Here is a 115,343-nt window from a genome sequence, read left to right on the forward strand (position 1 = left end):
GCAAAAACCAACCCTGGCGTAATGAGCGAGACGATATGGCGCAGCTTGCCGAAACGCTTGTCGAGCAGCGAATAGGCCGGCGAGATGGGCGCGTACGGCACCCCCGCGCACAGGCACCCGAGCGCAACGAGTGCATGCTCGATCGAGTTGCCCGACAGGATCGCCACGGGCCGATCGGCACTCAGCCCGCGCGCGAGCAATGCCTCGCCCATACTGCGCGCGCAAGCAGCGGCCTGAGCGTAGGTCAAGTGCCGCCATTGTCCATCGGCACCGCGGCGCGCGATGAAAGTCCGCTCGGGCGCCACGGCAGCATGCTCGAATAACCGATCGACGACACGTTCGGGATACGTACCGAGCGCGGTGGTCGACCGCACGCGCAACGTCCCGTCGCGGCTTTCTGTCACTTCGAGGGGGCCGACGCCGAACTGCACGCGCCGATAGGGGTGAGTTGCCATCGAATGTCTCCTTCCGTCCTGCTCTTGACTGCGATTCTTATGACCGTCTTGTCGAGCACGTTCTTTGAAGCGCAACGCCGCGATGCCTCATGCAACGCATACGTGTACGTGCATGGATCGGACTATTTTGGCCACACCTTGGCTGCCCGGTGCTCCAGAAAAGCGGCTAGGCGATCTTGCGTTTGCGGATCGCTCAGCGCAACCGACGCCATCAACGATTCGGTCAGCAAACCATCCTGGATCGATTGATCGGCAATGCGCGGCAGCACTTGCGTGACCGCGTAGTTCGTCGTCGGCGAATTCTGTGCAATGCGTTCGGCCAGTTCTCGCGCCTTGGCGAGCCCTTCGCCGTCGCCCACAAGATATTGAGCGATGCCGGCATCGTAGCCCTCGCGCGCGTCGTAAACACGCCCCGTCAGCATCATGTCGGTCATGCGCGCCACGCCGATGAGCCGCGGCACGCGCACGGATGCCCCACCGCCGACGAAGAGGCCTCGACTGCCTTCGGGCAGTGCGAAGAACGCCGATGTCTCGGCCACGCGCACGTGGCAAGCGGACGCGAGTTCGAGACCGCCGCCGATCGTCGCCCCTTTCAATACCGCCACGACGGGCGCGCGGCCGAACTGAATCTGCTCGAATGCCGCGTGCCACATGCGCGAATGATGCATCGCTTCGACCGTGCCGCGCTCGCGCATTTCGGACAGATCGAGCCCCGCGCAAAAGTGCTCGCCTTCGGCGTGCAGGACGATGGCCCGCACGGTGTCGGGCATGGTTTCGAAGGCCCGGCGCAACTCCGCAACCAGCGGATCGCTGATCGCATTGCGTTTCGATGGCCGATTCAGGCAAACGAATGCCAAAGAGTCGGTGTATTCGACCTTGAGGAATTCGTACGAGGGTTGCGTCATAGCTACCACCAAGCGGTTGTTCGTGAGCGACGGTAATAGTTATATAACATAACTAGATGGGGTGACAAACGATCTCGGGTGGGCGTTTCTCAGCGTGGCCGGCACGCAATCCGCTGGCGACGGCATGTTATGATCGACACGCGTTTTTGATGCGCGATCCGATCACCCTTTCCCAACGCTTATGTCTTTGATGCTGCCCTCTTCCGGCGACGATGCAAGCGAGCAGGCGGACCAATCCGCGTTGCTCGATCTCGTGGGCTACAACATCCGGCGCGCCTATCTCGTCATTCAGGCGTTGTTCGACCGGGAGATGGAAAAGCACGACTTGCGGCAAGCCGAGTTCTCGGTGTTGTCGGTCGTGAAGGAAAACCCCGGCATCAATCAGCGCGCGCTCGCCGAAGCACTCGCCGTGGCGCCGCCGAACCTCGCGACCTTGCTCGACCGTCTGGAAGCGCGCGGATTGTTAACGCGCCAGCGCAGTACGGAGGACAAGCGCGTGCAGCACGTCGAACTGACGACACAAGGCGTGCGGCTGTATGGCCGGGCGCTGAAGGCCGCGGCCACTGCCGATGCGGGGGCACTCGCGCACCTGAGCGACGCGGAGCGCGAACAGTTGAAGGCGCTGCTGCGGAAGATTTTCGTCGAATGAAGAAAAACGGCACGGCGAACAGGTCGCGGTGCCGTTTAACGAAAACGAACGAAAGCGAACGAGAGCGAACGAGAACGAACGAGAACGGCCGGATCAGAACCGCGTCTGCAAGCCGATACGCCCGATGAACTGCGACGGGCTGCTGGATGCAACCATGACGTCGTTGATCTGCGCATTGGCCCCCGCATTCGCCCGCTGATAGATCGCGGCAACATAGACGTTCGTGCGCTTCGAGAAGTTATATTGCACTTCCGCCGTCAGTTGGTGCGCATGATTGTTGTTCACCGCTTGATTGCCCTTCATATACGAATAGACGCCGCTCACGAGCCACGGGCTATTGAACGAGTATGCCGCGCCGAACTCGGCTTGCCAAACGGCGGCGCCATTGAGTTCGTTGCGTACCGTCGTGAACAATGCCGTCGTGACGACTCGGCCGATGTGGTAATGCGCGCCGACGCCCCAATTGCGCACGCTATCTTGCACGCCCGCGACATCGGTCTTCACCAACGTATAGGCCGCGTTCGCACCGAACGGCCCGTTGACGTAGTTAAGCCCGAAGCTTTGCGCGTTGCCCGCGCCGATCGAACCGGCCACGTTGCCGAAGCCGTACATCGCACCAGCGGAAAAGCCGCCGAATGTCGGGCTCAAATACTTGACGGAATTGGGCACGCGCTCGCCGGCCATCCGATCCCAGTCGAACGAACCGGTGGGGTTGTTCGGCAACGCGAGGCCCGCGAATGGCCCATTACGAAAATCGTAGACCCCTTGCGCATAGAACGCGGCATCGTCGAAACCGAAAAACAGCGAATCGACCATGAAGTCGTATTGGTTGCCGAGCGTCAGCCGCCCCCACCGCTTATCGTCGAGTCCGACATAGGCATTGCGTCCGAACAAGCTCTGACCGGGCATGAACGAACCCGAGCCCAATTGGAATTGGTTCGTCAAATCGAACACCGCCTTGAGCCCGCCGCCCAGATCCTCCTTGCCGTCGATCTTGAGCAGGTTCGGCACCTCGATCCCGTCGTCGAATTTCACGACGCTTTTGCCGCCTTGGTTGCTGATATAGGACACGCCGCCGTCGATCAACCCGCTCAGGGTCACGGCGCTCTGCGCGAACGCATGCGAGGCGAACAGCGCCCCGGCCGCCGCGAAGACTGCTTTACGTTTCATCGAAATTTTCTCCTTGCCTGATCCGAATGGCTCCCGCGGTCGCTGCCGCGGCTGGTTATGAATCGGTGAACCGTTCATGCGATATCGCGCGAAGCGGCGAATGCCTCGCCTCTGGTAGCCGCACGCTTGCGCGGTGCCGTCTCGACGAGAAACAGCGCGACCACGGCACCGCCCGCCAACCCGGCTAACGCGAATTCGAGCGTGGCCGCCAGCCCGAAGTGCTGCGCGATAAAGCCGGCGATAACGGGCGCAAGACCGCCGCCGAAGATTTCACCGGTGCCCGAGACGAAGCCGACCGACGATGCCACGAGGCCGAGCGGCGCCGCCTCCGTGGCGATCGGCCCGCTTAGAAGGCCCAGCAAGCCCAAGGCGAACACGGAGATACCGAACAACAGCGCGAAGAGCAAGGGCGGATTGGCGCCCGTGCGGGAAAACACGTAAAGCAAGATCGCTGCGCCGACGAACGCGATGATCGCCGCCGGGCGCCGTCCGATGAAATCCGATACGCCCGCTACGCCGAACGAGCCGATGAAGCCGCCGAAGCCGATTGCCGATACGACGAAGCCCATGCTTTGCGTATCCAAATGAAGCACTTCGACGAGATAAGTCGGGACCATCGCGCTGACGACGAAGATGCCCGCCATCGCGCAAAGAATCGCGAGTGTGGCGAGCAGGACGTTGCGGCTACGGAACAACGCGGTCCATTTCGCCTTGGCATGCCCGAGGTCGGGATGCGGCAACGCGTTTCGCGGATGCTCGCGCAGCACCATCGCAATCAGCGCCGCCACGATTAGGCCCGGCACGGCCGAAATCATGAAGACCCAATGCCACGACGGCACGACGCGCAGCAGTTGCGTCGCGATAATCGGTGCAAAGCCGAGGCCCAGCAGCGAAAACATGCTGAGCTGCAACCCTTGGTTGAAGCCGCGGCGCGAAGGCAGCGAGGCCTCGCCCGTGGCCGCGACGCTGGCCGGCGTGAAAGCGCCTTCGGCGACGCCCATGATGGCGCGAATCAGCATCAGGCTTGCGAAACTGGCCGCCAGACCGGACAGGCTCGAAAGCAACGAGAAAGCCACCATCGTCACGACGAGAATCTTCTTGCGGCCGATGCGGTCGGACACCGGCCCCATTGCAATCGCCCAGACGCCCCAGGCCACACTGAGAATGCCGATGAGGCTGCCGAGCTGTTGAAAATCGAGGCCGAGATCGCGCATCATGTGCGGGAAGAGCGGCGCCACGATCCAGCGATCGAGGCCGACGAGGCCAAAGCCGAGGCCGAGCAAGAGCAGCGTCTTGCGCTCGTAGGCCGTGTCGTGCTGTAGGGGGTCGTTCATGGGTTCGTGTCTCCGATTGTTGTCGCGTTCGATATAGTTATTTTCGATATTTGTTATAACGCATAACGTTTACGCGAGCGATTGCAAGCCCGCGTTGCCTAGGGAAAACGCGGAAATGCTGCCGTGGGCGACAGAGCGGTGACGCAGGAGCCGTGCGGGCACCCTATGCTAGCGGGCACAGCGGCGGCGCCGCGCGCGGACAGGGCGAAGGAGCGAGGGCAACGGCGAAATAGCGTCGGGCAAAACGGTGCGAGGCGATACGTCGCTCAACTGCGTTTGCGAAACGCATTCGGCGTCGCGCCGGTGAGCCGTTTGAAGAAGCGCGTGAAGTAAGCGGGTTCCGAAAAGCCGAGCAGATCGGCGATTTGACTCACGTTGAGCGTCGTGTAGATGAGATTGCGCTTGGCTTCGAGCAGCAGGCGCTGATGCACGATCGACAGCGCATTTTGCCCGACGAGCCGCTGGCACACGGCGTTCAAATGCACTGCCGTCACGCCGAGCCGGGATGCATAGGCGGCAATGGCGAGATGCTCGCGATAGTGCTGTTCCACCAGTTTCGAAAAGGCTTGCAGATGCGATTGTCCGCGGTCGCGCCGCTCGCCGGCCCCCGCCTGCCGCGCCTGCTGCCTGGCGATCCACACAACGAGCGCACTGACGAGCGAGCGCAGCAGCAAGTCGCGCGACTGTGCCGGCGTGGCGTATTCGCGATCGAGCGTCCGGCACAGCGTGTCGAGATACGCGCGGTCCTTGCCGGCAGGATGACAGGCCGGAAATTGGAGGATGGGCTGTTGTGCGTCGACTTGCTCCTGAAGCCAGGCGACGAGCGGCGCAGCGAGCGTAATGACGAAGCCGTCGACATCATGGCTGAACCGGAAGCCATGTACGCACAGGGGCGGCACGATCTGGACCGACGGCTTCGAGATCTCCGTGCGCTCGCCTTCGATGTCGATGACCGCCGATCCCTTCTGCACATAAAGAATCTGTGCGAGATCCGCGTGGCGATGCTCGCGGATCTCCCAGTCGTGCAGGCTGCTGCGCGCCGGGATCGATTCGCAGTGCAGCAGATCGGGCGTATGCCAGTCGTGGCCCTCTCCGTATAGCTTGAAGACGGGGATGTCTTTGAGCGGCGAATAGTCCATACGCGGGCCTCGATATCCGTTTGATTTTGGCACGGCCGCCAACTTGGCGATCTTGGAAAAGTCCTATTCTATTGCAAGAATTTGCCTTCTCTCCGTGCGATGAACGTCGAAAAATACAAGCAAACGACGACACATCTTCACAGGAGACACCCCCATGAAAACCCGAGTCGCGATTATCGGCGCCGGACCATCCGGCCTGCTGCTGGGCCAACTGCTGCAACAGGCCGGGATCGATAACGTGGTGCTGGAGCGGCAAACCGGCGAGTATGTGCTCGGCCGAATCCGGGCCGGCGTGCTTGAACAAGGCACGGCCGATCTCATGCGCGAAGCCGGGGTCGGTGCGCGCATGGATGCCGAAGGACTCGTGCACGAAGGCGTCGAACTCGCGTTTCATGGCCGGCGCGATCGCATCGATCTCAAAGCATTGACCGGTGGCGCCACCGTCATCGTCTATGGCCAGACGGAGGTGACGCGCGACCTGATGGCGGCGCGCGAAGCGAGCGGCGGCACGACGATCTATGAAGCCCGCAACGTTCAATTGCATGAGGTGGACGGTCACGCGCCCTATGTCACGTTCGAGAAAGACGGCGAGAAGGTGACGCTCGAATGCGATTTCATCGCGGGCTGCGACGGTTTTCATGGCGTGTCGCGCAAAACGATACCCGCCGATCGCCTCACGCAGTACGAGCGCGTTTTTCCATTCGGCTGGCTCGGGCTGCTTTCCGATACGCCCCCTGTCAATCACGAATTGATCTACGCTAACCATCCGCGCGGTTTTGCGCTGTGCAGCCAGCGCTCGACCACGCGCAGCCGCTATTACCTGCAGGTGCCGTCGACCGAGAAGGTCGAGGATTGGCCGGATGAGCGCTTTTGGAACGAATTGAAAATGCGATTGCCGCACGACGTCGCCGATGCGCTGGTAACAGGCGATTCGCTTGAAAAAAGCGTGGCGCCGCTGCGCAGCTACGTGGTCGAACCGATGCAATACGGCCGGCTCTTTCTCGTGGGCGACGCCGCGCATATCGTTCCGCCGACAGGGGCGAAAGGACTCAATCTTGCGGCCAGCGATGTGGGCACGCTATATCGGATCCTTCGGGGCGTCTACGAAAGCGGCCGCACCGATTGGCTCGAGAAGTATTCGTCGATCGCATTGCGCCGGGTTTGGAAAGCGGTCCGGTTTTCATGGTTCATGACGAACCTACTCCATGAGTTTCCGCAGCGCGATCGTTTCGACAAGCAAATGCAGCGCATCGACTACGAGTACTACACGAGTTCGAACGCGGGATTGAAAACGATCGCCGAGAACTATGTGGGGCTGCCGCATGAGGCGATCGAGTAGCGGCGAACTCGGCCCCGTCGGATGGGCCGGGCCGGCCGTCGAGCGAAGAGCTGCCTTCGTTCGATCGGCAAGCTAGGCGTCCGCATCGGCTTGGGCCTGGCTGTCGCCGAGTGTATCGATCCCCGCTTCCGGGCGCCCATCGTGCGACAACACAGCCGCAAACCACCGGCTGCTCTCGAATTGCGCCGTGGTGATCATGATCAACATGGTGAGCGGGGTCGCGAGCAGCGCCCCCCATACACCCCAGAGCAGCGTCCAGATACCGAGCGCCAGCAGCCCGGCAATCGGATCGATGTTCTGGCCTTTGGCCTGCAGCTTCGGCAGGACAAAGTTGTGCGCCACGATAAAAATCGCTTCGATGGCCACAAACACGGCGATCGCGTGCCATGCCGCCGAAAACTGCGCGAAGGCCGAAAGCGCGGGCAGTGCGCTAGCGATCAGCGGACCGACGACAGGAATAAACGCGAGGATAAAGGCCATGGCTCCCCAGAAGGCCGTTCCTTTCACTTCGAACGAATAGCATGCCCCAGCGACGGCGAGCGCGATCGTGCCGTTGACGGCCAACTGCACGTTCATGTAGCTCTGGATACTGTTAGTGATGTGGATGATGATCGCGCGTTGCCTCGCCGCGCGCGCCGCGTGCCGTGCCAGGATGTCGAGCTTCGGATTGTTTTCGGGGTTGGGCACGGCGAGCATGAAGGTCGCAATAAGCAACGTCAGCAAGATGATCTCGACCGGTTCGTGGATGCCCGAAGCCAACCACTGCACGAGCGCGGGCGCGTCGATGTGGTTGATCGCCGTGCTGAAAAACCGCGCGCCCCGCATGCCCGTGGCATGGGCGATTCGCTGAGACAGGGCATCGAGCCGCGAAACGATCGTCGGTACTTGGTGGATCACCGAGCCGACGCCCTCCGCAAGCACATAGCAAATGAGCACGATTGCGAGCACCATCAAAGCGCCCGTGCCGAACCGCACCGCCCATCGCGGCGCTCGGGGCAGCATGCGTGACGTGGCCTGAACGACGGCATCGCCCCATATCCGCAGCAGTGTTGCAAGGAAGAACGGTACCAGCACGGGCTGAAGGTAGTGTACGAGGGCCATGCCGGCCGCAATGCCCGTCATGGTTGCCGCCACCGAGGACGGCGAAGTCGAATTGGCCATAGCCATTGTCCGGAACGTGCTTTCGATCGCCGCGATCATACCGCGAGCGGCATGATTTCCCGGCTACGAATTCGAATTCGGGTCAATGGTTGCGAAGAACGTCGCGCAGGCCGGCGCTAGAAACCTGAAAGTTCCAGCGCACGCTCGATCAGTTGCTCCACGGTACCGTCGTGGCGGAAGCCCAATGCCGCGGCACGGCGATCCTCCAGCGGCGGCTGCCGTCCAAACAGCTGCTCGATGGCGTCTACCGGCGCGTACTCGATTCGCGCCGCCCCGAAACGCCGCGCCAATGCATCGACGACGGCTTGCACCGAGAGCTGCAATACGGGCGGCGTCCGGACCCGCACCCCGCCCAACAGGTCGGCAGGCAATCGAGCCGCATGGAGCAAGTTATCGATACAACATGCGCGCGACATCCACCATGCGGTGGCCGTCGGTGAAACCGGACAGGTATAACGCTGACCTTCTTGCGCAACACGAAAAATCGCGCTCATGAATGCCGAACCGTGACCGGCCGAGATCCCCGGCCGCGCCACGATCCCGGGCAGGCGCAGCGAGCGCCCATCGAGCACGCCGCGCCGCGCCCCATCGCCGAGAATCTGTTCGCCGATCAGCTTGTGTACGCCGTAGCTGATGGCCGGATGCGCCGCGGTATGCTCGTCCATTCGTTCCGGCAGCCGCCCACCGTATACGGCGACGCTACTCGCAAAGACGATACACGGCACCTTAGCGTGTCGCTTCGCCTGCCGTGCCAGTCGGTCGAATAACACCAGCGTGCCGTACAAATTGACGCGATCGCCCAAATCCTGATCGGCTTGCGCCTGCGCACCGGGTACGCTTGCCAAGTGGAAGACAAGATCGACGGGCTCCGCCAGCGCTTGCTCAAGTATGTCCGGCGCGCCGAAATCGCCCAGGACGGCTTCGATTCGATCGTCTTGGGGAACGGCATCGAACTGCCGATCGAGCAGCAGCAATGCCGTCACGTCGCCTGCACTCGCCACGCCGTCGCTCAGCAGCCGCCGAACCAACCCCGCCCCCACGAAACCGTTCGCACCGGTCACGAGCACTCTCACTGCGCCTCCTCATCGACGGGTGAAGCGACGGCTCTCACAACGCGCTGGTCGATCGCGCCGAACGGCTGTGCTCCGTCGTCATCCCTCGCCACCATCCTGACCCGATCGCCGAAGCGCATGAACGCCGTTTTGGCCTGTCCTTCGTCGATGATCTCGATGACTCGCCGCTCGGCAATGCAAGCCGCGCCCGCGCTGCGGCTCGCATTCGATACGGTGCCGGACCCGATGACGGTCCCAGCGGACAAACGCCGCGTACGTGCAGCGTGCGCAATGAGATCGGCAAAGCTGAAGTTCATTTCGCCGCCGCTAGGATGCCCGAACCATTGGCCATTCCACTCGATGTGCAGCCGCAAACGAACGCGTCCATCGCGCCAGTGCGCACCCAACTCGTCGGGCGTGACGGCCACGGGCGCGAAACTCGTGGACGGCTTGGCCTGCAGGAAGCCGAAACCCGTCTTCATTTCGCGCGGGCCGAATGCGCGCAGGCTCCAATCGTTGATCTGCACGATCAGGCGGACATGATCCACCGCCCGCGCAGCCGGCACCCCCATCGGCACGCCGCCGAGCACCACACCGAATTCGCCCTCGAAGTCGATACCGTCCGCCTCATCGGGTAACGGCACGTCCTGCGTCGGCCCGAGAAAGTCGTCGCCGGCGCCTTGGTACATCACCGGGATCGTGTCGAAGTCGGGAATCGGCGGCGTATCGAACGCTCGTTCCATCAGGCGACCATGGTTCAAAAAGGCCGATCCGTCGCACCACTGCGGGCTGCGGGGCAAAGGCGCCCAGCAAGCTGCCGGATCGAACGGGAAGGCATCGGCGGCACGCCCTGCATCGAGATCGTCGTAGCGCGCCTGCAAGGGGCGAGCAACGTCATCCCAGCGTTCGAGCGCATCGATCAACGTGGCGGCAATCGGCGCTGCATCCAGCGCGAAGCGCAGATCGCGCGACACCAACGCCAAGCGGCCATCGGCTGTCGCGCCGGGCAAAGTGGCGAACTTCATTGCGCCTCCTTCCCGGTACGTGCCTGCAACGCCCGCGCAATCGCCGGATCGTAGACCCCATCGATCAGCACGAATAGCATCCGGCAGGGCCGCCCGGACCGATTGGCCCAAGCGTGGTTGGTTCCGCGTTGAATGACGACGCTGCCGGGCTTGAGCGCCACCTCCGAATCGTCGAGTACGAGCGTCATTTCGCCATCGATGACCACGCCGTAATCGATCGATTCCGTGCGGTGCATGAGCGGGTGCGGCGAATCGGCGCGAACGGTCGATGCGTTGGCGTCGCCCACCTGCGTGAACGCCTCGTGCATCTTGGCGGCGCCACGCGCAAGAAACTCCGATGTATCCGGCGGAATATCGACAAAGCGAAAGCGCGTGCCTTGCGCGGGCGGCGGCAACGTCAATGCGCCTACGGTCGGGTCCAGACCGTTATCGATGAGAGCCGGGTTACCCGATGTGCTCCATACCTCATGGAATACGGTGCCGGCAATGGCGGCGATTTCCTTAACGTTCGGCAGCGGCCCGTGCGAGACGATCACCGCACGTCCCTGTCCGTCGTGGCCCGTCACGATACGCTCGATCATCGGAAAGCTCATGCGGCCTCCTTGTCGGCATCGAAAATGGCGACCGCGCGCGTCCAGCCGGCGGACGCGCCACGAATCTTATGGGGAAAGCAGCTGATGAAGAAGCCGTGCGGCGGCAACGCTTCGAGGTTGTGCAGCTTTTCCAGATGGCAATAACCGATGTCGCGTCCGGCCTTGTGCCCTTCCCAGATCAGCGAGGTGTCGCCGGTCTCGGCGATTTTCTTGGCCGTGTACGAAAACGGCGCATCCCAGCTCCATGCGTCGGTACCGGTCAAACGTACACCGCGCTCGAGCAGATACATCGTGGCCTCGTATCCCATGCCGCAACCTGCGTTCACATAATCGTTGTGCCCATAGCGCGAACCTGCCCGCGTGTTCACCACGACGATGTCGAGCGGCTGCAACGTATAGTCGATACGTGCCAGCTCCGCTTCGACATCGGTTGCGGTGACGACGTAACCGTCGGGCAAGTGCCGAAAATCGAGCTTCACGCCCGGCTGGAAACACCATTCGAGCGGTACCTGATCGATCGTGATCGAAGGCTTCGCCTCGCCGAGGCTCGCATCCATCGTCGAATGGAAATGCCAGGGCGCATCGAGGTGGGTACCGCTGTGTGTGGTCAGTGTCACCCATTCCGCCGCAGCCGCTTCACCGTCTGGAAAGTCCTCGGGCTTCGTGCCGGGGAGCATCGCCATGAACTCGGGCAGCGTGTCGGCGTGCTTCTGGTAGGTGATCTTCGGTGCAAGCGGCGGCGGGTCGGAGAGCACGTCGTTCTCGAGATAGATCGAGAGATCGACGAACCGGCGATTGGGCTTCAAGATTGGACTCCTGATAAAAACGCGCGGCGTTCGAGCCGAGAAAAGCACAAGAGCGCCGCGGCGGCGATCAACACCGCTGCGATCCCGAGGCTGCCGTAGCCCGATTGCTTCACGAGCGTGCCGCCGAGTACCGGGCCGATCGCGGCGCCCGTCATCAGCATGGCAGGCGTCGCGGCGACGGCCCGGCCGGTTCGGTCGATCCGTGCCAACACGCCGAACGCAAAGGTATGGGAGAAAATCATGATCGCGGGCAGGACCGAGGAAGCTGCCGCGTACGGTGCGAACGCGACGCTTTGCGTGATGATCAGCGCGATCGCGGCTTGAAGCACGGGCCCCATTCGCAGCACGGTGCGGGCAGCAAGCCGCGTTTCGAGCAGCCCCGCGATGGGCGCGGGAAACACGTTGACGATGCCGCACGCCACGAGCGTTGCAGTCACGGCGTCGAAGGCGAAGCCGCGGTCGAGGCCGATACGCTGAACGAAGCTGAACACCATCGACTGAGTCAGCGACATGCAGCCGACACCGAGCATGCCGAACCATACGGCGCGCTCGAAGCGGGGCTCGTCAGCCTTCGTCGTATTGCGCGCGCGGCGAAGCTGCGGAAACGCGAAAGCGCAGGTCAACGTCGCCACGCCCATGACGCCCGCGAACACCCGGAACAGTGTCGGGCCGCCATGCGCCGCGATGAGCCCCGGTGTCGCGCCCATGAAGACGATGGCAAAAAGACCCAGCGCGAGCCCGGCGATCGCGAATAGCCGATGCGGTTGGCGGCTGCGCCCTATCGCGCCGTGCGTAAAACTGAGGCCGCATCCGGCGGCAAGGCCCGCCACGGCATGCAGCGCAGCCATCGCCGGATAGCCGCCGATCGCCGCGACGCCGAGAAACGCGAGCGTCGCCATGCCGAAGCCGCCCGTTGCCATCGCACGCGCCGGCAAGCGATTCAGACGCGGCGAGAACACCAAGCTGCTAAAGACGATGCCGGCTAGAAACAGCGCAGCCAGCAAGCCCGCTTGCTGCGGGTCGAGCCGATATGAGCCGATCAACGTGCCGACCCAGATCGGCAACGCCACCAGATCGACCATGCCCGCGCAGTGCGCGATCATCAATGCGCCCGTGCTCAGCTTGTCCAACGCAGCGGACGCCTCGGGCACATCGGACGCATCGGAGCCCACCGCCGAGTCGGCATAAGCCGGCGCCGTGCCGGAGAAGTTGGTTTCCATCGTGCCTCCGTTCGGGTTAGATCGGCTGCGCGAGACGCATGTGCGTCTCGTGCATGATGCGCGTGTGCTCTGCTTTGTCGCCGCCGGCAATCTCGATCTCGCCGAGCCGCCCGGAGTTCTCCACCACCATTCGGCAGCGCTCCCAGCGACGCGCCTGGAACGCTTCCAACGCACCGTTCACCGTCGTGCCCCGCCCCAGTTCCTCGGCGAGCACGATCGCGTCCTCCAGGCCGATGCCCGCGCCTGCCGCCATATGCGGGGTCGTTGCGTGCACCGCGTCGCCGACGAGTACAACGCGCGCGTCGAACCACGGCTGCGGCAGCAGCAGGCTTTCGAGCGGGCGATAGTTGCACCGCGATTGCGCGCTAAGCTGCGCACGGATCGATTGAAGCAGCGGCACGCCGAACGGTGCCAGCAGATCCGACAACAAGCCCGGCCATGCCTCGGGATCGATATGGTCGTTCGTCGGCCTATCCTCGGTGACGAAGAGATACATCTTCTCTTCCGAAACCGGATTGACGCCGGCCTTGACCTTCTGCCCCAGCCACATCGTCGCGCAGACGATGTCCGCAGGCCGCGGCACCACGGCGCGCCAGACGCCCTGGCCGGTATAGCGAGGCTTGGGGGCATGCGGGAACACGGCTTCGCGTACCCGCGAATAGAGGCCGTCGGCGCCTATTACCAAGTCGTAGCTGCTTTGCGTGCCGTCCGTGAATGCCACGTCTACCTGGTCGTCGCGCCGCTCGATCCGAGTGAACGTGCAGCCGAGCCGCACGTTCACCCCAGCCGAGCGCGTGGCCTTCGCGAGAATGTCCGCCAACGCCGGGCGCATGATCGCGCCGCCTCCGGGCACGTCCTCTCCCGCCACGCGCGGCGTCGGCAGCGTGCCGATCGGTTGGCCGCCCGCGGTGAACAGGTTCACGCCATCGCCGCCGTATCCTCGCTCGAAGAAGGCGTCGAGCACGCCGATCGTGCGCAGCGCGCGCAGCGTTGGGCCCCCGATGCTGATGCCCGCGCCATACGAGCGCCAGCCTTCGTCGATTTCGACGAGTTCGACCGTGAGGCCGAGCTTCGCACACTGAATCGCCGCCGCCATCCCGGAGAAACCTCCGCCGATGACGAGGACGCATTGAAGAGGGGCGGTCATTTGTTGTCTCCTTCTTGCATTCGGTTCTGGTTTTGATGCGTGATGGGTTGAGCGACGAGTCGCGCCTCGATCAGCACGATGTCGCCGTCGCTCGTCACGTCGATTTCTACACACTGAAGATGCTGACCGAGGCACGGCCCGAGCAGGCATTTGCCGCTCGCGATGTCGAACTGCGCGCCGTGCGCATGGCACACGATGCGCGTGCCGTCGGCATTCAGATAAGCGTCCTTGCGCCAAGCCATCGGCGTATCGCCGAAATGCGGACAGGCGTCGCGATACGCACGAAGTTCGAGGCCATGGCGCACGACGAAAAGCGTGTCGTATCCCGCCCCGTCGGGATCGAAGCCTCGCGCGCCGGGATCGCGCAGGTCGCCGATATGCGCGAGGCGAATCGCGGGCAATCGCTTGGACATGGTCGGACGGTCCGCTCGATCATTGCGCCTTGGCGCCCGCCGGCGGCGGACCGCCCGGCGCCCACTTATCGCGGCGCTGAAAGAGAAAGAGCTGCGACGCGTCGGCGCCCATCGGTGCCTCGCGGGCCGTCCACTCCCCGTCGTGCAGGTCCATATCCGCGTCGTACTCCACATGGCATCCGAGCGGGCTGTTGAAATACCAGAACCAGTTCGAGCCGAAGCGGTGACGGCCCGGGCCCCAGAACGACTGGTAGCCCTTCTCGACGAAACGTGTGCCGGCTTGCAAGACCTCGGTCGGCCCGCCCATATGGAACGTGAAGTGCTCGCATCCCTTCATGAACGGCGGGGTCTGGATCATGAACAACGTGTGATGATCGAGCGTGCCGGCCGGCTGCAAGAACGGGCCGACGCCCGTAAAGCGGTCCGTGCAGCGAAAGCCGAGACGCTCGACGTAAAACGCTTCGGCCTTGGCGGCATCGGGTACGAAGTAGACGACGTGCGAAAGCGTGCGCGGCGTGAGAACGGCATCGTCGCGCACAGCCACGATGTTCGGAGCGCGCTGCGCGGGTGCGCCCGGCGCGTTCAACGGCTCGGCCGGCAGGGTCAGCGAACGGCGTGCGGTGACTTGGAAGCCGATCGCGAAACCCATGTCGTCGGTCGCTTCGATCGAGCCGTCGGCAAGCTTGCGGACTTCCCGATCGCGGCACAATTCCGTGGCGATCGCATCAAGTGCGGCGGCATCGGCCACGCCATAAATCGTCTTGCGCAGCATGCTCGCCGTGCCGAGACCCGGCGGCAAGCGCGGATCGTCGCGGTGCGCGATTTCGACGCCGGTACCGTCGAGCGCTTCGAAACGGCCGCCGGTGTCGTCACAGCGAACGGGCAACAGGCCGTAGTCGATCAGATATTGAGTGCAGGCGGCAATGTCGTCCACGCCGAAAACGAGCGTATCGGGTCCGATGATGTTCATGAGCGATCCGTGCTGATTGAAAGGGGAATGAGTCAGAGCGCGGTGTGTCCGCCGAGCGTTTCGGCGATCCAGTCGGCGATGAAGTGGCCCGCATTGATCGAGTTGTCGAAGCTGGAATGCTGTACGCCGCCCTCGCGCTCGGTAAAAATCTTCAGCGCTCGCTTCGGGCTGTTCACCAGTTGCTCGTAGGTGCGATGCGCCCAGGCAACCGGAATCTGCGAATCCTTCGATCCATGCGTGACGAGGAACGGCACCTCGATACGATCGAGCACGCCGTCGAGATGCACGTCTTCGGCGATCCGCATGAAATCGTCGATATCTTTCGCGCCCCACACCCAGCAGACATGCTTCCAGTAGTGCGGCACGGGGAAGCTGCCTTCGCGCTGCAAGCGCCTTTTCTGAACGTCGCGCCAGTCGTGATTCGCGCCCCACACCACGCCGCAGGCGAAACGCGGCTCGAATGCGACGGCGCGCGGGCAGTAGTAACCGCCCAGCGAAACGCCCTCCATGCCGATACGCTTGGAATCGACGTCATCGCGGCCTTGCAGCCAATCGACAATCGGGCTCGCCCAAACCTCCGAGTTGTACACAGCGTGCATGCCATGCAGACGCAGCGCTTCGCCGGTACCGGGCTGATCGACGATCAGCGAAGACACGCCGCGCTGCGCCAGCCACGCCGGCAGGCCCACGAAGTACTTCATCTCCTTGGTCGAATCGAGCCCGTTCACCTGCACTAGCAGCGGGCTAGACGCGCCAGCATGCTTCGCTTTGACGAGCAGGCCGGAGAGAGACTGCCCGCCGTAGGGAATCCTCACGCGTTCGCAGAGATCGCCTCGCATAGCGATGCTTTTGTCGAACGTATCGAGCGAGCGCCGGTACAAATCGACGCGGCCCGGCGCATCGTGTGCCAACATGCGCTCGGCAGTGATCAGATAGATCGCGGCTCGCTTGTACTTCTCGCCCGCCGACAACAGCCGCCCTTGCGCCTCGTCTTCCGCCGCCAGATCGCAAAGGCGGTCGGCTGTCTTGACCCACGCCTCGCGAAACGCGCGTGTACCTTGCTCATCGGGTTGGCCCGCCGCCTCCCGCAGCGGCTCGCACATGTCCGCTATCTCGCCGATCCGTGCGCCCATTTCGATGGCGAGATTGACGGATAGATCCCAGACATAGTTAGTAGGAAAGTAGCGAAACATAGCCGATTGCCTTGGTTGAAATGGGGAGTTACCCGATAGCGACGCTCACGATGGCGCGCTCGCTCGCACGCGCGCGGGAAGAATGGGCGACGCTCAGCCTTTTCGCCCGAAGCCCGGCCACAACGGAATGGCGATGTTCAGCCAAACACTGTTGCTCTTGGTTGTGTTGGCGGCATAAACGCCTTGCTGATAATTGAGATTGACGTTCCAGCTTCTGGCGTCGTACACCACCGACGGGCCGATGCCGAAGGTCCTCATGCGATTGCCCACGTTCACCCCGTTCGCCTTGTCGTCGCCGAACTGATTCAGATAGGCGCCGACCACGCCTACCTTCCACGGCCCGAGGTTCCAGCCGGCAGTGAACTCGGCGACATAGCCGTCGCCCGAGCGGTAATTCGTCGTACCGTTTTCCGTGTTCAGCAGCAGACGATTCGAAATACCGAGGTCGATTCCGTTGGGCACGTTGTAACGGACCGAGAGCACCGGTTGCACCGAGGTATAGCCCACGGCCACACTCGGCTTGACGGGGCTGTACGAACCCGTTTCGAACGCGAAATCGATCCCCGACGCGATCGCCAGGTTCTGAGAGAGATGCCATTGCAGCAGCACCGGCGTGACGGTGATATTCGTGAGGCCGTTTTGCGTGCTCGACTGTCCGAATACGCTCGTATGCAGCGAGACGACCGGAACGACCAGTTGCGTATAGACGTTCGCGCCGAGCAGGTGGAACGGATACGCTACTAGCAGACGCGTCGTTTCCGAATACGCCGAGAGGCTGAACGGAATCGGCAGCTTCTTGCCGTCGTTACCGTACAGGCCGTTCGAGTAGGTGTAGTTGAACTGTTCCAACGCAAACAACCCGGGGATCGGCGGCAGATTGGCCATGTTCGTGCCGACCGCACCCGCGGGATAAGGCGATACACCGCCTTCGAATGCGTGCGCTTGGTTCATCGAACCGGCGGCCAACATCGCGCAGCCGGCAGCGGCCGCAATCAGTTTCCTGGACATGCTGTCTCCTCGACCTAGGGGCGCTCGCGCCGCCTGGCGTCTCTTTAATAGTGAAAGCGCGGTGCGAACGGATGGCGTACGGCAGTCGCTCCCATCCGAAAAACCCCTGTCGCCGGCCTCCCGGTGCGTCGCTCTATGCGATGTCGCTTCGAGATTGAGGCTAGGTTAAGATAGGCCGAGCTATCCTAAAAATGGATTCGATCCATTGCCGATATCGATTGTGTGAATACTTTCAGGCTAAACCCTGATACGCGTGACCGGAGACAGCACGCATGCGGTTCAACAAGCTCGACCTCAACCTGCTCGTGGCGCTCGATGCGCTCTTGAGCGAACAAAACATCAGCCGCGCTGCCGAAAAGATTCACCTCAGCCAATCGGCGATGAGCAATGCGCTGGCGCGGCTGCGCGAATACTTCGACGACGAACTGCTCGTGCAGGTCGGCCGCAAAATGGAGCGAACGCCGCGTGCCGAAGCGCTCAGAGAAAACGTGCGCGACATCCTCGTGCGCGTCGATGCCACCGTGGCGGCCCAGCCCGAATTCGCGCCGGCGCACGCGAATCGCTTGTTCCGCCTGTTGGTATCGGACTACACGATGACGACGCTGATGCCGCATCTATTCAAGCTCGCCTATGAGCAAGCGCCCGGTATCCGTCTCGATCTGCGTCCGCTGATCGCCTATCCTCACCGCGTGCTGGAACGGGGCGAAGCGGACCTCTTGATCATCCCAAAAGAGTATTGTTCGGCCGAGCATCCGACCGACCTTTTGTTCGAGGAGACTCACTGCTGCGTCGTGTGGGATCGGAGCCCGCTCGCGAAGGGCTCCATGACGAAGGAGCGCTACCTGGCGGCCGGTCATGTCGCCGTGCAGGTCGGAGACGGGCAAACCGCAATCGCCGACTGGTTCATCGAGCGGCTGGGCGTAGTCAGGCGTGTGGAGGCCACGACATATAGCTTTATGTCGCCGGCCTATTTGCTGGCCGGCACCAACCGCATCGCCACCATGCATAGGCGGCTCGCCGAGGAGGCTTCGCACAGCCTGCCGATCGTGCTGCGCGAAGTGCCGATCGCCGTTCCGACGATGGAACAGGCAATGCAGTGGCACAAGCATCGCACGACGGATCCGGGGCTGACTTGGTTGCGCGCTCTGCTGAAAGAAGCCGTTACGGCGATGGACAAAGCGCGCTGCAACGCTGGCTAGGTCCGCGCGGGAGAAACGCAAATCGAGCGTTTAAGTCCGACTTAAATTTGACGGTCCTTTCTTCTCATTTAACTTAGGCTATTTCTCAAATTTTGATATAGATCGCCTTTCTGCGAGGTAGACCCATTTGTCCGTCTCATCGCGAGACAGTTCGTGAAGTACGGCGGGCGACACCCGCCGATAGCCGGCGCCCAGGCGACCAAGTCCTATCGCGGCTTCCGAGGGGGCAGAGGTAAGGTATATCCTACTAGAATGTAAGGATTTTCTTCATAGTAGTATTTATTATCTCAATTGAATACGTTTCCGTCTGCCTTCGACAAATCCGCCACATCGATTCTGAGATATTCCGTTATTTCGTCATATCAACGACACATGAAATAGACAAAATTCCGGCCCATCCGATAACCGAATCGCCTGCGCACCGTTTCGCGCGGCACGCTAGTCAATGGACCATAGCCTTCACTTCCTCGCGCCCTCGACCGCTCGCCCCACCGCCACCGAACCCGCGCGCGCCCGATTCCTCGGGCGCCGGGATTTGCCCGCGCTCATGGAGCTAGAGCGCGAGAAATGGAACGACGATCAAGCGGCATCCCAGGACGACCTGTGCGCGCGAATCGACGCTCATCCCGACCTGGCTGTCGGCGCGTTTTGTACGCGATCCGGCCGCCTGCTCGCCTCGCTATTCATGCGTCCGGTTGCCGACGATTTTTATCGGCACGTGCAGACGTGGGACGATTGTGTCCGCGCGCCCCTGCCGGCTACGAGTTCGACCCTGTTCGGTATCAGCCTGTCGAGCCGCAATGGCGATGGCGTCGAGGCACTGCTGAAGTTCTTCTGGCCGATTGCGCTCAAGCGCGGCTGGCGCCATATCTATCTCGGCTCCCCGGTGCCCGGCCTGCGCGATTGGCGCGAAGCCCATCCCGATGGGGCTGTCGACGAATACGTTCACGCCACGCGCCGCGGTTTGCCGCTGGACCCTCAGTTGCGCTACTACCGCTCGCGCGGCTTCACGAAGGTGGTTTGCGCCAAACCCGACTACTTCCCGCATGAGCGCTCGCTCGACTACGGCGCGATTTTGCGCGGGACGGTTCCGCTGTCGGCGCTCGCGCCGCTGTGGGCCGCGCTGCCGGAGCCGTACGTTCGACGCGTCACGCGCGCGCTATCGTCGTTGCTATGACGCTCGCCACGAAAGCCGACGTTCGACGCCTTGGCAACCGGTGGTACGCCGAGCTGCCGAGTGCTGCGTTCGTCCTGGCCGTCGCAACGAATACGATCCTGATTTTCCGAACCGCCGCCGTCTGGCCGCTCGTCGCGCTGATCGTCCTTCAAGCGATCTTGATGGTGGGGTGCCAAGAGGCAAAGCATTTGTGCGTGCACGGCACCTTCTTCCGCCATCGCCGTCTGAACGATGCGATGGGGATCGCCTGCGCGGCGTTGTTCGGTGTCAACTTCGCGGCTTACCGTTATTTTCATTTCGCGCACCACCGCGCAACCTGTAGCGAGGCCGATCCCGAAGGCCGCCTGTATTCGCTCAGTTGGCGCACGCGGTGGATCTGGTTGCTCGCCCCTGTCGAGCTGCCTTGGGTGGCCTGGCATATCGTTCGAACCGCCTGGCCGATGGTGCCCGAGAACAAGCGCTCGCAACGCCAGGTAGCGCTTGTTTGGATGTCGGCATTCGGCGCGCTGATCGTCGCCGGTTTGGTGGCCGCGCCCATCACCGTCGCCTGCGCCTACTTCATCCCGCTGGCGCTGTTTTCCTGGTTCGACTTCATCCTGACGCAAGCGGAGCACTATGGTGTCGCCGTCACGCCCGCTGCCGACGGACGCGATCCGCACACCGTGAGCCATGACATCGTGTTGCCGTTGGGGCTCGGGTGGCTGACGCTGCATCGCGCCCTGCACGGCGTCCACCACGACAATCCCGCGCTCCGCTGGTTCGAAGCGCCGCGCGCGTTGAAGCGAAACACGGCGGCAATGCCCCTCTCGTACGGTGGCTTCGTGCGGCATTGGCTCGCGAAGGGCCCGAGACTGTGGCTCACCGCGCAGGGCCGGCAAGCGAACGCCACGATTCCGACATCGTTTCGCTCGATTCGCCGTTCATGACCATCCGCCCTTGTGTTTCCGCCCCTGTTCCCGCCACGCGCGCCTGGAACGGAACGCTCGTCCGCAGCCGCTTCTTCGATGCGCTTTCGTTGCTGCTGCCTACCGGCGAGGCATTCCTGATCGAGACGCTCGAATCGTGGCGAGCCGCATTCGAGCCCATGCCGGGCGATGAACTCGGCAGCGAAGTGGATCGCTTCATTCGGGAAGAGCAAGCGCACCGTCGCGCGCATAGCCTGTACAACGCTGCGCTCATCGAGGCCATCCCGTCGATGCAGCCCATCGCCGAGCGTGCGAATGCCATTACCGCCGAGCTAGCCCACTTCGGCGAGCCCATGAAACTCGCGCTCGTCGTGGCGTTCGAACATTTGACGGCTGTGCTCGCCCAAGAGGTCCAATCTCATCGCTTTTTGCTCGTGCAAGACGAGTCGCGTGCAGCGCGGCTATGGCGTTGGCACGCAAAAGAAGAACTCGGGCACCGTCACGTCGCCGTCGATGTGGCGAGGCGCGTCGGACTTAAGCGCGGCACGCTGACGCTCGCGCTGCTGCTGGCCACCGGCTACCTTGCCACGGATCTTATGCGCTACACGTTCGCCCTATGCCGATGCGACGTGCACGCAGGCGCGAGCCGCAAAACGATGCTGGTCGACTGCGTCGGCTTCGCCCTGGGCGCCGTTCCTTCCCTTATGCGTATGTCTCGACATTGGTTCGGCCTGCTGCTCGCGCCGTCGCGAGGCGCGCACTGACGCGTTCACCTGGCACCCGCAGCGACCGACCGACACCCGTTTCGCTCCTTCTTCTCTCGCCGCCTATGACTCGGTACATCCTTTCCTTGGCAGGTTCCGCCGACGACGCTCAATTGCGCGAACGCATGGCGCACGATTGGATCGAGGGCGACGCCGCCATCACGCTACGGCGCGAACCGTCGTACTTCGACGCTTCGCGCCTGCTCGGCACCGTCGTGCAGGTGATCGTCGTCCGAGAAGTGGCGACCGACCGCATCGTCGCAACGGGGTGCCGCTCGATCGCCACTTCGTACATCGATGGTCAGCCTCAGCGCACAGCCTTTCTCTCGGATCTACGCATCGATCCGGGCCATCGTAACGGCTTTGTGCTCGCGCGCATCTATCGGTTTCTGAGAGCGCTACACGATGCCGATCCGCTGCCGTGCTATACGCTCGTCTACGACGATAACGAACGAGCGCTAAACAACCTCGTGGGAGGCCGGGCGGGCCTGCCGCACTATTTGCCGTACGGACGCGTGTTCGCACGGGCCGTCAGGCTCGCGGGCAAGCGAGACGCACCGCGCTTGGCCGGCGTCGAAGTTCGGCGCGCAACGGCCGGCGAGCTGCCCGAACTCGTGCGGTTCATCAACGCGCAGCGCGCCACTCGCCGATGGGCACCCGCACTCGATACCGCCGATTTCGAGCCCGGGCATCGATGCGACACGCTTCGCGCCGAAGACTTCTTCGTGGCGTGCCGCGACGGGCGCATTTGCGCCACGATGGCCGTCTGGGACCAAAGCGCTCTGCGGCAGGCTCACGTCGAACGATATGCCCGTTCGACACAACTGCTTAGGATGCCTTATAACGCGATGGCGTCCATCCGCGGATGGCCCAGACTGCCCGCGCAGGGCAAGCCGCTGCCGTATGTCTACCTCGCGTTCGTCTCCGCGCAAGACGACGATATTGCCCTTTGCGGCGCGCTGTTGTCACACGTCTACAACGGCCTATGCGGCAAGCGGTATCTCTACGCGCTGGCCGCGTTGCACGACGACGACCCGTTGCTGGCCGCGTTCGACGCGTACCCCGGCACCACCTCCATCGTCCGCGCCTTCGAGGTGGACTTCTCGCGCGAGCCGGACCTGACGCCCGCCATGAAGCCCCAGCGGGCGTGTATCGAATTCGCCTTGACCTGATCGGCGCGTAAACGATACCGGCTTCGTTCGGGGAGAAAGGGTTTCGCCGGCGGCGACAGAGCATCGAAGGACGCGGACCTAGGATGCGCGGTACCTCCCCTTCCACGATCCGCCTCCGTCATGAAATCGAATCGCATTGCCCCGAGCGCCACGCCTCCTGCCACTGCGCAAACGCCGGCCGGGGGCACGTCGGCAAAAGAGGGGCAGGCCGCCGCAGCGTCGCAGTCCGCGGGCGCCGCGCGATCCTCGCGCGGAACCGTGCGAGGCCGCCTGGCCCAATTGCTCGACATCAAAAAGGTGCAGCACGAGCCGGCCGTCAGCGTCGCGCACTGGAACGAAGCGGCCACGCTCGAGATATGCGAGCGTTGGGCGCAGGGCCAGCGCAACAAGCCGTCGGTGGTTGGGCTGTCGCGCTTGATGGCACTGAACTTCGAACGCGCACGACCGAATGCGATCCCGCCCGAACTCGAGCATCAGCGCCTGCTGCCCAAAGGCGCGGACAACGAGACCTACTATCGCGAGATGATCGCGACGTTCTTGAAGACGGTGGGGCTCGAGGATACCGACGCCGCGATCGATAGCTTCAAGAAGGCAGGGACCGGCAGTTTGCATCGGCAGCACACGGCCATTGCGTCCGCCGCCAGCGGCGCATTCAGCGTCGCGCAGTTGGCGGCATCGGCCAATCTACCGGCCAAAACGGCGCTCTCGGCGGTTCAGATGCTCATGTCGGCGATGACCACCGAACTCGGGTTCGAGTCGGCCAATCTTCGATTCCGCAACTCGGGCACCGAGGAAATCATGCCGGCCGGCAAAGCCGATGCATCGCCGAGCGCGAAGACCGGGCCTAACGTCATGCAGGCAGCCGGGCGGGTTGCCCTAGATCTGCACAAGGTCGGCCGCTCGGTGCAGAAGATGGAAAGCGCGCAGGCGGCACTCGACGACGCCCGCACTCGCCTTTCGAATCCCGCCGCCACCCCGGCGCAGCGACAAAAAGCCGAGCAGGATTTGCACGCCGCGGGGCAGGCGCTGTCCATCGCGTATGCGAGCTTTTGCATGCGCGCGCAACTAAAATCCGATTACAAGACTGCCTCCGAAAGCGCGAAGATCGAATACCACGGCAACAAGCGCGCATTGGGTGTGGGCGTGGCGTCGAGCGCCGCGAGTATGACGGCGACGGTGCTCGGCGTGCTGACGCCCGTCGTCGTATCGTCCGCCGTGACTGCGGGCGCGACGGCGGCGGCCGTCGCAGCGGCGGCCACGATGTACGTCGGCTATCAGCTCAGTGCGGGACCGAGCAAAGACGGCGAAGACAAGGCCAAACGCGCCATTGTCGCGCTGGCCAAGTCATTGGATCTGCTGGGAGGCAATGCGGCCACTCAGCAGAAGGAACGGGCCGAGGCCTATCGAACCTATATCTCGGAGAAGCGCGCGATCGGCAAGCCGCAGGTGCGCAAGCAAGCGAAGGAGAAGCTGCTGGCCAAGCTCGATGAAATCGCGCGACGCGACACGGTCAAGGACGACCTCGATCCGGTCGAGAACTGGAAGTCCTATGCGGCACTGAGAGGCCAAGTGGCGCAAGCGGGCACCGACGACGCCGCGGTGGAAGCGCTCGAAGCGGCATTCGTCGAATCGCATGCGAGCCAATTCAAGACATCGACTGTCTCCGACGCGTGGAAAACCCCGGAGCGCATGCGCTTCGACAGCATGGGGCGTTTGCTGCTGGGCAAGGTGACCGAATCGCTCGTTTCGCTGCACGACCTCAATGCGAAAGCCGGGGGCGCCGGCACGCGCGATCCGCGTCTTGCCGCGTCCTCGCGTGCGCAAATGCAGGGCCGCCGCGCCGAGGTCAAGGCCAGTCTGCGCGATTGGCTTCACTTCGAACTGGCGCAATCGCGTATGAAGGCGGCGTTAGCGGAAAAAGATCCGGTTCAGTCGCACGCCACGTTGAAGACGGCGGCGCAAGCGCTTGCCGCGATCGAGAATCACGACGCGCGCGACCTCTTCAGCGAAGATGCGCGCAAGCAGGTGGAAGCGACGAAGCTCGCCAAGGCCAGCACGATCGGCGAGCGCGAGCGCTACACGATGACGAACGCCGGCCCGACCGCATTGGCCGGCGTCGTGAACGCGTTCGGCGCGACGACGAGTCTTGCGCTCGCCGTCGAGAAGGACATCGCCGTGGGTCAGGGGCTTCATCCGCAGGCCAAATTCGGCGATCAGAACGACGCACGCTTGCTCATGCAGGGTAGCGCCCCTGTGACGGCCCCCTATTCCGCAGCCGAGCGTGCGCGTTTCCAAAAGACCGGCATGAGTCAGCTCGTGGCTACGCTGGCGCGCGATCCGGTGACATTGAAAATCGATCTGCCGGCCGCCAATTCGATGCTGTTGGATTTGAACGATCGACACCACGATGCCGCGCTCGACAAGCTGCTGAGCGCGATCGAAGGATCGAGCGACGTGCCCGACGAGATTCAGTTTTCGATCGGCGGGGCCAAGCTTTCCACGGCCAAGCTCAGCGGGACCACCGGTTACTACGATTGGCGCTACCGGCAGGCGCCGGTGTCGACGAAAGCGAAATTCGTGGCGCAAAAAGCCAAGATGTTCGCCGATAGCGTCCGCGTGTCCGTCGCGAGCCCGGTCGCGCAAGCCGTCGCGCAGATCCCGCTGAGCGCGACGCGCCGCGCGGTCGATCGCGGCCATCAAATGAATATCGGTGTGCGCGAACGCCTGACGGATCTCGCGAAGGGCACGCAGGCCAGCGAAGCGCCGCAACCGCAAGCCGCGCCGGTAGCCACCGATGCGGCGCTAAGCGAAAGGGTCGCCACACCTCGCGTTTCTATCGGCACCGATGAGGTACCCATAGACGGCGATCCGGCGGCGGCCGAAGGGAACGGCGTTTCGCCCGGCAGCGCGCCGGTTCAAGACAATGCATCGGTTCGACACGATGTGCCGGCACCCTCGCACGACGGCGCGACGGTAACCGAGCAACCGTCGGTTCCCGTGTTCGCCCCGCATCCGGCGACACTCGCCTTGCGCGAGATCCCCGAGTTGGGACACAGCGCGCGAGCCACGCATGGGGACACCCCGGCGGCGCGGCCGCAAGCCGCCTTCCGCCCGCGTCCCGCACAAGCGGAAGCGGCCGGAGCCGCGGGAGAACCGTCGACGCACCCCGAACTCGAAGCCCAACGCAACATGATGATGGGCGCGGGCCGCGCCGAAACGCTGCAGTGGTTCGAACAACGCGGTATCCGCGCCGCTTACAACAGCGGCCACGGGATGGACTGCCTGATCATCTCGCTCTTGCAGCACGCGACGGGCCGCTACGACGCGCAATCCGAGCCCGAACTCGCCGAGCTGGCCGGGCACTATCGCGCGGAACTGGCGCAGAATCACCCCGAGATCCAGCAAGGCGATCTGATGCTTTACGACGACGAATCGGCCGTGGCGGCGCTGATCCGAACGATCAATCGGGACTTTGGCGCCGACATGAACGTGCATTTGATTACGCCGACCCCCGATGGCCCGGTGCGCTTCCAACCCTCGCAATTGGGCTCGCAGCCGGTCGGCATCGCCATGTTCGGCAATCACTTCCAGGCCGTCCATCGGCCCGCGCAGGAGGCACCGCAAGCAGCGGCGGGCGAGAGCAAGACCGAGAGCAAAAGCGAGAGCGGAAGCGAAAGCGGGAGCAAAGCCGCCACCGGTTCGAAGTCGCTATCGCGCGAGGCAAGCGATGCGGCCGCGGCTGGCGGTGCTCGCGCTGCCGGGAACGCGAGCGAGGCTCGCGGGTCTCGCGAGACGAGCCCGCGCGCAAGCGCCGCGACCGCCGAGGAAGCACGCGTGACCGGCGATACCTCCCCGCGAGCCATGCACGACTCTCCCGTGCTGAGCCGCGACGACGAGTCGCGCATGTCCCGCCTCGCAGGCGAACGGGCGAGCAACCGTCGCGGCCCGGGCCGGCTCACCTTCGAAGCACCGCGTGAAGACGTACACGAGGCCGGTGGCGCTTCGCCACGCGCCTCGCTCGGATCTCGCCTGATCAACCGCGAAGACGAGTCGCGCATGTCCGGCCTCGCCGCCCAGCAAGCACGCACGCGGCAAGGCGCGGGCCAGCGAACCCAGGAAACGCCCGTCGAACCGGCAATGGACGAAGCGGCTTTCGTTCGTACGCCCAAACGGGGTTCGAAGGCCGTACGGAAAACCGTTCAGGGGTGGCTCTCGGGGAGTCCCCAGCCCAGCTCGACGGGACGTGCCGAAGGCGACAACGCGGTGCGCAGGTTCGGACTCGGTAGTCACGTGCCCACGCCCAAACGCGATCGGAAGGCTGCTCGGGAGAACACCGGCGCTTGGCTCTCGGGGCTTTCCCGTCACGATTCCATCACGCCGCCCGAAGACGACAACTTGGCGCACAAGTTTACGCTCGGCGACCACGTGTCCGCGCCCAAACGCGATCGGAAGGCCGCCCGAGAAAACGCCCGAGCTTGGCTCTCGGGGCTTCCCCAACGAGAGGCCATCGATCCGCCCGAAGACGGTAACGGTGTGCGCAAGTTCGAACTCGGCGACCACGTGCCCACGCCCAAACGCGATCCGCAGGTTGCACGGGAAAGCGCCAGCGCTTGGCTCGAAGCGAGTCCTCATCCGAGCGAGATGGAAGCTCCCGCAGACAACCCGGTCGCGAGCAGGTTCCAGCTCGGCGACCACGTGCCCACGCCCAGACGCAATCCGAATATCGCGCGGGAGAACGCCAGCGCCTGGCTCGAATCGAGTCCTCATCCGAGCGAGATGGAGCCCGTCCCTTCAGGCAACCCCGCTCGCACACCCGAAGGCAGCCAGCAGGCCGCGGCGACTGACATCAAACCGTGGTGGGAGGCAGTTCCCGATCCGAATTCCGAAGAGGTGATCGGCGAACGGATTCGATCGACCTTCCCTCCCGTCGACGACGAATGACGCCTGAGCCGGGCGTCGACCGCTCCGCCCGGGCGCGGTCGATGCCCGGCGATGGCCGCAGCGCTTGCCGAATTGCGTTTCCCACATTTCCCTAATCCCACACCTTTCGACGCTTAGCCCGTCATAGACGCGGCGTCCGCACGCAAAGCCGCACACGTTCGCGCGCCAAAGTGAACGGAAGGCGCCGGCACGCTACCCGACGAAGCCGCGCGCGATACGTGTGCGATACGCTGCCGACGCCCCGTCGACGCGATAAAAACAAATCGCCGCCGATTCGTTGTGGATTCGAATCGGCGGCGATCTTACGGCTACGGCGACACTTCAACCTGCAGCGACACTCAAACGTTGTCGTCGCCTCGCGGCGCTTCGGCTTGCGCCGCAGCTTGGGCTGCGGCCTCTCGCCGGGCGGTGGCACGCTTCGGACCTGGATCCTCCTTCTTGCGCACCGCACCTTCGGCCTGCCACGTTCGCGCGATCGTCCCGTACGTCAACCCCGCTGCGACGGCGGAGGCACCGTTGTTCATCAAACCGCTCAACCACGCCGGCGCGTGCAGTTTCTCGGCAACGATCCCGAGCACGTTGCTTAGCGAAATGTTCGAGTCGATCACCGCGGTACGCGTGATCGATTGATCGAGCACCCGCCCGTAGTCGGTTCCCGTCCGCTCGGGTTTCCACATCTGACGCGTGCCCGCCTCGTTCGCTTCCTGTTGCGTGACGTGAATCCAATCGGACGTCTCAAGCAGCGTGTTGATCGTCGCCTTGACGGCCGACGAATGCGCGATCGTGCCCAGTGCCTGCCCTAACGAAAGCGGCGAGGGGTGTGCCGCCAGCGCCGCTTTCGCGTCCTTGTCGCCGAACGTCGCCGCCAGCTTCGTGCGCGCATCGCTCAAACCCGCGGGAACGGCGCCATAGGAATAATTCGCGATGAAATTCGCCTTCGCGTAGAACTCGCCGGCCGCGTGCAAATGCGCGCCGCTCACCCCGCCCTTCGTCGCCGCCTCGGTATCCACCATCGCAAACGATGCCTGAATCGAATCTCGCGCAGCCGCGTAAGCCATCACCTTCAGGTCCGTTGCGAGCACCTGCGCGCCCAAGTGGGGTTGCCCCACGCTGGGTCCGCTAAAGCTCAGCGCAACGTTCGTGATGACGCTGGCCGTGGCCAGCGACGTCACAGCGTCGGAGTACTTACGCTGCTCCGCCTTCTTCGCTTCTTTCTCTGCGTGAGGCAGCGCTTCCCACTCGGCCTCGCTGAGGTTGTGAAACCCGCGGGCGGCCTCATCCGGGTTGCGCTGCTCGCGCCCTTGGCGCAATCGATGCAGCCCGAGCGTCGCCACGCCGGTTGCCACTTGCATCGCATTCACGGCGTGGGGCGGCAGTTGGCGCAGCGCCGCGTAAAGCGCCTCGTACATCATCTCGCGCGCGAACGTCGTCGCACCGGTCGCGGTCGTCTGATGGATCAAGTGGCCGGCCGCCGCACGGACCAAGCGCGGCGAGACGGTCAGCACGCCGAGCCCTGACACCGCGCTGGTCCCGGCGCCCACGACCGCTTTCTTTGTATGGTCATAGCCCGCAAGAGCCGCCTTCTTGCTCGCTCCAGCAGCCGTGGCCACCCCGCTCCTCGCCGCGTTGAGCCCGGTCGCCGCCGCGCCCGCCGCTCTGCCGAGCGCGCCTTGCAGCGAAGCGGTCAGCGAACGCCCGCCGCCGCTCGGCGCCGTGTGCGTTTCCGTCTGCGTCTGCCCGCGCGCCGCGCTCGTCTCTCCGCGCGGGACGCCTGATTGCCCCCCGGGGGCGGTCATGCGGATCGAAGGAAAGTCGGTCTCGAGCGCCACAAAGCGCGAAGACGACACCCCTTGGAACAGCGACGACACTTCGCTTTCGTCATGGTCGCTGCCCTCGTCGCTGTCGCTCCCGTAGGGCTGAGCAGACACCGAGGGGCGCCGCCCCGACGGCAATCCTTGCAAGCGCGAATCCGTGATGCGCGCCGAGTGCTCGCCGACAGGCGGCGTCGATCTCGGCTGCCGCGACGTGCTTTCCTGTGTGGGCTGCTCGTGCTGCGCGGAAGATGCGCCCGACGTGCCCGCGATACTCTTGTTGAACATAGCTTCTAACCCCATTCGAAACTACCGGACTAATGGTCGAACGATCGGTCCGGTTCGATCGCAGCGCACATGAGGGTCAAGCACGCACGGCTTGTAAATCGGCCGCGAACGCGGCGAAATTGCGCAGCCACTGCGCAAGCGCGTCCGGCATGCGCGGTTCCAGGTTCCACCGGCAGAGCAACTGAGGGCCGCCAAGGCCGATGGCAAAGCTGATGCCGGCCGTCAACAGCCAGTACGTGTTCGCCTTCAAAAGCCGCGCACGCTGCTCGCGGGAGCCCGCCCAGTTCTCGTCGAGCAATGCGCCCACGATCAGCGCCGACTCGTCGGGCGCCAGCAGGAGCACCAAGCGTTGTGTCCCAAGCGCAATACGTCCGGTGCGGGCCGCTTCGCGCGCCACATCCGGCGCGGCGCCGAGCGCCGTCATGACTTCGACGACAAGATCGAGCACCGCCTGGGGCGCATCGAATTCCTGCTCCGGCGCACCGGCGATCGCCGTCGGCCGCGTTTCGCCGCGTTCGCGCATCTCGCGCGTATCGATCGTTTTCATTGGGAGACTCTCTGCGAAGCGGGCAGCGCCGATGCACCCGTGCGCACGGCGGCGCAAAGCTCGACCATTGCTTCGAGCACGGCGCGAAGGGAGGCCGGCGTTTGCATCGATTCGGAAACGCGCATTAGCAGGCTCGCCGAGCCGTCGTCGTCGACGGCGAAGCCCCACTCGCCGGCGATCATGGCCGCTTCGTTGGCCACGAGCAGCGCATCGTGCCAAGTGGAACGGTCCACGTCCGGCGGACACGGCAGCGTCGCCTCGGCAATCCATTGCCGCGGCTGCGCCGAGGGTTCGTTCGTGTGAAGCGCCAGTTCGATATCGTCGAGATTCAAGCGCCCCGAGCCGGCGAATTGCCGCGCGCTTTCATCCCCTAGTCCCAGCATGCCCGCCAGCTCCGTCAAGAGCGCCGCATCGTTGCGATGCGGGGGGCGTTGCGACGCCTGCGCCTGTAGGCCGGTGTTCGCCATATCCATGTCCCTCCCAGTCCGGTTACGCATGTCACGTTGGATAGGGATCCAACCATGCGAACCGAGTCTAGGCGGGCCAAACGTTAGCGCCGCGCGTAGCCGGCGAAATGCCTCGTCACGCAGCGAACGAAATCGATTTCATGCCCGGGCGGACGAAAGCGGCGCGCGCGGCGGCGTTTAGTGCGCGGCGAGCCCGTGGCGGATGGAATAGCGAATGAGTTCGGCGTTGTTTCTCAAACCGAGCTTCTGCATGAGGCGCCGCTTGTGCGTGCTGATCGTTTTCGCGCTGAGGGCGAAGGTGTCGGCGATGTCGTTGATGCTGCGTCCGCTCGCGAGCGCGCGCAGTACCTCGAATTCCCGGTCGGAGAGGATTTCGTGCGGCGGCACGTCGGTGGAGTGACGCTCGAACACCACCGCGTCGACGAGTTTCGGATCGATGAAGCGTCCGCCGTCCGCCAGCTTGCGAATCGCGGCCAGCAAGACTTCGGGATCGCTGTCCTTGGTGACGTACCCGGCCGCGCCCGCGCGTAATGCGCGCGAAACGACTTGCGCTTCGTTGTGGATGCTCAGGATGAGCACCGGCATCTCGGGATATTCGCCGTGGACGCGGCGAATCAGATCGACGCCGCTGATACCGGGCATCGTCATATCGAGCATCAGCAGGTCGACTTCCTTGCTGCGCAGCTTGGTCAGCACATCGGCGCCGCTTACCGCCTCGTCGACGACAGTAATATCCGTGGCCGTCGCCACGATCTGCTTCAATCCGCTTCGCACGACCGCATGATCGTCCGCGATGAGAATCTTAATCATGTCCGCTTCCATCTTTAGCAGGAATACCAATTGAAATCACGGTGCCGCAACCGGGCGCGCTGTCGATTTGCAGCGACGCGCCGATCAGGCGCGCGCGTTCGCTGATACCGAGCAGACCGTAGGAGTCGCGCTTTCCCGCGCCGGCCGGATCGAACCCGCAGCCGTCGTCGCTCACGTGAATCTGCAATGCGTCTTCCCCGGATACGACCGTCACATGAACGCGCGTGGCGCCGGCATGCCGAGCAACGTTCGTCAGCGATTCTTGCACAACGCGAAAAACGGCAGTCGCGCGGGAATCGCTGACAGTGGGCTCGCTACCGATCGAGAGAAGCTGGCAAGAAATGCCGGTCCGCTTGTTGAAGTCTTCCGATAGCCATTCGAGCGCCGACAAAAGCCCGAAGTTCAGCGCCGCCGGACGCAGATGATTGGCGACGTTGCGCACCATGAAGATCGTCAGTTCGACCAACTCCCGCATGTCGGCGACTTTCTTGAGCAAGTAGTCGGGCGCTTCGCTCAACCGCATTTTGAGCAGCGACACGTCCATCTTCAAGGCAGTCAGCAATTGACCGAGTTCGTCATGGATTTCCAGTGCGATCCGCTTGCGTTCCTCTTCGCGAATCGCCTCCATGTGCGCGCTGAGCTGACGCAGTTGTTCGCGCGAATCGACTAGTACGCACTCGATCCGCTTGCGTTCGGTGATATCGCGAATGCCGAGATAGATCGCCGGTTCGTCATGGTACGTGGCCAACCGCGCCGTGAGCGTCCCCCAGAACGTGGAGCCGTCCAGCCGCCGCAGCTCGACCTCTTCGTCCCGCACGATACCGTCGCGCCGGACTCGCTCCGTCACCCGCTGCCGATCGGTTTCGTACACATATAAATCGTGGCGGTCGATCTCGCCGGGCGCCTGCTCGCCGATACCGAACAATTCCCGCCACGGGTCGTTCGCATAAAGGACATACGGTGCGTTCGGCCGGCCGATGCAAAGCGGTACGGGGCTCGCTTCGACGATCACGCGCAATCGCGCTTCGCTGCGCTTCAGTTCCGCTTCCGCGCGTTGACGCACGTCGATTTCCGCCCGTAGCTCGTCGTTCGCCAGGGCCAGCTCGCGCGTGCGCTGCTCGACCCGCAGTTCGAGTTCGGCCCGGATACGCGATAGCTCATGTTCGGCCTGTTGCCGCACCCCCACTTCCTGCTGCAGTTGAAGGTTCTGCTTGACGAGCGCCTTTTGCATCTCGCGCATCGTCAAATGCACGTTCATCCGCGCAATCAGCTCGTCGATCCGAACAGGCTTCGTGACGTAATCGGCGCCCCCCGCGCGGAACCCTTCGACCATCTCGTTCACGCCGTCCGCGACCGTCATGAACATCACCGGAATATCGCGCGTGCGCACGTCGGCTTTCAAACGACGGCAGGTCTCGAAGCCGTTCATGCCGCCCATGTTCACATCGAGCAGGATCAACTCGGGCAGGCCGTATCGCGCGCGCTCGATCGCTTCCGCGCCGTCGAGCGCGATCAAGACCCGGAAGCCGCGCTCGCTCAGGGTATCGACGATCAAGCCGAGATTCGCCGGAGTATCGTCCACGATCAGCACCGTCGCGGTGCACAGTACGGAATCGGACGGTGCATTCATTTAGGCGGCCTCTTGTCCACCGGCGCTTGCGGCGCAGGCGACGGCGAACACCCGCGCGACCGCGCTGCGGCGCAGGCGATCGATCGGGCTCCGACCGGAAAACGAGACGCGGGCGTCCATGTCCCCTTCAAATGAGAATCGTTGGCATGCGCCTATTGTGCATGCGTTGGCGTTGAGGTTGCGGCTTCCCCCCCGAGGAAAAAACGGCAAAGAAGCTGAGCAAATTGCTGATTATGGCGTCAGGAAATCCTTACCCCAACTCGCACGGTACCGCACGCGCCGGACATGACGCCGGGCGCGTGCGAATGAGACCGGCCTCGCGACGGCGATAGTGGCTTCGATTTTGGTCATCCTTCCTTTCCGAATTTTCAGGATTACCTGACCGCGCAACGCATTCCAGCCGCGCCGATAGATACAGTAAATTGCGGCGATAGGTGCCGACAATGCTCATCCGCAGGGTCGGCGTCGATGCGATGGAAATATCGATATCTATGCCGAGGTGCGCCACGTATGGTCGACGCACCGCGTATCCCCGGCGGCACCACTTGCCCGCCCGGCAGCGCCATCGCAACTCGATCGCGGTAACCGCTGTGCGAGAACGAACCGGCAGTTTGTAGGGAGAAGATAAAGATATGGGAACAACGAATAGCATGGAGCCGCGTCTTTTTTGGTCCAGCGCATACGGCCGATCCGCGCCGCCCGCGCTGGCAACATACGGCAACCTGGCGGCTTCGGCCGCCTCGATCCAGCAAGACGATCCGACCGTCGTATTCATCGACTGCATCGACGCCGATGCGCAAGCCGAAGTGAGCAAGTGGCGCAGCAGCCACGGAGCCGCGCCGTACCTGGTGCCCGTCGTCAAAAGCGCATCGCCGCAAATCGTCGTCTCGCTGATTGCGCACGGCGCCAACGACGTCGCCGGGCATGAAAACCTACTATTTCCCGACGCCATCGTCGGCCGTTCGTGCGACGAAGCTAGGCTGATGCATCTCGCCAAGTCGTGCGCGGGCAACGCCGACTGGCTGCAACGGGCCGCGGACGACATCGCGTCGCCCGTGTTCTTCAAGAATGCGGCGGGCGCCTATACCGGCTGTAACGAAGCCTTCGAGCGCCGGTTAGGCCGCGACCGGAGGCAGCTCGCGGGGAAAACCGTCTACGACATCGCGCCGTCCGATCTCGCACTCGTCTATCAGCAGGCCGATCTCTCGCTCGCCTCGCGCGGCGGCGTGCAGATTTACGCCACGGGACTGCCCAAGCCATCGGGTGAACTCGGGCTCGTGCGGTTCTATAAGAGCGTCATTTCCGACGGCGCGAACATAGCCGGCATCGTGGGCACCGTTCACGACATCGGCTCGTCCACGGCGGAAGAGGAGATTCAAGAGGCCCTTCGCGAGTTGCTGCGCCATGCGAACGCCCATGGGGCCGAGGCATTGCGCGCCGATGCGAGGGCGGACGCCGACCGCATACTGCTCGCGCGCATCGCCCGCAAAGACGCCGCTGCATTGGCGCGCCTGCACCGGCAATACGCGGGGCGGCTCAAGCGTTTCCTCAACCGGATGACGTGGAGCAGCCACATGATCGACGAGGTCGTGAACGATGTCTTTCTCGTCGTATGGAACAAAGCAACGGATTTCCGCGCGCAATCGTCGGTCTCGACTTGGCTGATGGGTATCGCTTATCGCTGCGCCTGTCAGGCGATTCGCAGCGAACATCGGTTCGCCTCCACGTTGCCGCTTTCGTACGAGCAGCATCTGGCCGCGCTGCAGTATTCGCACGACTACGAGGGGGCCGATTTGCTGACCAAAGCGATGCGGCAACTGCCCGTCGATCAGCAGCTCGTCATGTCGCTCTCCTATGTGTTCGGTCATTCGACCGAGGAAGTCGCGGCCATCACCCGTTCGACGGAATCCGCCGTCAAAGCGCGTATCCGCCGAGCGAAGGAGCGGCTGCGCGACATCATCGAAACCCTGCACTAGCGCCCCTGGAGCGGGCCCGCTAGCCTGCGGCGCCCGCCGTATCGCAAACGATGTGCAGCCGAGCGCTCACCGCTCGGAATCGGCCCGCGCAAGGCCTCGTATTCCGTTCTTTGCGCATCGCATCGCATCGCACCTCGCACCTCGCACCTCGCACCTCGCACCGTTATCCGCGCTCAACCGAGTTCGATCGAGTTCGTCTCTTTCGGCCGCGGCGTTCGCGCGTTTTTCAGTACGGGCATTCCCGATCGCCCCATTAAAACGGTAATTCACATACATCGAATATCTGATCGGAACACGCGAGATTTGATCGGCTTATGCGGCTCAGATCAGTCGGATTCAAATGTAAGAACTTTCTGACAGCCCACTGCCCGCGAATCGCGCCGAGCCAATGTACGCGGCGTTCGGCCGCGTAAGGATGTCTGAGAGTACGCCCGAACCGGGGCAAAACCCGAAGTATCCGGAATGACGGCAAACGCCACTAACGGATAAGACTTCATTCAATGAAGCAGGGTGCGACCGAGCGCGCCCGACAGGGGGGCAACGGCGCAGACGACGCAAACGCCCTCGAACGAAACGATCATCGTTGGAGAGAACGAGACGTTTCATCGAATAGCCGACCATCGCAAGCGTTCGAGCGATGCGGCCGTTGTAGCGTGCGATCGATCTTCGATCGAGCGCCGACTGGAGAATTAAAGTGCGATTCGCTCTCGTTACCGATGATCCGCAACTAGCGACCAACCTTAGTGATTGCTTCGCCGAAGACAGTATTGCCGTCGTACCGTTCGAGGCTGAATTGCCGCTGTTTCGCGCCATGCGAACCACGGCGTTCGATGCCGTCCTGATCGATGCGCAAAACAACGCGACGCTCGTAAACTCGCTGCTGTCGTGGCAGAACTGTAACGGTGCGGCGTCGCTGCCGGTGATCGTGCTGACGTCGTCCTCGAACTGGATGGCCATGCTGCGATGGATCGACGCGGGCGCCACGGATGTGGCGAATCGTTTCGATCTGCAACACGTTCGGCTGCGCGCACATATCGCGATGCGGCGCCACGCGCCCGAGACGCAAGACGACATCGTCGCATGCGGCGGATATGTGCTGCGACGGCACGAAGGCACGCTGACGATCGACGGCGAAGAGATTCCGCTCACGCCCCGCGAATTCGCCATGGCATGGCTGCTGTTTTCCAATGCGGGGAAATTCCTGAGCCGCGCGCAGATCGCGAGCAGCGTGTGGGGTGCGTGCGAAGACATTGCAGGCCGATCGATCGAACAGCACATCTACAAGCTACGCAAAAAGCTCCGGCTGTCGGGGCAAGGCGGAGCGAACCTTAAAACGGTCTATGCACTCGGCTATAAGCTCGATCTGGCCGCGTCGGAGGGATTCATTCATGAGTCCGCGCAATGGGAACAACCCCGCACTCGCAGCGTGCCTACTGCACCGACGCCCCGCGCTTTCGGCGTCTCGTTCGCGGTCGCGCCGGCGCATGGCTGAGCGAGCCGATTCGCTAGCTAGGGGAACGCCGATTTATTCGGCACGGCGGGCATCGAGACGGTCAGCTTTCCGGCGTCGGACCAACCGGCGTCCGCACGAGTAGCCGCTCACGCGGACCCGACATGCGTCAAACCTGGGTGCATGCTCGTCTGCGCAAACCGCTTCATCGAGTGGTCTTTTTGACAGGGTGCCGTAGACAAACATCGCGCACCCGTGGCCTCGCGCGCACCGAAAAAGCACAATTATTCCGTCGCTAGGCAAATAGACTATTTACCAACACTTGCTCGCTTTTTAGCGTTCCAAGTGGGTACCCACGCAGGCGCCGATTCGCCACCGAGCGGCGTCCTGCGAGGCATCGCATCCGCAAAATTCAGCAACTTAGGGGCTGCACTCATGACCCGCTTCATTGACGTGCCTACCATGTCCAGGATGGTAGATACGATCGGCGTTCCCGCGTTCATCGAGGAACTATCCAACTATATTCGCGACGACTTTGTCCGATGGCATGACTTCGATAAGGCTGCCCGAGTCGCGAACCATTCGGAAATCGGCGTCATCGAATTGATGCCGGTCGCCAATGCGACGCGCTATGCTTTCAAGTATGTCAACGGCCATCCCAAGAACACGCAACGGGGCCTCTACACTGTGATGGCATTCGGCGTTCTCGCTGAAGTGGAGACGGGCTATCCGCTCCTGCTATCGGAATTGACAGTGGCCACCGCGCTTCGGACCTGTGCAACGTCCCTGATGGCCGCAAAGGTCCTGGCACGACATGGTTCCAGACGGATGGCATTGATCGGAAATGGCGCCCAGAGCGAGTTTCAGGCGCTCGCATTTCACTGTCATCTCGGTATCACGGAGATCGCTGCCTATGACGTGGATGCCGACGCAACGAAGAAATTGATCCGCAATCTGGCGCCCTACACCGATTTGAAGATCACGCGGGCGGATTCCATCGCTCACGCCGTTTCCGGCGCCGACATCGTCACGACGGTCACCGCAGACAAGACACGTGCGACGATCTTGACTTCGGACATGCTAGAGCCCGGCGTGCACATCAATGCAGTCGGCGGCGATTGCCCAGGCAAGACCGAGCTTCACTCGGACGTGCTGCGCGCCGGTCGCGTGTTCGTCGAATACGAACCGCAAACCCGGATCGAGGGCGACATTCAGCAGATGGAGATCCACTTTCCTGTCTCCGATCTGTGGCGGGTTCTGGCCGGCGAAATCCCCGGCCGCATCAGCGAGCACGAGATCACGATTTTCGATTCGGTCGGCTTCGCGCTCGAAGACTATTCGACGTTGAGGTACGTCCTTGCACAGGCCGATGCACTCAACCTGGGTATGGGTGTCGAGCTTGTTCCCTGGGGCGAACATGACGATGAAAACGACCCTAAGGACCTATTCCGCTATACCCGTGCAAGCCGCTCGCGAAAAGCGGCGACGCGCGCAGCCTGATCTCCATCCACTCATCGACACCACCGAGGATCCCACATGATTCCGCGCTTTCGCGAAGACACCGCACTTCTTTTGATCGACGTCCAGAAGGGCGTCAACGATCTTCAGCACTGGGGCGGCCCCACCGGCAGACGAAACAATCCCGCCGCCGAATCCAACATGCAGCAGGTGCTCGAGGTATGGCGCAAGGCCCGCCTGCCGGTCATTTACACGCAGCACGACTCCCGCCAGCAAGTATCCCCGTTAAAAATCAGTTCGCCAGGCGGAGCCTTCATCGACTCATTAAAACCCGAGGCTGGCGAGTTGATCGTTTGGAAGGACGTCAACAGCTCGTTTGTCGGCACGGTTCTGGAGTTGGAACTGCGTCGCCGTCATATCCGGCGTCTAGTCATCGCAGGCTTCTTTACTAACTACTGCGTTGAAACCACCGTGCGCATGGCCGGCAACATGGGCTTCGACACCTATTTGATGCACGACGGCTGTGCGACCACGAACCAGATCGGAATCGATGGCGTCGATCACGATCCCGAGGTAATCCACGACATTTCCGTGACGAGCATGAACGGCGAATTCTGTACCGCGCTCGATCATCGTCAGGTTATCGGCCTGCTGGAAACAGACAATCCCGGCCTTAATCGCATTCAACGCAACGAGTAGCGCCTAGTCCTGCGGCACTTCGAGACGCGTCGTCGCTTTAATTTCGCGGAGCGCCAGACTCGACTGGATCTCCGCGATACCCGGTTGCTTCCTCAGTATCCGCTCGATGAAATCGCCATATGAATCGAGATCTTTCGCGACGATCTGCAGCAGATAGTCCGCTCCCCCCGTGATCTTGTGGCAGGAAAGCACCTCGGGGCGAAGACGGATGATCGACTCGAAATTGTCTGCGGCTTGATCGGAGTGAACGCTGAACCGCACACTGACGAACGCGAGGATCTGATACCCGAGCTTGCGACGATTCAGGTTGGCCTGGTAGTCGATGATGTAGCCCGCTTCCTCCAGACGTTTTCGTCGACGCCAGCATGGCGTCGTGCTCAGGGAAAGTTGCTCCCCGAGCGTGGCGTTCGATAGCGTGGCGTCTTCCTGCAACAGCCGAAGAATTTTTCTGTCGATCGCGTCGATATCGCGCGCCGAACTGTTTGCCTCCATTGCACCCGCCTTTTTAGACAAAATGTGCTCCCAGTATAGGCATCGCGGGCGCCGATAGCAAAAGAATCGCTTTTTGAACTGCGTAAGATCCTCTTTAACCCTTCTAGCCCGCCCATCATGATCACGATCCATAGCGACCTGCATCACCGACACCACGGAACCGAGCTGAAAGATGGAAAGCTCACGCCATCATTCGAGTGCCCGCAGCGCGCGCAGGTCGTACTGGAAAGGGTCCGTACCACCGCGCTCGGGGATGTCGTCGCGCCGACCACGTTCGAGCCGGTTGCCTACACGAGCGCGCATAGCGAGCGCTATGTCGAATTTCTCTCGACAGCCTGGAGCGAATGGGCGGCAACAGGAAGGCCATCTGAAGCGTTGCCGCTCGTTTGGCCGGTGAGCGCCTATGCGAATGCCAGGATGCCCGATTTTATCGACGGCAAGCTGGGCTATTTCGCCATGGACGCCGGCTCGCCTATCGGACCGAATACGTGGGAAGTGGTGGCCGAGAGCGCGAATATCGCACTGACCGGGATAGATTTAGTGTGTCGCTCGCAATCGGCTTTCGCGCTGTGCAGGCCGCCCGGGCACCATGCCGGTCGCGAATATGCCGGTGGGTACTGCTATCTTAACAATGCCGCGATTGCAGCAGAGCGGGCTTTGACGCAGGGTGCCGATCGCGTCGCCATCCTCGATGTCGACTATCACCACGGCAACGGCACCCAGGATATCTTTTACCGTCGCAGCGACGTACTGTTCGTGTCGTTACACGGCGATCCCGCCTTTTCGTATCCCTATTTCGCTGGATACTCAGATCAAACCGGAGAGGCGGCGGGCGAGGGATTCACGCTCAATCTTCCGCTACCTCGCGGCACGGATTGGCAACGCTACCGAGTCGCGCTCGACGTCGCGATAGATACGATCAGTCGCTTCAGACCGGATGTTCTAATCGTTTCGCTGGGTGTGGACACATTTGCCGGCGATCCCATCAGCCATTTCCGTCTGAAAAGCGAAGACTATTCGCTCATGGGCCAGTCTCTCGCCAGGCTCTCGACGCCGACCCTGTTCGTCATGGAAGGTGGCTATTTGGTCGACGCAATCGGAATCAATGCCGTCAACGTCCTGCGAGCTTTCGAGAACGGGTGACGAAGAATCGGATGATGCCTGGGGCGCGAAATCCACCTTTATGCAGGTTCCGCCCATCCAAGCAACCAAGGCTACGTAGTTGCCGAAACACCCTATCCATCCCTGGGTCCGCCCACCTTACAACGAAAACTGGAGACATCATGAACCCTTATCTACGCGCCCCCATAGCCTTGGTCCTTGCCGCCATCGGAACGGGCGCAAACGCTCAGGACACTGTACGGATCGGCCACGTTGCACCCCTGACCGGCGCAATCGCACATCTAGGCAAAGATAGCGAAAACGGAGCACGACTCGCCATCGAAGAAATCAATGCCGCGGGACTGACGATCGACGGCAAGACGGTCACGTTGCAGCTCGACGGTCAGGACGACGCGGGCGATCCGCGCACCGCTACGCAAGTCGCGCAGAAGCTCGTCGACGACGGCGCAATCGGCGTGGTCGGTCACCTCAATTCCGGCACGTCGATTCCAGCCTCGCGCATCTACCACGAGGCCGGGATTGTGGAAATCTCGCCGTCTGCCACTAATCCGACCTACACGCTGCAGGGATTCGACAACACGTATCGTGTCGTCGCCACGGACGCCAAACAGGCGCCTGCGTTGGCGCATTTTGCCGCCGATGCACTCAAAATCAAATCGGTGGCTATCGTCGATGACTCGACCGCCTATGGACAAGGTCTCGCGAATCAATTCGAGGCGGTAGCGAAATCCCTTGGCATCAAGGTCGTATCGCATGACGCAACCACGGACAAAGCGATCGACTTTCGCGCGATTCTCACCAAAATAAAGGGAGAAAATCCCGATGCCATCATGTATGGCGGCATGGATGCCACGGGTGGCCCTTTGGCAAAGCAGGCTCGCGACCTCGGCCTGCGCGCGCGGGTGCTCGGCGGAGACGGTATCTGTTCGACGACACTTCCCGATCTGGCCGGTAGCGCAGCCGACAATGTGGTGTGCTCGGAAGCCGGCATGGCGCTGGAAAAGATGCCGGGTGGCGCTGCGTTTGCAGCGAAGTACCAGGCCCGCTTCCACACGCCGATGCAGGTGTATGCGCCGTTTTCCTATGATGCCGTGTACGTGCTCGTCGACGCGATGAAGCGCGCGCACTCGGTCGATCCTAAAAAGATCATTGGCGCAATGCCGACGACCGACTATCGCGGTGTGATCGGCGACATCAGTTTCGATGCGCATGGCGATCTGAAGCACGGCGCCATTTCGATGTACACGTATCGGAACGGAAAGAAGACGCTGCTGAAGGTCGAGTCGCTTTAAGCACGCGCCACCGCTCCCAAACGAAATCTTTTCGCATGCGGCAAATAGAGTTCGCCGCGACTCCCTCCCCCAAACCCTCCCGTCGATATCCTCGAACCCGAACGATGCGCTCAGTGCCTCCTGCTCCGGCAGGACGGCGCGTGGGCCTCGTCGCGCGGCGAAACACCTAAACGCTGCCTCTTGGCGGCGCGCATTCACTATTCATGACGACGAGGTCATTCATGAGCTTATCGATCGGCGGTTCTTCCCAAGTCGGCATCAACGGCGTCGATTTTTCGGCGTCGTTCGGCGCGGACAGCAACAGCGGCACGGCGGAAATCGAAAAGATGTTGGGCATGATGCTCAATATGATCGAAAAAATGCTGGCGCAAGCCATTCAGCAGCAAAATCAAATCGCCGGCATCGACACCAAGGGCAGCTCGACGCCTCCGCCCGCGGCCGGTGCCGATGCGGGTAGCGGCGCCGGTGCCGGTGCGGACGCAGGCGGCGGGGCCGATGCCTCCGGCGGGGCCGACGCCTCCGGTGGGGCCGATGCGGCGGGCGGCGCCGATGCGGCGGGCGGTGCCGATGGCGGCCTGCAATCGATCGAATCGATGCTGCAAACCATCCTGCAAATGCTGCAGCAACTGCAATCGAGCGGGCAGGCGAACGGCGGCCAGGACAACAGCCAGATGCTGCAGATGCTCGGCGAAATCACACAGATGCTCGGTCAGATTCAGCAAGCCAACGGCGCACAAGGCGGCGCGCAAAGCGGCGCGGCGGGCGGCGACCCCACTGGCGGCGCGGCGCCCGCCGGCGGCTCGCAGGCGGCGACGGGCGGCAATCCGCAATCGTCGATCGAATCGATGCTGCAAGAGATTCTGAAGATGCTGCAAGACATGACTTCGCAGCACGGCCACTCGGGCAACAGCGACGGACGCAGCGGCGAGAGCAACCAGCAAGTGACGCAAATGCTCGGGGAAATCACGCAAATGCTGCAGCAGATGATGCCGCAGGCATCGGCGAGCGCAGGCGGGCAGTGAGTTGTGCGGGGCGAAGGCCGGTTCGATGAGCCGGCCTTCGCCACTTAATCGCTACATCGAATAAAGGAAACGTGATGAGCATTTTTTCGAAGATCAAGCACGGCTTCGAGCACCTTGGCGACGACATTAAGAACGTCGCCAAAGGCGTCGAGCATGGTGTGGAAAACATCGGCAAGGACATCAAGCAGGATGTCGAGCACCTCGATCCGTTCGCCCACACGAAGATCGGCGAAGGCATCGAGAACGTCTTCAGCAAGATCGGCAAAGGCATCAAGGACGGCGTCGAGCAAGTCGGCAAAGGTCTGGTCAAGGACGCGGAGACGGTCGGCAAGGACCTGAAAAAGACCGGTAGCGATCTCGCGCACGGGCACTTCAAGGAAGCTTTCCACGATGCCGTCAACACGGGCAAGGACGCGTTCAACGGCTACTACGACACCGTCACCGCCGTCGGCCACGTGGCGGTCGATTCGCTCGCGAACATGCACCTGAGCAAGGGCATGGACAAGGCCATGGGCAAGGTCGAGAAGGGCTACGATGCGTTCACCGGCGACATCAAGAAGAGCGTCGATCAAGTGGGCGGCGAAGTGGTCGAAGGCACGGTGGGCGCCATCTCGAGCACGATCCAGGCCGGCAAGGATGCGGTGCACGGCAAGTGGGGCGCGGCGCTCGGCGATATGGGCAAGGCAGGCATGGATGCCATCAACGTGGCGTCCGATCTGACGCCCGAAGGGGCCGCCGCCGCGATCGGCACGAACGTCCTCATCAATGCGCACATCGGCAATGCGCAACTGGATGCCGCGATCGGCGGCGCCTTGCACGGTAACGTCGCGCAAACCGTGAAGGGCGTCGTGAAGAACGTCGGCGAGATGGAAGCCGGTAACGAAGCGCAAAAAATGCTGGGCGGCGTCGCATCGAAGGTCATGCCCACGGGCGGCGGGTCGGATTCGACCGTCGTGGCCGCCGGTGTCTTGGGCGCCGCGGCGGGCGGCATCTCGTTCGGCCGCAAGGGCTCGCACGAGTCGTCGTTCGGCGGGGCCGGCGGATCCAGCGGATTTGGCGGATCCGGCAAGTTCGGCAAGTTCGCCTCGTTCGGCAAATTCGGCGGCGCTGGCGGGTCCGGCGGGTCTGGCATTTCGGGCAAATTCGCCTCGTTCGGCAAGTTCGGCGGCTCGGGCGGATCGCGTCTTTCCGGCAAGTTCGCCTCGTTCAGCAAACTGGGCGGCTCCGGCAGCTCCGGCAAGTTCGCCAGCTTCAGCAAGTTGGGCGGCGGCTCGGGCAGCTTCGGCCGATTCGGCAAGTTCGGCGGCAAGGCCAACACCGGCGCGCAAGAGCCGTACTACGCGTCGGGACATTCGGGCACGGGAAGCAGCGGCTACGCGCAGCACGCGGCCCAGGGCGCGGAGGACTCGCACGATAAGAAACAACAGCGCGCCGACAACGCCCAAAACGCGGCCGACAATGCGGCGACCTATAACACGGCCTCCAACTCGCCGCCCGCTCAAATGCCCGCGATGCCGTTCATGATGCCGCCCACGGCGCCGGGCGCAGGCCGCAGCGCGGGCCTCGTCGGCGGCGACGATTCGAACACCTGAGTCACGAGCAATCGCGTCGCAACGTGTCGCGTCGCCAGGCAGGCCCTCGGAGAAGTGGGGAGCCTGCCGGCACGCCAAATTCGACGTTCGATCGCAGCACTTCGGACCGGCGCGCGCGCCGGTCTTTTTATCGACCCACGATCGAACAGAATAAAAAAAAGCATCCGGCCGCCGAAGCGGTGCGGATGCCGAATGCTTAAAGCTCGATGCTTTAAACGAGGGAAAGCGACGGCTACATCGCCGAATTCTGGCCGCAGCAAACGGAGGCGTCATCCGTCGCCGAGGCAGCCGACACGACGCGTGGCGTCAGCAAGAACAGGCGCTGGAATTTCTGTCCTTGATGGTGCTTGAATTTGAACAGGCCGCCGATGAACGGAATCTTCGACAAGACCGGCACGCCCGATTCGCTGCGATCGTCCTGATCCACGGTATAGCCCGCAATCAGCAAGCTTTGCCCCTGATCGATCAACGTCTGCGTATCGATCGTGCTCTTGCTGACCACCGGCAACTGCCCCACGTTCTGGCTCGTCAACTGGCCGTCTTCGATATGCACATCGAGCCGAATCTGCGGCTTACCGTCCTGAGAGACGATGCTAGGCAGCACGCGCAACGCCACGCCCGCCGATACGCTATATAGGCTGCCCGATTCGAAGCCTTGCACCGGAACGTAGAACGTCTGCTTGTTGTCCATGACGGCCTCCACGTTATCGAGCGTGGTCACCTTCGGGCTGGCCGTGATCCGTGCGTTGTCCGTTTGCTCCAACGCGCTGATGCGGCTGAGCAGATAGCGCCCCGTGCCGCCGATCACCGCTGTCAATACGCCGCCCACCGGCGTCATCGCAGCAGCCGTGCCGGCCGCGCTCGTGAGCGCCGACGACGTATTCGAATTCGCGTTCGGAAAGCCCTGCGGATTGATCGAACCCGGGAAGCCCGCCTGCGCGTTCTGCCCGTTGCCCGTTTCCACATCGATATGGCTCGAGTTGAGCCGCCAATCGACACCCAGCTCCTTAAGGCCTGTTTCCGAAATCTCGATGATGCTCGCGTCGATTTCCAACACGCCGGGACGCCGGTCGAGCGACGTGATCAAATGCTCGAGCGCGGGCATCGACTCGGCGCGAGCACGCACGAGTACGGCGTTATCGCGTGCGTCGGCGCGAATGATCGGTGCGTCGGGATGGATCGAGGCCGATCCCGTCGGTGACGGCGACCCGGCGCTCGCGCTCATCATGTCGTCCGGCAACGGAGGAATCGAAGCGTTGCGCGCCGCATCCGTGCCGCCCGATGGCGTCGGCTGCGACGGCCCGGAGCCGCCGAATAACCCGGGCAGCGGCGGGAACACTCGTCCGTTCGCGCCTGCGTTTGCACTTGCGGCGGCATTCGCGCCCTGCCCCTCCGATGTGCCGCCAATGCTGCGCAGCCGGTAAGCATCGGCACCGATCTGCGCGGCCGCGCTGCCCACTCGCGGGTCGGCATCGTTCGAATATAAGCTGCGCAACACGGTCACGACGCCCGGCACGACCACCGGCTCGCCGTTGATCATCAGCGATCGATCGGTGGCCCACGCGTAGTGCAGTTTGAAGGAACGCACCTCCGGCGTATCGCCGCGCTCCACGTCCCGGTCGATCAAGTGCGCGACATCCGTGGCGAGTTCGACCATACGCGGTGGCCCCGATACGACGGCGGTACGCGATTTGTCGTCGTACAGCACCGGAAATCGCGGATCGTTCACGCCCAGCCGGGAAAGCGCCGCACGCAGATCGTCGGTCGTCGCATGCACGAGCCCGATCGTTTGGCTGCGCGCTTCGTTCGGACCCGACACGCGCAGGACGGAGCCGTCGTAGTACCAGATAAAGCCGAACGAATCGGCCATGCGATCGAGAAAGCGCTGCGGCGTTTCATCGAAGCGGCCCGTGACGACGCCTTCGACTTGCGGCGAAATCCACGTCATCACGCCTTCGCTCGCCCCTAGATCGCGCAGGACTTCTTTCACGTCCTTATGATCGGCCACATAGGCGAAGTGATTGGCTTTCCATGGGATCGGCCGAGCATGCGCATCGTTGGCGCTCAATCCGATCCCCACCAACGCCGACAATACGAGCGCTCTGACGCAGCGCATGCGTCCTTGATATTTCATTGTTCTTGCTCCGCGAGAATCGATGCCGTTACCGGGCGCAGGCGACGATCGTCTGGGACGGCGATTCGTTGAAGTGCTTGCGATAGCCTTTCGCCAACGTCGATCGGCTCTTGAGCCCCCAGCGGTTCGCGGTGTCGTAGATCGAGGAGGCGGGCCCGTTCTCGTCGAGCAAGTCGCGGCGAATGCCTTCCAGCCGCAACGAGCGAATCAAGCCGCACGGCGTCACGCCGAGCGCGCGCTTGAACACGAGCTGGATCGTGCGCATCGTCACGTTCATTTCGGCCGCGACCTCGCGCGTCGTCAGATCTTCGCGGTCGATGTTATCGATGATGTACCGATAGGCCCGCCGATACTTCGCCGGCAGACGCGCCGACACTTCGTCGTTCACGACCGCCGTGCCTTGCGTGCGTGCCGTGCCGGAGGCGCGCGTGGGTGCGGCGTCGCTGCGCAAGCAACGCAGCGCCTCGGCCGTGTACTGGCAGTAGAACTTCAGCGCCTGCGCATGTTCGCCGCGACGCGTCGCGACCTTCGCCATGCTGTAAAAGTAGTCGACATCGCGATGCACGCGCCCGTCGATTTTCGACAACCCGCTCATCAATTCCACGCCCAGATCGTCTTGCCCACCGGCGAACGCGGCCAGCGCCATCTCGAGCATGGCGTGGAATTCGAAATCGGGATTCGGCGCCTGGCGCGCAATGCGCGCCGCAATCACCGAGGCGGGCGCGCTGTATTCGCCGCTCGCCATGCGCGCCATGCTGTGCAGCAGCTCTTGATGCAACGCCAAGAGGGCCGGCCGAACCGCAACCGCCGACGCCGGCTCGAGCGGTGCCCGGCTGCCCGCGGCAAGCGAAACCGAGGCCAAGGTCGATTGCCAGAACGCGTGATCGTCGAGTGCACGCGACGCGCGCACGTGCAATCGCGCATCGAATTCTTGCGCAAGCAGATCGACCACGAGGCGAAAACGCGGCTCGTCGTGTTCGTCGGCCAACTGCGCGGCCCGCAGCAAGGCATCGTCCGCGGCTGGCTGCTGGGCCAGTTGATGATGCGCGAGCGCCATGCCGATCAAGGCCTCGATGCGTTGTTCGACATGCGCGGAGGACTCGGCGCTGACGCGCGCGAAGCCGCGTTGCGCGACGACCGGCCGCGCACGGAACAAACTGATCCACGCCGTATTGCGGCACGACTGTACGCGCAGTTGATCGTCGTCTTTCCAGATCAACTTTTGCGCGCGACGGTAGTGATTCTCCGCAGCCTCGAAATCGCCGACGACGACGGACACATCCGCCAATGCCGTCAATTCATGGTTGGATTGCCCACGTGCCTGCAATTGCGCGCGCTCGCCCTGATCGGCGACGTCGTCCACGACGCAATAGGCGCGTGCGAAATCGCCCTCGAGCACCGAGGCGCAATAGCGCGGCACACTGTTTCGGGATTTGAGGGCTGACAGCAGCGCAAGATAGACCGTCGGATACATGGCTCGACACTCTTCGGAGACGCCCCGTCACTTGTCGGCCGACCGGGCTAAGCCGTGCATCGGATCGAATCGCGATTCGTTCGCGTTTCGCCGTGCTTGAGAGGATATTAGTCGGATGCCGTTCGCATAATTTCAACAATCTCACGAGCATCCACAACAATTCTGACTACGCGTTGAGAAAGTGCGCAGCGAAGCCGAGACATCGGTTGGAAACGCGAAAAGGAATAGGCGCGAGCGGGCGGTCATACCGCCCGCTCGCCGTAACGAGGGGAACCATGCTGGGGAAAGTACCGAGTACTACGTGCTGAGTGCTACGTGCTGAGTACTACGTGCTGAGTGCTACGTGCTGAGTGCTACGTGCTGAGTGCTACGTGCTGAGTACTACGTGCTGAGTACTACGTGCCGAGTACTACGTGCCGAGTACTACGTGCCGAGTACTACGTGCCGAGTACTACGTGCCGAGTGCTAAGCGCCGAAAGCTCAATTCGGCTGGTGCACCACGCTCGGCGATGCGAGCGCGGCCGCCTGCTTCACGAAGTTGTCGAGACGCAGAGAACCGATCACCTGCTGAGACAGCACACCGACGAGGAGGATCAGCATCAACAGCCCGATCGCGCCGCGCAGCGGCTGACTGAGCGATGACGGTTCGAGCTTTTCGGCCGCGCGTGCCAGCATGCCGATCGAGAGATCGACGAAGACTAATGCGAGCATGACCGGCGTGCCGAACTTCACCGTCGCCGTCATGATGGAATCGGTTTGCGAAATGATGAAGCTTTCCGCTACGTTCGCCATCGACGGCGTCAGCGACGCGAGCGGCCACCACTTGAACGATTCGAACACGGCGCCCATCAAGAACGTCATGCCGCCGCCCACATAGAACAACGCCGTGGCCAATTGCATCAATGTGTTCGACGTGGGTGTGCTTTGATCGCCCCGCAGCGGGTTGTTCATCTGCACGCTGTTGTAGCCGGCGAGATCGTCGATCAGCGTGCCGACGCACTGCGCGATCCAGAACACCGACGAAGCGGCGAAGCCGAGCATCGCCCCGAGAAACATTTCCTTCAGCGAGATCATCAACAACTGCGCCGAGCCAAGTCCATCGAAGTAATGGACGGGCTGCGCGGCGGCGACGAACACCGCCAGCACATAAATGATGCCGTTACGCGCGGTGCCTGGCAGCATGTCGCCGCTCGTGGGCGGAAAGATCGAAAACGCCACGGCGATGCGCGCCGCGCTGAGCGCCAGCGTGAAAAAGAAACCCTGATATTCGTTGAATAGCTCGGCAAGCGCGCGAGCCGCAGCCAGTCCGTCACCCATCGTCACTACCCTCCGCGAACGAGACGCGCGGCCGCGGTTTCGCCCGCCTCGTCGTCCGCTCGTTCTTCGATACGACGCTGCGCCGCCGCGACCGCTTTGCGCAATTGTTCGCGCGCGGCTTCCAGCGAGGCATCGGCGCGACGCACGTCTATTCCCAGTTGTTCGATCGTCTGCTGCTGCGCTTGCACGGCGTCGGCCGCGCGGCGCACGGTGGCGCGCGCATGTTCGACGGCCTCGGTCAGCGGCATTCGGTAACGATCGAGGTCGAGATACGTCACGGGCGACAATCCGCCCGGGTCGCCGAGCAACTGAGCGATGCGCGCTTCGTGCGCCAGGCGGCGATCTTGCGCGGCTTGGAGTTCCCGCTCAGCTTCATCCGCTTCGTCGATCAGCCGCTGCAATTCATGCCGCGCATCGGCAAGCGCGCGCTCGAGGCGCTCTTTTGCCCGCGCCTTGGCCGCGACGACGATCTTCCAAACGTGTTCGACCGCGCGGCTCATGGCTCGCCGAAGCTGCAAAGCACATCGCGCGTCTCGGCCAGATCGGCCAAGTCGTCGGTGCGCTGGCGCACGAACCCTTCGATTTCCTCATGCATCGCGATGGCTTCGTCGGCGAGCGGATCGGAACCGCTCTTGTATTCGCCGATCTGCAGCAGCATTTCCACTTCGTCGTATTTCGCCATCAAGCGGCGGATACGGCCAGCGCCGGCGCAGTGCGCCTCCGATGCGATTTGCGGCATCACCCGGCTCAAGCTGCCGAGTACGTCGATGGCCGGATATCGGTTGCGCGCGGCAATCTTGCGCGACAGGATCAAGTGCCCGTCCAGAATCCCGCGCACTTCCTCGCTGACCGGGTCGCCGCCTTCTTCGTCGTCGGCCAGCACCGTGTAGAGCGCCGTGATGGAGCCCTCCCGTCCCATGCCGGCACGTTCGAGCAGGCGCGGCAATTCCGCGAACACCGATGGCGGAAAGCCTCGTCGTGTCGGCGGCTCGCCGGCCGATAGCCCGATTTCGCGCTGCGCACGCGCGAAACGCGTCAGCGAATCCATCATCAACAGCACGCGCATGCCTTGATCCCGGAAGTATTCGGCGATCGCCGTGCCGACGTGGGCGGCCTTCGCGCGCTCGATGGACGAACGATCGGACGTGGCGCATACGACGACGCTGCGCGCCATGCCCTCTTCGCCGAGAATGAGTTCGATGAATTCGCGTACTTCGCGTCCGCGCTCGCCGATCAACACGATGACGTTGACATCGCACTCGGTGCCGCGAGCCAGCATGCCGAGCAAGGTACTTTTACCGACCCCTGCCGCCGCGAAGATGCCCATCCGCTGCCCTTCGCCGAGCGCCATCAAGCCGTCGATCACGCGCACGCCGGTGCCGAGCTGCGTCTCGATCATGCGCCGCTCGAGCGGATCCGGCGCGTTGGCAAAAACCGGCATACGCTGCAGCGCTTCGATGGGTCCCAGCCCATCGCTCGGCTCGCCCAACCCATCGAGCACGCGACCGAGCAGCCCGGGCCCGACCGGCACGGAGAGCGGCTCGCCGCTGCCCGTCACGCGCGTACTGCGGGAAATGCCCGTCATATTGCCGAACGGCGCCAGCAGCACGTGCTGCCGAGCGATGCCGACCACTTCCGCGCGTTGCATCAACGTGCCGTCCGGGCCCCACAGCTCGCACAGCTCGCCGAGTTGCGCCTCCAATCCGCCCACCTTGATCAACGTCCCGACCGCCTCGAGCACTTTCCCATAGGATTCCAGCGACGCACTGTGGCCAAGCGCGGCTTCGAATTGGTCCGCAAAGCGGGCGATCGTGCTCATGTCACTCGTCCTCGCCCTGGTCCTCGCCATCGCCGTCGTAATCGTCGTCGAAGGCGTCGTCATTCCACTCGGCGTGCGGCGGCGGGTCTTGCGCCACCGCCCCCGTCGACGCCATCACGGCGCCTTTCAATGCGCGTTCGAGCCCCGCCAACTGCGCACGAAGATTGCCTTCGATCACGCCGTAGTCCCACTCGCAGACGCAGCAGCCTTCGTCGATCGCGTCGTCGACCACGACCTCTAGGTTCAAAGGCGGATTCGCCTCGCGCGCGATGGTCCCGAATGCACGCTTCGCGCTTTCCGCATCGGCCTGCGAAACGATCACGCTCAAATGCGTCGCATCGTCGATCGCGCGCGACACCGTGAGCGCAACACGGCGCATCAGCGCATCGCGATCGCTCTCGGCGATCACCTGCTCCACGGCGCCCATCACCAGCCGCGCCAGCCGCGCCGATTGCGCGTGCAGCTCTTCGCGCTCGTCGCGTGCGCGGGCGAGAAGGTCCGCGTGCGCTTCGGCCAAGGCGCGCCGCTGCCCGGCCGCATAGCCTAAGCGGGCGCTGTTCTCGAACTTGCGGCGCGCGGCGGCGGCGAACGCCTCGGTCTCGCGCCGCGCGGTTTCGACTAGATGCGCCGCTCGCTCGTTCGCGTCGTGCATCGTCGCCTGCACCACCTCGTCGAGCGCTTGCATCGCGTCGTTCAACGCCATCGTTCGCGCGAACTCCCCCGCGCGGACGACATCGGTGTCGATCGCGATGACCTTAGGCTGTTGCTTCAACCAAATAGCCATTGAAACTCCGGAAACAAAAGGCCTGCGGCGGAAAGGAATTCGTCTGTGGCGTTCGTGGCGCTCTTGCCCGGCGTCGCCCCATCGGCGCAGGCCGCAACCGCACCCGCACCCGCACCCGCACCCGCACCCGCACCCGCACCCGCTTGCAGCAAGGTATCGCGCTGGGCCGTCAGCACGTTCTGCCAAATGTCGTCTCCCGCCGATAGCGCCAGGCCCAGTTCGACCATCCGGCGCAGCGTCGGGTGAGCGCACGCGCCGTCCGCCAACATCAAGGCCCAGCCACGGCGCGCCAGCGATTCGGCGCTCAGGTCATCGGGCAAAGGCTGCCCCGAGGTCGAGGTCAGCGCATGCTCTTGCATCGCGGCGAACGCCGTCGGCCCGATGCTGAGCGAAAGCGCTTGCTTCGTTGGACGGTCGATACAGCGCCGGATCGCATCGCGGCAGCCGTACAACACGCGTGAGGCCAGTATCGGCTTCAACCGATCCGCGGCGACCGTCGCGATTCGATTGCCGGCACTCAGAAAGGCTTGCGCCGGCACCGGCGCGGGCCACCACAATCGTCGAGCCGAAGCTAACCGCAGTGCGCCAGCGCGCCGCCCGGAGGACGAGGCCGCCCTCGCAAACGGCGAGGTGCGCGCCGCCCCGTCGGCCACGGCCGCGGTCAATTCCCGCGCGCGCAATTCGAACTCGGTCAGCACGCGAATCAGCGAATGGCTCGAACTCATGGCGCGACGGCGGGCGCACCGCTCTCCTTGGCTTTTGCGCGCTTGAACCAATGCTTCGGCCCCGCCTCGCGCCATGCGCGCGGCGCAAACGCGAGCCATAGCGCGGCCGCCGCGGCAATCACGCCCAAGATGGACGCACCCGCGATCCATAGGGTCGATGCGCCGACGCGTTCCTGCTCGGCCACCAATCCGTCCGGGATCGGCTGGCTCGCCTGCACGAGCGTCACGCTAACGTTGTCGTACGTCAGCCCTTCGACGCTATGCACCACCAGGTTCTTGATACTCGGCACCAACGCCTGGATATCGGTACCCGCCCGGTACTTGATGAAAACGGCCGCGGACGAGGGCTTGATGACGTTCGACAAAGGATCGTTGTTCGGCAACACGATCTGCACTTCGGCCACCGCCACGCCGTCGATCTTCGACAACGTGTCGGAAAGCTGCTGCGACACGCCATAAATGAACCGGACGCGTTCCTCCGTCGGCGTGGAAATCAACCCATCTTTCTTGAACATGTCGCCGAGCGACGTGTATTTCGGATGCGGCAAGCCGTGCGCGCGCAGCACTTCCATCGAACGGGCGAAATCGTCGCTGCCCACGTCGACGGTCCAACTCTTGCCGCCGTCGGGGGAAGACTTGCTGGCGTCGATGCCCGCTTCGAGCAGCACCCGCATCAAGTCGTTCGCATCGGGCTCGGTCAGTTGCGCATACAGTTGCTTGCTGCAACCGGCCAGCGCGGCGGTCATGGCCGCCAGCATCGCCAAGGTTCGCAGCGTGCTCAAAAAGCGGCGCATGGCGCCCTCCGTCATTGGTTCTTCATCAGGGTCTGCACGGTACTCTTGCCGCCTTGCGCGACCGCGGTGCCCGTGTAGATCTTCACCATTTCATCGGTGACGGCGTGCTGGATCGCCATCGTCTGCGCCGCGACTTCCTGAATCGACAGGTTGCCGCTCTGCGCTTCGAATGCGTTGATCCGCTCCGTCAACGCGCCGAATGCTTCATCCTGCGTGGTGACGGCCTGCGAGAGCGTGGACGGGCCCTGGATATGCCCCGACTGCTCGGGCACCAGGCGCGCTTGCTCCAGCGCTTCTCGAAAGCGCGCGCCGAGGCCGTCCGGCGCATGGTTGCCGAACGTGGCGGGCGTCGCGTCGTTGGGACCGCCCACCGAATTGACGTTCGGCAGCGAAACCGGCGGCGTGATGGCAGAAATAGGAACGGTCATGTCGGCACCTCATGCACGCATATAGCTGAACGACATCGCTTGCCGCATCAAATCGGCATCCGCGCTTTTGCTTTCCGCCGGGGCGGCCTCTTGCGCAGCCTCGTCGCGCTTGCCGGTCAAGAGCTTCATCAAGCCGACGGATTCGGGATCCTCGTCGCGCTCGAGCACTTCGTTAGCGTAGATGCGCCATGAAGGGTCCTTGAGCGAGGACAGGCAAAGCGCGAGCAGCGCCGTGACGTAAGGCCCGAACGGCGGTTTCAGATCGCGGCCTTCCAGTTGCCGCAGCAACTGCGCAGCGTCGGCCGGGCGATTGCGTCGAATCTGCAGCCATGCGTCGTAGGCATGCAGTTCGATGAAGTCGGGGCGCATGACGTGAAGGGCGGCCAGCATGCGCTCGGCTTCGTCCAGATGACCCTTGCGAGCCGCCCAAGTCAACATTTCCACCAGTGCGGATACCAGGTCTTTGCTGCATGTCGTGAGATCCATCTTTCCCCTCGCGAAGTTCGAATCGGAACCCGGGCCGACCGCCCGGAACGGCCGTACGCGAAAGGTGCGCCGCCGATGCCTCGTAACGTACCGAGATTCGCTCGCCTGCCCGGGTGCACCCGGCGAATTTTCTCGCCTGGCAACGAATCGGCGATCGCGATTTCGCCCGGCGACGCGCCGTTTCGTCGCGCGCGAACGTATGCGCGGCGGCCCCGGGCGACACTCGCGGCCAATTCGATCGATGCATTGATGGTCTTACCTGCGAGCGCGCCATGTCCGACGAGAAAACCGAAGAGCCAACCGAGAAGAAGCTCCGGGATGCGCGCGAGGACGGCGAAACGATCAAGAGCCCGGACTTGTCGTTTGCGATGCTGCTGCTCGCCTCGGCGCTCGGACTGTCGCTCGCCGGCCCGGCGATGGGCGAGCATCTAAGCGCGCTCATGCGCGTCGCACTCGACGTGCACGCCGCCGGCACGACGGACGCGGACCTGCGCCGCGCGATGGGCCGTATCGGCATCCAAGCGCTGCTGCTATCGATTCCGGTAGGCGTGGCCGTGGTGGCCGCCATCGTCGCGGTAGCCTCGCAGATCGGCTTCGTCATCTCGTTCAAACCGCTCGAACCCAAATTCAACTCGATTAATCCGGGGTCGGGACTGAAGCGGATGTTCTCGATGCGCTCGTTCGTCGATCTGATCAAGATGACGATCAAGGCCGTCATCATCGCCGCGGCGCTCTATAAAACGTTGATCTCGCTCATGCCGCTGATCGTGGGCGTGGCTTACGAGCCGATACCGGATTTGATTCAGATTTCGTGGTCGGCGCTGTGCCGCTTGTTCGCCGTCGGCGGCGTGCTCTATCTCATGCTGGGCGCGGTCGATTACGGGATCCAACGCTGGCTGTTCATGCGCGATCACCGCATGAGCAAGGACGAAGTCAAGCGCGAATTCAAAAATTCGGAAGGCGATCCGCAGCTCAAAGGCAAGCGCAAGCAGATCGCGCGCGAAATCGTTCAGGAGAACCCCGACAAGGCCGTGGCCGGCGCGCGCGCCGTCATCGTGAACCCGACGCACTACGCCGTCGCCGTGCGCTACGAGCCCGACGAATACGACCTGCCTCGTATCGTCGCCAAAGGCGTCGACGCCGACGCATTGGAAATCCGCCGCATGGCCGAGCGGCACGGGGTGCCGATCATCGGCAATCCCCCGCTTGCGCGCGCGCTCTATCTGGTGCCGGTCGAAGAGGCCATTCCCGAATCGTGCTTCAAGGCCGTGGCCGCCGTGCTGGCGTGGGTCGAGGATATGCAAGCGGGCGACGGCGCCGCGAACCGCGCGTCCCCGGGTCCCGCCATGAGCATGCACGTACAACCCAATGAAGGACTGCCGTCATGACAAAAGCCGCATCGCTTTCCCGAGTGTCGCAATACAGCGGCGAGGTCGGTATCGCCGGCGTGGTCGTTGCCGTCGTCGCGTTGATGATCCTGCCGCTGCCGACGTTTCTCATCGATATGCTGCTGGGCGTGAATATCACGGCCAGCGTCGTGTTGCTGATGGTGACGATGTACATTCCGAACGCCACCTCGCTATCGGCGTTTCCGTCGCTACTGCTCTTCACCACCCTCTTTCGGCTCTCGCTGAACATCGCATCGACGAAGTCGATTCTGCTGAAAGCCGAAGCCGGCCACATCATTCAGAGCTTCGGCGAACTCGTTGTGGGCGGCAACCTCGTGGTCGGCCTCGTCGTCTTTCTCATCATCACCACGGTGCAGTTCATCGTCATCGCCAAGGGCTCCGAGCGCGTGGCCGAAGTGGGCGCACGTTTTACGCTCGACGGGATGCCCGGTAAGCAAATGAGTATCGACGCCGATGTGCGCGCGGGCAATCTCACGGCCGAGCAAGCGCAAAAGCGGCGCGCCCTGCTCGCGCTCGAAAGCCAGTTGCACGGCGGGATGGACGGTGCGATGAAGTTCGTGAAGGGCGATGCGATCGCCGGCCTCGTCATCACGATGGTCAACATCCTGGCGGGGATCGTCATCGGCGTCACCTATCACGGCATGACCGCCGGCGAAGCGGCGAACCGCTTCTCCGTCCTGTCGATCGGCGACGCCATGGTGTCGCAGATCCCCTCCCTGCTGATCTCGGTCGCGGCAGGCGTGTTGATCACGCGCGTTGCCGACGATGACGCCAAGCCGCGCTCGCTCGGCACGGAAATCGTCGAGCAGCTCTCGGGCAACGCGCGCGCCTTGTTCAGCGCCGCCGCCTTGTTGTGCGGCTTCGCCCTCGTGCCCGGCTTTCCGTCGGTGCTGTTCGTCGTCTTGGCGGGCGCGCTGGCGGCAGGCGGCTATGCGCTCACCCGTAAGCAGCGCAAGGCGGATGCGCCCGCTGGCCCGGAACTGCCGGCGCTCACACGCGAAGGGTCCAAGGAAAGCGCGCCGACTATCGCGAAGTTGGCGCCTTCTTTCGCGGTTCCGCTCGCCATCCGCTTCTCGCCGCAGCTCGCATCGCTGATCGACGCGGGCAAGCTCGACGACGCCTTCGAACAGGGACGCCGCGCACTCACGGCCGATCTCGGGTTGCCGTTCCCGCGCACCGCGCTTTGGATCTCCGAGGACCTGACGGGACACAGCTACCAGTTGATCGTGCAAGACGTGCCGTCGGTGCCCGTCGATTTGCCGCCCGGCCTTTCCGTGTTGCGCGAAGTGCCCGACGCATTGCGTCCGCAATGCGAAGAACGGCGCAATGTGGCCGGGCTCGCGCATAGCTATTGGATCGACACGGAAAAAGTGCCCGCCGAGTCGTCCAATGCGCTCGTGAGCCGCGAGGCGCTGATCGCAGGGCACGCGATCGCGCAGCTCGGCGCGGAAGCCAAGCTGTTCGTCGGCCTGCAAGAAACGCAATGGCTGCTCGAGCGCGCCGGCACCGAGTACCCGGGGCTCGTCGCCGAAGTGCAAAAAGCGCTGCCGGCGCAGCGCATCGCCGAGGTGCTGCGCCGCATGCTAGAGGAGCGCGTGCCGATTCGGAACATGCGCGCCATCCTCGAAAGCCTAATCATTTGGGGGCCGAAGGAAAAAGACCTTCTCATGGTGACGGAGTACGTTCGCGGCGATATCGGCCGCTTCATCGCGCACCGCGCGACGGGCGGCACCGGCGAGCTTCCCACCATCGTCCTGGATCCGAATGTCGAGCAAACCATTCGGCAATCGATCAAGCCGACACCGGCCGGCAACTTCCTCGCGCTCGAGCCGAGCACGATCGATGCGCTGCTCGGTAATCTCGAAGGGCTCTGCGGACCCGCGCCGGCCGAGCGTCTGGCGATCGTCACCGCCATGGACATTCGACGCTATGTGCGGCGGATGATCGAGCATCGCTTCCCCGCACTGCCTGTCTATTCCTTCCAAGAACTCGGCTCCGACGCGCATCTCACGCCAGTCGGCCGCCTTAGCCTCTGAGCATCGGGATCATCGTCATGTCGAATCGCACGCATCATGCGCGGGACGTTCGTATCGTGCCTACCGCGGGCACCACGGCCGCAGCCGGAGGTTCCTCGGGCCGCGTATCGGCCGGCGCGGCGGCTCAATTTGCGCGCTTGCTGGCGGCGCAATCGGCAGCCGGTGGCGCGTCCATGTTCGTCTCCTCCGATGGCGGCGGCGCATCCGATCACGATGCGCAAGACGAGCCGGAACAAGGTGCGGCCGATCACCCGGTAGCGGATACGATCGGCGGCGAGATCGCCGAGCCGACGCCTCACGCCGAACCCGCCTTAGCGCCCCCCGCGCCCGAGCCTAGCTCGCAAGCTGGCCACGCGAGCGCGCCGCGCACGTTGCGGCTTCGACGCGTACAGAGCACGAAGGCGCCGGACGCGCCGCGGCCGGAGCACGACACGGCACTCGGCCGGCAGATCGTGCACGCCTGCGCCGCCGCCGCGCACGGCGATCTGCTGACGCGCGAACTCGCCGAGCGCATCGCGCGCTTTTGCGCGATGTCGGGGGCCGGCGGCGATTCGACGTGGGCCGTCACGCTGCCGATGAATCCCGCGGTATTGCCCGACACGCTGCTGCATCTTCAACTTTCGCCGTCGTCCATTGCAATTCGCTTTGAAACGCCGAACGCGCGAGCGTTGCAATTAATCTCCGATAACGCCGACGCACTGCGTGTGCGCCTGGCCGATGCGCTAGGCCGACACATCGACGTCGACGTCGCCGCATCCAGCGTTTGACAAGGAGATCATCGGATCATGTTCGAAGCCCGCCCGACCTCGCTCAACGGCAAGCTGCCGCGCTATCCGAGCGAACTCGCACAACTCGCGCGGGCATGCGGCGTGCGCGGCTCGGCGCATCCGGGCGCGCAGCATGACCTGCGGCTGCATGGGATGAGCGACGTGCGCAGCGGGCGCGGTGAGTGCACCGCAACGATGATCGTCGATACCGCGCACGGTCCCGTCACGCTCGTCGTCGACATCGCCGATCACCCCGCACTGCAAACCATCGCACACGATTGCGACCCGAACCGGGCAGCGGCGCTGGCCAATCTTTGGCTCGGCGATCTGCTCGCGTCGCTCGATACCGGCCACGCGACGGCACCCACGATTCGCGCCTTCTCGGCGGCGGGGCAGTCGGGCGCGCGACGCGGCTTGCTGCTGTCGTTCCTGGCCGGGGGCATCGAATGCCGCTGCACGGTCCTCGATCTGCCGGCCGCGCTGGCCGCCGATTTCGAGCGCCGTTGGGCGCAACCCGGCGCGAACGCCCCCCTCGATACGCTCGACGGCCTCACGCTGGCCTGCGCGATCCGATTGCGCAGCCGCCGTTGCACGCCCGAGATGCTGGCCTCGCTGCAGCGAGGCGACATCCTGCTCGGCTGGCAGCCAACCCTGCCCTACGCGGCCGACAAGCCGCTAACGGGAGCGATGCTGCGCATCGGCGCGCCGCGCGGCCGCCATCTGTGCGCCGCGGTTTGCGTCGACACGAACACCGTTACTTTGGAGACCCCCGTGACTCTGGCCACCGCACAACCCGACGACTTCGATCCGCTCGAAGGCGCCTCGAGCCACCCGGCAAGCGAACCGCTCGTGCCGGTCGCGGCCATGGAGATGCCCGTGCACGTCGAGCTTTTCAGCGTCAATCTGGGACTCGCGCAGGTCAGCGCGCTGCAGCCCGGCTACGTGCTCGACCTGCCGCTGCCGCTCGACGACGCCACCGTGCGGCTCGTCTCGTATGGGCAAACGCTCGCCTTCGGCAAACTGGTGGCCGTGGGCGAGAACCTCGGCGTGCAAATCGAACGAATGGCGGCGAGCGATGAACGGCAATCTTGATGTCGCCTCGCTACTGGTCGCGCTGTTGGCGTTCGGCTTGCTGCCGTTCGCCGCGATGGTCGTCACGTCCTACACGAAGATCGTCGTCGTGCTCGGCCTGCTGCGCAATGCGCTCGGCGTACAGCAAGTGCCGCCCAGCACCGTGCTCAACGGCATCGCGATGATCGTGACGTGTTTCGTCATGGCGCCCGTCGGCATGGAAGCGATGCATCGCGCCCAGGTCTCGAGCGAGCAGAGTGCGACGAGCCAGGTGATGCCGATCTTCGATGCGGCACGCGAGCCGTTCCGCCAGTTCCTGCTGAAGCACACCGACGAACGCGAGAAGGCGTTCTTCATGCGCTCGGCGCAACAGATCTGGCCGGCGGACAAAGTTGCGGCGCTCAAGCCCGACGATCTGATCGTGCTCGCCCCCGCCTTCACGCTGACCGAGCTGACCTCCGCCTTCAAGATCGGCTTCTTGCTCTATCTAGCGTTCGTCGTGATCGACCTCATCGTGGCCAACTTGTTGATGGCGTTGGGGCTCTCGCAGGTGACGCCGACCAACGTGGCGATCCCTTTCAAGCTCTTGCTGTTCGTCTCGATGGACGGTTGGTCCACGCTGATCCACGGGCTCGTTTCCACGTATAGGTGACGTATGGATACCGACGCGATTACCCATTTAACGACCAACGCCCTGACGTTGTGTTTGCTCGTATCGCTGCCCGCGGTAGGGGTGGCCGCGGCCGCGGGCTTGTTGATCGCGTTCTTGCAGGCGGTGACGTCGCTACAGGATGCGACGATCTCGCACGGCGTGAAGTTCCTGATCGTGACCGTGGTCATCATCGTCGCCGCGCCATGGGGCGCTTCGGCGGTCCTGCAGTTCGCGCAATCCGTCATGCACACGGTGTTCCCATGAGCCGCCTTCGCGTTTCCGGCACGACCGTCGTTCCCATCAACGACGCGAGCGACTCCGATAGCCCGTCCGCGCAGCAAACGCAGCAGGCGCACCATCGGCACCATCATGCGCACCACGTTCAGAAGATGAACCGCTCGCGCACGAAGCGCAGGCGCGGAGCGGATTCGCAGGACGGCATCGACGAGGCCGGTGCCAGCGAAGAACTGTTGATGATGCTGACCGAGTATTTGCAGAAAAACTCGGAAAGCGTCATGCGCGTGAGCGATCGCCATCAACAGGAACAGTCGGGTTCGCGGGGCGGCGACGACGGGAGCGATCAGGAGGAAGAAGACGAGGCGGTCCGGGCGGCGGGCGGCGTAGGCGGCAAGCCGTTTGCACGAGGCCTCGGCCGCGCCGACGAAACCGAATCGGCCAGGAAGAGCGCGGAGCAGGCACTGCTCGATGCGCGCAAGGCACAGGCCGCTGCGCCGCCCAATGCCGGTTCGACCTACGAACCCCTGAAGGTGATGCTCGACTTCCTCGCCCTTCCGGGCGGAGAGGTCCTCTCGCCCGCGCGGCTCGCGCAGGTGCGCGAGCGCCTCGTGCAGGCCGTGGAAAAGCCGACCGGCGCCGCGCCGTCGCACCAGCAATCCGCCAACCTACTGTTGCCGTTGTTGCTGCTCAACCTCACGCGACGGCGATCGGACGACGAGCGCGCGCGAGGCACCGCCATCTTGAAGTCGCTGCTCAGCCGCCGCCGTTTTGCCGTTTAATCGCCGCCGCGCACAGCGCGGCATTTCATTCGAAGGGAGTCGATCATGACTAAAGAACTACGTTTGCTGACCGGCCGCCACGCCGGGGCGCGCGTGACGCTGAACGCGCTGCCGACCGTGATCGGCAGCGACGAGCAATCGGACATCCAGATCAGCGATTGGGACCAGCCCGCCATGCAGGTGCTCCGACGCGACGACGGCACCTTGATCATCGTCAGCGGCGACGCGTCCAGCGATTGTAGCGAAGCGATCGTCATGGACGATTTCAAACCGCATCGCTTCGGCAACGTGGTGCTCTGCGCGGGCGATGCCGACGCCCAATGGCCGTCCGATATCGAATTGCTGCAGACGCTGCTGGCGCCGTTGCCTACGCCTTCGGTCACGCCAGAGCCGGCCATGCTGCCGATGACGTTCGAGGCCCGCCACGATTTGGCCCCGCCGCCGGGGCCCGCCGCCGGCCATGGCGCACGTCGCGGGCTGCATGCTGCGGCGGTGGCGGCAATCGCGCTGATGGCGATCGGATGCGCCGGCATTGCACTGCCCGCCGTCCTCCATCCGCGCGGCAAGAACGCAATGGAAGCCACCCTCCCTGCCCCAACCGCGGCGATGCTGCAGCGCGTACTCAATCGCCTGCAGGCATCGGACGTGGCCGTCACGCAGATGGGCTCGCGCTTTACCGTCGTGGGTATCGTGCCGGACAGCGCGCACGACGCGCCGTTGCGCACCGCGCTCGAAGCGGTCGCGCCGGGCAAGATCGTTTGGCGGCTCGGGTGCGCGGATCAGATCGCGCGCGACTTGGCCGAATCCCTGCACGAGCCCGAACTCAAGGTCAGCTACCTCGGCCACCGCGAATTCGAGGTGACCGGCGTCGCCAAAAACGCGACAGCCGTGCACGAGACGATCGATCGAATGAGTACGGACTTGGCGCCGATGGTGACGCGCATCGACTCGCGCTTTGCGCTGAACGATAGTTTCGCGGCGCCGGCCAACGTCGAATCGGCACTGGCCGTGGACGCCCTGCAATACGTAGAAGCCAGCGACGGCACGAAGCAATTCATCGATTCGCACACCGACACACGTCAAACGAACGGAGGTTAACGATGTACGACGCAATTACGCCCGACATGATCGATACCATCGATAAGGCCGGCACGCTGGCGGACACCGCCGGCTCCGACCGCCGGCCCCTCGCGCATGCCGCGACGGGACTCGAACGCACGGCGGCCGGTATCGCGATGCAGGCCGTCAAGCTCGCCGATCCGATGGCACGCCAACACGCAACGACCGTCGCCGACGGCCTGAGCGCGGCCGCGCAATTGTGCCGAGCCGCCATCGACGCACGACCCGAATAACGCGTGCGCAAAGGCGAGCCGCTGTGCGGTCGCTATCTCTCTAGAAAGGCGGCCGCGCTATGAGTCTCGAACGTCGGAATCAACTCATTCGGGAGCTGTGCAGCCTGCGTGGAATCGGCAATGCCGATCTCGTCATCGAACGCGGCGTCATCGCGATCGACGACTTCGACGTGGCGATCGATTTCTACCAGGAAGACCCAGCGGCGCTCTACGTCAATTTTCAGTTTGGCGTGGTGACGGGCGGGCGCACGCTGCGCGTGTTCCGGCTGTTGCTCGAGGCCAACCTTTCCGTTTATGCGCAAGACCAAGCGCAATTGGGCGTGGAAGCCAATACCGGCGGCGTCGTGCTCATCGTGCGCGCCGTGCTCGAAGCCAACACCGACGGGCGATGGCTGGTCGAACTCATCGAACATTACGTCGAGCATGGACGCTACTGGCGCGAAAACATTCTCCTTTCCGACGACGAGATGTTTCGTCATCTGGCGAACGGCGACTATATTTGGATTCGCGCGTAGATCGATTCAGCACGGCATGGCTGTGCGATAGGCATTAGGTTATTGAATGGGCGGCACGCATCGCGCGCTCGCCCGTTCCGAAGGCTTCCCTTACGCTCCGCGGTTATCCCCGCTGTCATCCCCCCCTGTCGGCCCCATCAAGCTCGACACACGCGCTCGCGTGGCGTCGCCGGTGCGCGCGAGTTCCGAGTGAATCAACTGCATCGCCCATGCATGCGTGCCGGGAGCCGCTTCGCGGCTCGACGATGCTCCCTGCGGAAGATCGCGAGCGATCGTGGCGAGCCGACCCAACGCCTGTTCGTGCGCGGTCCCCGGCGGCAGCGCGCGTAGGCCATGTTCGATCATGGCGCCGACGCGCATACGCTCGACGTCGAAGATCGCGGGCCAGTGCGCGAGGGTGCCCGTCAGGGCGAGTACCAGTGCGTGATGATCGTTCCACGATCCAAGCGATCTCGGGTAGAGCCCTTCCACCATGGTGACAGCGGTGGCAGCCGCGGCTTGCACCCGTATCGTTGGAAGCAGGCGCGCCACCCCGGTTGCCATGGATAGCCGGTCGCTTACCGGCACGGTGTCGAGCCAGCGATGAAATCGCTGCGCACCTAATGTCTGCATACCCCCGGCCAGATATCGATACGCAACGCCGCCGACTCTTCCCGCGGGTTCGGGCCGCAAAAACGCGGCGAGTACGGCGGGGCGCGCCTGCATCGGTGTATCGCTGATGATGCGCGTCGCATCCCGCACGAAGTTTCCTAGCGCCTGCGGGCGTTGCGCCTCGGGCATCGCCCACGCCGCCCAAAACAACACGTGAGCAACGGAGGATGCCGCTGCGGCGCGCTGCGCCTCCGGTCGATCGGCGAGCACAGCCTGCAACGTCGCGCGAAGCGCGTCGGGATCCTCGATGCCGCGCTCGACGAGTTCGTTTGCTAGCGGTTGGCTTCTTGCGTCGTTCAGCGCCGCGAGCATGGCGTAGAGCCGGTTCGCGTCGACGCTTGCAAAGCGGTGCAGCGCAAGGGGCAGGTGACCGACATCGACGGCGACGGCGTGCGCCAACAAGTGGCCGCTGCGATCCGCGGGAAGCTGCGGCAAGAACCTGTCCCACATCGCCAAAACCGCGTGTTCGAGCGCCTCGTCTTGAGGTGCGGCGTCGGCATGGCCGAACAGCACGCGCAACGATTCGTCGATGTCGTCCACCGGCGCGTGCTCGAGCAGCCGATCGACGATGCCAAGCAGCCTCAAATTGTCGCCCGGTTGTGCCTCGAGTTCGCGCGTTTGTTCGAGCAGCCGCCGCCGCGCGTCCGGGGGCAACCGTTCGACGATGCCCGGCGCCGTTTGATCCGATAGCAACGCAAATGCCTCGGCGCGCAGATCATCGCCCAGCGTTCTAAGTTGGAAGACCATCGACAGCAGCACGCCGGAGCGCGCCGTCACGTCCAAGTGCGCCAGCCAATCGCTCGTACGCGCCGTCCCGGGACGGTGCTGCGTCAGCAGGTTAAAGGCGCGCCGCTGGAGGCCGGGCTCCCCGAGGGCCCAGATCATCGCCGCGAGCCCGGTGTACGCCTGATCTCGATCGGCACCGCTTACGTGAGGCAGGAGCCGCTCGTAGAGATCCAGCAGCCCCCGCTGGGCCGCCGCATTGGGCATGCCCCGACCGGCCAACTGTGCCAAGCAAAATAGAATGCCTTGCGCGACGTGCGAAGGCATCGACGGGGTGGCGCGCACCGCGTCGAGCAGCGGGGGAATCGTCTCGCCGAGACTCGTCCGATGGAGCACGCCCAACTCCGCGATGCGCGCCACGTCCGCGTTGACGGCAGGCGCCGGTGCATCGCCTTGCGCGGGATGCGGTTCGCTCGAAGACAGGTCGATCCACGCACGCGAATTGACGGAGAGCAAGCTGTTCGTGAGCATCCACAACGTATTGGCCCGCCAGCCTTCCGGCATCGCCCGAAAATAGTGCGGTTGCAAGACCAACTGCGCGAGCCGGTGTCCGTCTTCGAGCGTCGGCGCGAACAACACCGCCCCCACGAGATCGTTGACTGCATTGGCCTGCGAGTGCGGCCCACCGTGTTCGAAATGCGCCCGCAGTTCCGCTTCGGCTTGCTCGACGGTGCGCGAGAGCAACGCCGAAGGCGCCGCGCCCGGAAAGAGTCGGCCGGTCAAACCGGCCCGCATCAACCAACTGGCGCGTCTCACGATGGCATCGGGCGTGCCGCCGCCGAGCGAATGCGCGAGCGCTTGCTCGTCGCGCGAAAGGTAAGCGCCGCCGTAGCCCGCCGGCAGCAATCGCGCAAACTCGGCGCGCGCCTCTTCCGAGACGTGCAGGACATCGGTCAGAAGGCCGAGTTGATCGGAAGGCGGTAAATGAACGCCGGCTTCGGCCAAAAACCAATCCTGTCGCATGAACGCCGCCACGGGTTGCCGTTCGATATGCAACCGTTCGAGCAGCGCGCGTTGGTTTCGAGCGATCTGTTCGTTGATGCTGCGCTGCTGCGGATCGTCGGCCTCGTGCCGGGGCATCGCGCGCAAACGCGCCATCGGCTGCGATGACGACGACCCGGAGGCACCCGCAGCGCCATCGTGCGCCGGTTCGGCGAAGCGTACGCCCTGCGCCGTGCGCAGCTTCTTGCGCGGCGGCTGCGCGCCGCTCGAAGGCTCGGCCGGCTCGGACGCCTGTTGCGCCTCAGGCGAACGCGATCGCCGGCGGCCGGCGAGCGACGCCAATGCGCCGCGTGGCGCTTGCGTCGCCGTGGCCGTAGCCGCGTCGGATTGCGCACCGGGTGCGGGATTGTGCGGCTCCTCGCTTGGCGAGGGGGGCTCGCTCGGCGCGCTCGAAGCATGCGATCGGTTGATATCCACGACTGCCTCCACTAACCGTCGACCATCGTCCACGCCGCCGGAAGGAACGACCTTTGCGCGAGGAACGGTGGAGAAAAGGGAAAAGGAAAGCTTATTTCGCATTCGGATCGCTCGCCCCCAATGCGACGAAATCGACCACAGCGAAGCGAAACCCGAAGCGTAATGTTGGGCGTTTTATCGATCGATCGAATCGTCTTCGATTCATTGCATTGTCGATTCGCTATCGTCCCACGAAATTCGTTCCGCCACCCATTGTGCTTTCCGAACAGAGGCAAACTTCAATCCAACGCAGACAACGTTGCGTGGCCCAAAGCGAACAAGCTGCAAGCCGAAAGTTGTTACCTGTACGCAAGTACGAACCGGCCATCCTTCGCAGCCGCGAAGCCATGGCAATCATTGCCCGGCTAGGGCGTAACCGTGAATCAAGGAGTTGAACATGCCTGACTTTAAACTTCCGTCGTCCGTCGGTACTGGTGCAAACGCTGCTGCTGCTGCCGACTGGGGCAAGAACACCGCCGAAAGCATCGCGCTGCAAGACTATGCAACGCAGCTCGAAAACGCGATCAACAACGACATGACGAAGGACCAGCTCGCTGAAGCCGGCCCGAAGAACGCCAAGAGCTTGACGCAGTCGTAATGCACTAGCAGCGTTCAGGTGTGCCCTCGCGCCGCGCGGGGCGCACCCTTTTTGCGGTGTGTCGTACAGGCGGTAAAGGTACCGGCCTTCCCAGTTCGCGCCTTCATGGCGAATGCATTGCTCCTTCCCTCTTCCAATCCCCCACCTCCCTTTCGCATTTCATCGTATAGAAATTCGATTCGATATCTTTCTCGATTACGAAAAATATCGCCGCCCGCCCCTTCCTCGTTTTATCATTTCTTTTTCCTCATTAAACGCTTTTTGATATCGAGTATCATCTTCGCAATTTGATGAAGCTCGCTGATTTCACGTCTGATTTGTTCCACCATTTTTGGCGTCAGCTCCTTACCGTAGTCGTGATGCAAGGTATTCAGCCGATGGATGATGTCCTCCAAGCGATGGCTCGCGTGGGCATCGAAATGGCGGCCCAATACAGGATGTTCAATCTCATGGGGCTCGACATCATGGGAGTCGACATCGTGATGCTGGGCACTGCTGGCCGCCTGCGAAGCAGCCGGCCCTGCGTCCACCGGCGGCCGAGCGGACAGACTCGATAGCGCTTGCATCGCCACTCTCGGGCGCTTGTTCGCCGGGCCCGGCGCGGGCGCCGCAGCGTGCGCATCCGACGAATCGGCCGCTTTCCGTGGCGACAACGCATCGAGTTCCGCACTGGCGGCTTTACGCTTCGATCCAACCGACGGCGAATGAGGAGACAGGCGAGGCCGCTCGCCCAGCAATTCGGGAGACGAGTGAGCGTGGGACGCAGGAGTGAGCCGATTGAGCGGAGTAGGCATTCGGTATCGGATGAACATGAACATGAAATCGTATCGATCCGATCGATCGAGGGACGATGGGCTACGCGCTAGGCATCGCGAAAGCGCGCCGCAATTTAAGTGCGAACCCGCTCGGCGCAGGCAGGATTGCCTGACAGCCGAGCGGGCCGCTTAGGATTACTGCTTGTCGAGGCCGCCTTGCGCTGCCCAGTCGAAGTCGTTCACACCCGCAATGCCGTCGGAACCCGCCACGTCGTGCGTTTCGAGACGGTTATAGGCATCCGGGTTTGCAAGCATGAACTTCGCCGCTTGCGACACCGCCGGGGGCGTGCCCGCCGCCGGGTTGAAGGCCAGTTGGTAGAGCTTGCTCGGCGTGAGGGTAGCGACCGAGTGCTCGTGCATGAACGCGGCAAGCGCACCCGCGGCGCCATCGACCCCGCCGGCAAACGCGGCTTGGCCGCTGGCGGATGCACCGGTTTGCGCACCGGCCGAAGCGGACAAGCCGCCTTGAGCCGCCCAATCGAAGTCGTTCACCCCGGCGATGCCGTCCGAGCCCGCCACGTCGTGCGTTTCGATCTGATTGAACGTATCGGGGTTTTGCAGCATGAACTTGGCAGCCTGCGACACTTCCGGCGGCGTGCCGGCGTCCGGCTTAAAGGCCATCTGATAAAGCTGGTCCGGGTTCACCGTGGTGACGTTGTGCTCGTGCATGTACGCGGCCAGCGCGCCGGCAGCGCTCTGCGCGGTCATGCTCGGGGCTGCCGGTTGCGCCGCATCGGCGCCTTGGGCGCCCTGTGCCGGGGCACCGGCGTCGGATGCGCTCGTGTCGGGAGCGGAATCGATCTTCGACAAATTGCCCAGCACCGATTGCAGCATTTTCTCGAGCGATGTGAAAGCCGACGTGTAAAGCGCCTCATAGTCGGCGACGAGCCCATCTTTGCTGGACGACGATTGGGATGGAGGAGCGCCGAGCGGATCGGTGTTGACTTGGCTATTGCTGGAAACATTCACGTTCATGAGGGCCTCGATGGTGGATGTGGCCGTCACGTGCGCGCACGGCCGGCCTTTCGCGGGAGCAGCGCGATGGATCCACATTCGCCCGAGTCGTGGGCGAACGCGTCGCTCTATCGGGACGATAGCGGCACGCACCGATGCGCCCCGCCCCTTCCGGCGAAAACCCCTTGCCAACGACGAATCGTCGCCGGCGCTAAAACGCCGACCTCACGCCGACCTCAAGTACGCGAACGCATTCGCTACTCATTCGTTTCGCTCGCACGTTACGAAATTCGCCCAGTGCCAACAGCGCGCTGGCCTAGTCGTTCGATACTGCCCGCATGTCGAATAATCGAATCGGCCGCGCGCGCGCCACTCCGTCCGGAAACCCGAGTGACGCATCGTCATCCGGCACGCCCCCGCCGGCGGCGGCCGGCCGCTCTGGAGCGGGCCAACCGAACGCACCGGCGCGCTCCGAGGCATTGAACCGATTGCCAGGGCGTCGAGCCGCTACCGCCTCTTCCGCATCGGAGCGCCGTGCCCGTACCGCGACGCTGCCTGGCCAGCGTACGGTCGCGCCGAGCGAGCAAGCCCAAATCGCAGGATTCGCAGCAGCGGTCGATACCGCGCAGCGGCACGGCCGTCAGTGGTTCGCCCGCACGGCCACCGACACGCCGATCGATGACCGAACGACGCTCGCCCTCGCCGGCGAAGTCGTCCCCCATTTGCACAACGGTTTGAGTGCGCTCGACAGCGCGCGCTCGCTCAATTGCGAGCCGCCTGAAGGATACGAAACCGTCAAGGCGCAGTTGAACCGGTATTTGCTGCTAGCGGCAAAATCCGCCGTCCTGGCGCTGTTCAATCAAGTTCAGCAATGGACGATCACCGGCGTAGACATCGGCAGCGTTCCGGTGTCGTCCGACGAGCGAAGCGAAGGGAACGTGCCCGCCCGTCGCAACACTGCCGGCCCCTCGCACGCGCAGGCCAGTTCGCCACAGCCTGCCTCGCAAGTCCTCCCAAACGAACCCGAGCTGCGGACAGTGTCCGACGCACGTACGATCCTCGCCGGGTACGAACAAATCGTGGACGCCCATCGTGCCCGGCTGGCTGAAGCCGGCCCTCACGATCCGATGCACGACTTGGCCCGCCTCTCGAAGCAAGTCGCTCAGGCCGTCACGCGCGACTTGAATCAGCTGAGCGTCGAACTTCATCTCGAGCGCTTCGAATCGTTGTTGCCGCTCGATGCCGTCATGGAGCGCATGAATGCGCGTTCGATCCATGCGATCGGCGACAACCCCGCCGTGCAGGCAGCGTTCGATGTCATCGATCAGGCGCATGAGGTCGACGCCAAACAACTGAGCAATGCAAAAGTAGTGGCATCGGCCCACTTGGACGGCGTCGATGCGCTGAGCGAACAGCTATGCGTCGAAGCAGCCGCCCGAATCGATGCGAACGACGACTCGCCGCTGTGGCGCTGTGCGCTCGATGCGGCCGCCGCCCTTCAGACATACGGATCGTTCTTACGCCAGGTGAGCGACGAGGCGCGTCCCGGCGTGGCGGCATCGGCATCGGCATCGGGAACACCAGCCGATGCGGCTGCCGCACAACGAACGCCCGAGACCGAACAGGCGCCCGGCGCATCGTCCAGCGCTTCGGGCCGGGAACGCGAAGCGGCCGCGACACCGCGCCAACGCACCCGAGCGCCGGCAACGGCCACCGCTGTTTCGCACGCCGCCGCCGAGTTCGGCGCGATGCGCATTCAACCTGCGCCCGCCCAAGAACCGGATACGGCCCAGGCACCGAGAATCCGCTACCGGGATCTCGCGCGCAGCGTCGATGGCGATGTCATAGCGATCGCACGTGCGCTCGGCAAAGACTCGAGCACACTCGAGCAGTTGCGCGATCCGTCGTTCGATCCGATCGAATCCGCCCAGTACGCTCGCAATGCCGTGCAAAGCTGGCTAGGCGACATCGACAACGTGCGTAAGACATTGCGGCGCGCCACGACCGGCGCATCCGCCAACCCGGCACGGGCTGACCAACTGACCGACCGCCTCGATGCGTTGACGACGATACACCAGCATATCGCCGCGGTGGAATCGGACGCACTCAAAGCGGTGCCGTGTCCGAAAGCCAAGCACGTGAAACGCTTGTTGCAACTGAATCAAGTCGAGCACGTCGGTGCTCCGGTTCGGCTGCCGTCCGCCGGCGATGTGGGAGACAGGGGGACGCTCTTCGAAATGGCGATCCAGCCGAAACCGCTTGCGAGCGGCGATGCGGCGCGCCCGCTATTCGTCCATTTGCACACGGCCGAACTCATGGATCCTTCTACCGCGCGTACGGTGCCGTTCCGAAAGCTGACCGCCGTCCACGTCAAGACCGAAGCCCATCGCCGGCTCGGCGCCCGCTGGGAACAAATGGCGAACGCGCTGGGATCCGTGCATCGCGGCAAAATCGATGCGGCCTTGCTCGGCCAGCTTCGCGCATTCGCGCGTACGGCATGAATCGCGTTCGACGCGAACCTAAGGAAGTCCTGACAAGAAAATCCGCACGGACTGACTTCAAACCCGCCGAAACCCGTGTAATAGTGCGCGCCGGCGACGCGTGCCGCCGTCTCGATGGAATATAGCCGTGGAAAAAATAATCGAAGAGCCGCTATTCGTTTTGAATCGAGTGGTGGTGGTCGTGTTGCCGAAAGCGCCGCTGATCGACTGGCTGAATCAAGCCAGCTTGGGCGGGCGCCCTCCCGTCTCGCTAGAGGCCGCACGGGCCGACCCCAATACGTTTCTGATTCCCACTCACTCGGATGAATTCGAAGCGCCGGGCGCGCAGTGGCTCGAAGACAACTGGGAGACGCTGTTCGACCGCGTATTGCGCGATTGGAGCGAAGATACGACGCGATGGCCCCACGCACGAACGAAGGCACTGTTCGAGCAATGGTGCGAGGTCAAAACCTACTCGGTCGTGTTCGACTGCTCGACGCAAGCGCTGCAATACAGCGAGGCATAATAAGCGCGGCCATCCTTGACTTCGGCACCGCGCTCCCTAAGCGCGCTCGGCCACGCGGGCAACCGCGGCCCCTTCGTCTTGCCCGATCGGCAGTTCGACCTTGATCGTCGTGCCCTTACCCGGCGCACTCGCGATGTCGATTTTGCCGCCGAGCATCAGCATCCGCTCCTTCATGCCGGCTAGGCCGAACGATCGCTTGCGCGTCGCCACCGGATCGAATCCGCAGCCGTCGTCGCGCACCTGCAGCAGACAATCGTCGCCGACACGCTCGAGCGTCACGCATACATGGCGGGCCTGCGCGTGCCGCGCGACGTTCGTCAGCGATTCCTGAACGATACGGAACAGCGCGATCGCGCGCTCCTCGGCCAGCGGTAGCGTCTCGTCGGGCACCGATAGCGAATAGCCGATCTGCGTGCCGCGCGAGAATTCCGCGGTCAGCCATTCGAGGGCGGCCGCGATGCCGGCGTCGAGCGCGCCGGGACGCAACGAGGACACCGCGTTGCGGACGACTTGCATCGTTTGGTCCGCCAACTCCAACAACTTTTGTACGTGCTCGGTCAGCTCGGGATTATCCGGTCCGAATCGAATGCGAAGGGTCGACGCCCCCATGCGCAGGGCTGTCAACTGCTGCCCGAGTTCGTCGTGCAACTCGCGCGCAATGCGCTTTCGCTCTTCCTCGCGCGCGGTCTCGCGCCGCGAAGTGAGTTCGCGCAGGATGTCGTACGACTCGCGCAATCGCTGCTCGACTTCCTTGCGGTCGGAGATATCGCGCCAAATCGTGAGCCCGCTCTGCACCTGTCCGTTGGCGTCATACTCCGGCACGATCTGGATCGACCAGCATTGCGGCTTGATCGGGCTGTCCCAGTTCAGTTCGAACTTCGCCGCGATGCCGGTCCTCATGACGGCCCTCAACTTATCGCGGAATCGACGCGAGATCGCCGCGGGAGAATGCAGCACCTTTCCGGCTTTCTGGCCGAGCAGCGTCGCCGCATCGAGCCCGCACACGCGCTCGAATTCCGGATTGACATAAATCCGACGGCACTCGTGATCGTATCGAATGATCGGGTCCGGTGCGTTTTCGGCTAAGGTCCGAAACGCGCGCTCGCTATCGCGAAGCGCCGTTTCCATCGCTCGCAGCCACGTGATGTCGCGCGCGACACCGAGTACGCTGACGACCCGTCCTTCGGAATCGTGCTCGGGAATATGCCGAAGCTCGAACACCCGTGCTCCGAATTCGGAATAGCAGCGCGCCTCGGACTCGTTCGAGACGCCCTCCGCGAAGGCACGTTCGAGGCCAGTGCGAATACTGGCGGCCAGCTCCGCCGAACCGGCGATTTCCAGCGTGCCCAGCTCCTTCCCAACGATCGCGTCCTGTGCGAGTCCGAATGCCTTCGTTACCGCCGGATTCACGTACAAATACCGGCCCTGCGCATCGAAGCGGCCGATCATATCGGGGAAATTTTCCGTCAACGTGCGGAACAACTGCTCGCTGCGCTTCAGATCGTCGACGTCGCGGCTAATCGCAAGCACGCTCGCGACTTCCCCGCTCGGCGAGAACTCCGGAACGATGCGGATGTGCCCCCAACGAATGCGCCCGGACGCATCGCGCAGGCGCACCTCTTCGGTGACTTCCTGACGCGTTTCCACCACCGTGCGCAAACGGTTCATGTAATGCACGGGGTCGACGAACGCGCCCGTTTCCGTCGGTGTTTTTCCGACCACGTCCTCTTTCGTGAGCGCGCGCAATGCCGGATTCGCGTAGATGCGCCGGAAGCTCAGATCGTAACGGGCGATGAAATCGGGCGAGTGCTCCACCACGGCGCGAAACGCTTGCTCGCTCGCATGCAGCCGATCTTCCGCCAGCTTACGTTCGGTGACATCGCGCCCGAGTGCCAGCGCGCCGATCGTGACACCGTATAACGTGCGCTCGGGGAAGATTCGGATGTGGTGGCAGCGGGGGCCGTTGCCCGAGTCGGGCAGCGTCAGTTCGATCTCGCTTGGGATCCCGGTGTCGATCGTCTGCTGCAGCAACGCTTGATACGGTGCCAAACGCAAATCGGGTTGGTGCTCGTTCGGCGTCTGGCCCAATAGATTCTGCAGCGGCCGGCGCATGAGCGCCGTGAGCCCCGAATTCGCATACACGAGGCGGCACGCGCGATCGTATCGGCAGATGATGTCCGAGCTGCTCTCCGCCAGGCTTTGAAACTGCCCTTCGAGTTCGCGCCGAATAGCCTCGAAGGAGACGGTGCGTTTATGGGCCGTGAGATCGCGCGCGACGCCGAGCATGCGGCGAACTTGGCCCGAGGTGTCGCACAACGGCAGCAAGACCGCGTGCACGTCGTGGCATCCGTCGGTCAGCGCGATCGTTCGTTCGTCTTCGCACGCGGCCCTCCGAGCCAGGCAGCGGCATGCGGCGCCGTAGATAAAATCGGCAAGATCGCTCAGCTTCGTTTCGTCGACAAATGCGCCGGCGAGTTCGGCCGCGTGCGCGCCGAACCACTGCGCGCACGCGGGGTTAACCCGCAAGAATCGCAACCGCCCGCTCGGCGTCGGCTCGAGCAGGAATAGCACATCGCCCGAATGCTCGAAGAGTAGATCGAAGCGATGCTCCGTTTCGAGCAATGCGTCGCTGTTGGAAGAAAGGCGCTCGTCGCGCTGAGCCAACTGCCGTTCGAGCGCCTGCAGCGCCTCGCGCAGGGCATCGTTCTCCCGCCGCAGCGCTTGCACATCGTTTAGCGATTCGCTCGAAGCATGTTTCATGCGTTACCTGCAAAGTTCAGCCTGCCGCGCATCGGACCGCGCGGCTAAAACAGGACTGCAGAAACGATACCATGATCGCTCAGACGAGTCGTATTAATGTGTTTCATCGGATGTAACACCCATGCTTGCAAAGACGGCATGGCAAAGATCCGGCATTACAGGACAACTATTCGCGACCTAACGGATTCAAGACTCTAACCCATTAAGCGTTTCCTTCGTATTTGCGCTACTCGGGAAAACGCTTGAAAAAGTGAAGAGCTTAATCATCCTCGGGCAGGTACTGCGCCGGATGCGGTGCGAGCGGATATCCGCGCGGATCGAGGGCGACATCGGCGATACGCCTGCCTGCCTGCGCGACCTCTTGCACGCCGTACGCGCCCAAGGTCCGCGCCGTGCCGGTCCCGAGGATCTCTTGGCGCAATGGCGAGGCAGGCATGCGAGGGCTCCGAAGAACGCAATATGGGCTGGGGGCATCGGCAGCTTAGAGCCGTTGCCGGGCACACGTTCCGGCGGGCCGCGAAATCGCGTGGAGACGAGCGAAACCTCGCCGCGGCGACACCGGCCGTTCCTTTGCCTCGCGTGGATCCGCATTGGCGCGGGGCAAAACGCGGCGATGTCGCTTCCCGACCACATGAGCCGCCGCAATCGCCACAGGCAGCGTATTCGCTTGAACATTCGGCATATGATTTGCACCATAAGCGCAAGCAGACGCCCCTTGACCGGTCAGCACGAGGTCTTCGCTGCGCAGCAGCAGCCCATACCCCGTCTGCTATTACCGAGCACGTCGACGCTTGGGGGTGCCGAACATGAAACCGCTATTCGCTCGTCGCAAGCACGGTTCGTTTCGGTCCGGCCGAAAACGCCGGACGTGTTCGAAGCTGCAGGCCTTGATGCTCGCCACGCTCGCCGCCCGTGGATTCATGCAACCCGCCTTCGGCCAATACACTTGCCCCGCTTCGTGTAACGGCCTCACGCTCAACACCGGCACGCAGTCCGTCAACTCAGGCGGCATCGCATCCGGCACCACGCTGAACAACGCCGCGCAGCAAGGCGTATTCGCAGGCGGCGTGGCCAGCGCCACCACCGTCAACGGCAGCGGCGGGCAGTTCGTGTTGGGCGGCACCGCCATCGATACCACGATCAACGGATCCGGTTTTCAAGAGGTGGATAGCGGCACCGCAAGTTCGGTAACGGTGAACGCCGGCGCCTCGCAAGTCGTTTCCGGTGGGAGCGTTAGCAGCACGACCCTCAACGGCGGCTATCAAGAAATCGACGGTGGAGCGGCAACGGGTACCGTTGTCAGCAATGGGGGCTTTCAAAACGTGGTCGGCGGCTCCGCGGCGCAGACCACGATCTACGGCGGGCTGCAGGCCATCAACGGAGGAACGGCAACGGGTACCGTCGTCAGCGGGGGCACCGCCGAGCAGGACATTTACTCGGGCTCGGCCGTGAATACGACGGTGGATGGCGGAACCCAGTTCGTCTATTCGGGCACCGTCGCCAGCGCCTCGCGGCTGCGCGCCGGCGGCACGCAAAACGTCTCGTCGGGCGGGACCGCCGTCAATACCGTCGTTTTGAATTCAGGGGTTCAGTCGGTGTACGACGGCGGCATAGCCTCGGGAACGACCATCAGCAGCGGCGGTACGCAAAATGTGTTTGCCGGGGGCAGCGTCGTCGATTCGGTCGTGCTCGGTTCCGGCGTCCAGTCGGTCTTTTCGGGCGGCATTGCCGCGAACACCACGGTCAGCAGCGGCGGCACTCAGCAGGTGTTCTCCGGCGGTACGGCGAGCGCGACGACATTGGGTAACGCCGGCAACCAAATCGTCTCCAACGGCGGCCAAACGATCGGTGCGACGGTCAATTCGGGCGGCGTGCAAACCGTTTCGTCCGGTGGCACCGCGAGCGCTACAACGGTCGCCAGCGGCGGTAGTCAAACCGTCGATAGCGGCGGTCTCGCGACCGGAACCGCCGTCGGCTTGGGCGGCACGCAGAACGTCAACAACGGCGGCATGGTGTCCAGTACCGTCGTCGCCACGGGCGGCGCACAGAACGTCGCGTCGGGCGGCGTAGCCGTCAATACGGTCGTGTCGAGCGGCGGCGTCCAAACCGTATCGAGCGGCGGCACGGCCCAGCCTACCGTCGTGCGGCCGGGAGGGTCGGTCGTCAACGACGGCACCGTCGTCTTCAATGCGTCCGATGTCGCTTCGTTCGACGGCGCACTCACCGGTCAAGGCACCGTCCTACAGCAAGGCACCGGCACCACCGTCCTCACCGGCGACAACCACGCATTCGCCGGTACGACCACTGTGACATCGGGCAAGCTGCTGGTCGGCGATCTAGCCAATCCGAACGCGTCGTTGGGCGGCAATGTGACGGTCGCCTCGGCCGGGACGTTAGGCGGCCATGGCGCGATCGGCAACGACGTCGTCAACAACGGAACCGTGATACCGGGCGGCACGATCGGCACGCTGAGCATCGGCGGCAATTACACGCAGACACCGAACGGTGCGCTCGTGGTCGAAGTGAGTCCGACCTCCGGTTCGCAACTGAAGGTGAACGGCACCGCGACGCTAGGCGGCACGCTGCAAGTGCTGTACGATCCCGGCCGCTATGCCGCGCGCACTTATGCGATCCTCACGGCCAATGCGATCGACGGCAAGTTCGGTGCGCTATCGGCCGTGACCACGCCGGGTGCCGATCTGAATGGGCTCGTTCAATCGGTGGGCTATCGCGCCACCGAGGTCGACCTCTTGCTCGCGCAAAACGCGGCGACGGCAACCGCGACGATCGCGCCGCTCGACACCAGCATCTACACGGCCCTGGGATCGACGGCGATGCAAGGCGCGCTCGCGTTCGATCGCGTATTGCTCGGCCGCTTGGCGAGGGCACCCGCCGCCGCGCGTGGCGGCACGCATGACGGCACTTGGGCCGCGCTGACCGATGGCTACGCGCGGGCGGACGGCAGCGGTTCGGCGTCCTCGTTCGGCGCCCGCCGCGCGGGGTTGGCGGCCGGCTACGACCATCGCCTCGGCAACGCACTTGTCGGCGCTGCGATCGGCTATGAACACGACGACATGAGCGAGAGCACGACGCCGAGCACCGGCAGGCTCGACGCCCTGCGCCTCGCGGCCTACGGTCGCCGAATGTTCGGTGCGGTCGAGACCTCGGGCGTGTTCGGCTACAGCTTCGCTTGGGCGAAAGACAAGCGGCCGTTCGGCTCCGGCCCGAACGGCACGCCTGAAGGCAATCACTGGTTGCAATCGCTGAGCGGTACCGCCCAAGCGGGCATCCCGCTGGACATCGCCCGCGATACGGTGTTGGAACCTCACGCGGGACTGCATTGGGCCTGGCTGCACGGGCAAGCGTTCGCCGAAACGGGCGGCGGCGGGCAAGACCTAACCGTGGGCGCCGATACGGTACGAAGCGCGCAGCCCTATCTAGGACTCATGCTGATGCACGCATTCGGCACAAACGCTCAACCCGTCAACGTGTATATGGATGTGGAATACGCACGCGAATTGGCGAATCGAACGCGCACCGTGACGGTCTTCTCGCAAGACGGCACGGCGTTCGCCGCACCGGGTGCCCCGCTCGCGCATCGAATCGTGTCGCTCGGCGCCGGCGTGCATGCGCAGATCGGCTCGTCGTGGGCCGTCTCCGGCGATGCCACGACGCAATTGCGCGAAGGCTCGATGGTGCGGTTGCAGTTGGCTTACCGGTTCTGACCGACGGCCTGCCATGCGGGCGACATCGTGAGGTGGGGCCGCGGCCACAGCCGCGGCGTTACTGCCGGTGCAGCAGATTCGTAAACCCGGGAATCCGCTTCACCGCCGCTTTCACCTGCTCGGGCGTGATGAGCCTCGTACATTCGAATTGCCGCGGTGTCCCTTTGTGACGCGGGCACCAGAAAAAGTCTTGATGATCGAAACGCTCCCGCACATCGTTCCAACAGCTATTGCAGGCGTGATAGTTGATGACGCGAAACGGCGTAGCAAACTCATTCGTCGCGTGCGTGAATCCGCTGATCAAAACGGTGGGTGTGCCTGCAGCCCAAGCCAACCACGATAGGCCGCTCGACAAGCCGATGAACAAGCTCGCGTGACGCAACCAGCGCGCGCGTTCTTGGAGCGGCCGGTCGCCCGTCTCGTCTTCGGCGCCATAGGGAATGTGATTCCACACGTAGCCGGCGCCATGCGTCGGTTTTTGATCGATGCATACGACACGGTAGCCGTGCGCCTTCAAAAAGGCCACGATATCGCGCCAGCCCGTGGGGTGATTCCAGTATTTCGCCTGCGTGGAGCTTTGCACCGCTATCGCCACATAGGGCGCTTCGATCGGCCGGCCCTCGTCGGCCAGCGCCAAGCGCGGCGCCTCTTCCTCGGGATCGACGCCCAGAATGTAGGCGGCGGTTCGATGTAGCCCGACCAGCCGAAAATCGCAGGGCTGCCGCGTAAAGTCGGCGTCGTCGAAGTAAAGGCCGAGATTGTAGGTGGCGTAATAACGCTCGGGCCGAACCTCATCGTGGGTAATGAATTCGATGTCGGGATAGGCAGCGGCGAATAACGGAATCAGTTTGTCCGACATCGCACACGTTAGCCGGCATTCATGCACGCGTTGAAATTTCACGGCATAAGGGAGCCAACCTACCACGTCGCCGATTGTGCCCACCGGGAACTGGATTAAGACCTGCTGTCCCACTGCGTCGTAACGATGGACGAAAAACGGCGGATCGATCGGCGCGCCATTTCGGTGCCAAATCTCGATGCAAAAGCGCACGTAGTATTTCTTCGTGCTCATTACCACGCCTGCTTCCAATTCGGTTTCGAATAGCACGTTATCGGTTTCGATATCGCGCAACCGCACGCGCCAGCCGCCTGCGGGCACGGCGACGCGGCACCCATCGTTGAAATCGAAGCGGATGCCGTTCGGCCCAGCCTGGGTGGCAGCGCAGGCCGGTGCGGGGAAAGCGGGTTTCGGCGCCACACTGCCAGGGCTGGACACGCCAGGTTCGTGCGACGACGCGGCGGGCCCGCATTCGGAGCCGGCAACCGATTCTTCCGGCGCTGCGGATTGAGAGGGTGGAGAGCCGAGCATCGATTGGCGCTTTCAAGAAGCGGCCCCAGCCGCGATAAGGGTCGATTATCCGCCATCCGGCGCTGGGCGTTGCATCGGGGATTATGCTGGCTCCGCCATCACGTCTACGAGCCCCGTCCACAGCCGCTCCGGCCTGTGCAATCGCCCGGACCCGGAACGTCTTTCGGACAAAATGAATTTAATCTATATCAGCAAAATCGAAAATCAATATCGTTCGATTCCTAAAATCGTGTAAGAAAATTCTTAAAAGTACGCCGATTGGTACGCATTTCGCATATTTCCAAAAAAATCTGTAACTTTGTTTAATTGATCTACCGAATTCGCGTCGACTCCGATTAAATTCGCACCCCATACCCGGCACCAATCGAATTCATCAACCCTTCCACTCACGGAGCCAAAATCGGCATGCATATACTTTCCGTCGAATCGGCCTTCCCCGAGCACTACGTCGAAAAGCGGCAAATCGTCGATTTCGTGAAAGAGCGGCAGCGCTCCTTCGCCTCGCCAACCGAACTCTCTCGTTTGGAAAAACTTCACCAAAGCGTCGGCGTGCAAGGACGTCACTTCGCGTTGCCGCTGAGCGAGTATGAAACGCTGCGCGATATTCGACACAAGCACGCACGGCAGGTCCCGCTCGCGGCAGCGCTCGGCACGCAAGCCGTCACGCAAGCGCTGCAAGCCGCCGGCCTGGCGCCGTCTCAGATCGATCACTTCATGTTTGCGTCGTCTTCGGTCATGAGTTGTCCCACCGTCGATGCGCACATCGTCGATACCTTGGCGATGCGAAGCGACATCAAGCGCACCCCTCTGCTTGGGCTGGGTTGCGCGGGCGGGCTCATCGGCTTGTCGCGCGCGGCCGATTATCTGTTCGCCTATCCGAACGAAGCCGTGATCGTCTGTGCGGTGGAGCTAACCAGTTTCGTGCTGCACTGGGAAGATTGCAGCATCAACGCGCAAGGCAATATCGGGCTGTTCGGCGACGCGAGCGCCGCAGCCGTCCTCGTCGGCGCCGAACATCCGCTCGCACTGGAGCGGCCCGACTTGCGCCCAACGATCGTCTCCTCTCGATCGGCGTATCTACGCGGCACGTGCGAGCTCGTGCATATCGATCCCGATGCGGACGGCCTGCATTTGACGATGGCGCACGATGTCGCCGACCGGATCGGCGCCAGCATCCGGCGAGAAGTCGAAACATTCCTCGCCGATCATCACATGACCCTGAGCGACATCGGATCCTGGATCTGTCACCCGGGCGGCCCGCAAACGATCGGCAAGATCAGCGAGGCACTCGATCTGCCCACGGCAACCACAGCGCTGATGCGCAGCACGCTCCAAGCCCGCGGCAACATCGCCAGCGCCAACATCCTCGTGCTCTTGCAAACCTACCTGCGCGAACATCGCCCCGCGCCCGGCACGTTCAGCGTCGCGCTGACCTATGGGCCGGGGTTCGCCTACGAGTTCGTCCTGCTGCGCTGGTAACGATCCCTATCCATGCCTATCGCGCCATGACCTTCAAGAACACGACGCCCACTCGCCCCTTGTACGACACACTCATTGCCTATCGTTGGCCCGACGGAAAACGATGCGCACTCGTCATCTCGATCGATGTCGATGAAGAAAGCCCATTCCTATGGCGTATGCGCGACAAGTCGGTCCGCAATATTGCCGAACTCGAAATGCGCCGTTTCGGCCTGCGCGTCGGCATCGCTCGCATCCTCGACGTGCTCGGACATCACGGCATTCGCGGCAGCTTCTTCGTCCCAGGGGCCGTCGCGTCGTCGAACCCGGGTTTGCTGTCCACGCTGCTCGCACACGGGCACGAGGTAGGCCTGCACGGCTATTTCCACGAACCCGTGGCCGAATTGAGCCCCGAGGCCAATGCGATGGTGCTCGAGCGCACGCTCGACGTCTTCAAAACGCAAATCGGACAGACACCGAAGGGATACCGCTCGCCGTGCTGGCAGTACACGGAGGAGATGCCGGGGCTCTTGCACGCCCATGGCATCGAGTACGACAGCTCGATGATGGGCTATGACCATCCCTACACGTTCGAAGGCCTGACGGAAATTCCGGTCAGTTGGGATAGCGACGATGCGGTTTCGATGCTCTTCGTCGGCGACGGCAGCGACGCGAGCGCGCCGTGGCCCGCCGGCAAAGTCGGGGCGCACTGGCTCGAGCAATGGCACTCGGCCTGCTCGCACGGCACCCTGATGACGATCACGTTGCATCCCTGGGTGTTCGGCTCCGCCGCCCGTATCGACATGCTGAACCGCTTTCTCGAGCGTGCGCTGGGGCCGGAGTCGAACGGCGACGGCGGCGTCTGGTGCGCCACGGCGCAGGAGATCGCCGACTATCACCGCGGCTCGATCAATCGCGAAACCTTCGCCGTTTCGATGGACGTTCCCCCCGTTCCACGCTCCGCATTTGCGTTCTAACCGAGGCTTGCTCAATGACACAGACAATGCATGCGATCGATTCGCGTCTATGCGCCGAAGGATCGGCGACGGACGAGATCGGCGTCATCGATTTCGGCCGCTTTCTAGACGGCACGCCGGACACGCGTCGGCAGACGGCGATCGCCATCTCCGAGGCGGCATCCACGATCGGCTTCTTCTACATCCGTAACCACGGCATTCCGGCCTCATTGACGAACAAGGCGTTTCATCAAATGGAACGCTTTTTCGCGCTGCCGGCGCAGCGCAAGATGCAGGTGCATATCGGCAAATCGAAGAACCATCGGGGCTACTTCGAAATCGGCAGGGAGAACTTCGATCCTTCGGTATACGAGCGCGGGGACTATAAGGAGGGTTTTCATATCGGCCGCGAACTGTCGCCGGCCGATCCCGAATTCGGGCTGCCGCTGCGGGGCGGCAATCAGTGGCCGGACGCGCTGCCGGAATTCAAGGAGGTCATGCTGGCCTATTCCGATGCTTGCCTCGAACTCGGCATCGCGTTGATGCGGGCGTTTGCGATCGCATTGGGCTTGCCCGAGCGGTTTTTCGATCGCTATTTCGACAAGCCTTTGCCCACGCTGCGGCCGCTTCGCTATCCGCCGCAAAGCGGCCGCATCGGCTACGAGCAGGTGGGATGCGGCGAGCACACGGATTTCGGCTGCTTGACGATCTTAGCCCAGGACAGCATCGGCGGCTTGCAGGTAAAAAATCGGCAGGGCAAATGGATCTCGGCCCCGGCGATCGAGCACGCTTTGCTTGTCAACGTGGGGGACATGCTAGCTCGCTGGTCAAACGATCGATTCGTGGCGACGCCGCATCGCGTCATCAATACCTCGGCCCAGGTGCGCTATTCCCTGCCGTTTTTCGTCGATCCGAACTTCGATACCGATCTAACGGTGCTGCCTACCTGCACGAGCGAAGCGAACCCCGCGCGCCATGCACCGACTACCGCGGGCCGATATTTTCTCGACCGCATCGATTCCACGTTCAGCTATCAACCGTGAGGTGCCGCCATGCTGCTCAATTGCATGGGAGACATCGCTCTCCACTACGACCCCTCGAACCGGCGAGTACGTCAAATTGCCACCGAGTACGTGACCGACCCGGCAACGCTGCATCGCGTGCTCGCTCGAGCCGATGCGTTCGCGAGCGGGCACGGTGCCACGCGCATCGTCATACGCGCGCTGACGCACGAGTCTTGCCTGCCCTCTGCGATGGCCGTGGCGACGTCGCGTCGCTACCGGGTCGAGTCGGTCATTCCCACCGGCAGCGCGTTCGCCGATTATGCGTTCGTCACCTACGGCCGCAATTTCGGCTGTCGGTACAGCAAGCCCGGCGTCATCCTGCAACAGCAGCAGATGCTGTTCGAGGTCCGCTCGCGTCCGGCACACCGTAGCGAAGCGTCCATTCTGAGCGAAGCGCGGGCGGCCGGTTTCACCATCGAGCGCCTACAGGGCGTGCCGTCCGAGGCGGATCGGCGCGACATGGTCGCCATGATCTGTTCTTCGTTGGATGAAGATTCGTCGCAGGTGGATGTCGAACTCGATGCGCTGCTCACCGGCGTCGACACGTACACGGTGGTGGCGTTGAGATCGATTCGCACGGGACGCTTGCACAGCCTGTGCGTTTCCGAGCGTAAGGATGTCCCGATGTGCGACGGCCGTACGCTGCGTCTCGCGGAAAAGGCGTGGGCCGTCAAACATCATGGAGCGGATGGAACAAAGGCGCGTGGCTTGAGCATCCTGCTGCATTTGGCGCTACAGGCCGACGCCTATCAGCACGGCACCCATGTACTGTTCGCGGAGAGCCGGTCGTCGCTGATCGCCATCAACCGGATCAATCACTGCATCGGCATGACGGCCGGCGGCATGCTGGAAAAGCATGTGGAGATCGGCGGCGAGGAAGATATCGTCGAAGGCATGACCGATAATCACTCCGCCTATCGCAACATGAATGTGTGGTTCATCCGATACGACGAACTGCGAGAAGCCGGGCCTCGCCTATCGCGGCTGTTTCAATCTGCGGCGGCAGGCGGTGCGATGGCGGGTGCCATGAGTTAGAAGCCGGCGAAGTCCATCGTTCGGCGTCGAACGCTGCTCGGCGAACGGCCCCGTGCCGCTTTTGCCGAGCGGACCCGGCACGCGTGGTCGACGCGAGCGCGGCAGCGGCCGGCTATCCGCCAACACGCGCGAGCTGAATCGAGAATTTCCCTCTGTTCCCATCAGGCCTAGCGGGGGAAGGACCTCCTTGCGATGGAGTGCGCAATCAATGGTTTTAGAAATCGTCGTCCGCAGCCAGCGCCGGATACGATCTCAACGGATAGCCCATCGGATCCGCTGCAACCTCGGCGATCCGTCCGGCTGCCCGTGCGACTTCGGGCGAACCGCTCGCTCCCAATGTCCGAGCCATATTCGTAGCGTGCATTGCGAGGGTGGCGGGGTCGACTTCGTTCATTGCGTGCGCCACGCTCTGCGCGAACTCGTCGGACAGGACTGATGCCGGCTCCAAGACCGCCTCGTCCGGGAATCGAAAATCTGGCCCGAGTTTTTTCATCTGGCGCCCAAGCTCTGCGTCCATTCGCCACTGGCGTTGTTGCTGTAACTCGCGCAACTGCGCATGGGCGTGAGCACCGGTTGTCCGATCGTAGTGGTAATCGACTACCGCGGGGTGCCCAGCGTGAGAAAGCGAGCCGTCTTCCGCAAGAATGGTCGAGGTCTTACCCCACGCATCCATGACGATGCCGTGTCCGCGATCGGATGTCTCTCCTCGCCACTCCACCCAATTGTGGCTTGGATTACTGCTGCCCATCACATAGACGTGTTCGCCTTCCTCCAGCTTGGCGGCATGCAGGAACCCCGCTACGTGGGCGTGCGTGCTGCACAGGCCGGCCTGCGCAGTCATCGCGGCGGCGACAGCCCGCACGGCAGGATCCAATGGCTCGCCGGAAGCCAATTTTTGCGGGATCGCTCGCCTCGCCAGGCGGCCCGCTTCCGTTCGCAGCGAACTCGTGCCGCCGCTATCGTTGATGTCGACGGACACGTTGCCGCGACCATATTTCAATGCGCGGCGTGTTTCCGAGACGGTTTGGTTCGCACGCCTGAGCTTTTCGAGCGTGGAACCATCCACAGGGCGGCCCAGTATGAGGCGGTCCACCAAGTAGCCGCCCAGTTGGCATTCGCCATCGGACAGCGCGGTGCGCGCAGCATGCGTCTCGTGCTCCGGCGAGGCGGCCGTATCGGCTACATACCCAGAGGACCACTGTGGCGCCGTGCCGTGCGATGGATGATAGGCATGGTCATGATATGCGTAGTCCCCCGATGGGGCGAAGCGTGCTGCGGCAGGGCTAGTTCGGCCCAATTCGCGCAATTCGCTAAGGTGGCCCTCGGACCCGCGCGGACTTTCCGTGGCGTGATCTGCCTCTCCTTCGGCGGCCGAATACTCACCGTCGTGCATATACCGGTGTTCGTAGCTTGTGCTAGGCTTTCCAATACAACCACCCATCTCTGCCCCGCGGAATAAATCGTTTCGCCATTTTCCAATATCGAATGGATCTCCCTCGCCACCGCGGCGAAAAAATCTGGCCCACGGCGAAAGGCACTCCGCATTATCGGAGCACTCCGATTCAAACATGTCGCATGACAGTGCGTCATACGATCGCCTACGCAAGTTCGCCAAAGCAGAAGGTGTTTAGCTGCGATTATGCTACACGGCGCGTCGCATGGAGAAAATGAGTCTTTTTAACGTTCCGTTCCAAAAGGGGCTCTCTTTCAGACAGATTCGGCCGATTTCTGTTCTCACACTTCTAGGAATTTTGAAGCCGCAGCCACTTGTTCCATGCGCCTTCAATCGTCGGAGTCCCGATTCATTTCCGATGCGGCATGTGAACGTCTGAACCAATCGGAAGCAACGTTCGCCGCTTCCGAAGCCATGCTTTCCACCTCGCCGTCGGGCGCATTCCGCGCATAAGCGCGAGCCCGTTCTACGTATTCAACGCGCTTCGTCTCGATCGAGGTGTTGACCTCTCGATTGAAATCCAACCGAAAATCACGATGTCTTTGCAAGCGCTGAGCCAACGTTTCCGCTCTTTTATTGACCGCTTCGCCAAGCAACTCGTTGCGTCGCCCGCCAAAAGCCTGCGCGACCGCCTTGTTCGACTGAGCGTGCTTGTAAAAGACCGCCGGCAAAATAGTGCTGGCTTCAATCATGCGGTACGGCCCAATCCACGAACACGCCTGGCTCGCAAGGAGGCCCCCTTGTCCCGTCGCGTGAGCGGCCACGTTCTCCCAATGTAATTGATCGAAAAAGCCGCGCTGAGCGAGCATCTTCGATGCCGAGTGCAGCGCAAACATCGCGCAGTCGAACTTGCTTTTTTGCGATCCTTGCATCAAAACGGACACCATCGAATAGGGCGGCAGTAACCGGGCCATGTCACCGAGGCAGCTCTCGAGCAGCTTTCGGGTCGACGAATGGTCGACCGGCTCGACGACCAAGATCGATACTGCATGACCGATGAGGCTGACATCTGCGGCAACGACGTGATCGCGGTTTTCTCTCAGTCTGAGAACCACACGGGCACGACCGAGTTCGCCATTGCAAATCGAAGCGCACAAGGCATGAACGCTTCCGACATACGAGACCGGCACATGCTCCATTCCGGCTCGGCGGCACTTGTCGGCGGATCGCTCGTTCTCGGCTTTGACAGCGACGGGCAAGAACGCATGATCGAGTTCCATGACAGAACCGTCCGGCGCCGCTTTCATCTCTTGCATCCCTAGCAAGCTCGAGCGAATCGATGCGAAATCTCGATCGATCGCTCGGCGGGGCGCCGAGCCGCCAGACTGGCCGCTGGAGAATCGAGTGGGGCTATCTTGGCTCAGGTCGCTCAGTTCGCTGAGTCGATCCTCGGCCCCTAGGGCATGTCTCGTGTCAGCGTCGGCCGCTGGGGAGGTGCCAAGCGGAGCGGTGTACCTTTGATCGACAGCATAATCCTGACCGTAGCTTCTGCTCGGCTTTCCGATACAACCGCCCATTTCATCCCCCAAGAATCAACCATCGCGTCATTTTCCCGATGAGATTCGGAAAACCGTCCCGACACGGCGAAAAAATCTGGCCTGCGACGAAGCGACGTTGAATTTCGCTATACCTAAATATCGACGGCCAAAGTTCCCGAAAATTAGCACCGAATAAATGATCGCTCTTCGCGCCTGGTCTATGACGCAGAAATCCAATGACCTCCCAGGACAACTGGTCAACGATCGTTTATGAAAATTCGTTGACGCAGAATGCGTTTCGCTCTAGCTCGATCATAGGGGGAGGCACGTGGTGACAATAGGTTATTTTATAGGAGACCGATATGGGCATTTGTTTTGGAAAGATGTCGTCAACCTCTGGTGTGCCGTCATACACCCCTTCCTCCGAGGCCCACCAAGCACGACAACTCCCGCCCTCGCCGCCGGCACGCCATTCGGAAGGAGGCGTTCTTTCCGGCCTACCCCGCCGAGGCCAACAGGCGGGCCCATCCCATCATCACGTGGCCGAGGCCGATACCGACTCCTACCGTAACGTGGTCGATTACTCTGCCAGAAAGGTCGATCGAAAAACCATTCGGGAGCGAGGCGAAACGCTTCAAACCTCCGCACTGACCGTATGCACCGGCGTCGCCGTCGGCGGCGTTTGCCGCGATGGCGACGGTAACGTGATCGCCTCCTCCGCCTCTGTCTTCCATGTTTTGCCTGGCGTACCGTCACCCGGCGTCGCCATTGCGCGCAAGGTGCAGGTGTTACGCGCCGCCGGCTATGAAGTCAATGCGGTCATCGCCGGTGGCGACCCGTCGACGCCGAACGGACGGGACGTACGAGAGGCGCTGGAAGGAATGCTCGATGGCATGCAAGTTCCGCTCGAAAGGGGTCCTCTTTCCGACGGATTTAAGTCTTACATTATCTCCGCGACGATTCAGGATGACGGGGAGGTCGGATTCGAAACCACCCGCGGTTATTGATGAAGATCGAAGAGAGGCGTGCCTACGCCTCTCGGCCACGCCCTTCCGATTCGTCGTTTTCGCCGCCCCCCCGCATCAATCCCGCTCGACACCGCTTACATCTACGCAAAGCCCATTTCGCGCTATCGAGTCATTCGAATTTCGATGCCCAACAATGGTGCAACGATTCGCTGAGACACCTCGATATTCGCCGGCTTTATCGGCTCGGCAATCACGACGACGATACGCTCGCCCTCGAATTTCGAAAACGTCGAAACCATCGACGAGAAGAGCAAATTACGAGGGCCACACCATGCGCTTTAGCCATTTATATAACGCGTCCAACGCGGGAAGCTCGCGGCGGTATGACAGCGATACGGGACGGGGGCATCGAACCTCCGAAAACACCGATTCTCCGGAGAGTTCACCGCCGTCATCGCCGGAGTCGGCCGGCGCACTCCAAGGGCTGAACGATCTTCAAATCGATCGGTCGCGCTCGAATAGTCGGCCCACTACCCAGCGCCGCGGCTTGGCATCGCGCATCTCGAGCCTGTTCGGCGGCAGTAAGCAGCCGGCGCCGGGCCCCGTTTCGTCAATGGTCGAGACCACCGTTCGCATCGACCGTGCGCGTGCTCCGCGACAGAAGCGCCTATCGGCCGCTGAGACAAAGCAGCAAATGATGAACGCGCTCGCTCAACTCATGCGAGGCGAAGCACTGGTGACTGTGCTCGACTCGCTGGACATCGAGGTGAAGCTGAACTTCAGCGTCAAGCGGACTGCGCTTACGGATGAGGGGCTCAATTTGGTGGCTTCGTACGGAAGCAACATAAGCCAAGCATTCGCTACCGCGCTGGCGCTTCCCACCGCTTCACGACGCGCCGATCTTTCGGCAACGATGATGAACAACCGCCATCGCGCCGGCAACCACCGCCAGTCTTCGGCGCCAAGCGAGAGCGAGACCCTCAATCACATGAGGAGCGCACTCGCTCAGCTGACGCAAGGGCTGTCGCTGGAGGAAATCGTCGACTCGCTGCCGCCCGATATCGCGGTCCGGTACTTTCGCATCGGAACAACCGCGTTGACTGACGATGGCCTCGCGTTGGCCGCTTCGCATGGAATGCTCCAACCGTTCCAAGACGCGCTGGCGCTTCCTACGGCTTCGCGGCGCCCCAGTATGTCGGCGTTAAAGTATGCGCACGCGAGGCGGTCCCGTCACCCCGAAAATGCCACCCAGCCGCCATCCCAGCCCGGCAGCGATCGTGCGGCGCAGCCACGAGCGCGAACCGCCGGCGCCAGACCGGCATCGATCAACGCCACGCCCTCGCAAACGCTGATGTCCGGCGGCTTCGTCAAAGCGTCCACCGCATTCTTGCGGCCCAATGCCACTATGGGCGATGTTGCTGCCGCAGCCGGAATCGGCGAGGACGCGCTGCGCACCTTCTTGATGGAGACTGGCCTCACTCAAAAGGGCCTCGACCTCGTCGGTCGGTGCGACCAGTCCACACAGGCGGCCGTCCTTTGGAACGTCCATCTAGGCACGACCCGCCGCGCGGAAGCCGACAACGATGCCGCGCAACCGACATCGCCGGCCCGATCCGAGGATCAAGTTGTATCGAGCCCGCATGCGCAGCCCGAAAGCCCCGACTTCTCCGGCCTTCCCGATTCGCAATGGTCCGGCTGGGCCCGTGATACGGGCACACCATATCAAGAAGTCATGGGTCCGCCGGGAACCCAGTTGCCGATTCATCCGAGCACGCCTAGCTGGGAGGTCGCCGGCTCGCCGGGGCCGGCGTTGTCGGCCGACTCTTCGCTGCTCGGTTCGCATTTTTCACACTGGCCGTCCTATCCCGATACGCGCGGACAAGAAGTCATGGGCCCGCCCGGCACCCAGTTGCCGGTTCATCCGAGCACGCCTAGCTGGCAGGTTACCGGCTCGCCGGGGCCCGCCTTGTCTGCCGACTCCTCTCTGCTCGGTTCACATTTTTCACATTGGCCGGCCTATCCCGCGACACCCGGCCCGGAAATCATGGGCCCGCCAGGATCGCCGCTGCCTGCCGACTCCAATACGACCTTCGGCAATCTCAGTTCGATCGGCCCCTACGGGTACCACGCCGCCTCGCCTTTAGATTTGAACGCGGACCCGGATGAAGTCGCGGGCCCTGAGGCACCGGTGCAGCCTTCCGCCTCGGATTCGACCTTCCGCAGTCTCGGATCGTTGGGCGCATCGACGCTGCGCGGCGACCTACAAGACGACGCACACAGCGGAACATGGACCTTCCAAAATCCGGCGGCTACACCGTATGGCTACGCCTATGGTCACGGCTACGATCCCTACGCCGCGGCATCGTCCGGTTGGCACCCGCAAGCGTCGCCGGCACACGGGCACGGTCTCGAGCTTGCGAATCTGCCCGTCGGCCCATTGCCGAGCATGACGCGTGAATCGTTTCTCGCGCAAGTCGACGCGCAGATGGGCCATGCCAGCGCCGATGGGCTCAACTGCTTGCTCGATTCGCTACTGCAACTCGTTCACAACACACGCCGCTGGACCCACTACGCGCCGCCCGGAATTTCTCGCGAAGTCAGCGCTTTACGAAACAGTCTCGTGAGGCTGGGGGAGGCAGATCCACACGGCTTCATCGATGCCGAAGGCGCCAATGTGCTCGCCGTGACGCTTGCCGCCAACTACCGCGTACGCATTCAATTCATCGAAGAGCAAGCGGATCTATCGTTGATCGTGCATCCCGTCTACGGCAATCAAGGCAGGCTCATTCATATCCTGCATACCCCGGGGCATTTCCAGCCGCTATGGCCTAAGCACTGAGCACGGGCTAAGAACCGAACGGGCATTCGCCACGCCGCGTAGAACATCTCTTTCATTTTTTTCGACCACCATGGACAGAATCAGAAACGCTTTCCGCTCTTCCTCGTCGCGACGCGCTGACGCCAACCCCGGTGAAGCGTCCGGTGCCGGAACGTCGAATGCACCGCAGGGCGCCGCTCGAACTCACTCCACAGCGGGCTCCGGCGCGTTATCCGGATTGAGACGCCTCGCATCCAACCGCTCCGGCGAGAGCGCGGGCGCGTCATCGTCTTCGAGACCCCGCGCTGCGATTCCCTCCGGACAGGCGAGCGCTCCTGCGCAAGACCCGATTATGGCGTTGCTGCCGCGCATCGCGGCCGGTGAGCCGATCGACGACATGCAGGCAGGCCAGAGCACGTGGCTTCGGAACGTGTTCTATGACAATGGGAGTCTCGCAACTGGGGGAGGCGCCTATTTCGATAACTTGGGGAACGAGGACAAGGTCCAATTCCTCGAGGCCCTCAGGCTACGCCGACAGGTCTTTCGGCAGCGGGCCGAGGCAGGGACGACCGACGCGCCGGAGACTTCTCAGTTGGTCGCACGGCTCTACGAATCAGCTTTTACGGAAATTGCACCCGTCCTCGATCGGTATGCCTTGAACGACAAAATGAACGATCTGGCGGCTGAAGCGCCGAGCCTGAAGCGGTATATGACTCAGACCGGACCGCGCCCAGGCAGCGGCGAAGCCTGGGTTGAAAGCTTGAGTCACGAGCGGCAAACGCGGGTGCGAGACGCCGTTGCGGATCGAAATGCGATCCGCAATATCGGCGGCCAGCGCTTGGTTGCCGCTTCAAAGGTTCTGGCCGATCCGGCAAACGCTTTGTCGGTGGCGGCGGCAAGAATCGACCGCAGCGAGCAGGACTTGGAGCGCCTTTTCAACGACTCCGGCCTAACGGACAGAGGGACGCAGTACCTGTCACGCCTGCCCCAAGAACGTGCGGCAACGATCCAGTACAACTTCCAACTTCGAAATAGCCGACGCGCCGCGATCCCGTCGCCCGCATTTTCGCTTTCGGTCCCGGCGACACCTGCGTCGCAATCGGAGGCAGAGCTGAATCTGGATGCCTGGCGGGCGCAGTTGATGGGCCAGCCGGCTCATGCGTCACCGGTACCGGCCCATTCGCCGGAAGCATCGTTCGCCATGCCGCAGACGCCTTCCGGCGGGTGGGGGTGGGATCTAAATTCGGGTGCCGATGCCGGCCCGTCGAACTGGCACGACGAGGCGGCCTCCGCGGCGCCGCACTACGCTCGCGAGTTCTCGCTTTCCGTTCCGGCTACACCTTCCTCGGGTGCGGACTCGCACTTGGGGCTGGACGCGTGGAATGCGCAATTGACCGGGCAGCCGGCTCACGGATCGCCGGCACGGACATACTCGACGGAACCATCGTTTGCGGTGCCGCAAACGCCTTCCGGCGGGTGGGAGTGGGATCTTAATTCGAGTGCCGACGCAGGTCCATCGAACTGGCACGACGAGGCAGCCTCCGCAGCGCCGCCCTACTCTCGCGAGTTCTCGCTGTCCCTTCCGGCGACGCCGGCCGAGGGCGCAGGCGCGGGCGCTAACCTCAATCTCGCAGAGTGGCACGAGCATTTGATGGGGGGGCCTCGCGACCCGTTCGTCGCATTGCTGCCGAGCATCGAGGCCGGGGTTCCGATCGATCAAATACAGGATGGGCGGAGCACGTGGCTTCGACATTTCATTTCCGAGGAGGGAGACCTATTGCCGAATGGGCGTGCACGTATCGATCGCATGTCGAACGACGACAAGGCCCGCGTCCTCGACGGGCTCGAGCGTCGCCGACAAGCGTATCAGCGGCGGACCGCGTGCGAAAGCGCCTTCTCGGAGATTTCTCCCTTTCTGGACCGATTTGCTCTGAACGAAAAAGTAACGGATCTAGCTGAGCAGGCTCCGACTATTCGGCGATATCTGGCGCCGACCGGGCTGAACCCGCGACGCGGTGAATCGTGGTTGGCGAACTTGAGCGAGAACGCGCAAGCGCGCGTGCGGGCCGCAATTGCCGATCGAACGGCGATTCAAAACCTCGGGCGGTATCTGGTTCAAATTTCGGAACTACTTGCCGATCCCAACAGCGACTTGCCGCGAGTGGCCGCCCGCCTGGGCGGCAATTTGGAGGACCTGCAACGCCTGTTCAACGACTCCGGGTTGACCGAAAGAGGCGCACAGTATGTCGCTCGCCTGCGCCCCGAACGGCAAGCGCAAATCCAGCAAAACATGCAACTCAGGTATGGCCGACGCGAAGCGATTCCGGCGTCCGCGCCAGAATCGTCGTTCGCCATGCCAGCGATGCCGTCCGGCCAACGGCAACTGGACCTCAATGCAGGCGAAGGCCCGTCGCATCGGCAATACACCGCGCCGCACGCGTTCATGGATCCTCACGCCGCGGAACTCCGGTCTATTCTCGACGACATCGGCAGGGTGCCGCTCAGCGCGTTGCAGTATCGAGTCTCCGTTCCGCTGGACGAATACTTCGTACCGGACGAGGGGATCACCGAAAAGGGATTTCAATTCCTCAAAACGTTGAGCGAATTACAACAAATGAATCTTCAACTCGCCTTGTCGATACCACGCGATGTCATGACGTTCCATGAGATCAATGCATTGATCGAGCGATACGAAGCTGGGATCGCGGGCGCCGCCCTCAGGCGCGAAATGCCCAACTTGAGCTCGTATCTGACCGACAGCGGCGGATTCGGTGCTCGTGGGGGTAGGGTTTGGTTCCGCAACCTGCGCCCGGATCGACAAGCGCGCATCGCGCGGGCAATGGAAAACAGGCAGATCATCATCGCCATCGGCCCTCATTTCTTGAGTATGTCATCGACGTTCTCCAATCCCGCGAACGACATGGAGAGCGTCGCGCGACGGGCTAGCGCTTCCGTCGAGCAAGTGCGCCGATTCCTCACGGAAGAAGGGCTGACACCGCTTGGGCAGCGATTCGTCGAAACGTGCGATCCGCGCACGCGCCAACTGATCGAAGCGAACATCGCGCTGCGCCGCAGTCGGCAGTTTGAGTGAAGACGTGAGGCGCATCATGGATCGCCCGCGCAAATCGATCCACACGATGAACTCAAATCGATCGTCGACGATCTCGGCGAGGTCCCGATCGCCGCATTGCAGTTGCGCGTCAGGGTCCCGCCATGAGGGCATCGGCGGTCGCATCGTTCTCTCGAGGCGACCGCTAGCTTTAAACGCCGTACCGCGCTAAATCGAAATTCGACGCGACCTTCTCTAGCCATTGCGCCACGGGCTCGGCCACCTCGGTCGACACGTCCTGATCCCAAAACTGCGAGGCAACGAGCAGGTCGAGGTCGAGCCCGTCAAGCGAGAACGACGCCATCACGGCGCCGATCTGCAGCTTCCTGGCGCGCTCGACGATGCTCCACACGTTGACTTGGCCGGCATTGCACATCAGCTCGATTCGAAAGGCTTCCTTTTCCACCCCATCGAGCGATTTATCGTTCAGCCAGTCGACTCTCGAGGCCAGCATGTCGTCCTGCAGCAACACGCACAGCAGCCGCTTTGCCTGCGCGCCCGTGAGCGGAACGACAACGAACCGCTCGGTTTCGAACTTCTTCGACTGCGCAGGATTTTCGGCCCAACGATCTCTGCGGTCTTCGTTTGTATTCATCGATTTCAACTAAAACAGGTTAGAACAAGAAGGGAGGTAAGGCAGTGCGCCGTCCTCAGAGCACCGGCTTCCACGCGGCACGGATCGCACCGCGGATCTGTGCCATGGCCTGGCCTTGCGCCTCGCGGTCGAAGCCGTAGAAAGCTTGATCGAACGCAGTGCCAAGCTGAGCGCGCATCGCGTCGGCTTGCGTTCGCAGCGCTTGTGCCTGCGCCAGCGAAATGCGGTTGAATGTCGCGACGGGCAGATAATCCATCGCCCAATTGCCGTTGTTCCCGGAACCGGGTGCCGGCTCTGGCGGCACTTTCCCGGTCGCGAGCAGCGCCGCGCCGACGAAACACTCCGCGAGCCGCTGCTCTTCGCCCCGGTCGCCCGACCTGATCGAGCGCCAGGCGGCGTTCGTCACATCCTTTGGCCAGATGTCGACGATTGCAGCCGACACGGCTCGGATCGCATCGGCATCCCCGCTGAAATACGCCCTTTGCAGCGTGTCGCTGCCGACGGCTCGCTCGAGTTCCGCGGCGGCCGTGGCCCACCGCTTTCCGTTGGGCAGCCGTTCGAAATCGTACGGACTGAGCTTGCCCACCGCATGGCCCGGAAGTCGATCCGCGAATCGCTCTGTCAGCGCCTCATTGATCGTCTCCGCGTAGGGACTGCCTGAAATGCCGGACATGAAGGCGTCATGCGTGAAGCAGTGCAAGTATTCGTGATGAACCGTATGGCGGCCGCCCGCATGCCGCACAAAGCGATTCAATTGGAGATCCGTCGGACGCCAATCGCCCACTGGCTGATTGCGGCGAGCCACGGTCCCCCCCTTCCATGCGGGAAGATCGTCGACGATACGCGGTGACACTTCGAAACATGCGCTGTCCAGTGGAATGAAACTGCCGTGCTGCTGCATCACTTCGGCGCGGCCCATGGCAACGGTATGTTCATCCACGCGATCGCTCAAGCTCCAGCCGCTATTGAGCAGGCCGATGGGGCGTTCGACGATGTCGCGCGGATGGCGAGCCGCCCGATAGGCAGTGGTCACCGCCGCCAGGCCGACGTAGACCTTGACGGCGAGATACAGATTGGAAGCCGCCGTGCGGCCAGCGCGGCGCGCGAACCCAGCGAGCCCGCCGGGTTGCTCGGCATGGGCGGCATCGCCCGCGCCGCGTTCTTCAGGCGGCGTCGATGTGCTGGCCTGGGGCTGCGCGGAAGTCGCCGGCAGGACGGTACGCCGCCGACGCACGCCAGTAGGCTCGGCGACTTGCGCTTCGCCTACGCGCGCGGCTGCTTCGATCGAAGGCAACTCTGTACCCCGTGGCGCTCCGGCGCAGGTGCCGGTAGGCGTTGAGACAGTCGGACGTCGCGGGCTGAGTGCGTCCAAATGTCCGCCTTGATGGCCCGAAAGTGTGCGCTCTCTCGGCTCCTGCCCGGCATCCGAATCGCGCTGGTCGGTTTCAGTGCCCTGATGCCGGTTGACGTTGACGGGTTGGGCGCCCTCGCTGGGCGAGTTGATTCTCGGCATCGCACGCTCCGTACATAGGGTAGTCGCACGCCTCTCAGCGCGGCGCCTTCAGCGCACGTTGCGCATTGCGCGCCGGTGGCGAAGGCCGAGCGGCAAGCAGCGTCTACGATTTATCGAAATACGTATTTTTCTCACACGATGACGTGTGCAGCGTACTGTGGCGGCGAAAGACAAGGGAGCAAAGCGAAAGATCGGTGCGATCCTTCCGGCAGCACAGCCGTCGAAACCGCTTTATTGCCACGTATGTCCCGCATTTCGGTTTCCACGGGACGACACAAAAAACCCGACAACCTAGGCCGCGAACTTTCGTTTTTCGAATACCTATTCCGCCTGCGAATACGACGACAGTCGATTTTTATCGAAATATTCAAGGCGCGGGCAAACGCCGCCGCATTCCAATACCAGATCATCGAAGAGGTGGGAACCATGAAGAAGGCAAGCGATACGAGCATGGCGTGTCACGCACGCTGCGCGATCGATTCACGCGACAAACCGAACGGATTCGCCGATCGGTATGTCGCGGCCGCTTTGATTTCACTCGCCCTGTTCGGCTGCGGCGGCGCAGGCACTGGCGACGCCGCCCCCGGCACCAGCGCCAAGACGGCGGCTGTCCCTGCGGGCGCGAGCCAAACGGCGGTCAAACACGACCAGAGCACGCCGAGCAATCCGGCCACGGCGATCCTCGAGAAAATGGGCCTGGTGCCGCGCCTGCAAATCGGCCTCGGCGCCGGCCAATCGATCGACGATATGAAAGCCCAGGGCATTCGCCCCGACATCATCGACACCTACCTCGTCGGCGTGGGCGCGGGCTCCTGGCCGTACTGGAATACCGACGGCGCGTATATCACGTACACCGCGCAAAACGATCGAGCGTACGGGGCGACGCCGATGTTTACGCTGTACCAGATGGCAGCCAAAGGCGATGGCAATCTGAGCGGCATCAACGACTCGACCTTCATGGATACCTACTGGTCGCAGGTACGCATGATGTACGAGCGCATCAACGATCTCAACATGCCGGTGCTCGTCAACTTGGAGCCCGACTTCTGGGGCTACGTGTATGCGCAAGCGCCCAATCACGATGCGACGCAACTGCCCGCGGTCGTGAACGACCAGCCCGAATGTAGCTGGATGCCCAATAGCGCTGCCGGGATCGGCCAGTGCCTCATCTCGATGGCACGGTGGCACGCGCCCAAAGCGTTGATCGGCTTTCCGCCCGCGTTCTGGAATGGTGCGCCCGATGTCGTCGCCAAGGAAATGCAGACCGTCGGTGCCGATCGCGCCGATTTCATCGTCGCGCAAACCAGCGATCGCGATGCGGGCTGCCTGGAATTGGCCAACATCGGCGAATGCATGGGCCGTACCGGTCCGTTCTATCGCGATGAAAACAACATCGCCACGCCCAACTTCCACGAGGAGCAAGCCCAATACTCGACTTACCGTGCCGCCTTGGGCAACGCGCTGCCGATGCTATGGTGGCAAACGCCGTTGGGCGTTCCGTCCGACACGCCCGGAGGCACGCCCGGCCACTACCGTGACAACCACGCCGATTACATGCTGAAGTACCCGTGGGAGTACGGCGGCATCAGCACGTTCGCGATCGTCTTTAGCGGCGGCGGCACGTATTCGACGTCGATCAATACCGACGGCGGACAGTTCGCGCGCCTGCTCGGACACTACCTCTCGTACGGTGGTGTGGGCGTGAATTAAGTTTGGCTCGCTTCGCGACGATGCATAGGGTTCGCCCATCGGCACTCAACGGCCCGTCCCACCGCGAAGCGCAGCCGCCGACATCCAAGGTGCGCTGCGCCGAGGTGCCACAATCACCGAATTCGGCGGGCATCGTCGAAACGAGAACGAACACGAATCAGTACTCGATTCAACGGGAGCGAGGAACGGGCGCCCGAATCAGCCATGTGCATCCGTGGGTCTCGCCGTATCGAGTCCCACGGCTTCGCTCATTCGTTGCGACGCTTTCGCCACTCATGGACCGCGGCGACCGAACGTTTCGCCCAGTCCGCCGGGAGCGGCGGCTCAGACCATTGCCGCATCAGTGCTTGATGGCGCATTTCATTCGATAGGCCGCTCAAGTAGCCGATGCCTTCTCGGGCGTAGCGCGCCGCCTGCTCCGGGTTGAGTTCGGCCGTTGCACCGAACGAGATGGCTCCGTTCTCGACCAGTACGTCGAGGAATAGCTTTCCGTCGTCCTCCAATAGGAACCAACTCCACGGCTCTTCCGCGATGACCCGCATCCGCTTTCCTCGCTCGCTGAAACACCCAATAGAACGCACTACCCCCCAGCCGTTCCGCTAGTGCTCGCCCCGGCCGCTGCCGCCTCTTCGAGCAACGCCCCTATCCGCACGATCTGCATCATTTGCCGCGCAATCGATTCGTGGTCTCCATCGAGAAGCCGGATCGGTGCGGTATCGCTTCTGCCGTCATCGAAGAAGCCGACATCGTCATCGATGGATTCGAGGATGTCCTGCGCGATGTCCTTCGCCTTCGGCAAGTCTCGGCTCAACGCCGCCGCGCGGGCCTCATCGATTCGACCGATGTAGCTACGCGCTCTCGCTTTCTGCTCAGGGGTAGCGTCCTTGGCCGAGCCCAACGCGTTGCGCTTCTCATCGATTTCTTTCAGTGCGCCGATGACGCCGCGCCGAGGCTCCTCCGCGCGCAGCAGATCGAGCAACTGCCGATAGCGCGGCATCACCCTGACCATCCCCTCGAGCACGCCGAATGCATTGTGCCGGTGATTGTCGATTGCGCGCAAATTGAAATCCTCCCGGCCGCGGGCGGCGTGCAATATTCCCGTCAACGTCGTGTTCAACCATTGAACATGCAGCTCGACGATAGCGGGATGCGCAAAAGCCCCGCCATGCGGCTCAATCTGAACGATATGCGTAAGCAGTGTCCGCCCGTTCGCGTGGCGAGCCTGCGGATCGACGCGCGGGTTCGCCACGAGATCGTTCAACATCGATTCCCAATGCGATGAGCGCCCGTGATAGTTCACAGCGTCTTCCCATTTTTCGAGAACCTGAAATAAAGGCGTTCTTCCCTTGGCATCGAGCCTGTTCGGGTCGGCATTAGGGTGCCGTCCGATTGCTCGGACGATGCTGGGGCTGGCTCGTTCGATGGCGAGCTGCATCGGGGTTCGCTCGCCGCCCGGCGCCAGGTCGGGCAGCGCGTCGCTGCGTTCGAGAATCGCAAGCGCCACTTGTTCGGCGCCGGGCGCTCGCTTTCCGTTCATGTTCCTGAGCGCAAGGCTTAATGGCGTCAGGCCGTTCCGGTCGGGCAAGTTGACGTCGAACAGCGGCGCCTTGACGCCGGAAGCTGGCGCAGCGTGAAGCCCGAGCAGCAGCTTCGCGATCCCCTCGTCGCCCTGCAATGCCGCATGCGCCAGCGCCGTGCGACCGTCCGCATCGGGCAGATTCGCGAGGTGGCGAAAGTGCGTGTCGTCGTCCGTCCCCGGTTGCGCAGCCAATGCTTCGGCCATGCCGGCTGCTTGCAGGATGACGTGTACGGCGTCTCGATTGCCGGTGGACACGGCGTGCGTCAGCAGCGTATGCCCTGTAGCCGTACGCTCCGTCATCAAACGAGGCAGCATGCTCAGCAATTGCCGCAGCCGCGGCGCGTTCCCTTTGTCGATGGCCGCGACGACTTCCTTGATGGCCGCGTCGGAGGCGGCCGCTCGCGCGCTCGTCATGCCCGAGATCGCCAGGCGTGGCCTCGGCGCGCCTGGCGATGCGCTGCCCCTCGCCGCCAGCGGCAACCTATGCGCCGCGCCGGAAGACTGGCCAACCGGCGAGGCAGGGGAAGGCTGATGCGGTTGCGCTTCGGACGACGGGGCCGGATTCGATGCCGGCGTTTCCAAACGAGCGGGGGCGATGGGTCTCATGATCGAAGGCGAATGCACTGGAGGAAGAATCGACCCGCGGAGTTTGACGCGATACCCCCTGGCCGCGGCGCCGTCCGGCGAAATCGCGTCCCCAGTGCTGAAACGATCGGTCACGGCAAACGTTTTGGCGTGACCGATCCAGCCCGAGCAAATCGATGCCTGGCTGAATCCCAATCTCGCCGACTTCGCTGCGCTGCATGCGATTCTCGACGCACGCACGTGAGCGTGCCGTACTACGAGCACCGCCTGGCCACCTAGGTGGTCGGCATCACTTGGCACTATCTTGGCTGGGTGCCCAGATCCAATACGTTGCCCCCCACTTGCTGCCTTCGATAGCCGGCATGATCTCTCCTTGCTTGAAATATCGCCGGCTACCTTGCATCGCGTGCGTATACCACCAACCCGCTTCCGGGCAGGGGCTGCCACCCTGCACGCTGTTGCGACGCTTCTCGGGAGGCGGAGGGACGATCTTCGGCGGCTGTGGGATCGGCTGCGCATCCCATCGATCGAAACGGGCCTCCCAGGACCGCGCGTGCTTACTGTCTGCATTCGGGAGATGCGGATCATATAGGTGCAGCCCGTCCGGCTTCGGATTGCGCAGCACGCGCAACACCTCGTTGACGAAGACGTAAGGCTCGGGCAAGCCTTCCTCCGGCGCACCCAGGCGCGGAAACGGGCCGGCTCGTACCAGGACGCAGTGATTGATGCGCTCGATCAGGATGTCGTCTCGATCCAGTGCCTTACGCAGTTCGGCGTCACCGCCGAGCCGCTCGACGAATAGGTCTCCGAGCAGGGTGTACCAGTTCACGCCCTTGATGAAACCCCATGATCCGACGTTCGAGCCCGGATTGAGATACGGGTAGTAGGCAGTCATGCGTTCCTCGGTGCCGTCGAACGAGTCCGGACACCATTCGTGCGTCGACAAATGCGCGCAGGCATCGATCTCGATCCCGCTGAATCGCTGCGCGATTGCCCATTCCTGGGCTTGCCAGTTGTGATAGTCGTAGGCTGTGACCGCCGACAATCCACCGTAGCCGCCTCGCACGTCCAACTGCTCGCACAAGTACCGCAGAAACGCTTCAGACTGCGCCTGCCCCTCGGGGCGCGTCACCAGTTCCATCGGTACGCTGAACTTCAGGTACGAGTAGCCGATTTCCCGTCCCTTCGGCGAGGTCCAGCCTTCCGGGGATGTGTAGTCCTCCAAATTCGTAATGTTGGTCAGCGTTCTTATCTGGTAGTCCGGCGCCATTTTCGAATTCGGCGCGCTTGACCGGATCACGCTTACGGCCTCATCGAACGGCGTCTCAATGATCGCCCGACGGATTTTCTCGACGCCTTTCGCATCGCGTCGGCTAAGCTTCCCGAGGTCGGTATCCTTGCCGGTGACGAGGTGTTCGCCGAACATCTCGTCGAACCGATCGAAGCACGCGAGCAGTGCCTGCCGTCCTTCCGGCGTTCCGCCATGCGCGAAGAAAATCGTCCCGATCACCCCGGGCTTCATGGCGAAACTATTGTCCGCGAGCCGTACGCTCAGGTCCTCGAAATAGCGTGCATACGCCGCAAACGGCGTCAGCACGACGGGCTTCGTCGTTTCATCGATGCTCATGTCTTTCCCTGTCTAGCCTTCTTTCCGATCGTTTGATTTTCGCATCGCCGCTTGTTACGCTGCGGCCATCTCCGAAACACCCAATACAGCGGCCAGCACGGCGACGGCTGCTGCCGAAGCCGTTGCGATGATAGCGGCCAGTGCAAGCAGGATGGCTAGGAGCACCTCCGACAGCACGACAATCACGACCACGCCGGCAACCACCGCGATTAGCGCCACCAGCCCCTTGACGATGGACGTGCCCACCTGCGTCCAATTGATCTGCCTGAACAACTCCCAGGTCATGTCGGTCGAGCGCACGATCGCCTGCCAGCCGGCTTTTAGCTGAGCGGCCGTGTACCGGAAAACCTCTTGTCCCTTTGCATCCACATAGCACCAGGCCGCGCCAGCGGTCTCCTGCACCCACTGGCCGGCTGCCAGGGTCCAAGGCGCATGTTGGCGCAGCCATCCCTGCATTTCCGACGAAAGATACTGCGCCCCGGCATTCAGCGTGTCCCAGACCGCAGCCACGGCCACTTCGCCTTCCGCCTCGGCCTGCCGCAGCCACGTTTCATACCATGCAGGCTCGGGAATGGCTTCGACGCTGCGAATCGCAAGACGCAGGCGCTTTCGACGCTCTTCGCGACGTCGGCTCATTTCCGCTTCGCGTTCTGCGCCTGACATTGCCCGCACCCGCGCATGCGCCTCCTCGAGATCGCCGTGACAGTCGCTCACATCGATCACCGTCATGTGCTCTTTGTACAAGCCAGGTGGAGCGGCAATCCACTGATAATCACGTTCCTGGCCCTCGCCCCAGTCATCGCCCGGGAACTTGATTTCCACGAGCCGCAGCGAATTGTTGCCGTGTTCCTTGCCCTCGTGATCGATAAGGCTGCGTCCCGGCCAGCGGTCATCCGGGTTTATTACGATGATCACATCGGGCCGTCTCAGCATGCCGGGCTTGGCCCCCTTCGCCTGTGGAAAGGGATTCAAACTGTGTCGGCGGCCGGGTCCGTCCTCGACCTCGCTGCTCAGATAGGGGATGGGGGCGCGACGTCCACCGGATTGCCGGGCCGGTGTCATATCGAAGCAGACCTCGGCCTTGTACTGCCAGTAGAAATCGGCGATCGCCTCGTCGAGACGAATCGCCCAACTCATCGCGATCTGCTTGAGCATAGCAATGGTGTTCGAGCCATCGGGCAACTGGACGTTGGCGAAGTCCGGTACCTTGAGCGCGAACTCGATTTTCTCTTGCAGATAGCCCTTCGTCCCCGGTGGCAGCTCCGCATAGGTCTTCTGTTCGTTGATCGTCGTACAGGTGGTCGCAACCTGCACCATCGTGCCGGCCATGTGTCAGCTCTCCTTCGAATTGATGTAGTCCTTCGCGATGCTGGCCCGATCGAGACCGGCGAGCTGCCACGACTCGGCTTGCGCGAGTCGAGGCTTATACGCCTGTAAGGGCACGTCCTGCGAGTCCTGCGTAAAGACAGGTGTGGTTTCGCCACGCTCGTTCGTGACGCTCTGTAGCGTTCGCCCATCGGGCGTCTTGAGCGAGTACGGATGCCGCAGTAGCGGCGAGCCGTCGGTTTGGTCCTTCAGAACGTACTGCGCCTGATGCGATGGCTTGAAGGGCGTCAATTGCGCCGGACTGCTCGCCGGTCCATCAAAGCTGTGCTTGCTGCCCTTGTACGTGATGCCGCCGGGCGCGTGAATTTCGATGTTGCCATCCGCGATACGGATGATGGCGCCGGCGCATTGCAGTTCAATGGCCTTGCTCGCCGAGAGTCGAATGAGGTCGGTCATCGACTCCATTTCCACGGCCTTTTGCGCGGCCAGCCGAATCAAGTCATCATGCGCTTCCAGCTGCATCGGACCATGCGCCGCGGTCGCCTTCAGTCCCGCGCCTGCGTTGAACTCCACCTGTTCGCGTGCCGACGCATGTAGGCGAGCCCCAGCGGTCATTTGGATATGCTTGGCCGCCGCATGATCGACGTTCTCGCCGGCGAACACGGCGTGCGTTTTCGGTGTGAAGTGTCCCGCGCCCCCACGCGCCGCAAACGCCATCATGTCGCCGTCGTTGGCACCCGGTGCCGAACTCCACTGCTTCAACTTTTGCGCCAGTGTCTCGAGCCCCACCTTGTCCGGCCCCTGTAGGCCATGCTGGTGAGCGTAATCGCCCATGGCCGCGAACAGCTCGCCGAACTGGTCAAGCAGCGCGAGCATTTCCTCGCGATCGAGCAAGCCGCCACTCGCGGCAGTGCGCGCATAGGTCGTCAGCATCAAGCCGTTTGCCGCGCGAGCGACAAGCGATGCGTCCGTGCGCAATTCCGCCCCGTACCCGCGCGACTTGCCCAAGCCGCTGTCGCTCGGATGCGCAATGTGTCCTAGATTGAGCTGCGAATAGCCCTCATCGCTCGCCACTTGCGCATTGATCTGCTGCGGCCAGTCGGACAGCACCACTTGATTGCCGCGGCCGCCGTTGATCTCGCGGCTGCGAAACCCGAGCATGTAGGGGTTGCCGGGCAATTGGGTGACGCGAGAGAACGCCGTCGGCATGTGACGGATATCGTTGAGCGTGCCCTTGATGAATAGGCGATCAGGATCGCCCGCCAGGCTGTCGAGCACCACACGCATCCCGGGCCGCAACGGGAAAGAAAAGCCGTACCGATCCCCCGCCCAAGGATTGAGCACGAGCAGCGGTGCGCTGTCCGCCGGCGTGCCGCTGGTTCCACCGCCGTCCTCGTGATCTTTCGGGTTCAGCCCAAGCAGTTGCACCCATGCACGGCCATATTCATCAGTCGACAGCGGCATGGCTTGCGATGCAACGATGCGGCCAAGAATAGGCGGCGTCGGCGGCAGATCGATGCGAGGCTCGTAAGCGGGCGTGAGCGGCACGCCGCGTCGCACGCAGGAAAGCGCAATCTCATAGCGTTCGCCGGTCAGCGGCGCGTAATCGGTGCCGAAGGCGGAGTTCTCGATCGGACCGGCAAACCGACTACGGCTCGCGGCAAATACCCGTTGCGCGTGTTCATCAAGCCCTTTGGGCAAGTTGTTCCACATCCGCCGATGCAGTTCGATCGTGACGAACTTCCGTTCTTTCTCCGGCTTGAGCGCGAGCGGGACATATCCCTCCAGCTCAAACCATTCCGCAAGGCCGATATCGACTACGTTGCCCATGAAATCGACGCGCTGCGCCCGGTGGTCGTGCGACAGCATCCGGGCTCGGGCAAGCCGGCTGAGGTCGCTATGGGAATCACCGGCGTGGGGTCCGTAGATGCGATAGTCGGTGAGTAGCGCGGCTAGGCCATTGCCGGCCTCGCCATGATCGACTTCGCTCTTATAGGTGGTGCCGTCCACGCGAGCCGTCTTGTAGTCGGGCGACTCGATAGCCGTCTTGCCCGACGTAATTGCCTGCGTCCAAGTGATCGAAACGATGCCTTCCTTCGTGTCGGTGCCACTCCTGCGCCGATAGTGGAGCGTTCCGGCTCGCGTCTGTGGCAGGCTGAGCGGACTATCGAACATGGCAATGGTGTGCATTGGCGTGGTGCAATCCTTGCCGGTTTTGCCATTGCGATCCCCTGCCCGAGCGAAATACGTGATGCCATCACGACGGGCGAGCCGCTCGATAAATTTGCCGTCCGGTTCGTCCGCCTGCCGTACAAACGCTCGCTCGGGATATCGACTGCGATCCAGCATCGACAAATCGAGATCGACGGCGCGGGAGAACGCCGGCGTGCGGCTGTAATCGGAAAACAGCGTGTGAAATACGTCGGGGAGTCGTTGTCCCGTAAAGATGCGCGAATTGCACTTGCCGCGCAGCAGCGTGATGGCATCGACGATCGTGAGTTCATAACAGGTCAATTCGCCATCGGATGCGCCGATCCGCACCTCTGTGACGATGCCGTTGACGGTGCGGAACCGGCCCCTATCGGCTCCAGACATCTCGATGCCCACCGGAAGGCCGAGAAACCGCGACGGCAACAGATCGTCGCGCACCGAGACATAGACAAGCCGGCCAGTTAGACCGGTCATCAGCCCTTCGCGGATGTCGGCATAGAGCAGCGCGAGCAGCCAGTCGAAGTCTCGCTGATGAGCTTGGCCCCAGTTCGTGCGAATGGGGCGCTTACCGAAAGCGCTAGTGAGTTCGGCGACGTTGCGGATTTGATCGTAGTACGACAAGACAGACCTTTTCATCGACGGACGGGTGCGCGAATCGCACAACGCGATTCACGCGCAACGAATAGCGAGATGTCGCTCTCCAGCGACCTGTCAGCAAACGTTTCGCGGATGGCCTTTCATGCGAGGCGAGCGGATTGCGATGCTATGCGAGAGCGACTTAGCGTTCTCGGTTGCTTGTTTTTGCGCTTGGCATTGACTGGGACTCCTTTCGATTCGGCCGTAATCTTCGGAAATGCTCTCTCGTACTGCTGTTTGAATTTTGTAGGTCGGGATTATAGCAATGGCACTTGCCCCGTCCGCCCCCCATTCCATTGTCCGGACCAATTCGCGAAAAATCGCTCGCTAGCGCCGAGCGCGAAATCTACTGCAACGCCAATGGACTCGTCGACGCCCACCGCGGCGGTGTTGAGATGTTCGCGTGCGCCTGCGTGAAGTGCGACTACCTTCGCGCAATATGCCGACGCGCCAGAGGCAGTTAGTCATTCGCCGGGATTTGCGGCACATATCGCGCACATCGTCATGCGCCTTGCGTACGCAACGAGTTCGTCGCGCGACATCTCCTCGATCGTCGGTTGCCAACCCGGACGAAAAGCGGAAAATAAGTCGCGCTGTCTACGATGGATCGACACCCGAGTGAGCGTCCTGAATAGAGTCTTCAGATTCACAATAAACATTTAGCAATACTGAATAAGGTGAATTGATCGTCGTTCAATAGAATGCAAAACTTCATCCCAACCGGGCTGAGCCAGCGAGAACCCATGGATCTGCCCGCCGTTGTGTCGGCGGGGAGCGGCTTCATTCGATGATGCTCGCGCTATGCGCAGCCGCTAGCCGAATCAGTGGCGCGCTTCGTGTTTTCGAATGGTCTCCCACCGGGCGACACGCGCATACCGTCTCCAAGAGCGGTCCAAGGCAGATCGGCCGGATCGGCAGCCATGTGTCCGTCCGACTTTGCGATCAACACTGCCTGCGCAATCGGTTCAAAATCAGCGCGGAAATGGACGGAACTCTTGTTGACCAGGATCTTCATCTCTTCGGGCACGACACCGGCGACGCGATAGAACGCGCGGTCCATCATCTGCACTCGTGTCGACGTGACGACGATCCGAACGTCGTCGATTCGCAAGCAAGCAGTCAGGCCCAGTTCGACCGTTGCGCCCTTGAGCATGGGGCCGTCGCAATGACAGCGCCCCGTCGACAGCGACTCGACCACGAAGCGGCCCGCGAAGGGATGCCCGGATGCCGCCCCTAGAACCATTTCGACGCTTGCACCGGTTCCGGCCTCATGGGCGACGCTCACCGCCTGTGGGTCCCAGAACAGGCCAACGGCCGCGCGCTGCGCCCGATGGGCGACAAGGGCGCGAATGAGGCCGGTCGAGTTAGACGCGGCGCCGGCGCCGGGGTTGTCTTGAGTATCGGCGATCACCACCGGGCGGCCGCCCTCCTTCGAGAGGCGCATGGCTTCGACAACCGCCTCACTGGCACTCAGAAACTCGATCGACCAGTCGCGTTCGTTCAACACGACCCGCTCATACAGGGCGTCGACGGCCCGTGACAACTGCCCTGCGTCCGTGCCGTACCCGAAGACCAGCGGGCCGCATTCCGGAAAATCGGCCGCCGGAAAGCCCGGTGTGAAAGAGAGCGACGTCACGGCGCCGCGCTCGAGCGCCTGTAGCTGCGCGTAAAAGCTTCGCGACGGCTCGGCGTGCGTACACATGGCGTTGATCGGAATGAGGAAGGGCACACGCCGCGCGTATTTCTTCCACTGTGCGCCAGCCTCCATGCACGAGCACAGCAGATCCGCTGCTCGCCGGCCGGTCTCAGCCATGTCGATGTGCGGATAGGTACGGTAGGCTACCAGTGCGTCGGATTGATCCACCATGCACTGCGTGACGTTTGCATGCAAATCGAGCGATGCGACGACGGGCACGTCCGGCCCGACGATCGCGCGGATACGCCGCAGTAACTCGCCCTCCCCATCGTCGAAGTGTTCGGCGACCATCGCACCATGCAGATCCAGATAAATGGCATCGGGATTCGCATCGCGGATGCCTTCCAGAATCTCTCCGGCGATTCGTTCATAGGCATCCTTCGTGACGCGGCCCGAAGGCGTCGCGCCCGCCCATAAGCCTGGAACGATCTGATGCTCGGTGTCTTTGATAGCCGATAGAAAGCCGCCAAGCGGTATATTCAACGAACGCAACTCGCCCACCTTCTCACCGCGGCGGATCGGGCCAACCGCTCGGTCGTTAAACGCCTCGTAGCTCGCGGGGATTTCGACGAATGTGTTCGTCTCGTGCTGGAAGCCGGCTGCGTAGATCTTCATGATTGTTCCGCTCCAAACAAAGGCTTTACGGGCGTGAACAACAGCACGGCCCCGAGAACAAGCAACCCGGCGATGACAAGCAATCCCATTTCAGTGCTGCCCGTGAATGTCTTGACCCATCCGATCATCGTGGGGCTCAGGAAGCCGCCAAACAGTCCGAGCGTGTTGATGAGGGCGATCCCGCCCGCCGCCGTCGGGCCGCTCAACACATCGTGCGGAATGGCCCAGAACACGGAATATGCGGCGAACATGGCACCCGTGGCGACCGTGATGGCGATGAACGCGACACCAAACTGTTCGAGATAGAGCGTTGCCACGGCCAGGGTAACGGCGCTCACCGCCGCGGCGATCGTGGCATGTCGATGGCGCTCCTTCTTGCGGTCGGAGCTGCGCGCGAGTGCGTACATCGATACGGCCGCGGCGACATACGGGACAGCGGAGTACAGGCCGATCTCAAGGACGCTCTTGAGACCCGTCGCTTTGAGGATCGCGGGCAACCAAAAGCCGATGGCGTACAGCCCGCAAATCAGGCAGAAATACGCTGCGGCAAGGCGATAGATCGACGGACTACGGAGCACTACCGGCAGCGAGCGATACGCGGACCGATCCGGTACCGCCGGCGTCACAAGACCCTTCAGACTCGATAATTCCTGAGCTGACAACCAACCAGCCTGTTCGGGCGAATCCTTGAGCCAAGCGAGCGCGACGATGCCAAGCAACGCCGCCGGCACCCCCTCGAGGATGAATAGCCACTGCCAACCCGCGAGTCCGTGAGTACCCGAGAGCGACGTCATCGCCCAGCCCGACAGCGGGCCAGCCACGATCCCCCCGATCGGCGCGGCTGCCAGCAGCAGAGCCACCGCACGGGCCATTCGTGCTTTGGGATACCAGTACGAGAGGTAGAAGATCATTCCGGGCGCGAAACCGGCTTCAAACACGCCCAGGAGAAAGCGCAGCGCGTAGAACGAAGTCGTGCTCGAAACGAAGCACGTCGCGGCCGATGCCAGGCCCCATAGGATCATGATGCGGGCGAGCGTCTTGCGAGCACCGATCCGCACGAGCAGCAGATTGCTCGGTATCTCGAATAGCACGTAGCCAAGAAAGAAGATTCCCGCCCCGAGCCCATAGGCGGCATCACTGAATGCAAGGTCGTGCTGCATCTGCAATTTCGCGAATCCGATATTAATGCGATCCACATAAGCGAACGCATAACAGATCGCAAGGAATCCGAGGACGCGAATATCTATTTTTCGGAATATTCCTACATTCGACGTAGGCAAATCCTGAGCGTATACGTTGGTGTCGCTGGCCATTGAACAATCTCGGAATGAATGTTTGTTTTTGGTACTAAGATATCAGCCAAGCGACTTTACCCCGAAAACGGCCTATAAGGCGCCCTCGCCAGGCAACGGGGTGTGCACCAAAATCTATCCCGTCAATGTTGAGAGGTTGACAAGAGGTGGCATGGATCAAATTAAAATGAGCCAGTTGATATGCTTGGAAGCAGTGGTCACAACGGGGTCAATCAGAAAGGCAGCCACGAAGCTGGGTTTTCAGCCATCGTACGTGAGCCGGCAGATTCAGATCCTCGAGCGCGAAACCGGTGCCCTCCTTTTCGATCGGCAATCGGCGGGAGCGGTGCCCACCCCGGCCACCGCGCATCTGCTCGAGTATCACCGGATGTGGAGCGCTCAGCTCGAACACTTGGAAAGCCAGCTCGGGTCATTGGACGATCTGGGTTCCGGCAGCGTCATCGTCGCGGCAAGTGAGGGGCTGATTCCGTCGTTGACCGATGAGGTCCTATGGGACTTCAACCGCCAGTATCCCAATATTCGGTTGACCATCCATACCAAGGCTACCGTCGAGATCGTGCACGATGTGCAGAAGGGCATCGTCCATATAGGGATGGCGTACAGCCCGCCGGCGTCGGAGCACCTGCGCTTTCACGCGCATGCGAAGCACCGTGTGGTGGCCGCGATGTCGCCGGACCACCCGCTTGCCGCGCAGACGGGAGATATCACGTTCGGGCGCGCGATCGCCTACCCGTTTGCGACGATGCCGGCGCTATACGGGCTCGGGCGCTTGATCGAGGCAGTAGCCGCCGCTGAAAACCTGCGCTTCGCGCCTATCATGCAAGCGAACACGCTGGATCTGCTCATCCGTTTCGCGCTCGCCGGCCGCGGCGTCGCAATGGTGACGGACTATTCGGTGCGCGAGGAAATCGCCGATGGGCGCCTTGTCGCGCGCGCGATCGACCACTCGATGCTCGGCAATCAGTATGCGAAGGTCTTCGTCAATTCCGAGCGGATGCTGACGCGTGCAGCCAGCGAACTCTTGCACTGGATCGAGACGCGCATGTCGGTATTCAACGTTCCGATGGCCGCTGACGTCATCTAGCTCAATGGGCTACAGCGTATGAATGGCTCGCACCAGCGCGTCATGCGCGGTGTGACGAAAAGGGGAAGTTCAATTGCGACAGAGGAGGCGTGGCGAAATCCGAACTCGATTGAATGTCCAATTGAGCAAGCCGGCTGCCATCCCAGTTGCTCGACGGCGCAATCAAGGTATAGTGCGGCGATCGTTCGACAGAGAATCAGCCAATGAAAGCAATCGTCTATGAATCGTTCGGCGCCGCGCCCAAACTACTGAACGTTGCCGATCCGACGCCCGCGCCGCATGGCGTTGTGGTCCAAGTGATGGCCACGGGCGTATGCCGCAGCGACTGGCACGGTTGGATGGGCCACGATCCCGATATCGTCCTCCCGCACGTGCCCGGCCATGAACTCGCAGGCGTCGTCGCGGCCGTCGGCCCGGACGTCAAGCGCTGGCAAATCGGCGACCGCGTCACGGTGCCGTTCGTCGGCGGTTGCGGTCACTGCCCCGAATGCCATTCCGGTAATCAGCAAGTGTGCGAAAGCCAATTTCAACCCGGCTTTACGCATTGGGGTTCGTTCGCCGAATACGTGGGCATCCACTACGCCGACCTCAATCTCGTGCGCTTGCCCGATGCCCTCGGCTTTGCCACAGCGGCGAGCCTCGGCTGCCGTTTCGTGACTTCGTTTCGCGCCGTGGTCGACCAAGGCAAAACCTCGGCCGGACAATGGGTGGCGGTGCATGGGTGCGGCGGCGTCGGCCTGTCCGCGATCATGATCGCCAACGCGATCGGCGCGAATGTGGTCGCCATCGATATTTCGGATCGAGCACTCGAACTGGCGAGCACGTTGGGCGCCGTCGCAACCGTCAATGCAGCGCGCGTCGCGAATGTCGTCGAAGCCGTGAAGGAAATCACGCAAGGCGGCGCGCATGTTTCGCTCGATGCGCTGGGCCATCCCACCACCTGCTTCAACTCGATCAGCAACCTGCGCCGCCGCGGCAAGCATGTACAAGTGGGCCTCATGCTGGGCGATCACGCCACACCGCAGGTGCCGATGAGCAAGGTCATCGCTCACGAACTGGAAATTCTGGGCAGCCACGGCATGCAGGCACACCGCTACGATGCCATGCTCGACATGATCCACACGGGCAAACTGCAGCCCGAGCGCCTGATCGGCAAGGAAATCAGCCTGAGCGCATCGGCCGAGGCGCTCATGAACATGGACCGGTTCGAAGGCGCAGGCGTAACGGTCGTTACCGATTTCGCGTCCTGATTGCGCGGCTACGGCAGGTTCGACGCGCCGACTTCAGGGCCTGCCAGCCAGCGCTGCTTTCACCTGGGCGGCGCTGCCCAGTTTCAATAAACGCTGGGCAAGTGCCCGACACGCGCTGAATTCGAGCGTGGCCAGCTTCGCCTTCACCTCGGCGATAGCAGGCACACACACCGACAATTCATCGACGCCGAGCCCAACCAGCACTGCCGTCGCGGCCGGATCGGAGGCGAGCGCGCCGCATACGCCTACCCACTTCCCGTGCGCATGCGCACCGGCCACGGTCGAGTCGATCATCTTCAGCACGGCCGGATGCAGCGCGTTCACCTGCGATGCGAGCTGGGCATGTCCTCGATCCATCGCGAGCGTGTACTGTGCGAGATCGTTAGTGCCGATCGAAAAGAAATCGACTTCCTGCGCAAGCGCCTCGACGATCGCGACAGCCGCCGGCACCTCGATCATCACGCCGATCTTGACCGGATGCGGGTGCTTCTCTTGTTCCTCGAGCAGAATACGTTTGGCCGCGCGTACCTCGTCGAGATCGGACACCATCGGAAACATCATGTGCAAGTTCCCGTGCGGCACCGCACGCAGCAACGCGCGCACCTGGCTGCGGAATAAATCCGGATAGGCGAGGCTCACGCGAATACCGCGCAAGCCGAGAAACGGATTACCCTCCTTGGGCAGCGGCAAGTAGCGCAGCGGTTTGTCTCCGCCGACGTCGAGCGTGCGGATAATGCACTTGCGCTGCGGCCCGAGCGCTGCCGCAACCGCCCGATACGCCGCGCTCTGCTCGTCTTCGTCCGGGGCAACGGCTCGATCCTCGAACAAGAACTCCGAGCGCAATAACCCCACCCCTTCAGCGCCTGCGGCCACCGCATCGGCCGCTTCAGCCGCATCTCGCACGTTGGCGACGACTTCGACGCGATGGCCATCACGGGTGCACCCGATCCCATGCGCCGCTTGCGCAGAGCTATCGCGTTGCGCGGCGGCTGCCTTCATGCGCCGCTCGGCATCGGCCAGCGCCGCAGCATCGGGCGCGATCCGCAACGTACCCGCCGTGCCGTCCAGCACAGCGCTCGTACCGTCGGCAAGTAGGCGTACTGCCGCATCGATACCGCACATCGCGGGGATCCCCATCGAGCGCGCGAGAATCGCCACGTGGCTCGTCGGGCCGCCGGACACCGTGCACAGTCCAGCTACTTTGCTGCGGTCGAGCGATACCGTATCCGATGGCGTCAAGTCGTCGGCAACAATAATCGATCGCTCGACCAGCTTCGGCGCCGTGCGCCGCACGTCCGTCAGGAGTGCGACCACACGCAGGCCGATATCGCGAATGTCGGAGGCGCGTTCGCGTAACGGTGGGCTCGGGTGTTGCGCGAGTCGTTGCGCTACGACGCTGCATGCGTGGTGCCACGCAAGCGCGGCGCTGGCCCCGTCGGACAGCTTTCCCTGAGCTAATTCGGTCAGCACCGGATCGCCCAGGAGCGCGAGATGCGCGTCCATGATCTGTGCCCCGGGGCCGACGCTGCCGCTACGGGCTGCGAGCCGTTCGATCTGCTCGCGAGCGCGCTGCAACGCGCCGACGAGACGCGCATGTTCTTCGTCGAAGGCCCCGCCAGCTTCGTCGAATTCGATCGCGGCGTCGCGCCATTGCACCAGTTGACCGACAACCAGCCCCGGCGACGCCGCAACGCCCGTGAATTCGCTACCCGTCAGGTCCGTTGCGCGTGCACTCGCTACCGGCACCGTCGAGCGAGCGACAATCGGATCCTCCGCCATGACCCAGGGAACGGCGACAGTCTCCACACGCTCGCCGCAGCCATCGCGCAATAACCGTTCGAGCGCCCCAAGCGCCTGCGCTGCGTCGGGACCCAGCGCGCTCAGTTGGATCGGGTCGCCATGACGCGTGGCCAACGACATGATGTCGATCGCCGATTTGGCATCCGCCTTGACCGTCCCGCACGACAGCACGATGTCCGCCACGTAGTGCCGTGCCGCTTGTGCGAGCACCGCGGCCGGCCTCGCGTGCAGGCCCATTGGGTTCGGCAGCTCGATCAACGGCGAATGCAGCCGGTTGCCCGGCGCTGCTGCCGCCGTCGGCATGTCATCGGCGACAGCCTGGCCAACGTGAAGCGTCAACAGGATGGACGCCCCGGCCTCGACCGAACCCGACGCTTTGTCGATCCGCGTCACCGCCACCGATTCGCCATTGACGATCACGATCTCCGTCAACATGCTGGCGGCCTTCGCACTCACGCGTGCGAGATCGAACCGCAGCAGCGGCTGTCCGGCACGCACGTCGTCGCCCTTCCTAACGAGCGCATCGAACCCTTCGCCGTCGAGCATGACGGTATCGATGCCGACATGAACCAGCACCTGAATCCCCGCTTGCCCTTCGATCACCACGGCGTGCCGCGCCGCGTGCAGATCGATCACCCGGCCGTCCATCGGCGACAGCACGAGGTTCGTGCTCGGATCGATCGCTAACCCCTCGCCGAGCAGCTTTTGCGCGAAGGCCGGATCGGGCACGTCCTCGATCGGCACGACCCTACCGGACAACGGCGCAACGATTTTTACCGTAGTGTTTTCTATCGACATGGCATCCCAACGTCCTGTTATCAAATGCAAGCAGAGCGAGCCGTCTCGTCGCGCCGCAAAGGCCACCAACAGATATCGCGCAGTGCCGCCATCGCGTTCGTCGCGAAGCGAACCGGCTTGATCTCGGGCCCGGGATAGAAACGCGTGGTGAAGACCTGCTCGCCGCCGTTCACGAATATCTCGACGCAACTGCGATCGACAAAGATATGCAGCCGCGTCGCGCTGGCCTCGATCTCGCACTCGCGACGCTCGTGAATCTGCCCGGCCTGCGGGCAGTGGCGAACCAGCGCAAGCCTTCCGATTTCGTCGTCGTACGTCAATCGCAGCGACTGGGTTTGCTCATCGAGCACATGCAGCACCCAGTTGGCGCCCTTCACTGCATGAATGGAAACCTGTAGTTCCCACTCGCGGCTCGCGGCGCTCGGCAGCGCAATCGACGCATCCCCTTTCAGCAGCATGTCGGGCATCCGAATCGCCGGCCCGCGCAGGCGTTCGAGTTCGCGCAGCGGCCGTTGCACGAGACGCCCATTGTCGAGACTCAACTCGCGCGGCATCGTCAGGCAATGCGTCCAGCCGTCCGCGATGGTGGGCGTATCCGGTTGCGACGGCATCCCCATCCAGCCGATCAGCAGCCGCCGCCCATCGGGCGCGGCCAGCGTTTGCGGCGCGTAGAAATCGAACCCATGGTCGAGACGGTGGAAATCGCTGTGCGTAAAAGCCGCCGCATCGAGATCGACGTCGCCGGTCAAATAGCCGGCGATATCTTCGCGGCCGCTTGTGCCGTCGCGCGTCACGTTCATTTGCCGGCAGCAAACCAACACGGTCTCTCCGTCCAGCACGAACAGGTCCGGACACTCGACCATGTAGCAGGCCTGCGCCGGCGCCAGCAGTTCGCCGACGATATGCCATGCGCGCCAATCGTCGCTTTTCGCGAGTACGACGGTGCCCTTCAAATCGGCGGCCCGTTGTGCGCCCAGCACCGCATACCACGTTTCGTTGTGCCGCCACACCTTTGGATCGCGAAAATGGCCCGTATAGCCCGCCGGCGCACCGTCGATCACCGGCCCGAGCTTTTCGAAGCGCACGCCGTCGGCCGAGCGCGCGAGACACTGATGGCTCGAACGGCCGCCTGCCTCGTCGCGCACGTTCCCCGTGTAGAGCAGCAGCAATGAATCGCCGAATGCCATCGCACTGCCGGAATAGCAGCCGTGCGCGTCGTACGCCTCATTCGGCGCAAGCGCGACGGGTAGCGTTTCCCAATGGATCAGGTCTTCGCTTTTGACATGCGCCCAGTGCTTGTTCGCGTGGATACAGCCGTCGGGGTTCCATTGATAGAAGACGTGATACGCCCCTCGCCAATAGATCAAACCGTTAG

Annotated in this window: 91 protein-coding genes (2 of these 91 cut by a window edge); 40 read left to right on the forward strand and 51 right to left on the reverse strand. The window is 63.0% G+C overall.

The annotated features are described in order from the left end of the window. A protein-coding gene (locus ACTHN9_RS15045; RefSeq protein WP_440537569.1) for a feruloyl-CoA synthase crosses the window boundary here: on the reverse strand, window positions 1–455 show its start. 1,402 nt of this gene lie to the left of the window's left edge; only the first 455 of its 1,857 coding nucleotides appear in the window; the start codon lies at window positions 453–455; its stop codon lies beyond the left edge, outside the window. A 122-nt stretch (window positions 456–577) separates the two neighbouring features. Beyond that, entirely contained in the window at window positions 578–1,360 is a 783-nt protein-coding gene (locus tag ACTHN9_RS15050) for a crotonase/enoyl-CoA hydratase family protein (RefSeq protein ID WP_440537570.1), read from the reverse strand. 190 nt (window positions 1,361–1,550) lie between these two features. Between ACTHN9_RS15050 and ACTHN9_RS15055 the strand changes: the two genes are divergently transcribed. Continuing rightward, window positions 1,551–2,009: a MarR family winged helix-turn-helix transcriptional regulator gene (locus ACTHN9_RS15055; protein WP_440537571.1), complete on the forward strand. Its 459-nt coding sequence runs from the start codon at window positions 1,551–1,553 to the stop codon at window positions 2,007–2,009. A 93-nt stretch (window positions 2,010–2,102) separates the two neighbouring features. Here the strand turns inward: ACTHN9_RS15055 and ACTHN9_RS15060 are convergent, their stop codons facing one another. The 3 genes from ACTHN9_RS15060 to ACTHN9_RS15070 form a co-directional block, all read right to left on the reverse strand. Beyond that, the gene (locus ACTHN9_RS15060; RefSeq protein WP_440537572.1) at window positions 2,103–3,179 is read right to left on the reverse strand and encodes a porin; all 1,077 of its coding nucleotides are present in this window, start codon (window positions 3,177–3,179) and stop codon (window positions 2,103–2,105) included. Window positions 3,180–3,253: 74 nt separating this feature from the next. Continuing rightward, window positions 3,254–4,513, reverse strand: a complete 1,260-nt coding sequence (locus ACTHN9_RS15065) for an MFS transporter (RefSeq protein WP_440537573.1) — start codon at window positions 4,511–4,513, stop codon at window positions 3,254–3,256. A 266-nt stretch (window positions 4,514–4,779) separates the two neighbouring features. Further along, window positions 4,780–5,652 (reverse strand): helix-turn-helix domain-containing protein, encoded by an 873-nt coding sequence (locus ACTHN9_RS15070; protein ID WP_440537574.1) that lies wholly within the window; start codon window positions 5,650–5,652, stop codon window positions 4,780–4,782. A 154-nt stretch (window positions 5,653–5,806) separates the two neighbouring features. On the opposite strand from ACTHN9_RS15070, the gene pobA reads away from it, so the two are divergent. Next, window positions 5,807–6,991 carry a 4-hydroxybenzoate 3-monooxygenase gene (gene pobA / locus ACTHN9_RS15075; protein WP_440537575.1) on the forward strand — a complete coding sequence of 395 codons (1,185 nt, stop codon included), beginning with the start codon at window positions 5,807–5,809 and terminating at the stop codon, window positions 6,989–6,991. A 72-nt stretch (window positions 6,992–7,063) separates the two neighbouring features. Here pobA and ACTHN9_RS15080 read toward each other — a convergent pair whose 3' ends face one another. The 11 genes from ACTHN9_RS15080 to ACTHN9_RS15130 all read right to left on the reverse strand — a co-directional run bounded on the left by ACTHN9_RS15080 (window position 7,064) and on the right by ACTHN9_RS15130 (window position 17,579). Then, a complete protein-coding gene (locus ACTHN9_RS15080) occupies window positions 7,064–8,152 on the reverse strand; it encodes an AI-2E family transporter (RefSeq protein ID WP_440537576.1) in 1,089 nt (362 codons plus the stop codon). Window positions 8,153–8,268: 116 nt separating this feature from the next. Next, window positions 8,269–9,225 carry an NAD-dependent epimerase/dehydratase family protein gene (locus ACTHN9_RS15085; protein WP_440537577.1) on the reverse strand — a complete coding sequence of 319 codons (957 nt, stop codon included), beginning with the start codon at window positions 9,223–9,225 and terminating at the stop codon, window positions 8,269–8,271. Then, a complete protein-coding gene (locus ACTHN9_RS15090; protein ID WP_440537578.1) occupies window positions 9,222–10,229 on the reverse strand; it encodes a fumarylacetoacetate hydrolase family protein in 1,008 nt (335 codons plus the stop codon). Before ACTHN9_RS15090 ends, ACTHN9_RS15085 begins: the two co-directional genes overlap by 4 nt. Further along, complete coding sequence (locus ACTHN9_RS15095) at window positions 10,226–10,822, reverse strand: cupin domain-containing protein (RefSeq protein WP_440537579.1); 597 nt, start codon at window positions 10,820–10,822, stop codon at window positions 10,226–10,228. Before ACTHN9_RS15095 ends, ACTHN9_RS15090 begins: the two co-directional genes overlap by 4 nt. After that, on the reverse strand, window positions 10,819–11,628 hold the full coding sequence (locus ACTHN9_RS15100) for a cyclase family protein (RefSeq protein ID WP_440537580.1): 810 nt from the start codon (window positions 11,626–11,628) through the stop codon (window positions 10,819–10,821). Before ACTHN9_RS15100 ends, ACTHN9_RS15095 begins: the two co-directional genes overlap by 4 nt. Beyond that, entirely contained in the window at window positions 11,625–12,848 is a 1,224-nt protein-coding gene (locus ACTHN9_RS15105) for an MFS transporter (protein ID WP_440537581.1), read from the reverse strand. Before ACTHN9_RS15105 ends, ACTHN9_RS15100 begins: the two co-directional genes overlap by 4 nt. 16 nt (window positions 12,849–12,864) lie before the next feature. Further along, window positions 12,865–13,995, reverse strand: coding sequence for an FAD-dependent oxidoreductase (locus ACTHN9_RS15110; protein ID WP_440537582.1), 1,131 nt, complete (start codon window positions 13,993–13,995; stop codon window positions 12,865–12,867). Then, the gene (locus ACTHN9_RS15115) at window positions 13,992–14,408 is read right to left on the reverse strand and encodes a Rieske (2Fe-2S) protein (RefSeq protein WP_440537583.1); all 417 of its coding nucleotides are present in this window, start codon (window positions 14,406–14,408) and stop codon (window positions 13,992–13,994) included. Before ACTHN9_RS15115 ends, ACTHN9_RS15110 begins: the two co-directional genes overlap by 4 nt. Window positions 14,409–14,427: 19 nt before the next feature. Next, entirely contained in the window at window positions 14,428–15,378 is a 951-nt protein-coding gene (locus ACTHN9_RS15120) for a VOC family protein (RefSeq protein WP_440537584.1), read from the reverse strand. Window positions 15,379–15,410: 32 nt separating this feature from the next. Continuing rightward, complete coding sequence (locus tag ACTHN9_RS15125) at window positions 15,411–16,571, reverse strand: alpha/beta hydrolase family protein (RefSeq protein ID WP_440537585.1); 1,161 nt, start codon at window positions 16,569–16,571, stop codon at window positions 15,411–15,413. 93 nt (window positions 16,572–16,664) lie between these two features. Next, on the reverse strand, window positions 16,665–17,579 hold the full coding sequence (locus ACTHN9_RS15130; protein ID WP_440537586.1) for a SphA family protein: 915 nt from the start codon (window positions 17,577–17,579) through the stop codon (window positions 16,665–16,667). A 272-nt stretch (window positions 17,580–17,851) separates the two neighbouring features. Between ACTHN9_RS15130 and ACTHN9_RS15135 the strand changes: the two genes are divergently transcribed. The 6 genes from ACTHN9_RS15135 to ACTHN9_RS15160 all read left to right on the forward strand — a co-directional run bounded on the left by ACTHN9_RS15135 (window position 17,852) and on the right by ACTHN9_RS15160 (window position 27,737). Continuing rightward, window positions 17,852–18,778, forward strand: a complete 927-nt coding sequence (locus ACTHN9_RS15135; RefSeq protein WP_440537587.1) for a LysR family transcriptional regulator — start codon at window positions 17,852–17,854, stop codon at window positions 18,776–18,778. Window positions 18,779–19,223: 445 nt separating this feature from the next. Then, window positions 19,224–19,955 (forward strand): hypothetical protein, encoded by a 732-nt coding sequence (locus tag ACTHN9_RS15140; RefSeq protein WP_440537588.1) that lies wholly within the window; start codon window positions 19,224–19,226, stop codon window positions 19,953–19,955. Then, complete coding sequence (locus ACTHN9_RS15145; protein WP_440537589.1) at window positions 19,952–20,881, forward strand: fatty acid desaturase family protein; 930 nt, start codon at window positions 19,952–19,954, stop codon at window positions 20,879–20,881. The genes ACTHN9_RS15140 and ACTHN9_RS15145 overlap by 4 nt, the downstream gene beginning before the upstream one ends. Beyond that, window positions 20,878–21,624 (forward strand): metal-dependent hydrolase, encoded by a 747-nt coding sequence (locus tag ACTHN9_RS15150; RefSeq protein ID WP_440537590.1) that lies wholly within the window; start codon window positions 20,878–20,880, stop codon window positions 21,622–21,624. The genes ACTHN9_RS15145 and ACTHN9_RS15150 overlap by 4 nt, the downstream gene beginning before the upstream one ends. Window positions 21,625–21,710: 86 nt before the next feature. Then, on the forward strand, window positions 21,711–22,796 hold the full coding sequence (locus ACTHN9_RS15155; RefSeq protein ID WP_440537591.1) for a hypothetical protein: 1,086 nt from the start codon (window positions 21,711–21,713) through the stop codon (window positions 22,794–22,796). 120 nt (window positions 22,797–22,916) lie between these two features. Beyond that, the gene (locus ACTHN9_RS15160) at window positions 22,917–27,737 is read left to right on the forward strand and encodes a type III effector protein (RefSeq protein ID WP_440537592.1); all 4,821 of its coding nucleotides are present in this window, start codon (window positions 22,917–22,919) and stop codon (window positions 27,735–27,737) included. A gap of 338 nt (window positions 27,738–28,075) precedes the next feature. Here ACTHN9_RS15160 and ACTHN9_RS15165 read toward each other — a convergent pair whose 3' ends face one another. The 5 genes from ACTHN9_RS15165 to ACTHN9_RS15185 form a co-directional block, all read right to left on the reverse strand. After that, window positions 28,076–29,836, reverse strand: a complete 1,761-nt coding sequence (locus tag ACTHN9_RS15165; protein ID WP_440537593.1) for a hypothetical protein — start codon at window positions 29,834–29,836, stop codon at window positions 28,076–28,078. 76 nt (window positions 29,837–29,912) lie between these two features. Further along, window positions 29,913–30,383 carry a type III secretion system chaperone gene (locus tag ACTHN9_RS15170; RefSeq protein WP_440537594.1) on the reverse strand — a complete coding sequence of 157 codons (471 nt, stop codon included), beginning with the start codon at window positions 30,381–30,383 and terminating at the stop codon, window positions 29,913–29,915. Next, window positions 30,380–30,856 (reverse strand): hypothetical protein, encoded by a 477-nt coding sequence (locus ACTHN9_RS15175; protein ID WP_440537595.1) that lies wholly within the window; start codon window positions 30,854–30,856, stop codon window positions 30,380–30,382. Before ACTHN9_RS15175 ends, ACTHN9_RS15170 begins: the two co-directional genes overlap by 4 nt. 171 nt (window positions 30,857–31,027) lie before the next feature. Then, window positions 31,028–31,660, reverse strand: a complete 633-nt coding sequence (locus tag ACTHN9_RS15180) for a response regulator (protein WP_440537596.1) — start codon at window positions 31,658–31,660, stop codon at window positions 31,028–31,030. After that, a complete protein-coding gene (locus ACTHN9_RS15185; RefSeq protein ID WP_440537597.1) occupies window positions 31,653–33,290 on the reverse strand; it encodes a response regulator in 1,638 nt (545 codons plus the stop codon). The genes ACTHN9_RS15180 and ACTHN9_RS15185 overlap by 8 nt, the downstream gene beginning before the upstream one ends. Window positions 33,291–33,940: 650 nt before the next feature. Here ACTHN9_RS15185 and ACTHN9_RS15190 point away from each other — a divergent pair. The 4 genes from ACTHN9_RS15190 to ACTHN9_RS15205 all read left to right on the forward strand — a co-directional run bounded on the left by ACTHN9_RS15190 (window position 33,941) and on the right by ACTHN9_RS15205 (window position 38,873). After that, a complete protein-coding gene (locus tag ACTHN9_RS15190; protein ID WP_440537598.1) occupies window positions 33,941–35,266 on the forward strand; it encodes a sigma-70 family RNA polymerase sigma factor in 1,326 nt (441 codons plus the stop codon). 694 nt (window positions 35,267–35,960) lie between these two features. After that, entirely contained in the window at window positions 35,961–36,758 is a 798-nt protein-coding gene (locus ACTHN9_RS15195; protein WP_440537599.1) for a response regulator transcription factor, read from the forward strand. Window positions 36,759–37,151: 393 nt separating this feature from the next. Further along, the gene (locus ACTHN9_RS15200) at window positions 37,152–38,216 is read left to right on the forward strand and encodes an ornithine cyclodeaminase (RefSeq protein ID WP_440537697.1); all 1,065 of its coding nucleotides are present in this window, start codon (window positions 37,152–37,154) and stop codon (window positions 38,214–38,216) included. Window positions 38,217–38,252: 36 nt separating this feature from the next. Continuing rightward, window positions 38,253–38,873, forward strand: a complete 621-nt coding sequence (locus ACTHN9_RS15205; protein WP_440537600.1) for a cysteine hydrolase family protein — start codon at window positions 38,253–38,255, stop codon at window positions 38,871–38,873. A gap of 3 nt (window positions 38,874–38,876) precedes the next feature. On the opposite strand, the gene ACTHN9_RS15210 is transcribed toward ACTHN9_RS15205, so the two are convergent. After that, window positions 38,877–39,365, reverse strand: a complete 489-nt coding sequence (locus ACTHN9_RS15210) for an Lrp/AsnC family transcriptional regulator (protein WP_440537698.1) — start codon at window positions 39,363–39,365, stop codon at window positions 38,877–38,879. A gap of 117 nt (window positions 39,366–39,482) precedes the next feature. Here ACTHN9_RS15210 and ACTHN9_RS15215 point away from each other — a divergent pair, with 117 nt between their 5' ends. From ACTHN9_RS15215 to ACTHN9_RS15230, 4 genes are all read left to right on the forward strand, one after another. Continuing rightward, window positions 39,483–40,508: a histone deacetylase family protein gene (locus ACTHN9_RS15215; protein WP_440537601.1), complete on the forward strand. Its 1,026-nt coding sequence runs from the start codon at window positions 39,483–39,485 to the stop codon at window positions 40,506–40,508. A 140-nt stretch (window positions 40,509–40,648) separates the two neighbouring features. Next, window positions 40,649–41,779, forward strand: a complete 1,131-nt coding sequence (locus tag ACTHN9_RS15220; protein ID WP_440537699.1) for a branched-chain amino acid ABC transporter substrate-binding protein — start codon at window positions 40,649–40,651, stop codon at window positions 41,777–41,779. Between the two features lie 221 nt (window positions 41,780–42,000). Next, complete coding sequence (locus tag ACTHN9_RS15225; protein ID WP_440537602.1) at window positions 42,001–42,801, forward strand: hypothetical protein; 801 nt, start codon at window positions 42,001–42,003, stop codon at window positions 42,799–42,801. A 74-nt stretch (window positions 42,802–42,875) separates the two neighbouring features. Further along, on the forward strand, window positions 42,876–44,393 hold the full coding sequence (locus ACTHN9_RS15230; RefSeq protein ID WP_440537603.1) for a hypothetical protein: 1,518 nt from the start codon (window positions 42,876–42,878) through the stop codon (window positions 44,391–44,393). A gap of 232 nt (window positions 44,394–44,625) precedes the next feature. Here ACTHN9_RS15230 and sctC read toward each other — a convergent pair whose 3' ends face one another. The 10 genes from sctC to ACTHN9_RS15280 form a co-directional block, all read right to left on the reverse strand. After that, a complete protein-coding gene (sctC, locus tag ACTHN9_RS15235) occupies window positions 44,626–46,527 on the reverse strand; it encodes a type III secretion system outer membrane ring subunit SctC (protein WP_440537604.1) in 1,902 nt (633 codons plus the stop codon). Window positions 46,528–46,555: 28 nt separating this feature from the next. Then, on the reverse strand, window positions 46,556–48,001 hold the full coding sequence (locus ACTHN9_RS15240) for a helix-turn-helix transcriptional regulator (protein WP_440537605.1): 1,446 nt from the start codon (window positions 47,999–48,001) through the stop codon (window positions 46,556–46,558). A gap of 480 nt (window positions 48,002–48,481) precedes the next feature. Further along, window positions 48,482–49,318 (reverse strand): type III secretion system export apparatus subunit SctT, encoded by an 837-nt coding sequence (sctT, locus tag ACTHN9_RS15245; protein ID WP_440537606.1) that lies wholly within the window; start codon window positions 49,316–49,318, stop codon window positions 48,482–48,484. Between the two features lie 5 nt (window positions 49,319–49,323). Continuing rightward, complete coding sequence (locus ACTHN9_RS15250; RefSeq protein WP_440537607.1) at window positions 49,324–49,818, reverse strand: hypothetical protein; 495 nt, start codon at window positions 49,816–49,818, stop codon at window positions 49,324–49,326. Beyond that, window positions 49,815–51,137, reverse strand: a complete 1,323-nt coding sequence (locus ACTHN9_RS15255) for a FliI/YscN family ATPase (protein WP_440537608.1) — start codon at window positions 51,135–51,137, stop codon at window positions 49,815–49,817. Before ACTHN9_RS15255 ends, ACTHN9_RS15250 begins: the two co-directional genes overlap by 4 nt. A gap of 1 nt (window position 51,138) precedes the next feature. Continuing rightward, complete coding sequence (gene sctL / locus ACTHN9_RS15260; RefSeq protein WP_440537609.1) at window positions 51,139–51,921, reverse strand: type III secretion system stator protein SctL; 783 nt, start codon at window positions 51,919–51,921, stop codon at window positions 51,139–51,141. Beyond that, entirely contained in the window at window positions 51,906–52,646 is a 741-nt protein-coding gene (locus tag ACTHN9_RS15265) for a type III secretion protein HrpB4 (protein ID WP_440537610.1), read from the reverse strand. Before ACTHN9_RS15265 ends, sctL begins: the two co-directional genes overlap by 16 nt. Next, a complete protein-coding gene (gene sctJ / locus ACTHN9_RS15270; protein ID WP_440537611.1) occupies window positions 52,643–53,440 on the reverse strand; it encodes a type III secretion system inner membrane ring lipoprotein SctJ in 798 nt (265 codons plus the stop codon). Before sctJ ends, ACTHN9_RS15265 begins: the two co-directional genes overlap by 4 nt. 11 nt (window positions 53,441–53,451) lie before the next feature. After that, window positions 53,452–53,868, reverse strand: a complete 417-nt coding sequence (locus tag ACTHN9_RS15275) for a hypothetical protein (RefSeq protein WP_440537612.1) — start codon at window positions 53,866–53,868, stop codon at window positions 53,452–53,454. A 9-nt stretch (window positions 53,869–53,877) separates the two neighbouring features. After that, the gene (locus ACTHN9_RS15280) at window positions 53,878–54,354 is read right to left on the reverse strand and encodes an HrpB1 family type III secretion system apparatus protein (RefSeq protein ID WP_440537613.1); all 477 of its coding nucleotides are present in this window, start codon (window positions 54,352–54,354) and stop codon (window positions 53,878–53,880) included. A 272-nt stretch (window positions 54,355–54,626) separates the two neighbouring features. Here ACTHN9_RS15280 and sctU point away from each other — a divergent pair, with 272 nt between their 5' ends. Genes sctU through ACTHN9_RS15330 form a run of 10 tightly spaced genes read left to right on the forward strand, consistent with a single transcriptional unit; the run spans window position 54,627 to window position 63,172 of the window. Further along, window positions 54,627–55,742 carry a type III secretion system export apparatus subunit SctU gene (gene sctU / locus ACTHN9_RS15285; protein ID WP_440537614.1) on the forward strand — a complete coding sequence of 372 codons (1,116 nt, stop codon included), beginning with the start codon at window positions 54,627–54,629 and terminating at the stop codon, window positions 55,740–55,742. Continuing rightward, complete coding sequence (gene sctV / locus ACTHN9_RS15290; protein ID WP_440537615.1) at window positions 55,739–57,799, forward strand: type III secretion system export apparatus subunit SctV; 2,061 nt, start codon at window positions 55,739–55,741, stop codon at window positions 57,797–57,799. The genes sctU and sctV overlap by 4 nt, the downstream gene beginning before the upstream one ends. A 17-nt stretch (window positions 57,800–57,816) precedes the next feature. Further along, complete coding sequence (sctP, locus tag ACTHN9_RS15295) at window positions 57,817–58,566, forward strand: type III secretion system protein SctP (RefSeq protein WP_440537616.1); 750 nt, start codon at window positions 57,817–57,819, stop codon at window positions 58,564–58,566. Window positions 58,567–58,584: 18 nt separating this feature from the next. Next, window positions 58,585–59,658: a FliM/FliN family flagellar motor switch protein gene (locus tag ACTHN9_RS15300; RefSeq protein ID WP_440537617.1), complete on the forward strand. Its 1,074-nt coding sequence runs from the start codon at window positions 58,585–58,587 to the stop codon at window positions 59,656–59,658. After that, entirely contained in the window at window positions 59,642–60,289 is a 648-nt protein-coding gene (gene sctR, locus ACTHN9_RS15305; protein WP_440537618.1) for a type III secretion system export apparatus subunit SctR, read from the forward strand. Before ACTHN9_RS15300 ends, sctR begins: the two co-directional genes overlap by 17 nt. Before the next feature lie 3 nt (window positions 60,290–60,292). After that, the gene (sctS, locus tag ACTHN9_RS15310) at window positions 60,293–60,553 is read left to right on the forward strand and encodes a type III secretion system export apparatus subunit SctS (protein WP_440537619.1); all 261 of its coding nucleotides are present in this window, start codon (window positions 60,293–60,295) and stop codon (window positions 60,551–60,553) included. Beyond that, window positions 60,550–61,305 (forward strand): hypothetical protein, encoded by a 756-nt coding sequence (locus ACTHN9_RS15315; RefSeq protein WP_440537620.1) that lies wholly within the window; start codon window positions 60,550–60,552, stop codon window positions 61,303–61,305. Before sctS ends, ACTHN9_RS15315 begins: the two co-directional genes overlap by 4 nt. 45 nt (window positions 61,306–61,350) lie before the next feature. Next, window positions 61,351–62,403 carry an HrpD5 family protein gene (gene hrpD5 / locus ACTHN9_RS15320; protein WP_440537621.1) on the forward strand — a complete coding sequence of 351 codons (1,053 nt, stop codon included), beginning with the start codon at window positions 61,351–61,353 and terminating at the stop codon, window positions 62,401–62,403. Between the two features lie 2 nt (window positions 62,404–62,405). Further along, on the forward strand, window positions 62,406–62,657 hold the full coding sequence (locus ACTHN9_RS15325) for a hypothetical protein (protein ID WP_440537622.1): 252 nt from the start codon (window positions 62,406–62,408) through the stop codon (window positions 62,655–62,657). 59 nt (window positions 62,658–62,716) lie between these two features. Next, entirely contained in the window at window positions 62,717–63,172 is a 456-nt protein-coding gene (locus ACTHN9_RS15330; protein ID WP_440537623.1) for a CesT family type III secretion system chaperone, read from the forward strand. Window positions 63,173–63,262: 90 nt separating this feature from the next. Here the strand turns inward: ACTHN9_RS15330 and ACTHN9_RS15335 are convergent, their stop codons facing one another. Beyond that, window positions 63,263–66,025 (reverse strand): hypothetical protein, encoded by a 2,763-nt coding sequence (locus ACTHN9_RS15335; protein WP_440537624.1) that lies wholly within the window; start codon window positions 66,023–66,025, stop codon window positions 63,263–63,265. A gap of 436 nt (window positions 66,026–66,461) precedes the next feature. On the opposite strand from ACTHN9_RS15335, the gene ACTHN9_RS15340 reads away from it, so the two are divergent. Beyond that, window positions 66,462–66,662: a hypothetical protein gene (locus ACTHN9_RS15340; RefSeq protein ID WP_440537625.1), complete on the forward strand. Its 201-nt coding sequence runs from the start codon at window positions 66,462–66,464 to the stop codon at window positions 66,660–66,662. A 233-nt stretch (window positions 66,663–66,895) separates the two neighbouring features. Here ACTHN9_RS15340 and ACTHN9_RS15345 read toward each other — a convergent pair whose 3' ends face one another. Beyond that, window positions 66,896–67,480 carry a hypothetical protein gene (locus tag ACTHN9_RS15345; RefSeq protein WP_440537626.1) on the reverse strand — a complete coding sequence of 195 codons (585 nt, stop codon included), beginning with the start codon at window positions 67,478–67,480 and terminating at the stop codon, window positions 66,896–66,898. A 132-nt stretch (window positions 67,481–67,612) separates the two neighbouring features. Then, entirely contained in the window at window positions 67,613–68,452 is an 840-nt protein-coding gene (locus ACTHN9_RS15350) for a hypothetical protein (RefSeq protein ID WP_440537627.1), read from the reverse strand. 317 nt (window positions 68,453–68,769) lie between these two features. Here ACTHN9_RS15350 and ACTHN9_RS15355 point away from each other — a divergent pair, with 317 nt between their 5' ends. Next, entirely contained in the window at window positions 68,770–70,932 is a 2,163-nt protein-coding gene (locus tag ACTHN9_RS15355) for a hypothetical protein (RefSeq protein WP_440537628.1), read from the forward strand. A gap of 127 nt (window positions 70,933–71,059) precedes the next feature. Continuing rightward, a complete protein-coding gene (locus tag ACTHN9_RS15360; RefSeq protein WP_440537629.1) occupies window positions 71,060–71,437 on the forward strand; it encodes a hypothetical protein in 378 nt (125 codons plus the stop codon). 36 nt (window positions 71,438–71,473) lie between these two features. Here ACTHN9_RS15360 and ACTHN9_RS15365 read toward each other — a convergent pair whose 3' ends face one another. Together ACTHN9_RS15365 and ACTHN9_RS15370 are read right to left on the reverse strand one after the other, a co-directional pair. Beyond that, a complete protein-coding gene (locus ACTHN9_RS15365; protein WP_440537630.1) occupies window positions 71,474–74,197 on the reverse strand; it encodes a PAS domain-containing protein in 2,724 nt (907 codons plus the stop codon). Between the two features lie 259 nt (window positions 74,198–74,456). Then, complete coding sequence (locus tag ACTHN9_RS15370) at window positions 74,457–74,633, reverse strand: hypothetical protein (RefSeq protein ID WP_440537631.1); 177 nt, start codon at window positions 74,631–74,633, stop codon at window positions 74,457–74,459. Window positions 74,634–75,003: 370 nt separating this feature from the next. Between ACTHN9_RS15370 and ACTHN9_RS15375 the strand changes: the two genes are divergently transcribed. Further along, window positions 75,004–77,922 (forward strand): autotransporter domain-containing protein, encoded by a 2,919-nt coding sequence (locus tag ACTHN9_RS15375; RefSeq protein ID WP_440537632.1) that lies wholly within the window; start codon window positions 75,004–75,006, stop codon window positions 77,920–77,922. A gap of 58 nt (window positions 77,923–77,980) precedes the next feature. Here the strand turns inward: ACTHN9_RS15375 and ACTHN9_RS15380 are convergent, their stop codons facing one another. After that, entirely contained in the window at window positions 77,981–79,198 is a 1,218-nt protein-coding gene (locus ACTHN9_RS15380; protein ID WP_440537633.1) for an autotransporter strand-loop-strand O-heptosyltransferase, read from the reverse strand. Between the two features lie 498 nt (window positions 79,199–79,696). Between ACTHN9_RS15380 and ACTHN9_RS15385 the strand changes: the two genes are divergently transcribed. The 4 genes from ACTHN9_RS15385 to ACTHN9_RS15400 are packed head-to-tail and all read left to right on the forward strand — an operon-like array spanning window position 79,697 to window position 83,804. Continuing rightward, window positions 79,697–80,770, forward strand: a complete 1,074-nt coding sequence (locus tag ACTHN9_RS15385; protein WP_440537634.1) for a type III polyketide synthase — start codon at window positions 79,697–79,699, stop codon at window positions 80,768–80,770. A gap of 26 nt (window positions 80,771–80,796) precedes the next feature. Next, the gene (locus ACTHN9_RS15390) at window positions 80,797–81,726 is read left to right on the forward strand and encodes a polysaccharide deacetylase family protein (RefSeq protein ID WP_440537635.1); all 930 of its coding nucleotides are present in this window, start codon (window positions 80,797–80,799) and stop codon (window positions 81,724–81,726) included. 14 nt (window positions 81,727–81,740) lie between these two features. Continuing rightward, complete coding sequence (locus ACTHN9_RS15395) at window positions 81,741–82,748, forward strand: isopenicillin N synthase family dioxygenase (RefSeq protein WP_440537636.1); 1,008 nt, start codon at window positions 81,741–81,743, stop codon at window positions 82,746–82,748. 9 nt (window positions 82,749–82,757) lie between these two features. Next, window positions 82,758–83,804 (forward strand): hypothetical protein, encoded by a 1,047-nt coding sequence (locus ACTHN9_RS15400; RefSeq protein WP_440537637.1) that lies wholly within the window; start codon window positions 82,758–82,760, stop codon window positions 83,802–83,804. Window positions 83,805–84,018: 214 nt separating this feature from the next. On the opposite strand, the gene ACTHN9_RS15405 is transcribed toward ACTHN9_RS15400, so the two are convergent. Next, on the reverse strand, window positions 84,019–85,419 hold the full coding sequence (locus ACTHN9_RS15405) for a hypothetical protein (protein WP_440537638.1): 1,401 nt from the start codon (window positions 85,417–85,419) through the stop codon (window positions 84,019–84,021). 167 nt (window positions 85,420–85,586) lie between these two features. After that, window positions 85,587–86,513 carry a YopJ family acetyltransferase gene (locus tag ACTHN9_RS15410; protein ID WP_440537639.1) on the reverse strand — a complete coding sequence of 309 codons (927 nt, stop codon included), beginning with the start codon at window positions 86,511–86,513 and terminating at the stop codon, window positions 85,587–85,589. 761 nt (window positions 86,514–87,274) lie between these two features. Between ACTHN9_RS15410 and ACTHN9_RS15415 the strand changes: the two genes are divergently transcribed. From ACTHN9_RS15415 to ACTHN9_RS15425, 3 genes are all read left to right on the forward strand, one after another. Next, a complete protein-coding gene (locus ACTHN9_RS15415) occupies window positions 87,275–87,742 on the forward strand; it encodes a hypothetical protein (protein ID WP_440537640.1) in 468 nt (155 codons plus the stop codon). Between the two features lie 655 nt (window positions 87,743–88,397). Beyond that, window positions 88,398–90,542, forward strand: coding sequence for a hypothetical protein (locus ACTHN9_RS15420; RefSeq protein WP_440537641.1), 2,145 nt, complete (start codon window positions 88,398–88,400; stop codon window positions 90,540–90,542). A gap of 331 nt (window positions 90,543–90,873) precedes the next feature. Next, on the forward strand, window positions 90,874–93,612 hold the full coding sequence (locus tag ACTHN9_RS15425; protein WP_440537642.1) for a hypothetical protein: 2,739 nt from the start codon (window positions 90,874–90,876) through the stop codon (window positions 93,610–93,612). Between the two features lie 169 nt (window positions 93,613–93,781). On the opposite strand, the gene ACTHN9_RS15430 is transcribed toward ACTHN9_RS15425, so the two are convergent. After that, window positions 93,782–94,225: a hypothetical protein gene (locus ACTHN9_RS15430; protein WP_440537643.1), complete on the reverse strand. Its 444-nt coding sequence runs from the start codon at window positions 94,223–94,225 to the stop codon at window positions 93,782–93,784. 55 nt (window positions 94,226–94,280) lie between these two features. After that, window positions 94,281–95,738, reverse strand: a complete 1,458-nt coding sequence (locus tag ACTHN9_RS15435) for a hypothetical protein (protein ID WP_440537644.1) — start codon at window positions 95,736–95,738, stop codon at window positions 94,281–94,283. A gap of 426 nt (window positions 95,739–96,164) precedes the next feature. On the opposite strand from ACTHN9_RS15435, the gene ACTHN9_RS15440 reads away from it, so the two are divergent. Beyond that, the gene (locus ACTHN9_RS15440; RefSeq protein WP_440537645.1) at window positions 96,165–97,448 is read left to right on the forward strand and encodes a hypothetical protein; all 1,284 of its coding nucleotides are present in this window, start codon (window positions 96,165–96,167) and stop codon (window positions 97,446–97,448) included. A 248-nt stretch (window positions 97,449–97,696) separates the two neighbouring features. On the opposite strand, the gene ACTHN9_RS15445 is transcribed toward ACTHN9_RS15440, so the two are convergent. The 7 genes from ACTHN9_RS15445 to ACTHN9_RS15475 all read right to left on the reverse strand — a co-directional run bounded on the left by ACTHN9_RS15445 (window position 97,697) and on the right by ACTHN9_RS15475 (window position 109,036). Beyond that, window positions 97,697–97,990 (reverse strand): hypothetical protein, encoded by a 294-nt coding sequence (locus ACTHN9_RS15445; protein WP_440537646.1) that lies wholly within the window; start codon window positions 97,988–97,990, stop codon window positions 97,697–97,699. A 38-nt stretch (window positions 97,991–98,028) separates the two neighbouring features. Then, window positions 98,029–99,633, reverse strand: coding sequence for a hypothetical protein (locus ACTHN9_RS15450; protein ID WP_440537647.1), 1,605 nt, complete (start codon window positions 99,631–99,633; stop codon window positions 98,029–98,031). A 268-nt stretch (window positions 99,634–99,901) separates the two neighbouring features. Further along, entirely contained in the window at window positions 99,902–101,239 is a 1,338-nt protein-coding gene (locus ACTHN9_RS15455) for a type VI immunity family protein (RefSeq protein WP_440537648.1), read from the reverse strand. Window positions 101,240–101,293: 54 nt separating this feature from the next. Beyond that, the gene (locus ACTHN9_RS15460) at window positions 101,294–102,568 is read right to left on the reverse strand and encodes a VRR-NUC domain-containing protein (RefSeq protein WP_440537649.1); all 1,275 of its coding nucleotides are present in this window, start codon (window positions 102,566–102,568) and stop codon (window positions 101,294–101,296) included. Window positions 102,569–102,571: 3 nt separating this feature from the next. Then, the gene (locus ACTHN9_RS15465; RefSeq protein WP_440537650.1) at window positions 102,572–105,412 is read right to left on the reverse strand and encodes a type VI secretion system Vgr family protein; all 2,841 of its coding nucleotides are present in this window, start codon (window positions 105,410–105,412) and stop codon (window positions 102,572–102,574) included. Window positions 105,413–106,211: 799 nt separating this feature from the next. Beyond that, window positions 106,212–107,723, reverse strand: coding sequence for a M81 family metallopeptidase (locus tag ACTHN9_RS15470; protein ID WP_440537651.1), 1,512 nt, complete (start codon window positions 107,721–107,723; stop codon window positions 106,212–106,214). Next, window positions 107,720–109,036: an MFS transporter gene (locus tag ACTHN9_RS15475; protein WP_440537652.1), complete on the reverse strand. Its 1,317-nt coding sequence runs from the start codon at window positions 109,034–109,036 to the stop codon at window positions 107,720–107,722. The genes ACTHN9_RS15470 and ACTHN9_RS15475 overlap by 4 nt, the downstream gene beginning before the upstream one ends. 166 nt (window positions 109,037–109,202) lie before the next feature. On the opposite strand from ACTHN9_RS15475, the gene ACTHN9_RS15480 reads away from it, so the two are divergent. Further along, the gene (locus tag ACTHN9_RS15480) at window positions 109,203–110,120 is read left to right on the forward strand and encodes a LysR family transcriptional regulator (protein WP_440537653.1); all 918 of its coding nucleotides are present in this window, start codon (window positions 109,203–109,205) and stop codon (window positions 110,118–110,120) included. A gap of 203 nt (window positions 110,121–110,323) precedes the next feature. Further along, window positions 110,324–111,370 carry a zinc-dependent alcohol dehydrogenase family protein gene (locus tag ACTHN9_RS15485; protein WP_440537654.1) on the forward strand — a complete coding sequence of 349 codons (1,047 nt, stop codon included), beginning with the start codon at window positions 110,324–110,326 and terminating at the stop codon, window positions 111,368–111,370. A 33-nt stretch (window positions 111,371–111,403) separates the two neighbouring features. Here the strand turns inward: ACTHN9_RS15485 and ptsP are convergent, their stop codons facing one another. Together ptsP and ACTHN9_RS15495 are read right to left on the reverse strand one after the other, a co-directional pair. Beyond that, window positions 111,404–113,968 (reverse strand): phosphoenolpyruvate--protein phosphotransferase, encoded by a 2,565-nt coding sequence (ptsP, locus tag ACTHN9_RS15490; RefSeq protein ID WP_440537655.1) that lies wholly within the window; start codon window positions 113,966–113,968, stop codon window positions 111,404–111,406. Between the two features lie 20 nt (window positions 113,969–113,988). Further along, window positions 113,989–115,343 carry the 3' portion of a glycoside hydrolase family 32 protein gene (locus ACTHN9_RS15495; protein ID WP_440537656.1) on the reverse strand. Its footprint extends 88 nt past the window's final position, so the window shows 1,355 of its 1,443 coding nt (coding positions 89–1,443); its start codon lies off the right edge, out of view; it ends in the stop codon at window positions 113,989–113,991.

Origin of the sequence: Trinickia sp. (assembly GCF_051953405.1) — a bacterium.
Taxonomy (GTDB): Bacteria; Pseudomonadota; Gammaproteobacteria; order Burkholderiales; family Burkholderiaceae; genus Trinickia.

Bases quoted from the DNA above. Each gene is read 5' to 3' on its own strand.
- ACTHN9_RS15050 (WP_440537570.1), bottom strand. From the start codon at position 1,360: ATGACGCAACCCTCGTACGAATTCCTCAAGGTCGAATACACCGACTCT.
- ACTHN9_RS15055 (WP_440537571.1), top strand. From the start codon at position 1,551: ATGCTGCCCTCTTCCGGCGACGATGCAAGCGAGCAGGCGGACCAATCC.
- ACTHN9_RS15060 (WP_440537572.1), bottom strand. From the start codon at position 3,179: ATGAAACGTAAAGCAGTCTTCGCGGCGGCCGGGGCGCTGTTCGCCTCG.
- ACTHN9_RS15065 (WP_440537573.1), bottom strand. From the start codon at position 4,513: ATGAACGACCCCCTACAGCACGACACGGCCTACGAGCGCAAGACGCTG.
- ACTHN9_RS15070 (WP_440537574.1), bottom strand. From the start codon at position 5,652: ATGGACTATTCGCCGCTCAAAGACATCCCCGTCTTCAAGCTATACGGA.
- pobA (WP_440537575.1), top strand. From the start codon at position 5,807: ATGAAAACCCGAGTCGCGATTATCGGCGCCGGACCATCCGGCCTGCTG.
- ACTHN9_RS15080 (WP_440537576.1), bottom strand. From the start codon at position 8,152: ATGGCCAATTCGACTTCGCCGTCCTCGGTGGCGGCAACCATGACGGGC.
- ACTHN9_RS15090 (WP_440537578.1), bottom strand. From the start codon at position 10,229: ATGAAGTTCGCCACTTTGCCCGGCGCGACAGCCGATGGCCGCTTGGCG.
- ACTHN9_RS15095 (WP_440537579.1), bottom strand. From the start codon at position 10,822: ATGAGCTTTCCGATGATCGAGCGTATCGTGACGGGCCACGACGGACAG.
- ACTHN9_RS15105 (WP_440537581.1), bottom strand. From the start codon at position 12,848: ATGGAAACCAACTTCTCCGGCACGGCGCCGGCTTATGCCGACTCGGCG.
- ACTHN9_RS15110 (WP_440537582.1), bottom strand. From the start codon at position 13,995: ATGACCGCCCCTCTTCAATGCGTCCTCGTCATCGGCGGAGGTTTCTCC.
- ACTHN9_RS15115 (WP_440537583.1), bottom strand. From the start codon at position 14,408: ATGTCCAAGCGATTGCCCGCGATTCGCCTCGCGCATATCGGCGACCTG.
- ACTHN9_RS15120 (WP_440537584.1), bottom strand. From the start codon at position 15,378: ATGAACATCATCGGACCCGATACGCTCGTTTTCGGCGTGGACGACATT.
- ACTHN9_RS15125 (WP_440537585.1), bottom strand. From the start codon at position 16,571: ATGTTTCGCTACTTTCCTACTAACTATGTCTGGGATCTATCCGTCAAT.
- ACTHN9_RS15130 (WP_440537586.1), bottom strand. From the start codon at position 17,579: ATGTCCAGGAAACTGATTGCGGCCGCTGCCGGCTGCGCGATGTTGGCC.
- ACTHN9_RS15135 (WP_440537587.1), top strand. From the start codon at position 17,852: ATGCGGTTCAACAAGCTCGACCTCAACCTGCTCGTGGCGCTCGATGCG.
- ACTHN9_RS15140 (WP_440537588.1), top strand. From the start codon at position 19,224: ATGGACCATAGCCTTCACTTCCTCGCGCCCTCGACCGCTCGCCCCACC.
- ACTHN9_RS15145 (WP_440537589.1), top strand. From the start codon at position 19,952: ATGACGCTCGCCACGAAAGCCGACGTTCGACGCCTTGGCAACCGGTGG.
- ACTHN9_RS15150 (WP_440537590.1), top strand. From the start codon at position 20,878: ATGACCATCCGCCCTTGTGTTTCCGCCCCTGTTCCCGCCACGCGCGCC.
- ACTHN9_RS15160 (WP_440537592.1), top strand. From the start codon at position 22,917: ATGAAATCGAATCGCATTGCCCCGAGCGCCACGCCTCCTGCCACTGCG.
- ACTHN9_RS15165 (WP_440537593.1), bottom strand. From the start codon at position 29,836: ATGTTCAACAAGAGTATCGCGGGCACGTCGGGCGCATCTTCCGCGCAG.
- ACTHN9_RS15170 (WP_440537594.1), bottom strand. From the start codon at position 30,383: ATGAAAACGATCGATACGCGCGAGATGCGCGAACGCGGCGAAACGCGG.
- ACTHN9_RS15175 (WP_440537595.1), bottom strand. From the start codon at position 30,856: ATGGATATGGCGAACACCGGCCTACAGGCGCAGGCGTCGCAACGCCCC.
- ACTHN9_RS15180 (WP_440537596.1), bottom strand. From the start codon at position 31,660: ATGATTAAGATTCTCATCGCGGACGATCATGCGGTCGTGCGAAGCGGA.
- ACTHN9_RS15185 (WP_440537597.1), bottom strand. From the start codon at position 33,290: ATGAATGCACCGTCCGATTCCGTACTGTGCACCGCGACGGTGCTGATC.
- ACTHN9_RS15190 (WP_440537598.1), top strand. From the start codon at position 33,941: ATGGAGCCGCGTCTTTTTTGGTCCAGCGCATACGGCCGATCCGCGCCG.
- ACTHN9_RS15200 (WP_440537697.1), top strand. From the start codon at position 37,152: ATGACCCGCTTCATTGACGTGCCTACCATGTCCAGGATGGTAGATACG.
- ACTHN9_RS15205 (WP_440537600.1), top strand. From the start codon at position 38,253: ATGATTCCGCGCTTTCGCGAAGACACCGCACTTCTTTTGATCGACGTC.
- ACTHN9_RS15210 (WP_440537698.1), bottom strand. From the start codon at position 39,365: ATGGAGGCAAACAGTTCGGCGCGCGATATCGACGCGATCGACAGAAAA.
- ACTHN9_RS15215 (WP_440537601.1), top strand. From the start codon at position 39,483: ATGATCACGATCCATAGCGACCTGCATCACCGACACCACGGAACCGAG.
- ACTHN9_RS15220 (WP_440537699.1), top strand. From the start codon at position 40,649: ATGAACCCTTATCTACGCGCCCCCATAGCCTTGGTCCTTGCCGCCATC.
- ACTHN9_RS15225 (WP_440537602.1), top strand. From the start codon at position 42,001: ATGAGCTTATCGATCGGCGGTTCTTCCCAAGTCGGCATCAACGGCGTC.
- ACTHN9_RS15230 (WP_440537603.1), top strand. From the start codon at position 42,876: ATGAGCATTTTTTCGAAGATCAAGCACGGCTTCGAGCACCTTGGCGAC.
- sctC (WP_440537604.1), bottom strand. From the start codon at position 46,527: ATGAAATATCAAGGACGCATGCGCTGCGTCAGAGCGCTCGTATTGTCG.
- ACTHN9_RS15240 (WP_440537605.1), bottom strand. From the start codon at position 48,001: ATGTATCCGACGGTCTATCTTGCGCTGCTGTCAGCCCTCAAATCCCGA.
- sctT (WP_440537606.1), bottom strand. From the start codon at position 49,318: ATGGGTGACGGACTGGCTGCGGCTCGCGCGCTTGCCGAGCTATTCAAC.
- ACTHN9_RS15250 (WP_440537607.1), bottom strand. From the start codon at position 49,818: ATGAGCCGCGCGGTCGAACACGTTTGGAAGATCGTCGTCGCGGCCAAG.
- ACTHN9_RS15255 (WP_440537608.1), bottom strand. From the start codon at position 51,137: ATGAGCACGATCGCCCGCTTTGCGGACCAATTCGAAGCCGCGCTTGGC.
- sctL (WP_440537609.1), bottom strand. From the start codon at position 51,921: ATGGCTATTTGGTTGAAGCAACAGCCTAAGGTCATCGCGATCGACACC.
- ACTHN9_RS15265 (WP_440537610.1), bottom strand. From the start codon at position 52,646: ATGAGTTCGAGCCATTCGCTGATTCGCGTGCTGACCGAGTTCGAATTG.
- sctJ (WP_440537611.1), bottom strand. From the start codon at position 53,440: ATGCGCCGCTTTTTGAGCACGCTGCGAACCTTGGCGATGCTGGCGGCC.
- ACTHN9_RS15275 (WP_440537612.1), bottom strand. From the start codon at position 53,868: ATGACCGTTCCTATTTCTGCCATCACGCCGCCGGTTTCGCTGCCGAAC.
- ACTHN9_RS15280 (WP_440537613.1), bottom strand. From the start codon at position 54,354: ATGGATCTCACGACATGCAGCAAAGACCTGGTATCCGCACTGGTGGAA.
- sctU (WP_440537614.1), top strand. From the start codon at position 54,627: ATGTCCGACGAGAAAACCGAAGAGCCAACCGAGAAGAAGCTCCGGGAT.
- sctV (WP_440537615.1), top strand. From the start codon at position 55,739: ATGACAAAAGCCGCATCGCTTTCCCGAGTGTCGCAATACAGCGGCGAG.
- sctP (WP_440537616.1), top strand. From the start codon at position 57,817: ATGTCGAATCGCACGCATCATGCGCGGGACGTTCGTATCGTGCCTACC.
- ACTHN9_RS15300 (WP_440537617.1), top strand. From the start codon at position 58,585: ATGTTCGAAGCCCGCCCGACCTCGCTCAACGGCAAGCTGCCGCGCTAT.
- sctR (WP_440537618.1), top strand. From the start codon at position 59,642: ATGAACGGCAATCTTGATGTCGCCTCGCTACTGGTCGCGCTGTTGGCG.
- sctS (WP_440537619.1), top strand. From the start codon at position 60,293: ATGGATACCGACGCGATTACCCATTTAACGACCAACGCCCTGACGTTG.
- ACTHN9_RS15315 (WP_440537620.1), top strand. From the start codon at position 60,550: ATGAGCCGCCTTCGCGTTTCCGGCACGACCGTCGTTCCCATCAACGAC.
- hrpD5 (WP_440537621.1), top strand. From the start codon at position 61,351: ATGACTAAAGAACTACGTTTGCTGACCGGCCGCCACGCCGGGGCGCGC.
- ACTHN9_RS15325 (WP_440537622.1), top strand. From the start codon at position 62,406: ATGTACGACGCAATTACGCCCGACATGATCGATACCATCGATAAGGCC.
- ACTHN9_RS15330 (WP_440537623.1), top strand. From the start codon at position 62,717: ATGAGTCTCGAACGTCGGAATCAACTCATTCGGGAGCTGTGCAGCCTG.
- ACTHN9_RS15340 (WP_440537625.1), top strand. From the start codon at position 66,462: ATGCCTGACTTTAAACTTCCGTCGTCCGTCGGTACTGGTGCAAACGCT.
- ACTHN9_RS15345 (WP_440537626.1), bottom strand. From the start codon at position 67,480: ATGTTCATGTTCATCCGATACCGAATGCCTACTCCGCTCAATCGGCTC.
- ACTHN9_RS15350 (WP_440537627.1), bottom strand. From the start codon at position 68,452: ATGAACGTGAATGTTTCCAGCAATAGCCAAGTCAACACCGATCCGCTC.
- ACTHN9_RS15355 (WP_440537628.1), top strand. From the start codon at position 68,770: ATGTCGAATAATCGAATCGGCCGCGCGCGCGCCACTCCGTCCGGAAAC.
- ACTHN9_RS15365 (WP_440537630.1), bottom strand. From the start codon at position 74,197: ATGAAACATGCTTCGAGCGAATCGCTAAACGATGTGCAAGCGCTGCGG.
- ACTHN9_RS15370 (WP_440537631.1), bottom strand. From the start codon at position 74,633: ATGCCTGCCTCGCCATTGCGCCAAGAGATCCTCGGGACCGGCACGGCG.
- ACTHN9_RS15375 (WP_440537632.1), top strand. From the start codon at position 75,004: ATGAAACCGCTATTCGCTCGTCGCAAGCACGGTTCGTTTCGGTCCGGC.
- ACTHN9_RS15385 (WP_440537634.1), top strand. From the start codon at position 79,697: ATGCATATACTTTCCGTCGAATCGGCCTTCCCCGAGCACTACGTCGAA.
- ACTHN9_RS15390 (WP_440537635.1), top strand. From the start codon at position 80,797: ATGACCTTCAAGAACACGACGCCCACTCGCCCCTTGTACGACACACTC.
- ACTHN9_RS15395 (WP_440537636.1), top strand. From the start codon at position 81,741: ATGACACAGACAATGCATGCGATCGATTCGCGTCTATGCGCCGAAGGA.
- ACTHN9_RS15400 (WP_440537637.1), top strand. From the start codon at position 82,758: ATGCTGCTCAATTGCATGGGAGACATCGCTCTCCACTACGACCCCTCG.
- ACTHN9_RS15410 (WP_440537639.1), bottom strand. From the start codon at position 86,513: ATGCAAGAGATGAAAGCGGCGCCGGACGGTTCTGTCATGGAACTCGAT.
- ACTHN9_RS15420 (WP_440537641.1), top strand. From the start codon at position 88,398: ATGATGAACGCGCTCGCTCAACTCATGCGAGGCGAAGCACTGGTGACT.
- ACTHN9_RS15425 (WP_440537642.1), top strand. From the start codon at position 90,874: ATGGCGTTGCTGCCGCGCATCGCGGCCGGTGAGCCGATCGACGACATG.
- ACTHN9_RS15430 (WP_440537643.1), bottom strand. From the start codon at position 94,225: ATGAATACAAACGAAGACCGCAGAGATCGTTGGGCCGAAAATCCTGCG.
- ACTHN9_RS15435 (WP_440537644.1), bottom strand. From the start codon at position 95,738: ATGCCGAGAATCAACTCGCCCAGCGAGGGCGCCCAACCCGTCAACGTC.
- ACTHN9_RS15440 (WP_440537645.1), top strand. From the start codon at position 96,165: ATGAAGAAGGCAAGCGATACGAGCATGGCGTGTCACGCACGCTGCGCG.
- ACTHN9_RS15445 (WP_440537646.1), bottom strand. From the start codon at position 97,990: ATGCGGGTCATCGCGGAAGAGCCGTGGAGTTGGTTCCTATTGGAGGAC.
- ACTHN9_RS15450 (WP_440537647.1), bottom strand. From the start codon at position 99,633: ATGAGACCCATCGCCCCCGCTCGTTTGGAAACGCCGGCATCGAATCCG.
- ACTHN9_RS15455 (WP_440537648.1), bottom strand. From the start codon at position 101,239: ATGAGCATCGATGAAACGACGAAGCCCGTCGTGCTGACGCCGTTTGCG.
- ACTHN9_RS15460 (WP_440537649.1), bottom strand. From the start codon at position 102,568: ATGGCCGGCACGATGGTGCAGGTTGCGACCACCTGTACGACGATCAAC.
- ACTHN9_RS15465 (WP_440537650.1), bottom strand. From the start codon at position 105,412: ATGAAAAGGTCTGTCTTGTCGTACTACGATCAAATCCGCAACGTCGCC.
- ACTHN9_RS15470 (WP_440537651.1), bottom strand. From the start codon at position 107,723: ATGAAGATCTACGCAGCCGGCTTCCAGCACGAGACGAACACATTCGTC.
- ACTHN9_RS15475 (WP_440537652.1), bottom strand. From the start codon at position 109,036: ATGGCCAGCGACACCAACGTATACGCTCAGGATTTGCCTACGTCGAAT.
- ACTHN9_RS15480 (WP_440537653.1), top strand. From the start codon at position 109,203: ATGAGCCAGTTGATATGCTTGGAAGCAGTGGTCACAACGGGGTCAATC.
- ACTHN9_RS15485 (WP_440537654.1), top strand. From the start codon at position 110,324: ATGAAAGCAATCGTCTATGAATCGTTCGGCGCCGCGCCCAAACTACTG.
- ptsP (WP_440537655.1), bottom strand. From the start codon at position 113,968: ATGTCGATAGAAAACACTACGGTAAAAATCGTTGCGCCGTTGTCCGGT.